The sequence below is a fragment of the Oerskovia sp. Root918 genome (assembly GCF_001428945.1).
GTDB classification, from domain to species: Bacteria; Actinomycetota; Actinomycetes; order Actinomycetales; family Cellulomonadaceae; genus Oerskovia; species Oerskovia enterophila.
This window is the reverse complement of the sequence record NZ_LMJG01000001.1, coordinates 115,344-227,937: the sequence shown is the minus strand read 5'-3', so window position 1 is coordinate 227,937 and position 112,594 is coordinate 115,344. Positions and strand designations below refer to the sequence as shown.

The 112,594-nt window shown below is 73.3% G+C and carries 104 protein-coding genes, 2 pseudogenes and 1 riboswitch (2 of these 107 only partly in view); of the genes and pseudogenes, 54 read left to right on the top strand and 52 right to left on the bottom strand.

The window, feature by feature from the left end:
* Positions 1-432: the beginning of a thiamine ABC transporter substrate binding subunit gene (locus tag ASE27_RS01005; protein ID WP_056644795.1), read on the bottom strand. The gene continues 660 nt to the left of window position 1, outside the view; the window shows 432 of its 1,092 coding nt (coding positions 1-432); the start codon lies at positions 430-432; its stop codon lies off the left edge, out of view.
* Positions 433-490: 58 nt separating this feature from the next.
* A riboswitch (TPP riboswitch) is annotated at positions 491-616 on the bottom strand.
* A 169-nt stretch (positions 617-785) separates the two neighbouring features.
* On the opposite strand from ASE27_RS01005, the gene ASE27_RS01000 reads away from it, so the two are divergent.
* Both ASE27_RS01000 and ASE27_RS00995 read left to right on the top strand, forming a co-directional pair.
* Entirely contained in the window at positions 786-1,055 is a 270-nt protein-coding gene (locus ASE27_RS01000) for a DUF4235 domain-containing protein (protein ID WP_056644793.1), read from the top strand.
* Positions 1,056-1,122: 67 nt separating this feature from the next.
* Entirely contained in the window at positions 1,123-2,544 is a 1,422-nt protein-coding gene (locus ASE27_RS00995) for a serine hydrolase (protein WP_082608369.1), read from the top strand.
* Between the two features lie 80 nt (positions 2,545-2,624).
* Here the strand turns inward: ASE27_RS00995 and ASE27_RS00990 are convergent, their stop codons facing one another.
* The 5 genes from ASE27_RS00990 to ASE27_RS00970 form a co-directional block, all read right to left on the bottom strand.
* Positions 2,625-3,062, bottom strand: coding sequence for a YdeI/OmpD-associated family protein (locus tag ASE27_RS00990; protein ID WP_056644786.1), 438 nt, complete (start codon positions 3,060-3,062; stop codon positions 2,625-2,627).
* A 198-nt stretch (positions 3,063-3,260) separates the two neighbouring features.
* Entirely contained in the window at positions 3,261-4,310 is a 1,050-nt protein-coding gene (locus ASE27_RS00985; protein WP_056644783.1) for a phosphotriesterase, read from the bottom strand.
* The gene (locus ASE27_RS00980; protein WP_068627678.1) at positions 4,307-5,389 is read right to left on the bottom strand and encodes a DMT family transporter; all 1,083 of its coding nucleotides are present in this window, start codon (positions 5,387-5,389) and stop codon (positions 4,307-4,309) included. Before ASE27_RS00980 ends, ASE27_RS00985 begins: the two co-directional genes overlap by 4 nt.
* A gap of 136 nt (positions 5,390-5,525) precedes the next feature.
* Entirely contained in the window at positions 5,526-6,494 is a 969-nt protein-coding gene (locus ASE27_RS00975; protein ID WP_056644778.1) for a ribokinase, read from the bottom strand.
* A complete protein-coding gene (locus ASE27_RS00970) occupies positions 6,494-7,237 on the bottom strand; it encodes a glutamine amidotransferase (protein ID WP_056644776.1) in 744 nt (247 codons plus the stop codon). The genes ASE27_RS00975 and ASE27_RS00970 overlap by 1 nt, the downstream gene beginning before the upstream one ends.
* A 261-nt stretch (positions 7,238-7,498) precedes the next feature.
* Here ASE27_RS00970 and ASE27_RS00965 point away from each other — a divergent pair, with 261 nt between their 5' ends.
* Together ASE27_RS00965 and ASE27_RS00960 are read left to right on the top strand one after the other, a co-directional pair.
* Positions 7,499-8,581 (top strand): LacI family DNA-binding transcriptional regulator, encoded by a 1,083-nt coding sequence (locus ASE27_RS00965; protein WP_082608509.1) that lies wholly within the window; start codon positions 7,499-7,501, stop codon positions 8,579-8,581.
* A gap of 144 nt (positions 8,582-8,725) precedes the next feature.
* Positions 8,726-9,028 (top strand): hypothetical protein, encoded by a 303-nt coding sequence (locus ASE27_RS00960; protein ID WP_056644770.1) that lies wholly within the window; start codon positions 8,726-8,728, stop codon positions 9,026-9,028.
* Between the two features lie 11 nt (positions 9,029-9,039).
* On the opposite strand, the gene ASE27_RS00955 is transcribed toward ASE27_RS00960, so the two are convergent.
* Positions 9,040-9,744: a DUF1361 domain-containing protein gene (locus ASE27_RS00955; protein WP_056644768.1), complete on the bottom strand. Its 705-nt coding sequence runs from the start codon at positions 9,742-9,744 to the stop codon at positions 9,040-9,042.
* Between the two features lie 226 nt (positions 9,745-9,970).
* Between ASE27_RS00955 and ASE27_RS00950 the strand changes: the two genes are divergently transcribed.
* The 6 genes from ASE27_RS00950 to ASE27_RS00925 all read left to right on the top strand — a co-directional run bounded on the left by ASE27_RS00950 (position 9,971) and on the right by ASE27_RS00925 (position 14,747).
* Positions 9,971-11,251 (top strand): nitrate/nitrite transporter, encoded by a 1,281-nt coding sequence (locus ASE27_RS00950; RefSeq protein WP_235534078.1) that lies wholly within the window; start codon positions 9,971-9,973, stop codon positions 11,249-11,251.
* Positions 11,252-11,560: 309 nt separating this feature from the next.
* Complete coding sequence (gene glp, locus ASE27_RS00945) at positions 11,561-12,943, top strand: gephyrin-like molybdotransferase Glp (protein WP_056644766.1); 1,383 nt, start codon at positions 11,561-11,563, stop codon at positions 12,941-12,943.
* A complete protein-coding gene (moaC, locus tag ASE27_RS00940; protein WP_056644764.1) occupies positions 12,940-13,413 on the top strand; it encodes a cyclic pyranopterin monophosphate synthase MoaC in 474 nt (157 codons plus the stop codon). The genes glp and moaC overlap by 4 nt, the downstream gene beginning before the upstream one ends.
* Positions 13,410-14,162, top strand: a complete 753-nt coding sequence (locus ASE27_RS00935; protein ID WP_235535317.1) for a molybdenum cofactor guanylyltransferase — start codon at positions 13,410-13,412, stop codon at positions 14,160-14,162. Before moaC ends, ASE27_RS00935 begins: the two co-directional genes overlap by 4 nt.
* Positions 14,159-14,509, top strand: a complete 351-nt coding sequence (locus ASE27_RS00930) for a DUF6457 domain-containing protein (protein ID WP_235534080.1) — start codon at positions 14,159-14,161, stop codon at positions 14,507-14,509. The genes ASE27_RS00935 and ASE27_RS00930 overlap by 4 nt, the downstream gene beginning before the upstream one ends.
* Before the next feature lies 1 nt (position 14,510).
* A complete protein-coding gene (locus ASE27_RS00925) occupies positions 14,511-14,747 on the top strand; it encodes a MoaD/ThiS family protein (RefSeq protein ID WP_056644761.1) in 237 nt (78 codons plus the stop codon).
* An 84-nt stretch (positions 14,748-14,831) separates the two neighbouring features.
* On the opposite strand, the gene ASE27_RS00920 is transcribed toward ASE27_RS00925, so the two are convergent.
* Positions 14,832-15,362 carry a molybdenum cofactor biosynthesis protein B gene (locus ASE27_RS00920; protein WP_056644758.1) on the bottom strand — a complete coding sequence of 177 codons (531 nt, stop codon included), beginning with the start codon at positions 15,360-15,362 and terminating at the stop codon, positions 14,832-14,834.
* A 130-nt stretch (positions 15,363-15,492) separates the two neighbouring features.
* On the opposite strand from ASE27_RS00920, the gene ASE27_RS00915 reads away from it, so the two are divergent.
* The 4 genes from ASE27_RS00915 (at position 15,493) to narI (ending at position 22,733) form a co-directional block, all read left to right on the top strand.
* Positions 15,493-19,446: a nitrate reductase subunit alpha gene (locus ASE27_RS00915; RefSeq protein WP_082608367.1), complete on the top strand. Its 3,954-nt coding sequence runs from the start codon at positions 15,493-15,495 to the stop codon at positions 19,444-19,446.
* Positions 19,447-19,519: 73 nt separating this feature from the next.
* On the top strand, positions 19,520-21,226 hold the full coding sequence (gene narH / locus ASE27_RS00910) for a nitrate reductase subunit beta (protein WP_056644755.1): 1,707 nt from the start codon (positions 19,520-19,522) through the stop codon (positions 21,224-21,226).
* Complete coding sequence (gene narJ / locus ASE27_RS00905; RefSeq protein ID WP_056644753.1) at positions 21,226-21,975, top strand: nitrate reductase molybdenum cofactor assembly chaperone; 750 nt, start codon at positions 21,226-21,228, stop codon at positions 21,973-21,975. The genes narH and narJ overlap by 1 nt, the downstream gene beginning before the upstream one ends.
* The gene (gene narI, locus ASE27_RS00900; RefSeq protein WP_056644751.1) at positions 21,972-22,733 is read left to right on the top strand and encodes a respiratory nitrate reductase subunit gamma; all 762 of its coding nucleotides are present in this window, start codon (positions 21,972-21,974) and stop codon (positions 22,731-22,733) included. The genes narJ and narI overlap by 4 nt, the downstream gene beginning before the upstream one ends.
* Positions 22,734-22,808: 75 nt before the next feature.
* Here the strand turns inward: narI and ASE27_RS00895 are convergent, their stop codons facing one another.
* From ASE27_RS00895 to ASE27_RS00860, 9 genes and pseudogenes are all read right to left on the bottom strand, one after another.
* On the bottom strand, positions 22,809-23,930 hold the full coding sequence (locus tag ASE27_RS00895) for a pirin family protein (protein ID WP_056644748.1): 1,122 nt from the start codon (positions 23,928-23,930) through the stop codon (positions 22,809-22,811).
* Between the two features lie 574 nt (positions 23,931-24,504).
* Positions 24,505-25,503: a hypothetical protein gene (locus tag ASE27_RS00890; RefSeq protein WP_056644746.1), complete on the bottom strand. Its 999-nt coding sequence runs from the start codon at positions 25,501-25,503 to the stop codon at positions 24,505-24,507.
* Between the two features lie 141 nt (positions 25,504-25,644).
* On the bottom strand, positions 25,645-26,211 hold the full coding sequence (locus ASE27_RS00885) for a DinB family protein (protein ID WP_056644743.1): 567 nt from the start codon (positions 26,209-26,211) through the stop codon (positions 25,645-25,647).
* Between the two features lie 50 nt (positions 26,212-26,261).
* Positions 26,262-26,558: an antibiotic biosynthesis monooxygenase gene (locus ASE27_RS00880; protein ID WP_056644741.1), complete on the bottom strand. Its 297-nt coding sequence runs from the start codon at positions 26,556-26,558 to the stop codon at positions 26,262-26,264.
* Between the two features lie 85 nt (positions 26,559-26,643).
* The gene (locus ASE27_RS00875) at positions 26,644-28,086 is read right to left on the bottom strand and encodes a sugar porter family MFS transporter (protein WP_056644737.1); all 1,443 of its coding nucleotides are present in this window, start codon (positions 28,084-28,086) and stop codon (positions 26,644-26,646) included.
* A gap of 375 nt (positions 28,087-28,461) precedes the next feature.
* A pseudogene (locus tag ASE27_RS21145) lies at positions 28,462-28,647 on the bottom strand (DUF779 domain-containing protein); the annotation flags it as partial.
* A 228-nt stretch (positions 28,648-28,875) separates the two neighbouring features.
* A pseudogene (locus ASE27_RS21140) lies at positions 28,876-29,157 on the bottom strand (DUF779 domain-containing protein); the annotation flags it as partial.
* Positions 29,158-29,256: 99 nt separating this feature from the next.
* Complete coding sequence (gene adh / locus ASE27_RS00865; RefSeq protein WP_056644733.1) at positions 29,257-30,780, bottom strand: aldehyde dehydrogenase; 1,524 nt, start codon at positions 30,778-30,780, stop codon at positions 29,257-29,259.
* Positions 30,781-30,971: 191 nt separating this feature from the next.
* On the bottom strand, positions 30,972-32,333 hold the full coding sequence (locus ASE27_RS00860; protein WP_056644730.1) for a helix-turn-helix domain-containing protein: 1,362 nt from the start codon (positions 32,331-32,333) through the stop codon (positions 30,972-30,974).
* Between the two features lie 136 nt (positions 32,334-32,469).
* Between ASE27_RS00860 and ASE27_RS00855 the strand changes: the two genes are divergently transcribed.
* The 9 genes from ASE27_RS00855 (at position 32,470) to ASE27_RS00815 (ending at position 41,429) form a co-directional block, all read left to right on the top strand.
* Positions 32,470-33,075, top strand: coding sequence for a TetR/AcrR family transcriptional regulator (locus ASE27_RS00855; protein ID WP_056644728.1), 606 nt, complete (start codon positions 32,470-32,472; stop codon positions 33,073-33,075).
* Between the two features lie 37 nt (positions 33,076-33,112).
* Positions 33,113-33,931: a CPBP family intramembrane glutamic endopeptidase gene (locus ASE27_RS00850; protein ID WP_056644725.1), complete on the top strand. Its 819-nt coding sequence runs from the start codon at positions 33,113-33,115 to the stop codon at positions 33,929-33,931.
* A 169-nt stretch (positions 33,932-34,100) separates the two neighbouring features.
* Positions 34,101-35,489, top strand: coding sequence for an MFS transporter (locus ASE27_RS00845; RefSeq protein WP_056644722.1), 1,389 nt, complete (start codon positions 34,101-34,103; stop codon positions 35,487-35,489).
* 130 nt (positions 35,490-35,619) lie between these two features.
* Positions 35,620-36,165 (top strand): SigE family RNA polymerase sigma factor, encoded by a 546-nt coding sequence (locus tag ASE27_RS00840; protein ID WP_056644719.1) that lies wholly within the window; start codon positions 35,620-35,622, stop codon positions 36,163-36,165.
* The gene (locus ASE27_RS00835) at positions 36,162-36,851 is read left to right on the top strand and encodes a hypothetical protein (RefSeq protein WP_056644714.1); all 690 of its coding nucleotides are present in this window, start codon (positions 36,162-36,164) and stop codon (positions 36,849-36,851) included. Before ASE27_RS00840 ends, ASE27_RS00835 begins: the two co-directional genes overlap by 4 nt.
* A 157-nt stretch (positions 36,852-37,008) precedes the next feature.
* Complete coding sequence (locus tag ASE27_RS00830; protein ID WP_369800534.1) at positions 37,009-37,683, top strand: heme oxygenase (biliverdin-producing); 675 nt, start codon at positions 37,009-37,011, stop codon at positions 37,681-37,683.
* Positions 37,684-38,041: 358 nt separating this feature from the next.
* Positions 38,042-39,277 carry a hemin ABC transporter substrate-binding protein gene (locus ASE27_RS00825; protein ID WP_082608365.1) on the top strand — a complete coding sequence of 412 codons (1,236 nt, stop codon included), beginning with the start codon at positions 38,042-38,044 and terminating at the stop codon, positions 39,275-39,277.
* Positions 39,278-39,507: 230 nt separating this feature from the next.
* Positions 39,508-40,518: an iron ABC transporter permease gene (locus ASE27_RS00820; RefSeq protein WP_056646481.1), complete on the top strand. Its 1,011-nt coding sequence runs from the start codon at positions 39,508-39,510 to the stop codon at positions 40,516-40,518.
* On the top strand, positions 40,515-41,429 hold the full coding sequence (locus ASE27_RS00815; protein ID WP_056644711.1) for a heme ABC transporter ATP-binding protein: 915 nt from the start codon (positions 40,515-40,517) through the stop codon (positions 41,427-41,429). Before ASE27_RS00820 ends, ASE27_RS00815 begins: the two co-directional genes overlap by 4 nt.
* An 80-nt stretch (positions 41,430-41,509) precedes the next feature.
* Here the strand turns inward: ASE27_RS00815 and ASE27_RS00810 are convergent, their stop codons facing one another.
* The 8 genes from ASE27_RS00810 to ASE27_RS00775 form a co-directional block, all read right to left on the bottom strand.
* Entirely contained in the window at positions 41,510-42,307 is a 798-nt protein-coding gene (locus ASE27_RS00810; RefSeq protein WP_056644709.1) for a MerR family transcriptional regulator, read from the bottom strand.
* Positions 42,308-42,667: 360 nt separating this feature from the next.
* Entirely contained in the window at positions 42,668-43,453 is a 786-nt protein-coding gene (locus tag ASE27_RS21095; protein ID WP_056644706.1) for an HAD hydrolase-like protein, read from the bottom strand.
* 98 nt (positions 43,454-43,551) lie between these two features.
* Positions 43,552-44,058, bottom strand: a complete 507-nt coding sequence (locus ASE27_RS00800; RefSeq protein WP_056644702.1) for a hypothetical protein — start codon at positions 44,056-44,058, stop codon at positions 43,552-43,554.
* A gap of 145 nt (positions 44,059-44,203) precedes the next feature.
* Positions 44,204-44,542, bottom strand: a complete 339-nt coding sequence (locus ASE27_RS00795; RefSeq protein WP_157257329.1) for a hypothetical protein — start codon at positions 44,540-44,542, stop codon at positions 44,204-44,206.
* Between the two features lie 90 nt (positions 44,543-44,632).
* The gene (locus tag ASE27_RS00790) at positions 44,633-45,043 is read right to left on the bottom strand and encodes a MazG nucleotide pyrophosphohydrolase domain-containing protein (protein ID WP_056644696.1); all 411 of its coding nucleotides are present in this window, start codon (positions 45,041-45,043) and stop codon (positions 44,633-44,635) included.
* A gap of 19 nt (positions 45,044-45,062) precedes the next feature.
* Entirely contained in the window at positions 45,063-45,671 is a 609-nt protein-coding gene (locus ASE27_RS00785) for a dihydrofolate reductase family protein (protein WP_056646478.1), read from the bottom strand.
* A 5-nt stretch (positions 45,672-45,676) separates the two neighbouring features.
* The gene (locus ASE27_RS00780) at positions 45,677-46,639 is read right to left on the bottom strand and encodes an ABC transporter permease (RefSeq protein ID WP_082608364.1); all 963 of its coding nucleotides are present in this window, start codon (positions 46,637-46,639) and stop codon (positions 45,677-45,679) included.
* Positions 46,639-47,721 carry an ABC transporter ATP-binding protein gene (locus ASE27_RS00775; RefSeq protein WP_056644693.1) on the bottom strand — a complete coding sequence of 361 codons (1,083 nt, stop codon included), beginning with the start codon at positions 47,719-47,721 and terminating at the stop codon, positions 46,639-46,641. The genes ASE27_RS00780 and ASE27_RS00775 overlap by 1 nt, the downstream gene beginning before the upstream one ends.
* A gap of 110 nt (positions 47,722-47,831) precedes the next feature.
* Between ASE27_RS00775 and ASE27_RS00770 the strand changes: the two genes are divergently transcribed.
* A complete protein-coding gene (locus ASE27_RS00770; protein WP_082608363.1) occupies positions 47,832-48,722 on the top strand; it encodes a TetR/AcrR family transcriptional regulator in 891 nt (296 codons plus the stop codon).
* Positions 48,723-48,967: 245 nt separating this feature from the next.
* Positions 48,968-49,573, top strand: a complete 606-nt coding sequence (locus tag ASE27_RS00765) for an HdeD family acid-resistance protein (protein ID WP_056644691.1) — start codon at positions 48,968-48,970, stop codon at positions 49,571-49,573.
* A 206-nt stretch (positions 49,574-49,779) separates the two neighbouring features.
* Here ASE27_RS00765 and ASE27_RS00760 read toward each other — a convergent pair whose 3' ends face one another.
* Positions 49,780-50,700, bottom strand: a complete 921-nt coding sequence (locus ASE27_RS00760; protein ID WP_082608362.1) for a sugar phosphate isomerase/epimerase — start codon at positions 50,698-50,700, stop codon at positions 49,780-49,782.
* A gap of 111 nt (positions 50,701-50,811) precedes the next feature.
* Here ASE27_RS00760 and ASE27_RS20050 point away from each other — a divergent pair, with 111 nt between their 5' ends.
* Positions 50,812-50,970 carry a hypothetical protein gene (locus tag ASE27_RS20050; protein ID WP_157257328.1) on the top strand — a complete coding sequence of 53 codons (159 nt, stop codon included), beginning with the start codon at positions 50,812-50,814 and terminating at the stop codon, positions 50,968-50,970.
* Between the two features lie 269 nt (positions 50,971-51,239).
* The gene (locus ASE27_RS00755; protein ID WP_056644684.1) at positions 51,240-51,506 is read left to right on the top strand and encodes an HPr family phosphocarrier protein; all 267 of its coding nucleotides are present in this window, start codon (positions 51,240-51,242) and stop codon (positions 51,504-51,506) included.
* A gap of 184 nt (positions 51,507-51,690) precedes the next feature.
* Here ASE27_RS00755 and ptsP read toward each other — a convergent pair whose 3' ends face one another.
* Positions 51,691-53,364, bottom strand: coding sequence for a phosphoenolpyruvate--protein phosphotransferase (gene ptsP / locus ASE27_RS00750; protein WP_056644680.1), 1,674 nt, complete (start codon positions 53,362-53,364; stop codon positions 51,691-51,693).
* Complete coding sequence (locus ASE27_RS00745) at positions 53,361-54,821, bottom strand: PTS transporter subunit EIIC (RefSeq protein ID WP_082608361.1); 1,461 nt, start codon at positions 54,819-54,821, stop codon at positions 53,361-53,363. The genes ptsP and ASE27_RS00745 overlap by 4 nt, the downstream gene beginning before the upstream one ends.
* Before the next feature lie 233 nt (positions 54,822-55,054).
* Here ASE27_RS00745 and ASE27_RS00740 point away from each other — a divergent pair, with 233 nt between their 5' ends.
* From ASE27_RS00740 to ASE27_RS00725, 4 genes are all read left to right on the top strand, one after another.
* Positions 55,055-55,837: a GntR family transcriptional regulator gene (locus tag ASE27_RS00740; RefSeq protein WP_056644677.1), complete on the top strand. Its 783-nt coding sequence runs from the start codon at positions 55,055-55,057 to the stop codon at positions 55,835-55,837.
* A gap of 49 nt (positions 55,838-55,886) precedes the next feature.
* Positions 55,887-56,132, top strand: a complete 246-nt coding sequence (locus tag ASE27_RS00735) for a PTS transporter subunit EIIB (RefSeq protein ID WP_056644676.1) — start codon at positions 55,887-55,889, stop codon at positions 56,130-56,132.
* A gap of 64 nt (positions 56,133-56,196) precedes the next feature.
* On the top strand, positions 56,197-56,427 hold the full coding sequence (locus ASE27_RS00730) for a PTS transporter subunit EIIB (RefSeq protein WP_056644675.1): 231 nt from the start codon (positions 56,197-56,199) through the stop codon (positions 56,425-56,427).
* Positions 56,424-56,891 carry a PTS glucose transporter subunit IIA gene (locus ASE27_RS00725; RefSeq protein ID WP_082849272.1) on the top strand — a complete coding sequence of 156 codons (468 nt, stop codon included), beginning with the start codon at positions 56,424-56,426 and terminating at the stop codon, positions 56,889-56,891. The genes ASE27_RS00730 and ASE27_RS00725 overlap by 4 nt, the downstream gene beginning before the upstream one ends.
* 97 nt (positions 56,892-56,988) lie before the next feature.
* Here the strand turns inward: ASE27_RS00725 and ASE27_RS00720 are convergent, their stop codons facing one another.
* Positions 56,989-59,199 carry an NHL domain-containing thioredoxin family protein gene (locus tag ASE27_RS00720; RefSeq protein ID WP_082608359.1) on the bottom strand — a complete coding sequence of 737 codons (2,211 nt, stop codon included), beginning with the start codon at positions 59,197-59,199 and terminating at the stop codon, positions 56,989-56,991.
* A gap of 81 nt (positions 59,200-59,280) precedes the next feature.
* Between ASE27_RS00720 and ASE27_RS00715 the strand changes: the two genes are divergently transcribed.
* Positions 59,281-59,772, top strand: coding sequence for a GNAT family N-acetyltransferase (locus ASE27_RS00715; protein ID WP_056644672.1), 492 nt, complete (start codon positions 59,281-59,283; stop codon positions 59,770-59,772).
* A gap of 10 nt (positions 59,773-59,782) precedes the next feature.
* Here ASE27_RS00715 and ASE27_RS00710 read toward each other — a convergent pair whose 3' ends face one another.
* Together ASE27_RS00710 and ASE27_RS00705 are read right to left on the bottom strand one after the other, a co-directional pair.
* Positions 59,783-60,100, bottom strand: a complete 318-nt coding sequence (locus ASE27_RS00710) for a hypothetical protein (RefSeq protein WP_056644670.1) — start codon at positions 60,098-60,100, stop codon at positions 59,783-59,785.
* A 44-nt stretch (positions 60,101-60,144) separates the two neighbouring features.
* The gene (locus tag ASE27_RS00705) at positions 60,145-61,182 is read right to left on the bottom strand and encodes a hypothetical protein (RefSeq protein ID WP_056644665.1); all 1,038 of its coding nucleotides are present in this window, start codon (positions 61,180-61,182) and stop codon (positions 60,145-60,147) included.
* A 197-nt stretch (positions 61,183-61,379) separates the two neighbouring features.
* Between ASE27_RS00705 and ASE27_RS00700 the strand changes: the two genes are divergently transcribed.
* Positions 61,380-61,598, top strand: coding sequence for a hypothetical protein (locus ASE27_RS00700; protein ID WP_056644662.1), 219 nt, complete (start codon positions 61,380-61,382; stop codon positions 61,596-61,598).
* Positions 61,599-61,652: 54 nt separating this feature from the next.
* On the opposite strand, the gene ASE27_RS00695 is transcribed toward ASE27_RS00700, so the two are convergent.
* The gene (locus ASE27_RS00695; protein ID WP_056646467.1) at positions 61,653-62,111 is read right to left on the bottom strand and encodes a YbaK/EbsC family protein; all 459 of its coding nucleotides are present in this window, start codon (positions 62,109-62,111) and stop codon (positions 61,653-61,655) included.
* A gap of 180 nt (positions 62,112-62,291) precedes the next feature.
* Positions 62,292-63,137 carry a YafY family protein gene (locus ASE27_RS00690; protein WP_056644659.1) on the bottom strand — a complete coding sequence of 282 codons (846 nt, stop codon included), beginning with the start codon at positions 63,135-63,137 and terminating at the stop codon, positions 62,292-62,294.
* A gap of 99 nt (positions 63,138-63,236) precedes the next feature.
* On the opposite strand from ASE27_RS00690, the gene ASE27_RS00685 reads away from it, so the two are divergent.
* Positions 63,237-63,977 (top strand): alpha/beta fold hydrolase, encoded by a 741-nt coding sequence (locus ASE27_RS00685; protein WP_056644654.1) that lies wholly within the window; start codon positions 63,237-63,239, stop codon positions 63,975-63,977.
* 131 nt (positions 63,978-64,108) lie between these two features.
* Here the strand turns inward: ASE27_RS00685 and ASE27_RS00680 are convergent, their stop codons facing one another.
* Together ASE27_RS00680 and ASE27_RS00675 are read right to left on the bottom strand one after the other, a co-directional pair.
* Complete coding sequence (locus tag ASE27_RS00680) at positions 64,109-67,483, bottom strand: GH36-type glycosyl hydrolase domain-containing protein (RefSeq protein WP_056644650.1); 3,375 nt, start codon at positions 67,481-67,483, stop codon at positions 64,109-64,111.
* Complete coding sequence (locus tag ASE27_RS00675; RefSeq protein ID WP_082608358.1) at positions 67,480-68,196, bottom strand: TetR/AcrR family transcriptional regulator; 717 nt, start codon at positions 68,194-68,196, stop codon at positions 67,480-67,482. Before ASE27_RS00675 ends, ASE27_RS00680 begins: the two co-directional genes overlap by 4 nt.
* A gap of 141 nt (positions 68,197-68,337) precedes the next feature.
* On the opposite strand from ASE27_RS00675, the gene ASE27_RS00670 reads away from it, so the two are divergent.
* From ASE27_RS00670 to ASE27_RS00650, 5 genes are all read left to right on the top strand, one after another.
* Entirely contained in the window at positions 68,338-69,627 is a 1,290-nt protein-coding gene (locus tag ASE27_RS00670) for an extracellular solute-binding protein (protein WP_056644649.1), read from the top strand.
* Positions 69,628-69,636: 9 nt separating this feature from the next.
* On the top strand, positions 69,637-70,560 hold the full coding sequence (locus ASE27_RS00665) for a carbohydrate ABC transporter permease (protein WP_056644645.1): 924 nt from the start codon (positions 69,637-69,639) through the stop codon (positions 70,558-70,560).
* 1 nt (position 70,561) lies between these two features.
* A complete protein-coding gene (locus ASE27_RS00660; RefSeq protein ID WP_369800535.1) occupies positions 70,562-71,452 on the top strand; it encodes a carbohydrate ABC transporter permease in 891 nt (296 codons plus the stop codon).
* Positions 71,453-71,462: 10 nt separating this feature from the next.
* Positions 71,463-72,632 (top strand): glycoside hydrolase family 1 protein, encoded by a 1,170-nt coding sequence (locus tag ASE27_RS00655; protein ID WP_056644642.1) that lies wholly within the window; start codon positions 71,463-71,465, stop codon positions 72,630-72,632.
* 258 nt (positions 72,633-72,890) lie between these two features.
* Positions 72,891-73,079, top strand: a complete 189-nt coding sequence (locus tag ASE27_RS00650) for a hypothetical protein (RefSeq protein ID WP_056644639.1) — start codon at positions 72,891-72,893, stop codon at positions 73,077-73,079.
* Positions 73,080-73,303: 224 nt separating this feature from the next.
* On the opposite strand, the gene ASE27_RS00645 is transcribed toward ASE27_RS00650, so the two are convergent.
* Complete coding sequence (locus ASE27_RS00645; protein ID WP_056644631.1) at positions 73,304-75,547, bottom strand: prolyl oligopeptidase family serine peptidase; 2,244 nt, start codon at positions 75,545-75,547, stop codon at positions 73,304-73,306.
* A gap of 60 nt (positions 75,548-75,607) precedes the next feature.
* Between ASE27_RS00645 and ASE27_RS00640 the strand changes: the two genes are divergently transcribed.
* Positions 75,608-76,072 carry a hypothetical protein gene (locus ASE27_RS00640; protein WP_056644628.1) on the top strand — a complete coding sequence of 155 codons (465 nt, stop codon included), beginning with the start codon at positions 75,608-75,610 and terminating at the stop codon, positions 76,070-76,072.
* A gap of 102 nt (positions 76,073-76,174) precedes the next feature.
* On the opposite strand, the gene ASE27_RS00635 is transcribed toward ASE27_RS00640, so the two are convergent.
* Together ASE27_RS00635 and ASE27_RS00630 are read right to left on the bottom strand one after the other, a co-directional pair.
* Complete coding sequence (locus ASE27_RS00635) at positions 76,175-76,954, bottom strand: phosphonatase-like hydrolase (protein ID WP_056644624.1); 780 nt, start codon at positions 76,952-76,954, stop codon at positions 76,175-76,177.
* Positions 76,951-77,901, bottom strand: a complete 951-nt coding sequence (locus tag ASE27_RS00630; protein ID WP_082608357.1) for a GntR family transcriptional regulator — start codon at positions 77,899-77,901, stop codon at positions 76,951-76,953. Before ASE27_RS00630 ends, ASE27_RS00635 begins: the two co-directional genes overlap by 4 nt.
* Before the next feature lie 166 nt (positions 77,902-78,067).
* On the opposite strand from ASE27_RS00630, the gene ASE27_RS00625 reads away from it, so the two are divergent.
* The 6 genes from ASE27_RS00625 (at position 78,068) to ASE27_RS00600 (ending at position 83,702) form a co-directional block, all read left to right on the top strand.
* Positions 78,068-79,366: a TIGR03364 family FAD-dependent oxidoreductase gene (locus ASE27_RS00625; RefSeq protein ID WP_235535316.1), complete on the top strand. Its 1,299-nt coding sequence runs from the start codon at positions 78,068-78,070 to the stop codon at positions 79,364-79,366.
* A gap of 41 nt (positions 79,367-79,407) precedes the next feature.
* Positions 79,408-80,343: a phosphate/phosphite/phosphonate ABC transporter substrate-binding protein gene (locus ASE27_RS00620; protein ID WP_056644618.1), complete on the top strand. Its 936-nt coding sequence runs from the start codon at positions 79,408-79,410 to the stop codon at positions 80,341-80,343.
* Positions 80,344-80,488: 145 nt separating this feature from the next.
* Positions 80,489-81,418 (top strand): phosphonate ABC transporter ATP-binding protein, encoded by a 930-nt coding sequence (locus ASE27_RS00615; RefSeq protein WP_235534085.1) that lies wholly within the window; start codon positions 80,489-80,491, stop codon positions 81,416-81,418.
* Complete coding sequence (gene phnE, locus ASE27_RS00610; RefSeq protein ID WP_082608356.1) at positions 81,415-82,305, top strand: phosphonate ABC transporter, permease protein PhnE; 891 nt, start codon at positions 81,415-81,417, stop codon at positions 82,303-82,305. Before ASE27_RS00615 ends, phnE begins: the two co-directional genes overlap by 4 nt.
* A gap of 255 nt (positions 82,306-82,560) precedes the next feature.
* Complete coding sequence (locus ASE27_RS00605; RefSeq protein ID WP_056644615.1) at positions 82,561-83,154, top strand: hypothetical protein; 594 nt, start codon at positions 82,561-82,563, stop codon at positions 83,152-83,154.
* On the top strand, positions 83,151-83,702 hold the full coding sequence (locus tag ASE27_RS00600) for an OmpA family protein (protein ID WP_157257327.1): 552 nt from the start codon (positions 83,151-83,153) through the stop codon (positions 83,700-83,702). Before ASE27_RS00605 ends, ASE27_RS00600 begins: the two co-directional genes overlap by 4 nt.
* 34 nt (positions 83,703-83,736) lie before the next feature.
* On the opposite strand, the gene ASE27_RS00595 is transcribed toward ASE27_RS00600, so the two are convergent.
* Positions 83,737-84,537 carry an endonuclease domain-containing protein gene (locus ASE27_RS00595; RefSeq protein WP_235535315.1) on the bottom strand — a complete coding sequence of 267 codons (801 nt, stop codon included), beginning with the start codon at positions 84,535-84,537 and terminating at the stop codon, positions 83,737-83,739.
* A 419-nt stretch (positions 84,538-84,956) separates the two neighbouring features.
* On the bottom strand, positions 84,957-87,236 hold the full coding sequence (locus ASE27_RS00590; RefSeq protein WP_056644608.1) for a cytochrome c oxidase assembly protein: 2,280 nt from the start codon (positions 87,234-87,236) through the stop codon (positions 84,957-84,959).
* Positions 87,237-87,443: 207 nt separating this feature from the next.
* Here ASE27_RS00590 and ASE27_RS00585 point away from each other — a divergent pair, with 207 nt between their 5' ends.
* From ASE27_RS00585 to ASE27_RS20045, 6 genes are read left to right on the top strand one after another with little or no spacing between them, the layout of a single operon-like run.
* Positions 87,444-88,442 (top strand): MoxR family ATPase, encoded by a 999-nt coding sequence (locus tag ASE27_RS00585; protein WP_056644605.1) that lies wholly within the window; start codon positions 87,444-87,446, stop codon positions 88,440-88,442.
* Positions 88,443-88,452: 10 nt separating this feature from the next.
* Positions 88,453-89,376: a DUF58 domain-containing protein gene (locus tag ASE27_RS00580; RefSeq protein ID WP_056644602.1), complete on the top strand. Its 924-nt coding sequence runs from the start codon at positions 88,453-88,455 to the stop codon at positions 89,374-89,376.
* Positions 89,363-89,881, top strand: coding sequence for a hypothetical protein (locus ASE27_RS00575; protein ID WP_056644599.1), 519 nt, complete (start codon positions 89,363-89,365; stop codon positions 89,879-89,881). The genes ASE27_RS00580 and ASE27_RS00575 overlap by 14 nt, the downstream gene beginning before the upstream one ends.
* On the top strand, positions 89,875-90,966 hold the full coding sequence (locus ASE27_RS00570; RefSeq protein WP_157257325.1) for a VWA domain-containing protein: 1,092 nt from the start codon (positions 89,875-89,877) through the stop codon (positions 90,964-90,966). Before ASE27_RS00575 ends, ASE27_RS00570 begins: the two co-directional genes overlap by 7 nt.
* Complete coding sequence (locus ASE27_RS00565; protein WP_056644593.1) at positions 90,963-92,015, top strand: VWA domain-containing protein; 1,053 nt, start codon at positions 90,963-90,965, stop codon at positions 92,013-92,015. The genes ASE27_RS00570 and ASE27_RS00565 overlap by 4 nt, the downstream gene beginning before the upstream one ends.
* The gene (locus tag ASE27_RS20045) at positions 92,012-93,145 is read left to right on the top strand and encodes a M48 family metallopeptidase (protein ID WP_157257324.1); all 1,134 of its coding nucleotides are present in this window, start codon (positions 92,012-92,014) and stop codon (positions 93,143-93,145) included. Before ASE27_RS00565 ends, ASE27_RS20045 begins: the two co-directional genes overlap by 4 nt.
* 85 nt (positions 93,146-93,230) lie before the next feature.
* On the opposite strand, the gene soxR is transcribed toward ASE27_RS20045, so the two are convergent.
* Positions 93,231-93,701, bottom strand: a complete 471-nt coding sequence (gene soxR, locus ASE27_RS00555; RefSeq protein ID WP_056644581.1) for a redox-sensitive transcriptional activator SoxR — start codon at positions 93,699-93,701, stop codon at positions 93,231-93,233.
* A gap of 152 nt (positions 93,702-93,853) precedes the next feature.
* Between soxR and ASE27_RS00550 the strand changes: the two genes are divergently transcribed.
* The gene (locus tag ASE27_RS00550) at positions 93,854-95,353 is read left to right on the top strand and encodes an MFS transporter (protein ID WP_200955865.1); all 1,500 of its coding nucleotides are present in this window, start codon (positions 93,854-93,856) and stop codon (positions 95,351-95,353) included.
* Between the two features lie 57 nt (positions 95,354-95,410).
* On the opposite strand, the gene ASE27_RS00545 is transcribed toward ASE27_RS00550, so the two are convergent.
* The 8 genes from ASE27_RS00545 to ASE27_RS00510 form a co-directional block, all read right to left on the bottom strand.
* Positions 95,411-96,325: a sirohydrochlorin chelatase gene (locus tag ASE27_RS00545; protein ID WP_082608355.1), complete on the bottom strand. Its 915-nt coding sequence runs from the start codon at positions 96,323-96,325 to the stop codon at positions 95,411-95,413.
* The gene (locus tag ASE27_RS00540) at positions 96,322-97,413 is read right to left on the bottom strand and encodes a uroporphyrinogen-III synthase (protein WP_056646456.1); all 1,092 of its coding nucleotides are present in this window, start codon (positions 97,411-97,413) and stop codon (positions 96,322-96,324) included. Before ASE27_RS00540 ends, ASE27_RS00545 begins: the two co-directional genes overlap by 4 nt.
* Before the next feature lie 65 nt (positions 97,414-97,478).
* A complete protein-coding gene (gene cobA, locus ASE27_RS00535) occupies positions 97,479-98,213 on the bottom strand; it encodes a uroporphyrinogen-III C-methyltransferase (protein ID WP_056644578.1) in 735 nt (244 codons plus the stop codon).
* Positions 98,214-98,305: 92 nt separating this feature from the next.
* The gene (gene nirD, locus ASE27_RS00530; RefSeq protein WP_082608353.1) at positions 98,306-98,740 is read right to left on the bottom strand and encodes a nitrite reductase small subunit NirD; all 435 of its coding nucleotides are present in this window, start codon (positions 98,738-98,740) and stop codon (positions 98,306-98,308) included.
* A complete protein-coding gene (gene nirB, locus ASE27_RS00525; RefSeq protein WP_056646452.1) occupies positions 98,737-101,370 on the bottom strand; it encodes a nitrite reductase large subunit NirB in 2,634 nt (877 codons plus the stop codon). The genes nirD and nirB overlap by 4 nt, the downstream gene beginning before the upstream one ends.
* Before the next feature lie 251 nt (positions 101,371-101,621).
* Positions 101,622-103,616 carry an FAD-dependent oxidoreductase gene (locus tag ASE27_RS00520; protein ID WP_235535314.1) on the bottom strand — a complete coding sequence of 665 codons (1,995 nt, stop codon included), beginning with the start codon at positions 103,614-103,616 and terminating at the stop codon, positions 101,622-101,624.
* A complete protein-coding gene (locus ASE27_RS00515; protein WP_082608350.1) occupies positions 103,613-106,087 on the bottom strand; it encodes a molybdopterin oxidoreductase family protein in 2,475 nt (824 codons plus the stop codon). The genes ASE27_RS00520 and ASE27_RS00515 overlap by 4 nt, the downstream gene beginning before the upstream one ends.
* A 2-nt stretch (positions 106,088-106,089) precedes the next feature.
* Complete coding sequence (locus ASE27_RS00510; RefSeq protein ID WP_082608349.1) at positions 106,090-107,571, bottom strand: MFS transporter; 1,482 nt, start codon at positions 107,569-107,571, stop codon at positions 106,090-106,092.
* 410 nt (positions 107,572-107,981) lie between these two features.
* Between ASE27_RS00510 and ASE27_RS00505 the strand changes: the two genes are divergently transcribed.
* The gene (locus ASE27_RS00505; RefSeq protein ID WP_056761014.1) at positions 107,982-108,356 is read left to right on the top strand and encodes a hypothetical protein; all 375 of its coding nucleotides are present in this window, start codon (positions 107,982-107,984) and stop codon (positions 108,354-108,356) included.
* A 78-nt stretch (positions 108,357-108,434) separates the two neighbouring features.
* Here the strand turns inward: ASE27_RS00505 and ASE27_RS00500 are convergent, their stop codons facing one another.
* From ASE27_RS00500 to ASE27_RS00490, 3 genes are all read right to left on the bottom strand, one after another.
* The gene (locus ASE27_RS00500; RefSeq protein ID WP_056644573.1) at positions 108,435-110,780 is read right to left on the bottom strand and encodes a choice-of-anchor A family protein; all 2,346 of its coding nucleotides are present in this window, start codon (positions 110,778-110,780) and stop codon (positions 108,435-108,437) included.
* Positions 110,781-110,869: 89 nt separating this feature from the next.
* Positions 110,870-111,427, bottom strand: coding sequence for a hypothetical protein (locus ASE27_RS00495; protein ID WP_056644571.1), 558 nt, complete (start codon positions 111,425-111,427; stop codon positions 110,870-110,872).
* Between the two features lie 115 nt (positions 111,428-111,542).
* Positions 111,543-112,594 carry the 3' portion of a dihydrolipoamide acetyltransferase family protein gene (locus ASE27_RS00490; RefSeq protein ID WP_056644570.1) on the bottom strand. It continues 397 nt past the right edge of the window, so only the last 1,052 of its 1,449 coding nucleotides appear in the window; the start codon falls outside the window, past its right edge; its stop codon occupies positions 111,543-111,545.

Sequence of the window (112,594 nt, the reverse complement as noted above, 5' to 3'; positions counted from 1 at the left end):
GGGGGTGAGCTCGCCGTCGCCCACGGCGTACTGGGTCGCCGAGTCGGCGAGGCCCGAGGGCGTGTAGGGCTCGAGCACGCCCTCGTCGATCGCGCGGGTCGCGAACGAGTTGTCGATGCCGAACACGACGTCGCCGAGCGGCGCGTCCTTGGTCAGGATGAGCTGGTTGACGAGCGCTCCGCCGTCGCCGGGAGCGACCTGCTTGACGGTCAGCCCGGACTCCTTCTCGAACGCGGCGAGGACGTCCTCGCTCACGTTGAAGGAGTCGTGCGTGACGAGCGTGACGGTGCTCGCCTCGGCGCTCGACGAGGTGTCGCCCGCGCCCGTGTCGGTCGTGCCGGCACAGGCCGTGAGGGCCAGCGCGCTGAGCCCGCCGACGAGGCCGAGGCCGATCGTGCGGGCGGTGCCGCGGCGGGTACTGATGGTGTTCATGTGTCCTCCTTGGACGTCACAGGAGGGGGACCTCGCGCACGGGAGGTCCCGTGAGCGAGGCTGGAGAAGCCCGACTTCCTCCACCGGTGCTAACCGGATCAGGTTCGAGGGTCTGCGGTGGTCCGCACTCTCAGCGCCTGTTGCCCGTTGTCTCCGGGCGGTCGGCGCTCCCCTGTCGTTCACCTGCGACTTTACACCGCGGTCCGACGGCGCAGGCAGGGGTCCGGCGTGTGGTCTCGCCCGGGGCGCGCCCCGCCCCGGGCGACGGCTACGGTGGGACCTGAGCTCCGCCGTCGGGCACCTTCACGACGCGCGGCGCGCCCCGCCCGCCTCACCCTCACCTGGAGGTCCACATGGCCGAGAACGAGCAGACCCTCACCGAGAAGGTCGCGACCGTCGCCCTGACGCTGGCCGCGGGCTGGGTCGCGCAGAAGGTCGTGAGCTTCGCGTGGGCCAAGGCCACGGGGCACGACGCCCCCAAGGACCTGGACGACCCCGAGGTCAGCATCATCAGCGCCGTCACCTTCGCCGCGGCCGCTGCGGCCGCGAGCGTGTTCGCCCGCCGTTTCGCGGGGCGCGAGGCCAAGCGCGTCGTGACGCGGCTCGCGGCCCGCGCGTCCTGAGGTCGGGGTCGGGCGGCTCCGGCGGGTCAGCGCCCGCCGCGTCACGGATGTTCCGTAGGGTGTCTCGATGCCCTCCTCTCCTGCCGCCCGACGCCGTCGCTCACCCCTCGTAGGAGGCCTCCTCGTCGTGGGGCTCGCACTGACCGGGTGCTCGTCGTCCGGGAACGGCTCCGAGGTGTCGCCCTCGCCGAGCGTGGCCCCGACCGCGGTCGCGCTGCCGGGCGGCACGGTCGGCAAGGCGGCCGCCTGGGTGCTCGAGGTGCTCAACGCGGACGCGTCCCCCGATGCCGCGACGCTCGATCGGCGGTTCGCCCGGACGTTCCTGGACCAGGTGCCCGCCGCCCAGCTCGTGCCCGTGCTGGACCAGCTCCGCGCGGACCGGGAATGGGTGCCGGTCTCGGTCGACGTCGTCGACGCGGGCGAGAAGCAGGCCGCGCTGACGATCGTCGGGGCGAGCGGGCAGTTCTTCACGATGCAGATCGGTGTCGACGCGGACAGCCGCATCGAGACCCTGTTCTTCGGCCCGGGCGACGACCCGCACCGCGAGCCCGCGGCGAGCTGGGACGAGCTGGGCGAACGCCTCGACGCCGTGGACGCGCAGAGCTCGCTGCTCGTGGCCCAGGTCCTGGACAACGGGACGTGCCAGGCGGTCGAGGAGGCTCCCGGCGGCTCGGACCCGGACGAGGTGCTGCCGCTCGGCTCGATCTTCAAGCTCTACGTGCTGGGCGCGGTGTCGCAGGCCGTCGAGGCCGGGACGCTGACCTGGGACGACGAGCTGACCGTGACCGACGACGTGCGGTCCCTGCCCTCGGGGCAGCTCCAGGACGCGCCCACGGGCACCGCGGTCACGGTGCGCGAGGCGGCCGAGCTCATGATCTCGATCAGCGACAACACCGCGACCGACCTGCTGGTCCAGGCCGTGGGGCGTGACGCCGTCGAACGCGCGCAGGCCACGCTGGGGCACGCCGACCCGTCGCTCAACACCCCGTTCCTCACGACCCGCGACGCGTTCGCGATCGCCTGGGGCTCGCCGTCGCAGGCCACCGGGTGGGCGGCGGCCGACACCGCGGGACGGCGCGCGATGCTCGACGCGCTGCCCGGCGGGCCCCTCGCCGTCGACCCCGCGGGAGTGACCACGCCCGTGTGGCAGGACGACGTCGACTGGTTCGCGACGTCGTCGGACCTGTGCGCCGCGCACGTCTGGTTGCACGACCGCGGCGAGCAGGACCCCGTGGTGCGCGAGGTGCTCTCGGCCAACCCCGGCATCGAGGTCGACACGACGGCGTGGCCCTACGTCGCGTTCAAGGGTGGCAGCGCGCCCGGCGTCCTGGCGGGCTCGTGGCTCGCGGAGGACGCCGCGGGCGACACGTACGTCGTGACCGTGCAGCTCGCGGCCACGGACCCGGCCGTGCTCGCGAACCCGATGGTGCTGGTCGACACCGCGGAGAGCGCGTTCGCGCTGCTGGGTGGGGCGGCGGGCTCGAAGTAGGGCGAGCTGCGCGAGGCCCCCGGGGACCGGGGCTGACCGTCGTCCTGCCCCGGCCCTGCCCGGGATCTCCGTCGTGGGGCCTACGCGCCGGGAGCCAGCTCCGCGACGGCCTTGTCGATCCGCCGCTGCCGGGTCTCGGGGGTCTTGGCGGCCTCGATCGGCTCGACCAGCGCGCGCCGGCGGCTGAACGACAGCCCGTCGAACGCCGCACGCGCCTCGGCCGTGAGCGCTGCCGCGAGGTCGTCGGGCACGGTGACCTCACGCGGTGCGTCGTCGACCTCGATCTCGACGTCCACCTCGTCGCCGCCCGATACCCCGGCGGCCTCCCTGTTCTCCGCGCTGAGCGCGATCATGAACCGCCCCTGGTACGGCGCGACCGAGCTGCGGTAGGTGTGCCCGCCGAGCGTGACGCGCACCGGGACGCGCTTGCCCGCGTCGAGCGCGGCGACCACGTCGTCGGGCACGGGGATGCCGGTGGCCGTCTTGCCGCTCTGGAGGATCGTCGTCCGGAATCGCATGGGCCGAGTTTTCCACCGGCCCGACGACGTCGCGCGCCGACCGCTCGACGCTCGCCCCGCCGTCGGGCCGGGTGGGGCCGCCGGGGGCGGGGACGCCTGGGCCGAGGTAGAACATGCTGCGCGAGGTAGAACGCACCGCGCACTACCTCGCGCAGCACGTTCTACCTCGCGGTCACCTGGTCACGCCGTCGCCCCCGGTCACGCCGTCAGCATCGCCGCCGGGTTGTCGTGCGTCAGCCGACGCAGCACCTCGCGCTCGACGCCGCGCCGGGCGAGCATCTCGGTGAAGACGGTCGGCACGTACGCGAAGCCGTTGCCGCCGTTCTGCACCCACATCTGCTTGAGGAACACGTCGTGGCTCAGGAGCACCTGCCCCGCGAACCCCAGGTCGACGAGCCGGTGGACCGCGCCCGCGGTCGTGTGCGGGTCGGGCGAGACACCCTCCTTGGGGTAGGTGATGTCCATGCCGACCATGTCGAACTCGAGCCACACGCCCCGCTCCGCGACGGCCCGCTGGTACTCGGGGTCCTCGGCCGAGGGGTCCATGTGGCACAGCACGACCTTCTCCGGCCGCACTCCCACCTCGTCGAGCACGAGGTCGAGGATCTCGTGCGCGCGACGCTGCCACCCGGGCAGGTGGATCTGCATCGCGACCTGCGGGTGCTCGAGCTGCGCCAGGGCCGAGGCCCGCAGCGACGCCCGCTCCCCCGCGGTGAAGTCCGGCGAGACGCCGATCTCGCCGATCACGCCCGGGCGGATGCCCGTGTCCCGCACGCCGTCGGAGAGCTCGCGCGAGATCGCTGCGGCCTGCGCGTCCACGGCCTGTACCGTGATGCGCTCGCCCTCGAACTTCTCGAGGTAGGCGCCCGCCCCCATGACGACGTTGAGGCCCGTGCGGCTCGCGACGTCCGCCAGGCGCTCGGGGTTGCGCCCGATCGACTCGCTCGACGTCGCGTCCACGACGGTCCGGCCGCCGAGGGCCGCGAAGCTGCGGATCTCGGCCTCGACGGCGGCGACCGGCTTGTCGGCGATGTTGTCGGCGCAGCAGTACGGGTCCTGACGCAGCGCCCAGGCGACCGATGCGGACACCGGCTCGCGGACCACGGCCTGGGAGAACTCGTAGCTCGGCGCGTCGAGCACACCGGAGAGGTCGTTGAACAGGTGCTCGTGGGGCAGGGTCAGCCCCAGGTCCTGCGCGGCGACGGGTCCGGTGACCGTCTGGACGAACCCGACCGGCGTGACGTTCATCGCGGGCTCACCTCTCCTGCTTCACCACCGCCGACGGCGGCGGCCACTGCGGTGTCCGCGGTCGTCTCCGGCGACTTCCCCGACGGGATCATGCCGATGACCGCGGCGATCAGCGCGATCACGGTGCCGATGATCGTGGCGGCGTAGATCGTGTGGCCGAGCGAGGGGATGGCCGCGTCGATGAGGAGCGAGCCCACGAGCTGACCCGCGGTGGACGCGAGGCCCAGGAGCAGCAGGCCCAGCCCGCGGACCAGGAGCGCCATGAGCGCGATCGAGAGCAGGCCGAGCGGGCCGCCCAGGTACATCCACCACGAGCCGGGGAGCTGGAAGTCGACACCCGAGGTCATGGCGCGGATCGCGTAGGCGATGCCCAGGGCCGTGAAGCCGACCAGGAAGTTCCAGCCGATCGAGACCAGCATCGAGCCCGTGGCGTCGGCCACGGCCGCGTTGCCCGCGGGCTGCCACCCGGCGAGGAGGCCACCGACGAACGGCATGATCGCGAGGGCGATCGTGTGCGGGGCCGAGAAGTTCGGCGAGATGACGATGACGGTCGCGACGATCGCGAGGACCGCGCCCGCGAGGCGGAAGAACGTGAGCGGCTGCTTGACCGAGGCGGTGACGCCCAGGCGGTCGCAGATCACGCCCGAGATGACGAGACCCGAGATGAGCGAGATCTGGAACGTCGCGACGCCCAGGACGCCGACCGTCACGCCCTCGGACAGGACGATGACCGCACCGCACAGGCCCGCGAGGAAGTTCCACCACGGGATCGTGCGGCCCTTGATGAGGCGCGGGATCGCGAGCGCCTCGCGACGCGTCACGGGACGCGCGAACACGATGACGAACATCAGGACCAGGCCCGTGCCGAACGAGATGAGGGCGGCCGCGTGGCCGTCGCCGATCGTCTTGCCGAGCTGACCGTTGACCGCCGCCTGCATGGGGCCCAGGGCCCCGGCCAGGACGGTCGCGAGGACGAGGAGCGCGGTCGCGGTGCTCTTGACCTTGCTGCGCTGGGGCGACGGGGCGGCCGTCTGGGCGCCTCCCGAGCGGGAGGCGGTCTCCGGCGTGGTGTGCTTCATTGCTTGGCCGTGCCTTTCATCTTTCGACGGTACGTCGGATCGGTGGACCGATCGAACGGCCAGCCCTGGGTCGACGCTGAGTGGTCGGGCTGGGTGGGGGTCGTGCGGTCGTGCGGGTCGTGCTGGGCCGAGCGGGTCACTGCCCCGGTGCGACGTCCTCCGGGAGGGCTGCAGGGACCTCGTCGGCGAGCGGCAGGGACTCGATCGCCCCGTCGCGAGTGGTCGTGACGGCCGCGACGCGGGCAGCCCAGCGGGCTGCCCCGACGAGGTCCTCACCACGCAGCAGCCCGTCGGCGAGCGCTGCGCAGAAGCTGTCGCCCGCGGCCGTGGTGTCGATCGCGTCGACGCGCACCGCGGGGACGGGGGTCGGGAGGCCGTCGCGCGGGACCACGACCGAGCCGTCGGCCCCGAGGGTCACGACGACGTCGCCCGGGAAGGCGAGCCCGCGCACCATGGCCACGACGTCCGCGAGGGACTCGGGGGCCTCGCCCGCTCCCGCGAGGGTCGCGAGCTCGAACCGGTTGGGGACCAGGACGTCGAACCGGTCGCGGATCTCGGCGGGGACCGGGATCGCGGGGGCCGGGTTGAGGATGGTGGTCCCGGTCGCGAGGCGCGTGACCGCGGCGAGCGAGCCGAGCGGCGTCTCGCACTGGCACAGCACGACCTGCGCGTCGGCGACGGCTCGCACCGCGGGGTCCCGCGAGTCGACGAACGACTCGTCCACGTCGGCGTTGGCGCCCGCCTCGATGACGATGGTCGACTCGGGCTGCTCCCAGAGGATCACGGCCGTGCCGGTGGGCTCCTCGGACGTCGCGACCGACGTGACGTCGAGCCCCTCGGCCACGAGCCGGGCCGTGATCTCGCGGCCCGCGTCGTCGTCCCCGACGGCCCCGACCATCGCGACGCGGCGGCCGAGCCGCGCGGCGGCGACGGCCTGGTTGGCCCCCTTGCCGCCGGGCGAGCGCTTGAGCCCGGTCGCGCTGATGGTCTCGCCCGAGCGCGGGATCCGGTCGACGGTCAGCCGGACGTCCATGTTGAGGCTGCCGACGACCGTGATCTCGGGAGTTGGGGCCGGGGCGCCCCCGCTCCCGTGGTCGGTGCTCATCAGCCCGCGAGCCAGGTCACGGCCTGGCCGAAGAGCTTCGGGTAGCCGGACCACTCCATGAACTCGCGGGGGGCCCAGTGCGGGGAGATGTCGGACGCGAAGGCCAGCGTGCGCCCCTCGCCCTCGGTGCGCACGGCGACGAGCGGGCGTCCCTCGATCGTGGCGAGGACGGTCGCGTCGGCCTTGGCCGTGAGCTTCTGGTAGCCGAGCAGGATGGGCCACTCGGCGTCGAGGCCCGCGGTCACGGGGTGCTCGACCTCGGTCAGGACGCCGCCGATGCCCTCGGGGGTCTCCTCGCGGTCGTCGTACGGGAGGATCTCGACGGGCAGCACGGCCTCGACCGCGGTGCCGTGGTAGTTGGCCTTGGCCTGGAAGCCCTGGAAGCTGAGGTAGCCGCCGGCCATCATGAGGCCGCCGCCGCGACGCACCCACTCGGCGAGGAGCTTGATGCGGTTCGGGAAGGGGCGTCCCTCGGAGAACACGACGGGCGGCAGGAGCAGGGTGTTGGCGCCGATGTCCGAGAGCAGGACGACGTCGTACGCGTCGAGCTCCTCGAGCGTCGACGGGAAGTCGGTCGCGACGAGGTGCGAGGGCAGGTGGGTGACCTCGTGGCCCTCGGCGGCGAGCGCCTCGAGCAGCTTGGCGCAGCCGATCTCCAGCTGGGCGTGCGGGAAGGCGTCGTAGCCCTTGTAGTCCGTCGCGGCATTGATCCACGACTCTCCGGCAAGCAGCACGCGGCTCATGCGGTTCTCCTCAAGACGGTTCGGGCTCGGCCGCACATCGGCGACGTTGCGCAATGTTGTGTTGCTGTTGCGCAACAACCTAGGTGTGCGTCAGGCTCGTGTCAACCGGCGACCTGTCGGACGGACGCCTCCACCCCTCGGGCCCCGCGAGATGCCGCACGATCACAGGGCTCCCTGGACATTGGACGCGCCCACGACCAGCGCAGCGATAGGCTCTGGGAGCATCCGACGGCCGGGCGCACGAGCAGAGGGGTGGACACCATGACGTTGACGCAAGTTGCGCAACACGCGGGAGTCTCGACCTCGACGGCCTCGCGCTACCTGCGCGGCCAGCTCAACGTCCAGCCGGAGACCGCCGCGCGCATCGACGCCGCGGTGGCCGCGCTCGACTACCGCGGCGCCACACCGGGACGGGTCGCGCGCGGCTCCCGGTCGGCCACGCCCCCGCAGGGATCGCCCGCGCGCGGGACGGGCGTCGTCGCCCTGGTCGTCCCCGACTTCACCAACCCGTTCTTCACGACGCTCGCCGAGGAGTGTGCCGACCTCGCCGCCTCCCGCCAGATCCCCCTCGTCGTCGCCGTCTCCGGCAAGCACGGCGAGCGCAACGGCGGCCTCAGCCCGCTCATCGGCGGGACCGACGTCCTGGGCGGCCTCATCTACCTCGGGATGAGCCGCACCGACGAGCGCCTGGCCCGCGCGGTCGCGGACGGCCTGCCGGTCGTGGTGATCGACGAGGAGATCGACCTGGACCTCGCGGTGGACACCGTCACGGTCGACAACTACGGCGGCGCGTACCAGGCCACGAGCTACCTCATCCAGCAGGGGCACCGCCGCATCGCGCACGTCGCGGGTCCGCCCGAGCTCTCGACGACCCAGGAACGCAAGCGTGGCTACCTCGACGCGCTGGCCGACGCCGGGCTGACGGCCGACCCCGACCTGATCCGCCACGGCCCGTACACCGAGCAGTTCGGCGCCTCGACCTTCCCGTACCTCACCCGACCGGGCAGCGCGCCCACCGCGGTGTTCGTCGGCAGCGACATCGTGGCCGTCGGCATGCTCGGCGCGGCCGAGCTCCACGGCATCCGCATCCCCGAGGACCTCTCGGTCGTGGGCTGCGACGGCATCCGCATCGGCCAGTGGCTGCGCCCGCAGCTCACGACCCTCGAGCAGCCGGTCGCGGCGCTCGCGCTCTCGGCGGTCGACGCGCTCGAACGGGCCATGGCCCGCCGGGAGGCGCAGGAGTCGGCCGGGACCGGTGGGGCCGCCACGGGCTTCGAGCCCGCTCGCACGGTCCTCCCGCTCCACCTGGTCATCCGCGGATCGGTCGCGCCGCCGTCGGCCTGACGTCCTGCCCTCGACGCGCGGCGCACACCCGTGCGGCACCCTGTCCGATAGTGTCCACGGACCGGTGATCCCCACCTCGACGTCGAGGCGGAGCCGGCCCCGTCCTGGCGACGCCGCCGGGCCCGCACGTCGAGAGGACCGCCCATGCCCCCCAGGCTCAGCGCCACCGCACTCCTCTGGTGGGGCGTGGGACTGATCGTCGCCGGAGTCGTGGGCAACCTCGTGCTGCCGCAGCTCGTCTCCGAGCTCGTCTACTCGTCAGGGAGCGCCGTCTTCCAGACGATCCTCCAACCGGTCTCGTCCCTCGTGTCGGTGGCCCACTACCTGGGCGCAGGACTCGTCGCGGCGGCCTTCACCGTGCGCGCACTGACCCGGAGCCCTGGTGAGCGCTACACGGGTCCGGCGCCGTACTCACCGCCCAAGCCCGGCAACGAGCCGCCCCGCTGAGCTGGCGTGGCTCACCCCGTCGCCGCGGTGATGGTCTCCAGGAGGGAGCCGATCACGACCAGGTAGATGAGCGCGAAGAACACCGTGTGCAGACCGCTGAAGAGCAGCGCGTCACGCACCTTGCCCGGGGCGCGGAAGTAGCCGAGGAACTTCCGGAGGAAGCCGATCGGGTGCGCCAGGTCCCAGCTGTTGAACCGGATGTACCGACCCAGGTAGATGCCGAACGAGACGAGCACGAGGACCACCGCGACCACCACCCAGGATGCCGGTCGCTCGAACGGCTTGGGGTCGTCGGGGTAGCGCAGCACGGCGTAGAACATCTGCACCAGGAAGATGTTGACCACGGTGTTGAGGACCCCGGACATCGCGAGGGACAGGACCGCGACGATGTCGTACCAGAGCGGCACGTCCTCGCCGTCCTTGCGGTGGCTGAAGTTGAGCTCGGTCACGAGGTACCCGGCGTTGGGCAGGAGCAGCAGCCAGACCACGAGCCCGGCGGCCGCGACGGTCACGACGAGCCACGTCGACGCCCCGGCCGCGCTGAGCGCCAGGTCACCGACGATCCAGAACGTCAGCACGAACACTGGCAGCACCGACAGCCCGATGTTGAGCAGCATGGGCCGGTAGACCTCGGTGCGGAACAGCGGGGCGCGCAGGAGGACGAGCGCGAACGCGAAGACGTTCAGGAGGATCACGCCGAGGAACAGCAGGTTCATGGTGGGCTCTCGTGGTGCGGTGCGGGCAGGTGAGGCGCGGGTGCCGCTCGGGCCGCACGGGCGGGGACCGAGCGGCCGAGCCGCGGTCAGGTAGACCACGGTAGGGCCCGACGGCGCCTCCGCCAGCCCGCGCGACACGTCACCCTCGCGGCTAGCGTGGGTCGCGCGGGAATCTCGAGCTCCACCGATTCGTCCAAGGACGGGCGACCGAACCCCGGGAGTCACAGTGACGCACCACGACGAAGCAGCGACGCCGCCGGCGGCTCCCGGCCCGGGGAAGGACGCGACGCCCGCCGCAGGGGGTGCCGGGACCCCGACTCCCACGGGCGCCGCACCCGGCGGCTCAGCGACCCTGATGCTCACGCTCGCGACGATCGGCTTCGCGGTGAACTTCTGGGCATGGGCTCTCATCAGCCCGCTCGGTGGCGCGTACAGCAAGGCGCTCGGACTGTCGGCCGTGCAGCAGTCGGTGCTCGTGGCGGTGCCGGTCATCGTGGGCTCGCTCGGCCGTATCCCGGTCGGTGCGCTCACGGACCGGTACGGGGCCAGGATCATGTTCCCGCTGGTCAGCGCAGCGACGATCCTGCCGGTGCTGTTCATCGGCTTCGTCGCCGACAGCTACCCGATGCTCATCCTGGGTGGCTTCTTCCTGGGCCTGGGCGGTACGGCGTTCGCGGTCGGCGTCCCGTTCGTCAACGCCTGGTACCCGCCGGCGAGGCGAGGGACGGCGATCGGGATCTTCGGGATCGGCATGGGCGGCACCGCGATCTCGGCGTTCACGACCGTGCGGATCTCCGACACGTACGGCGAGACCGCACCGTTCGTGCTCGTGGCATGCGTCCTGGCCGTCTACGCGGTGGTCTCGTGGCTCCTGGTGCGCGACGCCCCGGGCCGCGTCCCTGCCGCGCACGGGAACTTCCTCGCGCGGACCTGGGCCACGTTCAAGCTGCCCGCGACGCTCCAGCTCTCGTGGCTCTACGCCGTGGGCTTCGGCGGTTTCGTGGCGTTCAGCGTCTACCTGCCGACCTTCCTGGTGAACGCCTACGACCTGACGGCCGCCGACGCCGCCGCGCGGACCGCGGGGTTCGTGGTCCTCGCCGTCGCGATGCGGCCCGTGGGAGGCACGCTCTCGGACAGGTTCGGCGGCATCCCCGTGTCGGTCGTGTGCTTCGCGGTCGTGACGGTCCTCGCGGCGGTCGTCGCGTTCCAGCCCGACCTGGTGCCGCTCGGGACCGTCGCGTTCCTCGGGCTCGCCGCTGGGCTCGGCGCGTCGTCGGGCGCGACGTTCGAGCTCGTGGCCAAGGTGGCCCCGCAGGACAAGGTCGGAGCAGTCACGGGCCTCGTGGGCGCGGCGGGCGGCCTCGGCGGGTTCATCCCTCCGCTCATCATGGGCGCGGTGTACCAGCTCAACGGGGACTACGGCCTGGGCTTCGCGGCCCTCGCGGTGACGGCACTCGTCACGCTGCTCTTCACGCTGGGACCGGTGCGGCGAGGCACGCGCGGCTGACGGGCGGCACGGCCCGCTCCTCGGACGGTCCTCGTCCGCCGTGCCGCCAGGCGTGGCCCCTCACCCGGCGCGTCGGCCTACGGTGTCCCCATGGACCCGCGCCCCTCCGATGAGTTGTCAGAAGCCCACCGGGCTCCAGACCGGCCACGTTCTGACAACACGTCCACGCCGGGCGAGTTGTCAGAAGCCCATTGGGCTCCAGACCGGCCACGTTCTGACAACACGTCCACGCCAGGCGGCAACCCGCCAGCGAGCTCGACGAGCCGTCCCGAGGGCCGCTCGCCCACCGACCATGCGGCTGCCGGGCGCGTGCACTCGGTCGAGGAGTACCGCGACCACGTCCTGACGCTGGTCGCGCCGCTGGCCGCCGAGCAGGTCGCCCTCGACGCGCTCGCGACCGGGACCCCCGCGCGGCGCGTGCTCGCGCACGACGTCCGCTCGCTCCTCGACGTGCCCCGCTTCGACGCCTCGGCCATGGACGGGTACGCGGTCCGCAGCGCGGACCTTGCGACCGCGAGCGCCGCGTCACCCGTGACGCTCCGGGTCGTGGGCGACATCGCGGCGGCTCCGACGGCGAGCGTGCCCACGCCCGGGCCGGCCGCCGGACAGCCCACCACGCCCCCGACGGGCGCCCCTCTCACCGAGGCCGGCTCGCCCGCCACCCTCACCGACGCCCCCGCCGACGCCCCACCCACGACCCGCCCCACCCACGCGCCAGGCGAGGCGACCCGCATCATGACGGGCGCACCCGTGCCCGACTGGTGCGACGCCGTCGTGCCCGTGGAGCGGACCTCGACGCGTCGCTTCACACCCGGTGCGCCCCTCGACCCGACCATCCAGGTCGACGCCCCCTCGCGCGCCAACATCCGCCGCCGTGCGGAGGACGTCGCTATCGGCGACCTCGTCGCCGCGGCGGGCGCACCGACGACCGCGCGCCTCGTCTCCGCGGCGGCCTCGGCGGGCCATGCGAGTCTCGCCGTGCACCGCGTCCCGCGCGTCGCGGTGCTGTCGACGGGCAGCGAGCTGGTCCCGGTGGGGACCGCGCCCGGCCCGGGCCAGATCCCCGACTCCAACTCGCTCCTGCTCGCGGCGTGCGTGCGTGACGCGGGAGGCGTCCCGGTACGGGTGGGGGCGGTCCCGGACACAGCCGAGGCGCTGCGCGCGGTGCTCGACGACGTCGCTCCCCACGTGGACCTGATCGTCACCTCGGGCGGGGTCAGCGCGGGCGCGTTCGACGTGGTCAAGGAGGTCCTGAGCGGTGCCCAGGACGCGGCGCTCACCCCGGCGCAGGGCCCTTCCGACGTCCTGCTGGTCGCGGTCGGCATGCAGCCCGGCAAGCCGCAGGCCGCGGCGCGCTGGCGCGGGACCCCGATGCTCGGGCTGCCGGGCAACCCCGTGAGCGCGTACGTGTCGTTCCGGGCGTTCGTGCGTCCCGCGGTTCGCCGGCTCGCGGGTCACCCCGACCCGGCCGAGCCCCTCGTCGAACGCGTCGCCGCGGAGGGGTGGCGATCGCCCGCGGGGCGCCAGCAGTTCCTCCCGGTGCGTTTCGTCGGGGACGACGGCGTGGCCCCGGTCGGGCCCGGCGCCCACCACGTCTCGGCCCTGACCCGGGCCGACGCGATCGCGGTCGTGCCGCCCGAGGTCGAGGCGGTTGGGCCGGGCGACACCGTGCGTGTCATGGTGATCGCATGAGCGAGTTCACGCACCTCGACGAGCGCGGCCACGCCCGCATGGTCGACGTCACCCTCAAGCAGCCCACCGTCCGCTCGGCGACCGCGACGGCCGTCGTCCGCTGCGGCCCCCACATCGTCGCGGCGCTGCGCTCGGGCGAGGTCCCCAAGGGCGACGTGCTCGCGGTCGCGCGCATCGCGGGCATCCAGGGGGCCAAGAAGACGGCCGAGCTGCTGCCGCTCGCGCACATCATCGGGGTGCACGGCGCGACCGTGGACCTCGACGTCCAGGACCACGGGGTGGAGATCAGCGCGACCGTGCGCACCGCGGACCGCACGGGGGTCGAGATGGAGGCGCTCACGGCCGTCGCGGTGGCCGGCCTCGCGGTCGTGGACATGGTCAAGGGGCTCGACAAGTCGGTCGAGCTGAGCGACGTCCGCCTCCAGGCCAAGACGGGCGGCAAGTCGGGCGACTGGGTGCGCTCGGTGTGAGCACCCCCCTGCCGCCGGAGGTCCTCGCGTTCGACGCCGTCGTGCTCGCGGGGGGTCGCGCCCGGCGCCTGGGCACGTCCAAGCCGCAGCTCGTCGTCGACGGCGCCCGTCTGCTCGACCACGTGCTCGCGGCGACCCGTGACGCGCGGGCGACGGTCGTCGTCGGGCCTGCCGACCTGGCCTCCGACGCGTACGTCCTCACGCGCGAGGACCCGCCGTTCGGCGGTCCGGTCGCGGGCACCGCGGCGGGCCTCGCCGCCCTGCCCGACGGCGCCGCCCCCTGGGTCCTCCTCCTCGCCTGCGACGTCCCGCGCGCCGCGGAGGCCGTGCCGCTGCTCGTGGCGAGCGTGGCCGGCGCGCCCCGGACGGGCACGAGCGGCGACGTGGTCGACGGCGTGCACCTCGCGGCCGGCGGGAAGGCCCAGTGGCTCGTGGGGCTGTACCGGCGTGAGGCGCTCGACGCCGCGGTGGCCCGCGTCACGCAGGGCGTCCCGGTCGGCGACCCGTCCGACGGGGACCCGTCCGGTGGCCCTCGCACGGGGACGGCGAGCGGTCCCTCTCCGTCGGGCCTGCACGGCGCTCCCGTCCGCCGCCTCGTCTCAGGGCTGAGACTCCTGGAGGTCGAGGACGTGGACGGCCTGAGCACCGACGTCGACACGTGGCAGGATGCGGAGTCATACGCGCACCGTCGCGCGCAGAGCAGTACTCCGAGTCACGACCTGCACGGATCATCGGGAGGCATGGCATGAGCAACCTCGAGCGTTGGGTGGACGCCCTCGTCGACGAGTTCGACCTGGACCGCGAGGCGGTGGACATCGGAGCGATCCTCGACCTGGCCCGGGACGCCGCGCACCGCGTGGAGCGGCCCGCTGCACCCTTGACGACGTTCATCGCGGGGTACGTCGCCGGGCTCTCGGCGGGCGAGGGGGCAGACCACCCCGGCCTGGACGCCATGGAACGGGCGACCGAGCTCGCGCTCGCGTGGGACGTCGAGGCGACGCTCGACGAGGTCGTCGAGGAGTCCGCCGACCCCGCCGGGACCGCTGGAGCCGAAGGCGCAGCGAGCCCGGCAGACCCCTCGCTCGAGAGGGCGTGACGTGCCGCAGGTCCGCTACTTCGCGGGGGCCGCTGAGGCAGCCGGGCTCGAGGCGGAGTCGCTCCCGGGCGCCTCGGTCGGCGAGCTCTTCGCCGCGATGACCACGCGCCACCCCGCGCTCGCCGAGGTGCTGCCGCGCTGCTCGGTGCTCGTGGGCGGCGTGCGGACGGCGGACCACGGCGTCGCGCTGGCCGACGACCAGCAGGTCGACGTGCTGCCGCCCTTCGCGGGCGGCTGACGGCCACCCGCCTTCGGCCACGCGCTGAGTGCGCGGGGGCAGCGCTCGAGGCCAGGATCGGTCGCGGGCGACGGCCGCGGGAAGCTAGTGGTCCCCGCCAGCGAGCTGCGAGAACACGTGCGGCAGCAGCGGCTCGAGCACGGTCCACCCGTCCCGCACCCCGCCCGGCGACCCGGGCAGGTTCACGACGAGCGCGCGCGTCCCGTGCGCGGCGGGCGCGGTCCCGACGATCCCGCGCGAGAGCACCGCGCTGGGCACCACGGTCGCGCCCCGACGCCGGATCGCCTCGGCGACGCCCGGCAGCTCCTGATCGACGACCTCGGCCGTACCCTCGGGCGTGTGGTCGCGTGGGCCGATGCCCGTCCCGCCCGTGGTGACCACGAGGCGCGCCCCCTCGACCAGCGCCGAGGTGAGGGCGTCGCGGACGGAGTCGACGCCGTCGGGCACCAGACGCAGCGTGACGCGCTCGAAGCCTCCCGTCTCCAGGAGCGAGACCAGGAGCGGGCCCGACCGGTCGGTCGACTCGCCGCGCGAGCCGCGGTCGGAGACCGTGACGACGGTGACCGGCAGGTGGGCGAGGGGGAAGCCCGCGGAGGGCCCGTCGAACGAGGTCATGAGAGCACCGTAGACAATCGCGCGGCGCGGGGCGACGGAACCGTGCTCGTCGGGCGGAAGCGACCGGACCTGGGCATACTGCGAGGCAGACGAACGTACACGCACGGTCCTGCTCGCCCCAGGAGGTCGCATGTCGCAGTCCACCGTCCCCGGCCCGGGCACCGACGCCCGCGCCGCGGGCGCCGCACGCCCTGAGTCCCCCGGAGGTGGTGGTGAGGACGCGCTGCTCCGGCTGGGCAAGCACCTGCGCCGCGGGGAGGTCTCGCCCGACCTGCGGCAGCTGTTCCTCCAGGGGGGCCGCGAGGGCGACGTCTTCTACCGGGACCGGTGGTCGCACGACAAGGTCGTGCGCTCGACGCACGGTGTGAACTGCACGGGCTCGTGCTCGTGGAAGGTGTACGTCAAGGACGGCATCATCACGTGGGAGACGCAGCAGACGGACTACCCGTCGGTCGGCCCGGACTCGCCCGAGTACGAGCCGCGCGGCTGTCCGCGCGGCGCGGCCTTCAGCTGGTACACCTACTCGCCGACGCGGGTCCGGTACCCGTACGTGCGCGGCGTGCTGCTGCGCGCGTTCCGGGACGCCAAGGCCCGCACGGGCGACCCCGTGAGGGCGTGGGCCGAGGTCACGGGCGACCCGGAGACCGCGCGCGCGTACAAGCAGGCGCGCGGCAAGGGCGGCCTGGTCCGGGCGTCGTGGGACGAGGCCGCGGAGATCGTCGCGGCGGCCCACGTCCACACGATCAAGACCTATGGCCCGGACCGCATCGCGGGCTTCTCCCCCATCCCGGCGATGTCGATGGTCTCGCACGGCGTGGGCGCGCGGTTCATCTCGATGCTGGGCGGCGCGATGCTGTCGTTCTACGACTGGTACGCGGACCTCCCGGTCGCCTCGCCGCAGGTGTTCGGCGACCAGACCGACGTGCCCGAGTCGGCCGACTGGTGGAACTCCTCGTACTGCATCATGTGGGGCTCGAACATCCCCGTGACCCGCACGCCGGACGCGCACTTCATGGCCGAGGCGCGCTACCGCGGCCAGAAGGTGATCGTGGTCTCGCCCGACTACGCGGACAACACCAAGTTCGCGGACGAGTGGCTCGCGGTGCACCCCGGCACCGACGGCGCGCTGGCTCTCGCGATGGGTCACGTCATCCTGCGGGAGTTCCACGTGGAACGTCGCACGGCGCCGTTCGTGGACTACCTGACGAGGTTCACGGACTCGCCGTTCCTCGTGACGCTCACGCCGAGCCCCGCGAGCAGACCGGGCACAGCGGGCACGTCGAGCACAGCGCCCGACGGCGCCGCCCGCCCCGCGGGGGACGTCACCTACGTCCCGGGCAAGTTCCTCACCGCGGCCGACCTGGCCGACGACGTCCTGCCGGGCGCCGCGAGCGCCGCGAACGCGGCCTTCAAGCCCGTCCTGCTCGACGCCGACGGCTCGCCCGTGATCCCGAACGGCACGCTGGGACACCGGTTCGGCGAGGCCGACGAGGGGAAGTGGAACCTCGACCTGGAGGGCGTCGAACCGCTGCTGTCGGTCGCGGACGGCCACACGTCCGCCGGGCCCGACCCGCTGACGGGAGCGGCGCCGTCGGGCCCGGGTGGCACTCGGGTCGAGACCGTGCGCGTGGACCTGCCGCGCTTCGACCTCTCGCCCGACCCCGACCAGGGCGAGACCGGGAGGCACACCGGCGGCGCGGGCTCGGTCACGCGCGGCGTGCCCGTCCGGCGCGTGGGCGGGCACCTGGTGACCACGGTGTTCGACCTGCTGCTCGCCCGGTACGGCGTGAACCGCGAGGACCTGGACCTGCCCGGGGAGTGGCCCTCGGGCTACGACGACGCGGACTCCCCCGGCACCCCGGCGTGGCAGGAGCAGTTCACGGGGGTCCCCGCGGCGGCGGCCGCACGGATCGGGCGTGAGTTCGCGGACAACGCCGAGAGGTCGGGCGGGCGCTCGATGATCATCATGGGCGCCGGCGCCAACCACTGGTTCCACGCCGACACGATCTACCGGGCCATGCTCGCGCTGACGACCATGACGGGCTGCCAGGGCGTCAACGGCGGCGGCTGGGCGCACTACGTCGGGCAGGAGAAGTGCCGACCCGTCACCGGGTGGGCCCAGTACGCGGGCGGCCTGGACTGGTCGCGGCCCCCGCGCCAGATGATCGGCACGGCGTTCTGGTACGTCGCGACCGACCAGTGGCGCTACGACGGGCTGCCCGCCGACGCGCTCGCGACACCGCTGGGCTCGGGCATGTTCGCGGGCCGGACCACGGCCGACTGCCTGGTCGAGTCCGCGCAGCGCGGCTGGATGCCCAGCTACCCGACGTTCGACCGCAACCCGCTCGACCTCGTGGACCAGGCCGAGGCGGCCGGGGCCGAGCCTGCGGACTACGTGGTCTCCGAACTGCGCAGCGGCGCGCTCAGGTTCGCGGTCGAGGCCCCCGACGCCCCCGAGAACTTCCCGCGCTGCGTCACGGTGTGGCGGGCCAACATCCTGGGGTCCTCGGGCAAGGGCAACGAGTACTTCCTCAAGCACCTGCTCGGGACGGACTCCGCGGTGCTCGCGGACGAGTCCGCGCCGGGGCGGCGCCCGCAGTCGATCGAATGGGCCGAGGAGGCGCCGCGCGGCAAGCTCGACCTGCTCACGACCCTCGACTTCCGCATGACGAGCACCACGCTGTTCTCCGACGTCGTGCTGCCCGCGGCCACCTGGTACGAGAAGCACGACCTGTCCACGACCGACATGCACCCGTTCGTGCACTCGTTCAACCCCGCGATCAGCCCGCCGTGGCAGACCCGCACCGACTTCGACATCTTCCACACGATCGCGAAGAAGATCAGCGAGTACTCGGTCGAGCACCTGGGCGTGCGCAAGGACCTCGTGGCCGCGCCCCTGCTGCACGACACCCCGGACGCCATGTCCGTGCCGCACGGCACGATCGTCGACTCGGGCGCGGGGTCGGCGTCCCGTCCCCTGGTCCCGGGCGTGACCATGCCCAAGCTCGTCGTGGTCGAGCGCGACTACCCGGCGTTCGCCGACCGCATGGCCTCGCTCGGTCCGCTCACCGAGAAGCTCGGCATGGTCACCAAGGGCGTCCAGTTCTCGCCCGGCGAGGAGGTGCGGGTCCTGGGGCAGAAGAACGGTCTCGTGCCCTCGGGCCCCGCGGCGGGGCGCCCGCGGCTCGACAAGGACACGCACGCGTGCGAGATGATCCTGGCGCTGTCGGGCACGACCAACGGTCGCCTCGCGGTCCAGGGGTTCGAGCACGTCGAGAAGCGCACGGGCGTCGAGCTCGCGGACCTCGCGCGCGACGAGCAGGGCAAGCGCGTCACGTTCCCCGACGTCCAGTCCCGCCCGACGACGGTCATCACCTCTCCCGAGTGGTCCGGCTCGGAGCACGGGGGTCGCCGGTACACCGCGTTCGCGATCAACGTCGAGCGGCTCAAGCCGTGGCACACCCTCACGGGGCGCCAGCACTTCTTCCTCGACCACGACTGGATGACCGAGCTCGGGGAACAGCTGCCCGTGTTCCGGCCGCCGCTCGACATGCACCGCCTGTTCCCCGACTCCCCGCCCCTGGGCGACCGTTCCCCGAGCGGGTACCCCGGCTCGGAGGGCCAGGCCGAGGTCGCGGTGCGGTACCTGACCCCGCACTCCAAGTGGTCCATCCACTCGGAGTACCAGGACAACCTGTTCATGCTCTCGCTCTCGCGCGGCGGGCCGAACGTCTGGATGTCGCCGCGCGACGCCGACAAGATCGGGGTCCGCGACAACGAGTGGATCGAGGCGTACAACCGCAACGGCGTGGTCGTGGCCCGGGCCGTGGTCTCGCACCGCATGCCCGAGGGCACGGTCTACATGCACCACGCGACCGACCGCACGATCGACGTCCCGCTCGCCGAGACCTCGGGGCTGCGCGGCGGCATCCACAACTCGCTGACACGTGTGCTGCTCAAGCCCAGCCACCTCGTCGGGGGCTACGCGCAGCTGGCCTTCGCGTTCAACTACCTGGGCCCGACGGGCAACCAGCGCGACGAGGTCACGACGATCCGCCGCCGCTCGCAGGACGTGACGTACTGATGGGCGCCCCGCAGAGGCGTCCCGGCCCTCGCCGCCGTCCGCTGGCGTACCGATCCGACCAGGAGGTGGCACCGTGCGCGTGATGGCTCAGATGTCGATGGTCATGAACCTCGACAAGTGCATCGGGTGCCACACGTGCTCGGTCACCTGCAAGCAGGCGTGGACGAACCGTACGGGCGTCGAGTACGTGTGGTTCAACAACGTCGAGACGCGGCCCGGCCTCGGCTATCCCCGGACCTACCAGGACCAGGAGAAGTGGCAGGGCGGCTGGGTCCGGACCAAGCGCGGGAAGCTCAAGCTCCGCGCGGGCGGACGGGCCAAGAAGCTCGCGACGATCTTCTCCAACCCCAAGCTCCCCTCGATCCACGAGTACTACGAGCCGTGGACGTACGAGTACGACATGCTGCTCTCGGCCCCGCAGGGCCCGCACACCCCCGTCGCGAAGCCCAAGTCGCTGCTCACGGGCGAGGACATGAAGATCGAGTGGTCGGCCAACTGGGACGACGACCTGGGCGGGTCCAAGGAGACCATGCAGGACGACCCCATCCTGCAGCACATGAGCGAGCACGTGGCCTCGGAGTTCGAGCAGACGTTCATGTTCTACCTGCCCCGTATCTGCGAGCACTGCCTCAACCCGGCGTGCGTCGCGTCGTGCCCGTCGGGGGCCATGTACAAGCGGGCCGAGGACGGGATCGTCCTGGTGGACCAGGACCAGTGCCGCGGGTGGCGCATGTGCGTCACGGGCTGCCCGTACAAGAAGGTCTACTTCAACCACAAGACCGGCAAGGCCGAGAAGTGCACGCTGTGCTACCCGCGCCTCGAGGTCGGCCTGCCCACGGTCTGCTCCGAGACGTGCGTGGGGCGCCTGCGCTACCTGGGCCTGGTCCTGTACGACGCCGACCGCGTGACCGAGGCCGCGTCGGTCGAGGACGAGCACGAGCTCCTCGAGTCCCAGCGCTCGGTGTTCCTGGACCCGCACGACCCCGAGGTCGTCGCCGCGGCCCGGGCCGAAGGGATCCCCGAGGACTGGATCGCGGCCGCCCAGGCCTCCCCGATCTGGGCCCTCATCCAGAAGTACCGCGTGGCGCTGCCGCTGCACCCCGAGTACCGGACCATGCCCATGGTCTGGTACATCCCGCCGCTGTCGCCCGTGGTCGACGTGGTCGGCTCGTCGGGAAACGACGGCGAAGACCCGCGCACCCTGTTCGCGGCGATCTCCAAGCTCCGCATCCCGCTCGAGTACCTCGCGGGGCTGTTCACCGCGGGCGACACCGTGCCGGTCGAGCGCACGCTGCGCCGACTCGCCGCGATGCGCTCCTACATGCGCGACATCAACCTGGGCGAGGAGCCCAACGAGGCCATCGCCCGCGCGGTCGGCATGACGGGCACCGAGATCCAGGAGATGTACCGCCTGCTCGCGATCGCCAAGTACGAGGACCGCTACGTCATCCCCACGGCGCACCAGGAGATCGCGCGCGAGCTCGAGGAGATCAGCTGCTCGCTCGACTTCGACGGCGGTCCCGGGATGGGCGGCATGGGCGGCGCCGGGCCGTTCGGCTCGTCGAGCGGGACACCGGTGCCCGTCGCGGTCGAGAACTTCCACGTCCTGCAGGCCCGCCAGACGGCCGACTCCCCCAACGGTCCGTCGACCTCGGGGCGCGTCAACCTCCTCAACTGGGACGGCAACGGCCGGCCCGCGGGCCTGTTCCCGCCGGGCACTCCCGACGGGGCCGAGGGCCCCGGGCAGGACACCTCGGGCGACGGAACGGCGGCCCGCTGATGGGACTGTTCACGAGGTCGCCCTCGACCACGTTCCTGCCCCGCCCGACGGCGCGCACCCCGCTCCTGGAGCCCCTCGCCCCGGTTCGGGCCACGCCCGCGCAGCGACGCACCACGCACATGGCCGCCTCGCTCCTGCTCGACTACCCCGACGCCGGGACGCTCGCCGCCGCGCGCGAGGTGCGCGACGTCGTCGGGCAGCTTCCCGACGCCGTGCAGGCGCGGCTCGACGCGTTCCTCGACGACCTCGAAGCCGGCGACCCCGCGGCGCTCGAGGCGCGCTACGTCGCGACGTTCGACCTCAAGCGCAAGTGCTCGATGTACCTCTCGTACTACGCCGCCGGGGACACCCGGAAACGCGGCATGGCGCTCGTGCGGTTCGTGCAGGCCTACCGCGCCGCCGGGTGGGAGGTCGACGGCGAGGAGCTGCCCGACTACCTGCCCATGGCCCTCGAGTTCTCCGCGCGCGCCCGGTCCCGCGACGAGGAGCGCATCGCCGCGGGCCTGCTCGGCTCGCACCGCCAGGGCATCGAGGTGCTGCGCTCTGCGCTCGCTGCCATGGCCAGCCCGTACGCGCTCGTGGTCGAGGCCGTGTGCCTGACCCTGCCCCCGCTCGACGCCGAGACCGAGCGGCGGTACCTCGAGCTCGTGACCTCCGGGCCGCCGACCGAGATGGTCGGGCTGTCGGCCATGGGACCGCTCGAACCCTTCGCCCCCGCGGGGGCGCCCTCCGAGGAGGTACGACGATGAACGGTGCGAGCACGGGGAGCATCCTGCTGTGGGTGGTCTTCCCCTACGTGACCTTCGCAGTGTTCGTCGTCGGGTCCGTGTGGCGGTACCGCTACGACAAGTTCGGCTGGACCACGCGGTCGAGCGAGCTCTACGAGAAGAAGCTGCTGCGGCTCGGGTCGCCCATGTTCCACTTCGGGCTGCTGTTCGTGATCCTCGGGCACCTCATGGGCCTCGTGATCCCCAAGACGTGGACCGAGGCCGTAGGGATCAGCGAGGGCGCCTACCACTTCGTCGCGACGTACATGGGTGCGCTCGCCGCGCTCGTGCTCGTCGCGGGGCTCCTCATCCTCATCTACCGCCGACGGACCACGGGCCCGGTGTTCCTCGCCACGACGCGCATGGACAAGGTCATGTACGTGTTCCTCGCGGCGTCGATCGTGCTCGGGACGTGGGCGACGGTCCAGACCCAGCTCCTCGCCGCGAACCACGGGTACGACTACCGCGAGACCATCTCGCCGTGGTTCCGCTCGCTCTGGTACTTCCAGCCGCAGCCCGAGCTCATGGCAGGCGTGCCCGCCGCGTTCCAGCTCCACATCGTCGCGGCCAACCTGCTGTTCATCCTGTGGCCCTTCACCCGGCTCGTGCACGCGTTCTCGGCGCCCGTGCCGTACATGTTCCGGCCCTACATCGTGTACCGCTCGCGCGACGCCGCCGTGGCGTCCCGTGAGCCGCGGCCCGGCTGGGACCCGTCGGAGCGGCCAGGAGCGAAGCGGTAGGTCTGCGGCGCGCCACGCCAACGAGGTCTGACCTCTCAGCACTGATCGCGGCGTCCGCCGTCTTCGTCGACGACCTCAGACGGGCCGCCTGCGCGGCACGAGCCGGATGTCCGGCAGCACCGGGGCCGGCAGCGGCCCGCCGTCGTACCCCACGACCTCTCCGAACCGCCGGCCTGTCGCCCCCGCGGCGTACCGCGTGCCGCCGTCTCCAGGGACCGGCACGGGCACCTCCGCCCCGCTCGCTCCGGGCGCGCCCGCCTCGTCGCCCTGGGCGACCTCCACCTGGGCCATCCAGTCCGCACGCGCGGCCGCGACGTCGTCGTGCGAGCGGCCCACGAAGTTCCACCACATGACGATCTCCTCGGCGAACGGCTCGCCGCCGATCAGCACAGCGCGCACGGGGCGCTCGCCCGCTGACACCGTCACCGTCGAGCACCCCGGCTCGACGTAGCCGAGCGACGCGACAGGCACCAGCACGCCCTCGAACGACGCGTCGCCGGTGTCGACGAGCAGCGCGTGCTCGAACCGCGGATCCACCTCGACCTGGACCGAGGCCCCCGCGGGCAGGTCGACCTGCGCCCCGACCAGGGGCGTGAAGACCGTCGCGGTCGACCGCAGCTCGACGCCGCCCACGCTCAGCGAACCCACGAGCACCTGGACCCGCTCGCCCCTCGGCCCGCTCCACAGGGGCAGGTCGCCGTGGTGCTCGAAGAACGGCTCGTCGCCGAGCCGGTCCCCCGGCAGCGCGACCCACAGCTGCACCCCGTGCAGCAGAGGCGGCCGGAGGCCCGCGGGCGACTCCTCCGAGTGCGAGATGCCCCGCCCGGCCGTCATGAGGTTGAGCTCGCCCGGCCGTACGGTCTGCAGCGAGCCGACCGAGTCGCGGTGCAGGATCTCGCCCTCGAAGAGCCAGCTCACGGTCTGCAGGCCCGTGTGCGGGTGCGGGGGCACCTGCATGCCGTCGGAGGTCGAGACGTCGTCGGGCCCGTAGTGGTCCAGGAAGCACCACGCACCCACGAGCGAGCGAGCGCGCTGCGGCAGGGTGCGGCGCACGTCCATGGCGCGGGTCCCGCCGAGCGGGACCTGGCGGTGGTCGAGGATCTCCACGCGCGGCGAGGTTCCGGGGGTGCCCGACGACGGAGCGTGGCTCCCCGCGGCGCACACCTCTTCGCGGGGCCGGGTCTCGAGGTTGCTCATGGGTCGAGCGTAGGCGCGCGCCCGGACCGGGGCCCACCTGGCGGGAGGGGGCCGGGACTCAGCGAGGCCCCCGGCAGCTGCCGGGGGCCTCGCTGATGACCGTGTGCCCTGTGCGGTCGGCCGCAGGGGTAGGCCGGCCGGGCTCCGCGTCGACGTCGCGGCTCGACGCCTCCCCCGCGACGTACCGAAGTCCGTCCCGGTCTCCTTGGGAGATGTCTCTCACGATCGGTCTTCCGGTCCGCTGGAGACCTGCGTCGTCACCCGCAGCTCGGGGCCTTGCGGCCACGAGACGTCCCACCGTTTTCCGGTCGACCAGGGTCCCTCGGGGTTGTGGTTCCAGCGTCCTTGCCGGTCCGTCCTCCCGTGCGGGAGAGCGTCGTCGGGGCTGCCTCGTCCGTACCCGTCGGAGCCAACACTGTCGTTTCTAGTCCTGTGCCGGGGCCCGCGGCAAGACCTCCGCACGAGGTATTTCTGCCCGGGCCGAGACCACAGGTTCGTCCACAACCGGAGGCCCGGCCCCACGGAGTTACCCACAGGCTTGTGCACAGAATCTGTGGACAACTCTGGGGACGGGTCACACCCAGAAGCGGGCCGTGCTCACCGCCGCGATGCGTTCGTCCACCTCCGCGGACGTCACCTCGAAGCCGCCGTCGTCCACGAGCACGCCGGCCGCCCGCCCCTGCAGGACCGACGCGAGCCGGGCCACCGAGGCCCGCATCCGCGAGCGCGCGATGAGGTGCAGGCCCGACGGCTCCTCGACCTCGAGCTCGTACGGGTCCGCCGGGACCCAGCTCATGCGGTACGCGAACGGACCGTACTCGCGCCAGTCCAGGGCACCGAGCACCGCCGGGACCACGTCCACCTTGCGCACCACGACCCGCAGCGCGCCGTCGTAGGCCGTCTCCCCGTCGAGCGCGTAATCGACCAGACGGTCCGGGCGCTCCACGACCTCCACGACGCGCGCGCCCGGGACCACGGTCTGGAGCGAGCCGAGCGCGGCATCAGGGGTCAGGGCCTGCGCGCTGTAGAGCGTCAGGTCGACCGCAGCCGCGGGCTCGGGCGCGAGCGGCACCGCGCCGTCGACGAACAGCGTGCCCCCGACCTTGCGCGCAGCGGCCACCATCCACCGCAGCACCCGCAGCTCCACGTCGTCCGGGAGCCCTGCGGCGAAGACCCGGGCAAGGCCGTCGCGGTCGTCGACCTCGGCCGGGAGCCGGTCGCGCGACCGGTGCGCCACGCGCACGGCCCACAGCTCGGCGACCGACGAGGCCAGGTCCAGCGCGAGCGACTGCGGCGCCGGGACCACGAACGGCCCCACGACCTCCACACCCTCGGTGAGCCGCAGCACCCCGGGGCGACGGACGTCGTCGGGCACCACGCCGCGGAAGCGGGCACCTGCCATGGGACGCTCCGCCGGACCGCTCGACGGCTCGCTGACCCACCCCGCCTCCGGGAACCAGGCCGTGGCGAGCGCCTCGATCCCCGGACGCGCCACGCCACGCGAGCGCGGCAGCGCGAGCAGATGGTCACTGCTGTACATCTCGGGGACCGACCCCGTCAGAGGAAGCGTCATGACGTGACGCTAGACGGGGCGACGACCGCCAAGAATGCCGGGAGGTTACGGGCGTGGGTCGTGCGCGGGACGCCGGGTGGGCCGACGGGGCTCGTCCTGGCCTGGGCGGGCCGGGTGGCCTGACGGTCGCACGGGCGGACGTCAGGTGGTCGGCGCGCCCACGTCGTGCAGGTGGTGGACCACGTCGTGCAGGAAGTACTGCCCGAGCGTGCGGACCGTGAAGACCGAGCCGTTCGAGCGACGTCCCGGGCGCTCCCAGTCGTCGGGCCCGACGGCGTCGAACCGGCCCGCGACCCGGTCGCCCGCGAACGCGAGCTCGCGCGACAGCACCTGCGGGTCCTGGCTCGCGTAGTCACCCTCGACCGCGGCGGCGTCCTGGTCCCAGTTGGCGAACTGCGGGTCGTCACCCTCGACCATCGACGCGAGCCGCACGTCGAAGATGCCGAACACGTCGCGCACGTGCGCCGCGTACTCGAGCGGGGACCACGTGTGCTCGTCCGGGCGCAGCGTCGCGTCGGGACGCTCCAGGACCTCCTGCCACCGCGGGACGGCTGCGCGTACCGCGGGGCCCACCTGGTCCGGGTCCACGCTCGACGACACGAATCCGCACTCCGGGCACGGGCGCTCGAGCACCCACGTCCAGTCCTTGGTGTCCGGGGTGATCCCCGTGGGGTCCTGCGGGGTGGGCGGGGCGGGCGTCGTCGTCATGCACGGAATGGTAGGCCCGCGCCCGGCGAGCGTGAACCCCTGCCCGGTGCTCAGGCAGCAGGTGGCGGGATCTCGTCGAGGAGCAGGACGTCGAGAGGCTCCTGCATCCACTCCGTGAACGGGACGCCATGGATCAGGTCGAACAACGCGTCCTCGCCCGCTGCGAAGGCCGCGGGGGACTCCCACGTGGTGGTGACCACGATCCGCTCGCCGTCGCCCTCGGACCACACCACGGCCTCGACGATGCCCGAGAGCTCCCGCGCGGCCCCGGTCACGCGCTGGAGGTACGCCACGGTCGCCCCCCGGAACTCGTCCTTGGGGCGGTGCACGATGACCTGCGTGAACATCGGCGGCCCTCCCCAGGTATCCGATCCAACGCTACGGTTCCCGCCAGGGCCCGGGGAAGCGCCCGACAGGGTGAGATCCTGGACGTCACCCCGCCCGGGCCCCGTCCCCCATCTGCTCGAGGGTCCGGCCCTTGGTCTCGGGGAGGAACCGCAGCACGAAGAACACCGCGAACGCCGAGATCGCCGCGAACGTCCCGTACGTCGCGGGCAGCCCCCACGACTCGCTCACGACGGGGAACGAGCGCGTCACGCCGTAGTTCACGAACCACTGCACGGCCGTCGCGACCGCGAGCGCCGTCGCGCGGATCGAGTGGGGGAACATCTCGCCGAGCAGGACCCAGCCGAGCGGCCCCCACGTCAGGCCGAACGAGACGACCATGAGGTTCACGGCCACGAGCGCGGTCATGGCCCACACCTGCGGGAAGACCAGCTCGCCCGAGACCGACGTCGTCGCGTGCCCGAACGCGAAGGCCGTGACCGCGAGCGAGACCGCCATCCCGACCGATCCGGCCGCGAGCATGGGGCGGCGCCCGAACCGGTCCGCGAGCCCGATCGCGACGACCGTCACGGCGATGTTGACCGCCGCGGTCACGAGCGACATGGTCAGGGCCCGCGACTCGGTGAAGCCCACCGACTCCCACAGCGACGTCGAGTAGACGAACACCGCGTTGATGCCGCTGAGCTGGATGAGTGCGGCCACGCCCAGCCCGATCCACACGATGGGCTTGAGACCCAGCGCCGAGCCGCGCAGGTCGCGCAGCGACGTCGTCGCGTGCTCACCGATCGAGGCCCGGATCTCGTGCACCGTGTCGTCGACCTCGCGGTCACCGACACCCGTGAGGCGCTGCAGGACCGCCTTGGCCTCGTCCTCGCGCCCCTGGGACACCAGGTAGCGGGGCGACTCGGGCAGGCGGAACGCGGCGAGCGCGTAGAGCGCGGCGGGGACGAGCTCGGCGAGGAACATCCAGCGCCAGGCCGGGAGGCCGCCCCACAGCTCGTGCGCCGCACCGCCGGCCGCGCGGGCCATGGCGAGCCCGGCCGCGAGCGCCACGAAGATCCCGATCGTGATGAAGAGCTGCTGGAGCCCGCCGAGCCGCCCGCGGGCCCGCGCCGGGGCGACCTCTGCGATGTAAGCCGGGGCCATGACCGAGGCCGCGCCGATCCCGACCCCCGCGAGCAGGCGCACGGGCAGCAGCAGAGCGACCGACGGGGCGAAGGCTGCGAGCACTGCGCAGACCCCGAACAGAAGTGCCGAGAGGACCATGACCTTGACGCGCCCGAGGCGTTCCGAGACCGAGCCTGCGAACCACGCCCCCACCGCGCAGCCCAGCAGCGACAGCGAGGCCACCATGCCGCGCATGCTCGCGGTCAGCTCGAAGTGCTCGCTCAGCGCACCGACGGCCGAGTTGACGACCGAGGTGTCGAACCCGAACAGGAGCCCGCCGAGGGCCGCCGCGAGGCACGCGAGCACGACCCGGCCGGGGACGCGGGCGGGGACGGGCGGGGCCACGGGTGGTTCGGGGGTCATGGTCGGAACCCTGCCATGCGACGGGTGGCCGGGCACGGTGGCGAGGTGTGATGCGCGGCGGGTGCGAGCGGCGTGCGCGGGGGACGTACGGTCCGGGGCGCCGGGCGCTGGGTTCGGGCGCCGTCCGCGGGGGACGTACGGTCCTGGGCGCCGGGCGCGTCGCGAGGGCCGCGGGCCTGATGAGCCACGAGGAGCACGGGCCCCGATGAGTTGTCAGAACTGAGCCGGGGTATGCCCCGGCTCAGTTCTGACAACGAATCCTCGGCCGTGCGACCTGTCAGAACCTGCCAGGTGCATGGCCCGGCCCAGTTCTGACAACTCGTCGGGGTGCTGGCCCCTCGCCAACTCGTCGGAGCCCCGGACCCCGCCCACCCGTCAGAACACCTGGCCCTCGAGCGCCGCCGACTCCTCGTCCGAGAACAGCCTCGACCGGATCATGAACCGCACGCCCTCGGGCGCCTCGACGCTGAACCCCGAACCCCGTCCCGGGACCACGTCGACCGTCAGGTGCGTGTGCTTCCAGTACTCGAACTGGTTGCGGCTCATCCAGAACGGCACGGTGAACGTGGGCCCCCCGGCCCGCGTCTCGTCGCCCGCGAGACCCGGTGCCCCCGCAGGCTCCGACAGCACGTGCCCCGAGACGGCGGCCGACAGCACCGTCGCCGCCCCTCGGGGTGCCGTCGGCCCGGGGCCCGGAACCACGGGACCCGGCGGCACCACGAGCGCAGGGTCGTCCGACAGTCCTCCGAGCGGCAGGGCGTCGGGCACGTCGGCCAGGGCCGAGTACGAGTCCGTGACCACCAGGTCCCCCAGGTGCACGTCGGCGTCCGACGTGAGGAACTCCCCCTGCGGGTAGCACATGGGCGACGAGCCGTCGCAGCACCCGCCGGACTGGTGGAACATGAGCTCGCCGTACTGCACACGCAGCCGTGCCAGGAGCTCGGCAGCACCCTCGGTGAGGGTCACCCGCTCGGGCGGCTCGCCGGCCGGGACGCCCACCGCCCCGCCCGGCACGATCCCCACCGCCCCCGGTGCGGTGACCTGCGGGGCGGGCGTGACGTCGTCGGGCATGGTTCCTTCTTCCCTCGTGGCGGACGGTCCGGACGGTGCGCACCACCGCGTGCGGGCCCGGGACTCCCCGGGACCCGCACGCGGTGGCCTGCGCCAGGCCTAGAAGAAGCCGAGCTTCGAGGCCGAGTAGCTGACCAGGAGGTTCTTGGTCTGCTGGTAGTGGTCGAGCATCATCTTGTGGTTCTCGCGGCCCACGCCCGAGCCCTTGTACCCGCCGAACGCCGCCGCCGCCGGGTACGCGTGGTAGCAGTTCGTCCACACGCGGCCCGCCTGGATCTCGCGGCCCGCCCGGTAGGCGATGTTGGCCTCGCGCGACCACACGCCCGCGCCCAGGCCGTACAGGGTGTCGTTCGCGACCGTGATCGCGTCGTCGAAGTCCGCGAAGTCCGTGACCGCGACGACGGGCCCGAAGATCTCCTCCTGGAAGATGCGCATCGAGTTCTTGCCCTCGAAGATCGTCGGCGTCACGTAGTAGCCGCCCGCGAGGTCGCCGCTCATCTCCGCCCGCGTGCCGCCCGTGAGGACCTTGGCGCCCTCGGCCTTGCCGATGTCGATGTAGCTGAGGATCTTCTCGAGCTGGTCGTTCGACGCCTGCGCGCCGATCATGGTCTCGGTGTCCAGGGGGTTGCCCTGCTTGACCGCCTTGGTCCGCTCGATCGCGTCGCCCAGGAACGAGTCGTAGATCGACGACTGGATGAGCGCGCGCGACGGGCACGTGCACACCTCGCCCTGGTTGAGGGCGAACATGGTGAACCCCTCGAGGGCCTTGTCGTAGAAGTCGTCCTTCTCGCGCGCCACGTCCTCGAAGAACAGGTTGGGCGACTTGCCGCCCAGCTCGAGCGTGACCGGGATGATGTTCTGGCTCGCGTACTGCATGATGAGCCGGCCCGTCGTGGTCTCGCCCGTGAACGCGATCTTGCGGATGCGCGGGCTCGACGCGAGCGGCTTGCCCGCCTCGACCCCGAACCCGTTGACCACGTTGAGGACGCCCGGGGGCAGCAGGTCCCCGATGATGTCGATCAGGAACAGGATCGACGCGGGCGTCTGCTCGGCGGGCTTGAGGACCACGCAGTTGCCCGCCGCGAGCGCGGGGGCCAGCTTCCACACCGCCATGAGGATGGGGAAGTTCCACGGGATGATCTGCCCCACCACGCCCAGCGGCTCGTGGAAGTGGTAGGCGATGGTGTCCTCGTCGATCTCGGAGATCGAGCCCTCCTGCGCCCGGATCGCGCCCGCGAAGTAGCGGAAGTGGTCGATCGCGAGCGGGATGTCCGCGGCGAGCGTCTCGCGCACGGGCTTGCCGTTCTCCCACGTCTCGGCGACCGCGATCTTCTCGAGGTTGGCCTCCATGCGGTCGGCGATCTTGTTGAGGATCACGGCGCGCTCGGTCGCCGTGGTCTTCCCCCAGGTGCGGGCGGCGCCGTGCGCGGCGTCCAGCGCGCGGTCGATGTCCTCGGCCGTGCCGCGCGCGACCTCGGTGAAGGTGCGGCCCGTGACGGGGCTCGGGTTCTCGAAGTAGCGGCCGCTCGCCGGGGCGACGTACTCGCCACCGATCCAGTGGTCGTAGCGAGACCTGTACTCGGCGATCGCCCCGGGGGTACCGGGTGCTGCGTAGACGGTCATGTGCGTCTGCCTCCTTGCAGTGCTCCGTGCCGTGCGCGGCCCGCGTGGTGTCGGCTGCCTGCCGGCCGACGCGGTCCGCAGCCCGTGGCGCACCGTTGCGCCGGGCTGGTCAGGACGCTACGGGCGCCAGGGTTGCAGGAGGGTTGCAGTCACGGTGTCAGCTCGAGCGCGGGTCGGTCCGGGAGGGCGCCTCAGCCCAGCGCGCGGTCCAGCAGCGCGAGACGCGCCCTCGCGCGCGCCGCCGCGGGGCTGCCCGGTGCAGCCAGGGCCGCGAGCCGTCGCCACGCCGCGTGGTCGTCGGCGCCCTCGTCGCTCGCGAGCCAGCGCCCCACGGCCCCCGGGTCGCCCGACGCGAGGACCGCCCCTCGCACCTCGGCCGAGAGCTCGTCACGCAGCTGCTCGACCCCCGGCGCGACCGACCTCGGCAGCACGGGACCCGCGTACGCGGTCAGCGCGCCGTGCACGTCGCCCACCGCGAGCAGGTCGCGGACCGTGTCGAGGTCCGTGCGCAGCGGCCCGCCCAGCCGGTACGGTCGCGATCCGCCCAGCAGCGGCCCTACGGCCCGACGCAGGCGCGACACCTCGGCCCGCACCGTGACGTCCGACAGCTCGCCCGGGTGCAGCAGCACGGCCAGCTCGTCCGCACCGAGCCCCCGCGGGTGCGCGGCGAGCAGCAGGAGGATCTCGCTGTGGCGAAGGCTCAGGCGGCCCGACGGCGCAGCGTGCGTGCCGCCGTCGGGCACCGTCGCGTACGTGGCCGGGCCGGGCCACCCCGCGGCTGCCCCCGGTGCCGCGCGCAGGACGCCGCCCGAGCGGCCCAGGACGTCGAGCTGCGGGGCGCTCGCGGCCCCCGTGAGCCGACCGCCGGGCGCGACGTGCTCGGCGAGCTCGCGCTCGACCGCCGCGACCGACGCCCGCACGAGCGAGAGCACGAGTCCCGACCCCGCGACCCGGCCTCCCGTGACGTCCAGGACGCCCAGGACACGGCCCGTGTGCAGGTCGCGCACGGGCGCGGCCGCGCAGTTGAACGACTGGACGGGGCGCGTGAAGTGCTCGGCGCCCAGGACCTGGACCGGGCGGCCCGTGGCGAGCGCGGTGCCGGGAGCGTTGGTCCCGACGCGCTCCTCGCGCCACACCGCCCCCTCGACGAACCCGATGCGTCCCACCTGGTCGCGCACGCTCGAGCTGCCCTCGACCCACAGGAGGCGGCCGGCATCGTCGGTCATCGCGACGACCGCGCTCTCGCCCGCGAGGCCCGCGACCAGGAGGTCGCGCACGATCGGCATGGCCCGTGCGAGCGGGTGCTGCGACCGGTAGGCGCCGAGGTCGAGGTCGGTGATCGACGTGTCCGGCTGGGGCGAGTCGGGGTCCACGCCGCTGCGTGCGCTGCGGCGCCACGACTCGGCCACGAGGGGACGGACGCCGGGCGGGAGCGCGCCCGTGCTGAGGAAGGCCTCGCGGGCCGCGCGGACGGATGCGGGCCGGGGCGTGGCGCCCGGGCCGGGGCGTGCGGCGGGACCGTCGGAGCGGGCGGGTGCACGATGGTCGGTCATGGTCGCCTTCCTCCGACGTCCTTGTCGGGTCGATCCGGGGCTGCTGCCAGTGTAGGCAGCCGCGCCGCCGGGAGGGCTCAGGAGCCGCAGGATCTCGCGAATTAGCATTCTGACAGCAAGTGCCTATGATGTCAGCATGCCGAAGATCATCGGCGGTTCGCTCCACGAGCACCGCGCACAGACCCGTCAGAAGCTCTTCGCGGCGCTCTCGAACCTCATGATGGACCGCGGTTTCGACGCGATCTCGCTCGCAGACATCGCCGCCGCGGCGGGCGTGGGACGCACCGCGGTGTACAACCACTTCCCCGACAAGGAGTCGCTGCTCCTGGGGTTCATCACGCACGAGACCGAGCAGTACGTCGGCACCCTGGAGCGCGCGCTCGAGGGGGTCGACGACCCGGTCGAGCAGCTCCGCACCTACATCCGCCAGCAGGCACAGCTCAAGCGCGTCTTCCACCTGGCCCCCGGGCCGGACCTGCGCACCGTGCTCTCGCGCGGCACGCAGCAGCGCCTGCGCGAGCACGCCGTGATCGTCGAGGACACGCTGCGTCGCATCCTGACCGCGGGCATCGCGTGCGGCGAGTTCCCCGAGCAGGACCTCGGCACCACGGTCCAGCTCGTCAACGCGTGCCTCTCGGGCCGCCTCATCCCCGAGGACCCCGCCCAGCGCGAGCGCGCGATCGAGGCCACCGAGGCGTTCGTCCTGCGGGCTGTCGGGACCCAGGAGCTCGTGGCCGGTTGAGGTTGACACCCCGCACGATCGGCTGCGAGCCTGCGGCGTGACCCCGACCGCCCCGGCCCCCGCGGCCCGCGCCTTCCTCGCCCCGACCCTCACGTTCGTCCTCGCGACGTTCGTCGCGTCGGGCGCGATGCTCCTCGTCCAACCGGTCTCGGGGATCGACCCGTCGGTGCTCGCCCTCGTCCAGCTCGGCCCCGCGATCGGGGCCGGTCTCACGTTCGCGATCTTCCGGGGGCGCCTCGCGCCGCTGCTGCCGAGCGCAGTCCCTCGCCGTCAGGTCGTCGCCCACCTGGTCCTGGCGCTCGCCGCGTGCCTGCTCTACTGGGGCGTGCTCGTCGTGACGCTCCTGGTCCAGGGCGAACCCCTCGAAGGGGTGCACGCGACCGCGGGTGTGCCGTTCGCGCTCCTCCTGCTCACCTACCTGGTGGGCGCGGCCGGCGAGGAGATCGGGTGGCGCGGCATGCTCCAGCCGCTGCTCGAGAACCGGTTCTCGCTCCTGGTCGCGAGCATCGTGACAGGCCTCGTGTGGGGCGTGTGGCACGTGCAGATCTTCACCGAGGGGCCGGTCGTGATCGTGGGCTTCCTGCTCGCGACCGTGGCCCTGTCGGTGCTCATGGGGCACTTCGGACGAGGCACCGTGCGGCAGCGCGTCGCGCTCGCGACCCTCGTGCACTGGCTCGTGAACGTCGCCCTGCTGCTCACTCTCGGAGACCGGCACTCGACCCCCGACGGAACCGTCGCGAACGCGATCGCCGCGCTCGTGACGACAGCCGTGTTCATGGCCATGTTCGCCGCGGCCCAGCGCAAGCGCGGCAAGAGCGCGCTCGTGGCGCGGCGGACGCAGGACGTCGCGGCGTAGGACGTCCCGACGACGGGGCGCGCGTGACTGCCCGGGCCGGCCTCCGCCGTCGGGCCGTCGCATGGGGCCGCACCCGACACCCTGGCCGGAGCGCCGCCGTCGGGCCGTCATCACAGCGGCCGACGAGCTCGCGCACGGCCCCTCGCGGCAGGGCGCCTAGAGTTCTCCGGTGCCCCCCGCAGAACCCCCACCCCCCGCTGACGCTGCCCGGACACCGCCCGGGCGCCCCGACGAACCCGCCCGCCGCGGGCTCGGCCGGTCCTTCACCAACGTCTTCACGGCCAACATCAGCTCGAGCCTGGCCGACGGGATCGCGCGCGTCGCCGCCCCTCTCCTCGCGGCCCGCCTGACGGACGACCCGCTGCTCATCGCGGGCATCGCGGCCGTCGCGATGCTGCCGTGGCTGTTCTTCGCCATCCCGTCCGGGGTGCTGCTCGACCGGATCGACCGCCGCCACGCCATGACGATCGCGAACGGCACCCGGACGCTCCTCGCAGTCACGCTCCTCACGCTCTTCGCGACGGGCACGCTGACCATCTGGTGGCTGTACGCGGTGATCTTCGCGTACGGCGCGCTCGAGACGCTGTACGACGGCGCGATCCGGGCCGTCGTCCCCGCGATCGTGCGCCGCGCGGACCTGCCGCGTGCCAACTCCCGCATCGAGGCGGGCGAGCTCGTCGTGCAGAACTTCCTCGCCGTCCCCGTGACGTCGGCGCTGTTCGCGGTCGCGGTCGTGATCCCGCTGGGCATCGGCGCCCTGTCCTACGCGGTCGCGGGGGTGCTCGCGTTCTTCCTGCCCGCCGCCGCGGCCGGCGCGCACCGCACCCACCGTGCGCGCAGGCGCAGGTCCGACGACGCGCACACCGCCGCCTCGGACGTCCTGTCCTCCGACGACGCCGGGACGCCCTCGCTCCCGTCCGTCCGCGCGACGTTCGCCCACCAGCTCACGGACGGCTTCCGCTTCATCATGAGCCACCCGATGCTGCGGCCCCTCTGGTTCCTCAGCATCCTGATCGCACTGTTCTTCTCGGCGGCGATCGCGACCGATGTCCTGTTCGTGCTCGACCGCCTCGACGTGCCCGAGCAGTGGTTCGGGGTGTTCATGCTGTCGGGGGCCGTCGGGGGCATCGTCGGCGCCGTGGTCGTGAGCCCGCTCAAGGTCCGGTTCGGGGCCGGCCCCGTCATGGCCGCGGCGAACTTCGTCGGGCCCGTCGCGCTCGTCGTCATGGGCCTCTTCCCGACGATCCCGGTCGCGGTCGTGTGCTTCGCGGTGTCGTTCGGGTCGACGTCGGTGTGGAACGTCCTGGTCATGTCGCTGCGTCAGGCCGCGATCCCGGGCCACCTGCTGGGCCGTGTCCACGGGACGTGGCGCACGTTGCTCTGGGGGACCATGCCGCTGGGCTCGCTGCTGGGCGGCCTGCTCGCACGCATCGACCTCACGACGCCGCTGCTCGTCGCGGGCGGGCTCACGGTCGTGGTCGCCGCCGCGGGCTACCGGTTCCTGCACGGGCTGCCCAACCCCGAGGACGTCGCGGAGCACGCGCTGCCGACCAGGTGAGGGCGCACCACGCCGTGACCGCAGCCCCCCGGGGCCTCGCGACGAGTTCACACAGGCTCTCAACCTTCGACGGGTGTCGCGCGTTGTCCCGGTTGAGAGGGTGGGTGCACGCTGCGTCGAGGGAGGCTGGATGGATCAGGGGGCGCTGGTGGTCGGTGACGACGAGGGCACAGTCCTGCTGGTCGACGGGCGGTCGCACGCGACCGAGTTCGAGGCGTTCGTCCGCGAGTCGTCCTCCGCCCTGCTCACGACGGCCTACCTGCTCGTCGGGGACCGGCACCGCGCCGAGGAGCTGACCCAGCAGGCGTTCGAGCGGGTGTGGCGAGCGTGGGTCCGGGCCCGGCAGGACCCTCTGCCGTACGCCCGGCGCGTGCTCGTCAACCTCCGGGTGGACCACTGGCGGCGTCGGCGGCGCGAGCACCTCGTCGCTGACGTGCACGAGCGGCCCGTGGCGGCGGGCGACCGTGCGGTCGTCGCCCGGGACGAGCTCGTCAGGGCGCTGCGCACCCTTCCCCTGCAGCAGCGCCGGATCGTCGTCATGCGGCACCTGCTCGACCTGTCCGTCGAGCAGGTGAGCACCGACCTCGGCGTCACGCCGGGCACCGTCAAAGCAGCGTCGTCGAGAGGATTGGCGACCCTGCGCGCCCTCCTGGGCGAGCAGAGGAGCGAGAGATGAACGACGACGACGACTTCGCGGCCGGGCTGCGTGCCCGGGTCGAGGACGCACCGCTGACCTCGCTCGCGACGCCCGGCGAGGTGCGCGCTCGTGCGCGGAGAGCGCAGCGCGTCCGGCGCGTGGTGACCGTCACCGGCTCGGTCGGCGCCCTGGCCGTGGGGGCTGCGCTCGCACTGCCGGCTCTCGGCCTCGACCTCCCCCTCAGGGGACCGGTCGGTCTGGCCCCGGCGGGTCTCGTCTCCCAGCACACCGGGAGCCCGGCCGAGACGGCGTCCGACGTGTCCTCTCCGGCCGACGCCGCACCGGCGCGCGAGACCAACGGAGTGCGGACGTGCTTCAACTACAGTCCCACCGAACGCGGGTCCGTCGAGGGAGCCGACGAGCACGGGAACCCCATGACGCTGGGTGGCCTGGAGGGCTGGTGGAACAGCTTCCCTGCAGACCTCGACGGTGACGTGCTCCCCGTCGAGGAGTGGCCCCAGGAGATCCTCGACCACCCCGTGACAGCGCAGGTCGAGACCCGGAGCGGTACCGTCCTCGAGACCTTCGATCGCAGGAGCTGCACATCGGTCCCGGACTACGTGCCGCCGCCCCTCGACACCCTGCCCGCCGAGTCGATCGTCGTGCTCGACGTCGAGACGGGCGAGATCCTCGCCGAATCCACTCTCCTCGCGCCCAGTCCGTGAGATCTCTCCCACAGAGCATAGGTAAACCTCACCTCACTGTTGTATCGTTCCTGACGCGACGTCATGACGATGTGTCACCACACCGTGGACCCTGCGCTGGACCCCGGCGCGCGTGCCGACGTCGTGCACGTGACACGACGAACCGCAGGAGCCCCTCGTGACCGCTGAGATGACCGCTGAGACCCTTCCCCCCGCACCCGCGCCCGCGTCCCTGTCGCTGCGCCTGCGCGAGGGCACGCGCCCCGAGCACGAGCAGGCCGAGACCACGGGCTTCGTCGAGAAGCTCATGGGGGGCGAGCTCGACGTCGCCGCCTACACGGACCTCGCCGCGCAGCAGTACGCGATCTACGGGGCGCTCGAGCGGGCCAGCGCCCAGATCCGCGACGACGCCCAGGGCGCGACCCTCGTGTTCGACGAGCTGACCCGCACGCCCTCGATCGAGAAGGACCTCGCGTTCCTGGTCGGGTCCGACTGGGCCACCGAGATCCGCATCCTGCCCGCGACCGAGGCCTACGTGGCCCGCCTGCTCGAGGTCGGCACCTCGCTCTCGGCCTACGCGGCGCACGCCTACACGCGCTACCTGGGCGACCTGTCGGGCGGCCAGATCATCAAGCGCATGATGGAGCGCCACTACGGGCTCGGCCCCGACGGCCTCGCGTTCTACACGTTCGACGAGATCCCCAAGGCCAAGCCCTTCAAGGACGTCTACCGCGAGCGCCTCGACTCCCTGGACCTCACGGACGAGCAGATCGCCGAGACGGTCGAGGAGGCCAAGCTCGCGTTCCGCCTCAACAGCGCGCTGTTCGCGGAGCTCGGCGCGATCCACTGCTGACCGCGGTGAGCGTGCGGTGAGCCCACCGGCTCGCCGCACCCTCTGAGCGCCGCTCCCGCTCCGCCCAGCCCCTTCGCCCCGCCTCCGCCCCGCCTCCGGGGCCGAGCATGCGGTGGACGTTCGTCGAGCAGGTGGTGGCGTCGAGATTCCCCGGGTTCTCGACACCCACCGCATGTTCGGCACCAGGAGGCGGCCGCACCCGACCGCTGCGCCAGCGCCCGGGACCGCCGGCAGCGTCTCCAAGATCACAGAAGATCCCGTGGACCGGCCACCCTGGCGAGGCCCTTCGTAGGTTAGCCTCAACTTACCCGGAGCCGCCTTCTCGCCTGGGCGGCCGACCCCCGCTGGAGCCTTTGTGATGTCGCACCCTGCCCGCGTCCCGTCCCCCGAGCGTCCGCGCGACCCGCTGTCGGGCGGCCTGCGCCGCTCGTCCCTCGTGGGCGTCGCCACGCTCGCCGCGGTGCTGCTCGCGGCAGGCTGCGCCCCCCTCCCCTACGAGCCCGAGGGCCCGACGACGGCGCCCCCCTCGGCCTCGGACTCATCGCCCGCACCCACCGAGGCCGTCGCCCTGGACGCGTGCACGGCCCTCGAGACGGGCGAGCGCCCCACCGTGGACCCCGCGACGTTCCCCACCGGCCCGACGACCGCGACGTTCGCCGACAACGTGATCGACCCGATCGTCTCGGCGCCGACCCCGACGCTGCCCGTGACCGTGCAGTCGTTCGACGGCCGCGAGGTCACGGTCGCCGACGCCTCGCGCATCATCGCGGTCGACCTGTACGGCACGCTCGGCGAGATCGTCTACAGCCTGGGGCTGGGCGCGAACGTCGTGGGTCGCGACCTGCCGACGGGCTTCCCCGAGGCCGCCGACGTCCCCGTCGTGACCGGCGCGGGCCACGCCCTGAACATCGAGACCATCCTCGGCCTGAACCCGAGCGTCATCCTGACCGACGCCACGCTCCTCACGGACACCGCGCGCTCGCAGCTCGAGTCCTCGGGCATCCCGGTCGTGTACTTCGACGAGGCCCGCACGCTCGACGGGATCGACGACCGCATCACCGCGGTCGCGACCACGCTCGGCGTCCCCGAGGCCGGGGCGGCGCTCGTCGAGCGCACCGACCAGCAGATCTGCGCAGCCCTCGCCGGGGTCCCAGCGGACACGGGCAACCCGCTCGTCGCGTTCCTCTACCTGCGTGGGTCGAACATCAAGATGCTGTTCGGTCCCGGCTCGGGCGCCGACGACCTGATCCGCGAGATCGGCGGCCAGGACGCGGGCACCGCGATCGGCCTCACGCAGCAGTACGCACCCGTCACGAGCGAGGCCATCATCTCGGCGGCGCCGGCGGCGTACCTCGTCATGACGGACGGCCTCGAGTCGAGCGGCGGTCTCGACGCCATGATGGCCATCCCGGGCCTGGCGCAGACCCCGGCGGGCCAGGACCAGCGCGTGATCGACATGGACGGCAGCCGCCTGCTGACGTTCGGCCCGCGCACGGGCGAGACCATCGCGTCGCTCGTCGAGGCGTTCTACGGCGTCCCGGCCCCCGACCTGACCGCGGTCGCCTCGGCCGACGCCGGGACGGCCACGCCGTGACGCCGGGTTCCCACCCCGCCGGCCCGACGACGGCACGCCCCACCTCCGACGCCCTCACCACGGCGCAGCGCACCGCGGACGGGACGACCACCGACCGACGCGAGCCGGGCGCGCCGGTGAGCGACGCCGTCGGGCACGGGGCTGCTCCCCGGGGCTCCGGGCGCGACGAGAAGGACGCCGCGGCGCTCACCGCCGTCGGGCGCGGGCGGCGACGCGCCGCGACCTGGCTCATGATCGGGCTCGGCGTCGCGCTGCTCGTGCTCACCGTCCTGTCCGGCATGACCGGGCAGGTGCCCGTGTCCCCCGCCGAGGTCCTCGGCTCGCTCATGCACCACATGGGCCTCGACATCGGGCCCATGCCCTCGCACCCGCAGGGCGAGAACACGCTGTGGGTCGTGCGCTTCCCGCGCGTCGTGCTCGCGATCCTCGTCGGGGCCGCGCTCGCCTGCTCGGGCGCGCTCATGCAGGGCGTGTTCGGCAACCCGCTCGCCGAGCCCGGCGTGATCGGCGTCTCCGCGGGCGCGGCCGTGGGCGCGTGCGCGGTCATCGTCACGGCCGGCTCTCTCGTCTCGGGGACCTGGGTCGCCGCGGCCGCGTTCCTCGGCGGGCTGATCACGACGTTCGTCGTCTACGCGCTCTCGCGCTCGGGCGGGCGCACCGAGGTCGTGACGCTCGTGCTCACCGGCATCGCGGTCAACGCGTTCGCGGGCGGGCTGCTCGCGTTCTTCACGTTCGTGGCCGACCCGGCCGCGCGCGAGCAGATCGTGTTCTGGCAGCTCGGATCGCTCGGCGGGGCCACGTGGGGATCGGTCGCGGTCGTGGCTCCCATCGCGATCGTCGGCGTGGTCGGCGCCATGCTGCTGCGCCGCCAGCTGGACCTGCTGTCCCTGGGCGAGCGCGCCGCGCAGCACCTGGGCGTCGACGTCGAGCGGCTGCGGCAGATCGTGATCGTCCTCGTCGCGCTCCTGGTCTCCGCGGGCGTGGCCTTCACGGGGATCATCGCGTTCGTGGGGCTCGTCGTGCCGCACCTGGTCCGCATGGTGTGCGGCCCGAGCCACCGCTGGCTCATCCCCGCCTCGGCCCTCGGCGGGGCCGTGGTCCTGCTGCTCGCGGACCTCGTCTCGCGCACCGCGGTCGCGAACGTCGAGCTGCCGCTCGGCATGATCACCTCGCTCGTGGGCGGGCCGTTCTTCTTCTACCTGCTGCGCCGCACGCGCTCTCGCCAGGGAGGCTGGGCATGAGCCGCACACTGGTCGAGCTCGACTCGCGCCACGAGGGCAGCAGCTTCTGGTCGTCGTTGCGGACTGCGGTCACGGGGCGGCGACGCTCCTCGCGGTTGCCTTCTGCCGCGGCGACGGGCGACGTCGTGACCGAGGCGCGCGGTGCGACGCTCTCGCTCGACGGGACCCCCGTGCTGCGGGACGTGTCGGTCACGGTACGGGCCGGCGAGGTCCGGGCCCTGCTCGGCCCCAACGGCGCGGGCAAGTCCTCGCTGCTCGGGGCGCTCACGGGCGACCTGCCGCTCGACGGCGGCTCGGTCCTGGTCGACGGCTCGCCCCTGCGGTCGTGGACGCCCACCGAGCTCGCGATGCGCCGGGCCGTGCTCATGCAGCAGATCCACCTCAGCTTCCCGTTCACGTCGCTCGACGTCGTGCAGATGGGCCGCGCGCCCTGGCGCGGGACGCCCCTCGAGGAGACCGACGAGGAGGTCGTGGCCGCCTCGCTCGCCGCGACCGACGTGTCCCACCTCGCCGACCGGCACTTCCCGTCGCTCTCCGGGGGCGAGAAGGCACGCGTCGCGCTCGCGCGCGTCCTGGCCCAGCGGACCGGGCTGCTCATGCTCGACGAGCCGACCGCGGCGCTCGACCTCAAGCACCAGGAGCTCGTGCTGCAGATCGCCCGCCGCCACGCGGCGTCCGGGGGTGCGGTGGTCGTCGTCGTGCACGACCTGGGGCTCGCGTCGGCCTACGCCGACCAGGTCACGCTCATGGCTAGAGGTCGCGTGGTCGCCGACGGGGCGCCCGCCGAGGTGCTGACGGCCGAGCGGCTGAGCGAGGTCTACGACTACCCGGTCGAGGTCGTCGAGCATCCCGGTGGCGGGGCGCCGATCATCCTGCCGGCACGGTCTGCTGCTGCGGTTCCGCCGAGGTAGAGGCCTGCCGTCGACGTAGAGGGCTGTACCCCTCTTTCTCGACACCAGGCCTCTACCTCACGGCCAGTGCGGCGGGTGACCTACAGGTTCCGCCCCGCGTACACCGCCAGCGCGTCGCGCACGAACGTCGCGCCCTCGACGCCGCCGTAGCTCGCCGCGAACCGCTCGTCGGCCACGTACATCTCCCCGAGCCCGACGACGTACTCCCTGACCGGCGCCCCGCCGTGGCCCGGGGTGCCCGGGATGCTGCTCAGCCACTCGACGTGCCGGCGAGCGAGCACCTGCGCCTCGTCGCTCCCGGGCTCGACGCCCGTCTGCGCCGCGGCCGTCCAGTCCGCCCCGAGCTGCCGGGTCGTCTCCCGGTAGGCCGCCTTGTCCTGCGCGGAGAGCCCGCGCCACCAGGTGTCGCCCGTCCGGTAGGCCTCGGCACCCCACCGCTCGGTGACCTCCGCCTCGTGCTTCGTGTGGTCGAACCCGTCGAACATCTCGTCCGCCATGAGCCGCCCACCTCCTTCCATGGTCGTGATCGTGCGCTCGACCGACGCGATCTGTCGCGCCAGCCGCTGCCGCTCGGCCCGGAGGGCGTCCAGGTGGGTCCGCAGGGCCCGCGCCTGCACGGCAGGACTGGCCCCGCCGTCACGCTCCAGGATCTCGGCGACGGCCGGGAGGCCCACGCCGAGGTCCCGCAGGAGGAGGATCCGCTGGAGGCGGACGAGCGCGGCCCCGTCGTAGTACCGGTAGCCGTTGTGCCCGACCCTGCTGGGCGCGAGCAGCCCGATCGCGTCGTAGTGACGCAGCGTGCGGCTCGTGGTCCCGGCGAGGCGGGCGATCTCCTGGATCGACCAGTCGGTCGGGGCCTGCGGTGCGTGCGCGGTCATGCGCTCCTCCTTCCTGGGCCTCGCGACGACACGATGTCGTCGCGGCTGTCCGGTCGTCTCGCGGACGGCCCGGATCTGGACGCCTCGGGTGAGGCAGCACGATCGACCCTAGAAGTTGACGCTACGTCAAGGTCAACCCTCGTCGCCGCAGATGAGTTGTCAGAAGTGCACCGGGGTATGCCCCGGTGCACTTCTGACAACTAGTCCTTGCGCTCTCAGCGGGGCCCGCTCGTCGCGCCCAGCGCTGTGGCTCTCGCGTCTCCCGTGGTTCTCGCGGCCCCGCTGCCCGACGGCCTCGTGGCCTCGCGTCTTCACTGCCCGACGGCGTCACTCGCCACGCGTCTTCACCGCCCGACGGCGTCACTCGCCTCGCAGCATCCGCGCCAGCTCGTCGGTGCTCTCCACGACCGCGAGGGCCCCTGCGTCCTCGAGCTCCCCCGGCACCGCGTACCCCCACGAGACCCCGAGGCAACGGATGCCGTGCGCCGCGGCGCCGAGCACGTCGTGCTCCCGGTCGCCGACCATGATGATCTCCTCGCGCGGCGGAAGGCCGTCAAGGACGGCCCTGCCGGCCCCACCGGCCCTGCCGGCCCCACCGGCCCCTGCGCCCGGGACCTCGTCGTCCTCCGAGCCCACCGTCGCCGTCGTGCCCGCCGCACCCTCTGACGCGCCCAACGACGCGAGCGCGTGCTCGATCACGTCCGCCTTGGAGCCGCGCGATCCGTCGAGGGTCGCGCCGTAGACCCCCTCGACCAGGGCGTCGATCCCGAAGTGCGCGGTGATGCGCCGCGCGTAGACCTCGGGCTTGGACGTCGCGACCGCGAGCCGGACGCCCGCCGCACGTGCCGCCGTCAGGCACTCGAGGATCCCCGGGTAGAGCGAGTTGTCGAGCATGCCGCCGGCCGCGTAGACCTCGCGGTACGCCGCGACCGCCTCCGCGACCCGGTCCACCGGGACGCCGTGCCGCGCGAACGTCTCGGTGAGCGGAGGGCCCACGAAACGCCGCAGGGTCTCGTCGGTCGGGGTCTCGATCCCCAGGGTCGTGTAGGCGTACCGGACCGAGGAGAGGATGCCGGGAGCCGAGTCGGTCAGCGTCCCGTCGAGGTCGAGGAGGGCAAGTCGGTAGGGAGGGTTCGCGGTGGTCACGGCATCGATTCTGCCGTGCGCCGAGAGCACACGGTCGCCGAGACAGCGGCTTCCCGCCGAGACAGAGGGCCCGGGCCCTCTACCTCGACGCCGGCCCTCTATCTCGGCGTCGGGGTGTGGGCCGCCAGCGCCGCCACGGCCGCGGTCAGCTCGCGCGCCCGGCCGCTCGCGACCAGGTACTCGCGTCGTCCGCCGCGCACCACGATCCGCACGGCCTCTCCTTGACGGACCATGAGCGCGACCCGACCACCACCGAGGAACCGGAGACCGAGCCCGCCCGCGGACAGTGCGTCGACCGTCGGCCCGCCGGCCGTCCCTCCCTGGACCTGATCGATCTCGTGGCCAGGGATCCGACGACGCCAGACCGGCACCCCGCCCAGGCGCAGCGAGAGCGTCATGGCCTCAGGCCCGACCGCCACGACCGACGACATGCGCGCGGCCGCGGCACAGATCGCGAGCGCCAGGGCTCCGGGCAGCACGTCGACCCATCCGAGCCCTCCCGTGGGTGACACCGCAAGGCCGACCGTCAGCCCGGTGACCGCGATACCGAGCGTCATGACCAGCGCCTGGGTGACGACCGACGCGTGGCGCACCTCGGTGAACACGGCGCCTCCGCGCCCCGTCGTCGGTCCCTCCCCGACGGAAGGGGCGGGCCCAGATCCTGGGTCGTGATCCCCACCGGCCTGCCCGGGACCCCCGCGCCCGTCGGTCCGTGCGGCAGGCGCCCCGGTGCCTCCTGGGACGCTCGCGTCATGCATCCGGTCGCTCCGCAGGTCGGTCCGCCCCGGTGCCGCCGTCGCCACCCCGCCGCCGCGCGACCGCCCACCCTGCCACGAAGCCGAGCACCAGCAGCCCGGCCCCCGCCGCGACGAGCCCCAGGACCTGGGACCACGGGCGGGACGGCTCGTACACCGCGCCGGACAAGGGCGCGTACGCGAACCACCCGAACGACGCGGCACCGTAGGAGCGCGACGCGAGCCATCCCCCCACACCGACCAGCAGCACCCCGGCCACGAGCCCGAGCACCTCACCTCGACCCAGTCCGCGGGGGCGAGGGCTCGTCGGTCCAGGGAAAGAGGAAGCGGTCATGCCGGACATCCTGGCGTGGTCGCTGCGGGGCCGCAACGCCCCGCGCCGCAGCACCGGGCACCGGGCACCGGGCACCCCCGGCACCCGGCCTCACCCCCGGCCCACCTCGGCCTGCACGTCCACCTCGCCCCCGACCTCCCCCTCCCACACGAACCACTTCTCCCGCACGGCCCGCTCGACGTCGATCCCCTGCGACCGCGCGAGCAGGAGCAGGTGTGCGAGGACGTCGGCGACCTCGGCCGCGAGCGCCGCCCGTCCGCCGTCGGGCACCTCGCCCTCCGACGCGACGCGCGGCCTCGTGCGTCCCGAGGCCGCGAGGTACGCCTGCGTGAGCTCGCCCGTCTCCTCGGCGAGCTTGAGCACGAACCAGTCGGGGTCGCGGGCGATCCCGAACTTGCGTGCGTAGAGCGCGGACACCGCCTCGACGCGCTCGGTGAGCGCGGGCAGCGTGAGGCCCGACGGCGCAGGCTCGGGCGGGGTGCTCGGCGTCGCGATGGTCATCGCGTCAGTCAAGCACGCGTCACTCTCCGACGAGCCCCCGCACGACGCGGTACGACAGGTGCGTCACGAGGTGGTTGCTGGTCACCGGCCCGGGCTCGACGCGCAGGTCGCCCAGACCCTCGAACAACCTCTCGCCCGCCCCGAGCAGCACGGGCGCGACGTGCAGCCCGAACTCGTCGACGAGCCCCGCGGCCAGGTACGCCCGCATGGTCGAGGCGCCGCCCGCGATCCCGACGTGCCCGTCCCGCGAGGCGGCGAGCGCCTGCGCGAGCGCGGACGCGATCCCGTCGGTCACGAAGAAGAACGTCGTGCCGCCCTGCATGACGAGAGGTTCGCGCGGGTGGTGCGTGAGCACGAACACGGGCGCGTGGTACGGCGGCTCCTCGCCCCACCACCCCCGCCACGACTCGTCCCACGGGCCGCGACCGGGCGCGAACATGTTGCGCCCCATGACGAACGCGGTGGGCGCCGCGACGGACTCGAGCGCGGCCGTGTTGACCTCGGGCTCCTCGAACATCCACCGGTGCAGCTCCTCGCCGCCCTCGCCGAGAGGGTTCTCGAGGGACTGGTGCGGTCCCGCGACGTACCCGTCGAGGGACAGCCCGACGTCGAACGTCACCCTGCCCACGGCGCTCACACCGACTTCCGGGTCCGGCGGATGCCCACGAACAGCCCCACGGCGCACGTGACCGCGGCCGCGACCACGCCCCACAGGACCTCGGTGCTCGCGAACGTCCCGCCGAACAGGGCGCGCTCGGCGTCGACCATGTAGGTCAGGGGGTTGAACTTCGACGCGGTCTGCATCCACGAGGGGCCGGCCTCGAGCGGGAGCATCATGCCGGACAGGATGAGCAGCGGGAAGAGCAGCGACTGCTGCACGCCCCAGAACAGCCACTCGCGGTTCTTCGCGGCGAGCGCGAGCGCGCACGACAGGGCACCGACGCCCACGCCGAACAGCCCGAGGAGCGCGAGACCGGCGAGCGCGTGCAACGGGTAGAACGTGAAGCCGAACGGGATGCACACGACCGCGATGAGGAGCCCCTGGACGACGAGCGGCGCGAACTCCTTGAGTGCCCGGCCCACGAGGATCGCCGACCGGTCGAGCGGCGTCGCGAGGACCCGCTCGTAGGAGCCGGTCATCATCTCGTAGAGCAGGTTCGAGCCCGTCATGGAGGTCCCGAACAGCGAGATCATGACGATCACGCCGGGCACGAACCACTGGAGCGTCGCGGCGGTCGACCCGCCGGGCCCGCCCATGCCGCCGCCCACGGCGCCGGTCAGGAGCGGCCCGAACAGGCCCAGGAAGATCAGCGGCTGGAGCAGCGAGAAGATGAGGGTGAAGGGGTCGCGCAGGACCAGGAGGATCTCGCGCGTGAAGACGGCCCAGGTGTCGCCGAAGAACTTCCCGGCCCGCGAGCGCCCGACGTCGGAGCGCCGGTCGGTCTGCTCCCTCACCCCGGTCCGTGGTGCGGTCTGCGTCGCGGTCCCGGCCGTGCCGGGCCCGTGGTTCGTCGGTCCCGTCGGTGCGGGCGCTCGTCCGGCCTCCGGGCCGGCTCCTGCGCCGGTGCCCGTCGTCGGCTCCGTCTGCTCGTCCATCACGCCGCCTCCTCGCGCAGGCTCCGACCGGTCAGGTTGAGGAACACGTCGTCGAGGCTCGCCTGCTTGAGCCCGGCCGACCGGACCGCGAACCCTGCGACGCGCAGGGACTCGATCGCCTCGGGCAGCCGGTCGGCGCCGTGCGTCGTGGACAGGGTCACGGTGACGTCTCCCCCCGCGCCGACGGTCGCCTGCACCGTCGCGTCGTCGGCTCCGCCGGTCGCACCGGCACCGCCGGCTGCACGAGCCCCGCGGCCTGCACCCGCTCCGGCACGCTCGCCGCTTCCCACGTCGCCCACGACCGGGGCGAGGGCCGCGCGGACGCGCGTGACGTCGTCGGGCACCTGGCCCTGGGAACCGGGCGTACCCGTGACGACGAGCGTCACGACGTCGTCCGCGTGGTCGCGCTTGAGCGCGGCGGGCGGGGCGTCGGCGACGATCGTGCCGTGGTCGATCACGACGACGCGCTCGGCCATCGAGTCGGCCTCGTCGAGGTAGTGCGTGGTGAGGACGATCGTCATCCCGTACCGCTCGCGCAGCGCACCGATGTGCTCCCAGAGGTTCGCGCGGCTGTGCGGGTCGAGGCCCGTGGTGGGCTCGTCGAGGAACAGCAGCGGCGGGTGGTTCATGAGGCCGAGCGCCACGTCGAGGCGGCGGCGCTGGCCGCCCGACAGGCTCTGGACCGTGCGCTTGCCGAGGCCGTCGAGCTCGAGCGCGGCGAGGAGGTCTGCGGCGCGGCGCTGGTACTCGGCGGCCGACAGCCCGTAGAAGCGGCCCTGGTTGTGGAGCTCGTCGGCGACCCGGTAGGAGAACCCGCCCCCGTTGCCCTGGCCGATGTACCCGATGCGCGACCGGACCTCGGCGGGCTGGGTGCGGATGTCGAAGCCCGCGACCTGGGCGCGGCCCGCGGTGGGTTCGAGGAGGCTCGTGAGCATGCGCAGGGTCGTGGACTTGCCGGCGCCGTTGGGGCCGAGGAACGCGACGAGCTCGCCCTCGTGGACGTCGACGTCGATGCCCTTGACCGCCTCGACCACCTCCTTCTTGCGATGGAACGTCTTGGTCAGTCCTTCGGTATGGATCATGACTCACGCCTCTCGCGTACGGTGTACTGGAAAGAGATTTCACGTTAGCATACGGCGTACGGGAACTAAAGGGTCCCCGGAACTGCGCGGAAGTGGGAGGATCAGGCACCATGGCCAGCAACACCGTCGCCCCCGTCCCCTCCGACGGGGTGGACTCCGCCCGGACCCCGGACTCATCGGTCGACGCGCCGCTCGACGACACCTCCCGTGACGCCGGCAGCGACGACCCGCAGGACGTCGTGGACGACCCGACCGACCAGATCCCCCGGCCTGACGACGTGACCCGGCGCCTCGCGCTCCTGTGGGACCCGCCCGCCCCGCCCACGCGCGGGCGCAAGGCGCGCCTGACCCTCGCCGAGGTCGTCGAGGCCGGGACCGCCGTCGCGCAGGAGGTCGGGCTCGAGGCGCTCTCGATGCGCCGCGTCGCCGCACGTCTGGGCGTGGGCGCCATGTCGCTCTACACCTACGTGCCCGGGCGCACCGAGCTCGTCGACCTCATGATCGACCGGGCGTTCGGCGAGCTCGACCTGCCCACGGCCGACGCCCCCTGGCGCGAGGGCCTGTCGCGGTACGCGCGCGAGGTCTGGCACCTCTACCAGCGCCACCCCTGGATCCTGCAGACCAACATGTGGCGCCTCCCGCTGTCCCCGCACGTGCTCGACGCCCAGGAGGCCGGGCTGCGCACCCTGGTCGACACCGGGCTGTCCGCGGAGCGGGTCGTCGAGATCCTGGGCCTGGTCGACGCGTTCGTGCGCGGCCTCGCCCGCGCGGCCGTCGCCGAGACGGTCGAGAACGACGCGAGCGGCATGAGCAGCGACGAGTACTGGACGTCGATGAGCAGCTTCTGGGCCGACTGGTTCGACGTCGAGCGCTACCCCGTCATGACCCGGATCTGGGAGGCCGGCGGGTTCGACACGCCCACCGACCCGTTCGACGCGTCGCTCGACCGGTTGCTCGACGGCGTCGAGATGACGATCGACCGGGCACGCGAGCAGGGCTGACGGCCGCTCCTCCGGGTGCCGAGCACGAGGTTGCGGTCGTTCTGCCGCCCAGAACGACCGCAACCTCGTGCTCGACCGCGCGGAACCTCGTGCTCGGCGTACCGGCCGGGTGAATCGCCCCCGGCCGTGCGGGCCCGCGCGGGTCCGTCGCGCGCCACGCGCCCCCGCGCGCTACCTTCCGAGGAACGAGGCCCAGCGACGCCCACGGACCCGCCGGGGCAGGCCCCGTGAGGACGGTGGACCCCATGACCGAGCAGGACGAGTCCCTCACCGGACGCACCACCAAGATCGCCCGCCGCCTGTGGGGCCTCGCCTACCTGCGCGGCATCCTGTTCCTCGTGATCGGCGTGGTGCTGTTCGTCGAGCCCGACCGCGGCATCCAGTGGCTCACGTGGCTCGTGGCCGCGATGGCCGCCATTCAGGGGGTCCTCTTCCTGATCGAGGCCGGGCGCCAGCGCAAGGACGGCGAGGGCGGGGTGTGGCGCTGGGTCGTGGGCGGCCTGGGGATCGCGGTCGGCATCACGCTCGCGGTGTGGCCCTCGGCGAGCGTCACGCTCGTGCTGCGGCTCGTGGGCATCTGGGCGCTCGTCGCAGGGCTCGTGGGGCTGATCGGCGCGCTGCGTGCCCGCAGGACCCGCGAGCCCGGCTGGGACTGGGAGCTCGCGACGGCCGCGCTCTGGGTCGTGTTCGGGATCCTCGTCCTCGTGAGCCCCGTGACCGGGCTGCAGACCATCACGGTCCTGCTGGGCCTCTACCTCGTCGTGACGGGCGTCGTGATCCTCGTCGCGGCGTTCGCGCAGAGCACGGCCGCGAAGGACGCCAAGGCGGCGCTCGCGGGGCCGGCGGCCTAGGCGGCACCCCGCCCGCCGAGCACGAGGTTCCGTGCGGTCGAGAACGGGGTTGTGTTCGTTCTGCCCCTCAGAACGAACGCAACCCCGTTCTCGGCACCCGGCTCACCCCGCGCCCACGGGACCCGGCAGTCCCGGCCGGCCGACCCGACGGCAGCAGCAGTCGACGCCCGGCGGCTGCAGCCCCGGCCGCCCGCCGCGCTCAACCCCTACCAGGCGTCCAGGTGCCGGTGCTCGTGCCCCGGCGGCGGCGCGTACTCGGCGTGCGGCCCGGGCTGGAGGTAGGTGCGCGCGAACGCGAGCGAGGCTGCGAGGTCCTCGAAGCGCTCGGCCGCGGTCCGTGCCCGCCGGGTCGCGATCTCGACCACGACGTCGCCCTCCCACCCGCGGCGCACGAGCTCGCCCAGCACCTTGTCGCACGGCTGGCCCCCGCGCCCCGGGACGAGGTGCTCGTCCGACATGGAGTCGGTCCCGTCGGCCAGGTGCACGTGCGCGAGGCGGTCGCCGAACACGTCGAGCAGGGCCAGGCTGTCCTGCCGGGCCACCGCAGCGTGCGAGAGGTCGAGCGTCACCTTGTCGTACGGGTGGTCCGTGGGGTCCCAGCCGGGCAGGTAGGCCTGCACCTCGCGCTTGCGGCCGCGCCACGGGTACATGTTCTCGACCGCGATCGTCACGCCCGTCGCGGCGTTGAGCTCGCGCACGTGGTCGGCGAACCCGCGCGCGTACAAGCCCTGCCAGCGGAACGGCGGGTGGACGACGACGGTCCCCGCCCCCAGCTCGAGCGCCAGGTCCACGGTCCGCTCGAGCTTGGGTCCCGGCAGCCGTCCCCACACGCGCTGGCTGACCAGGAGCGTCGGGGCGTGCACGCTGCGGATCGGGACGCCGACGTCAGCCGAGAGCTTGGCGAGCGCCTTGGCGTCCTGGGTCGTCGAGTCCGACCAGACCATGACCTCGATGCCGTCGTACCCGAGGTGTGCCGCAGCCTCGAACGCGAACGGCGCCTTGCGCGGGTACACGCTCGCGCTGGACAGCGTGACCTTGATCCGGGGCTCGTCGCCCGTGCTGGGCTCGCCCTCGCCGGGTTCGCCCGTGACGGGCGGCTGGGCGTCGGGCGTCGTCGCTTCGCGCATGTCCGCCACCCTAGCCCCGACGGATGCGCGTCGTTCACAGGTCGTCCGTCGAGGCCCTCGAACTCTGGCAGGATGCTGCTCGACCGAACCGCATGGAGCGCAGGAGTGAGCATGGATCGTCCCGACGCCGCCGCGGCCTCACCTGCCGGCGCGCCGCACCCGGGCTTCGGCCCCGGCGACGGGGCCGTCCTGTCGACCGACACGGACGACGTGCGCGCCCTCGCAGCGCTCGAGTCGCTCGTCGCCTACCTGGAGCAGGACTCCGCCTGACCCGGCAGTGCGCCAAGCCGCCCGCCGCTCGGCTCCCCGTTCCCCGCCCGACGCCGGAACGCACCCCTCGCGACCGGCTCCCCACATCCCCCGCCCGGCGCCGGACCGCACCTCCCGCGGCCGTCCCCCGCCCCACAGCCCGACGCCAGAACGCACCTCCCGCGGCCACTCCCCGTGGGCCGCGACGCGCCCGGGCGGCCCGTGCCGTCGGGCTTGCCGACCTCCGCTACAGTGGACTGGTCTATACCACTTCCAGCCAGGAGCACGTCATGGAACGAACTGTCACCGTCGCCATCGCCGAGGGACTCCACGCGCGCCCCGCAGCGCTGTTCGTGGCCGAGGCGGGCAAGCAGCCCGTCGCCGTGACCCTGACCAAGGAAGGCGCCGAGGCCGTGGACGCCGCGAGCATCCTCGGCGTCATGACGCTCGGCGCGGCAGCAGGCGACCAGGTCGTGCTCGCGACCGAGACCGACGGCGCGGAGGCCGAGGCGGCCCTCGACGCGCTCGCCGCGTTCCTCGCGCAGGAGACGGTCTGACGTCTCGTCTCGACCTCTCCACCGAGCGTGACGTCCGGACTCGTCGCTGACGGAGCCCACGACCCGGACGTCACGCTCGACCGGCGACGCGAGGCCCTCGCGACAGCACACAGCCCGTGACCCCTCGTGCGAGGGATCACGGGCTGTGTCGTGGGGCGGACGGTGAGGCAGCACCGCCGCGGGGCTACAACCCCAGCTCCTCCAGCACGGGCAGCTGCGCACGGACCGCGTCGCGCGCGGCCGTCGCAGTCGGCGAGGCCAGCGCGATCTTCGCGAGCTCCGCGCACCGCTCCGACGTGGTGGCCGCGAGGACGGCCGCGACGTCTCCCAGGGCGCGCGGCGTCATCGAGAGCGACGTGACGCCGAGCCCGACGAGCACCGGCGCCAGGGCCGGGTCGGCCGCGGCCTCCCCGCACACCCCGACGGGACGCCCGTGCTCGGCACCGCCGGCGCACGCGGCCCCGACAAGCGCCAGCACAGCGGGCTGCCACGGCGTCGAGAGCGCGGCGAGGTCCGCTGTCTCGCGGTCCGCGGCCATCGTGTACTGGGTCAGGTCGTTCGTGCCGATGCTCGCGAAGTCGACCTGCTCCAGGATCCACCGCGACTGGAGCGCCGCAGCGGGGACCTCGATCATGACGCCGGTCGTCGAGAGGCCTCGTTCGCGGCAGGCAGCCGCGAACTCCTGCGCCTCGTCCGGGGTGGCCACCATGGGGGCCATGACCCACACGTCCGCCTCCTCGGCAGCCGCGGCCCGAGCGATCGCGTCGAGCTGGCGCGCCAGGACCTCGGGGTGCCGGACGGCGGTGCGCAGCCCCCGGACGCCGAGCGCCGGGTTGGGCTCGTCGTCGGCCGTGACGAACGGCAGCGGCTTGTCCGCGCCCGCGTCGAGCGTGCGGACGACGACCTTGCGGCCCCCGAACGCACCGAGCACGGCCCGGTAGGCCGCGACCTGCTCGTCGACGCCCGGCTCCTCGGTACGCCCGAGGAAGCAGAACTCGGTCCGGAACAGGCCGACCCCCTCGGCTCCCGCGGCGACCGCGGCGGCGGCCCCGGCCGGGTCCGCGACGTTGGCGAGGAGCTGGACCCGCACGCCGTCGGCCGTCCTGCCCTGACCGTCGAAGGCGCGCGGACCACGCGGGCGGTCGAGCACCCGCGCGACGTCCTCGGCCGACGGGTCGCGCTCGATCGTGCCCTGCGCACCGTCGACGAGCACGGTCTCGCCGTCGACCAACTCGACGGCCCCGGGGGCCGCCACGACCGCCGGGATCCCGAGCGACCGGGCCAGGATCGCGGTGTGCGACGTCGGGCCTCCCCCGCTCGTGACGATCGCGAGGACGCGCTCGGGATCGAGCGTCGCCGTGTCGGCGGGCGCGAGGTCTGCCGCGACGAGCACGAACGGGTGGTCGAGGTCCGGGACGCCCGGCGCCCGACGGCCCGTGAGGGCCGCGACGATGCGCTCGCGCACGTCGCGGACGTCGTGAGCACGCTCGGCCATCATGCCGCCGAGCGACTCGAGGCGTGCCGCGAGGTCCCCCGCCGCCTCCCACACGGCCCGCTCGGGCGCGGTCCGCTCGTCGCGGACCTTGCGTGCGGACTCCTTGGACAACGTGGTGTCCGCGGCCATCGCGGCCGTGACCGTGAGGACGTCGACGGCCGTGCCGGTCGCCCTCGCGGCGCGTGCCGCGAGGTCCGCCTGGACGCTGCGGACCGCGTCGTCGATCGCGGCGACGGCCGCCTCGACGTCCGCGTCCGGTCCGAGCGTCGAGGCGGCGGGCTCGGGCACGGGGGCCGGCATCGTCACGACGACGCCGGCCCCCCGCCCCGGGCTCACGCCCACACCGTCGAGGACGGAGGTCACCTGCCGCCTCCGCCGCCGGCCGTGGTCCCGGAGCCTCGGGCATCGAGCTCCGCGGGAGACAGGTCGGCGTCGGCCGCCTTCTTCTCCTCGGCGACGAGGACCGGGTCGGCGGTCGGGTCGGCGCCCACGGCCGAGTCGTCGTCCTCACGGCCTGGCGTGCGCAGGTTCCACTTGGTGATGACCCACCGGAACAGGAAGTAGTAGATCACCGCGTACCCGAGGCCGATCACGATGATCCACAGCGGCATCGTCGCGATCCGGAAGTTCAGGATGTAGTCGATCGCGCCGGCGGAGAAGCCGAAGCCGGACTTGATCCCCAGGGCGTTGACGAGGGCGAGCGAGGTGCCCGTGAGGACAGCGTGGATCGCGTACAGCGGGTAGGCGACGTACACGAACGCGAACTCGAGGGGCTCGGTCACACCGGTCACGAACGCGACGAGCGCGGCCGAGCCCATGATGCCGCCGATGAGCTTGCGGTTCTTGGGCTTCGACGTGTGGATGATCGCGAGCGCGGCAGCCGGGAGGGCGAACATGAAGATCGGGAAGAAGCCGGTCATGAAGGTGCCGGCCGTGGGGTCGCCGTGCAGGAAGCGCGCGATGTCGCCGTGCCAGACCGCGCCGCTCGCGTCGGTGTACTCGCCGAACTGGAACCAGGGCAGCGAGTTCAGCAGGTGGTGCAGCCCGATCGGGACGAGCAGGCGGTTGGCCGTGCCGTAGACGAACGCGCCGAGGACCGTGGAGCCCGTGACCCAGTCACCGATGGCCGTGAAGCCCGCGTCGAACCAGGGGTAGATGAGGGCGCCGACCACGGCGATGAGCACTGCCGCACCGGCGGTGACGATCGGCACGAAGCGACGTCCGCCGAAGAACGCGAGGTACGGCGGCAGCTTGATGCGGCTGTACTTCTGGAACATGATCGCGGCGGTCAGACCGATCACGATGCCACCGAGGACGCCGTAGTTGATGAGCTTCTGCGCCGGCGGGCCCGTGATGGCCGCCGTCACCAGGTCGAGGAAGTTCCCGTCACCCGCCGCGGCGACGGCGTCGGGGTCGGCACCGGCCAGCCACTCGGCCGGGGTGGCCGGCTTGCCGAGCACGTACGGCGAGAGGGCGTCGCTCACACCCTTGAAGACCAGGTAGCCGATCACGGCAGCCAGGCCGGTCGAGCCGTCGGCCTTCTTGGCGTAGCCGACCGCGACACCGACTGCGAAGAGCAGCGCGAGGTTCGCGAACAGGGCGTTGCCGGCGGACGCGAACACGTCGGCGACGGGCTGCAGCCAGGGGAAGGTGCCCGAGGCGCCGTCCGCACCGAGCATGTCGGCCTGCCCGAGGCGCAGCAGCAGCGCGGCGGCGGGCAGGGAGGCGATGGGCAGCATGAGGGATCGACCGACCCTCTGAAGCTGGGCGAACCCGGGGATGCCCCGCTTCACCTTGGGTGCTTCGGCCACGGACGTCATGTTCACTCCTTGTTGTCGGGTGCCACCGAGGCCGTCGGATCGCACCGCTGAACGGTAGTTCTGCCTTGAACCACGACGCCGGCCCGGACACTGGAGCGCGTCGTTGCTGTAACCCGAACCATCTCCACCGTCTGTGGTGGGATAGTTGTCTGGACCACTTGCGGACAGAGTGGTCTAGACATCATGATGTGTCAAGCCCCGGCACCACCGGAGCGACCGAGAGCGAGGAACACGTGGCAGCGACGACGCAGGCCAGAGCACCTAAAGGCGGGCACAAGCACCAGATCGTGCGCGCCTACCTGAGCGACCTGATCGCGAACGAGCTGTCCGTCGGGGACGCCGTCCCCTCCGAGCGGGTGCTCACCGAGAAGTTCGGCGTCTCCCGGATGACGGTCCGCCAAGCCCTCGACGCGCTCGTCGCCGACGGGGTCCTCCAGCGCGAGCAAGGACGCGGGACGTTCGTCGCGCCGCAGCACACCGACTTCGAGATGCGCCTGACGACGTTCGGCGAGGAGGCACGCCGGCTCGGCATGTCCCCGAGCACCCAGGTCATCGACAGCGACACCCTCCCCGCGGGCCGGGTCGTCGCCGAGGCGCTCGGCATCGCCCCCGAGGACCTGGTCCACTACGTCGAGCGGCTGCGCTGCGCGGACGGCACGCCCATGGCCGTCGAGCGCGCCTGGGTCCCCGTGGCGCTCGCCCCGGACCTGCTCGACGACGGGGTCCCCGACAGCCTGTACGGCGCGCTGCGCGAACGCGGCCACTCCCCGACCTGGGGCGAGGACACCATCATGGCCGCCGAGGCCAGCGCCACCGAGCAGTCGATCCTGGCCATGACGAGCATGCGCGCCGTGCTGCGTGCTCACCGCAAGACCTACGCGGACGACGGCGCCTGCATGTACTCCCAGATGTGCTACCGCGGCGACCGGTACTCGGTCGTGGTCCCGCTCCGCGAGGCCCGGCCCACGATCGTCCCCCGACCTGCCCCCGCACCGGAGGCGGTCGAGACCGCATGAACAACGCACCAGACACGTCCACGACCCACGCACCAGAGAGGATGCAACGATGACTGCAGCCGATGCAGCACGGGCCGCCGCGATACTCGCCGGGCTCGGCGGGGTGAGCAACATCGAGGAGATCGACCCCTGCACCACCCGACTGCGGTCGCTCGTCAAGGACCCCAGCCTCGTCGACGTCGCCGCCCTGCGCGCCGCGGGAGCCTTCGGCGTGATGACGACCGGACGAGTCGTACAGGTCGTCGTCGGCCCCCAGGTCGACACAATCGCCTCGGACCTCGCAGACCTGATGTGACCCCGTGCCCGCGGCTCGCGGGCACCCCGACGTACGTCCGCACCAGCACACGAAGGAGCACGACATGAGCAAGGCAGAGCAGATCCTCAAGGGGCTCGGCGGGGATGCCAACATCCTCGACCTCGAACCCTGCATCACCCGGCTGCGTGTGGAGGTCGAGGACCCCGCGCTGGTCGACGACAAGGTCCTCACCGGTGCGGGAGCCATCGCGGTCGTCCGGACGGGCAACGCGATCCAGGTGATCGTCGGCCCCGACGCGGACAACATCGCGTCCGACATCGAGGACCTCCGTTGACGACAGCGCCCCTGACGGTCCTCTCCCCCGTGACCGGGACCGTCGTCGCCCTGGCCGAGGTCGACGACCCGGTGTTCTCCGCCGGGCTCGTCGGGCCGGGGATCGCGATCGCACCGGACGCGGCCGAGGGCGGCCTCGTCTCGGCACCGGTCAGCGGGACGGTCGTCAAGGTCCATCCGCACGCGTTCGTCATCAAGCACGACGACGGTCAGGCCGTGCTCGTGCACCTGGGCATCAACACGGTCCAGCTGGGTGGCGAGGGCTTCACGCTGCACGTCGCGCAGGGGGACGTCGTCCACCAGGGCACGACCCTCGTGACCTGGGATCCCGCCGCGATCGAGGAGGGTGGCCGGTCGGCCGTCTGCCCCGTGGTCGCGCTCGAGGGATCGGTCGAGGCCGTGACGCCGCTCGCCCCGGTCGGGACGTGGGTCGCCCGCGGCGAAGAGCTGCTGATCTGGGAGTGATGCGGCTGTCAGGACGAGCGCGACCTCGAGGTCTCGCTCGTCCTGCCATGTCCGGCGCCAGCTCGGACGTCAGGGGCGGGGCAGCCCAGACGTCGGGTCAGCCCCGCAGCGGCAGTGTCAGCACGTGCCCCGACGGTCCCTCCGCGGATCCGTCGTCAGAAGTGGCCCGGGGCATACTCCGGCCCACTTCTGACAACTCGTCCGGCGCCTGCACGACCCGCACCGGCACGCCCCAGTCCTGCTGCGCCAGGTGGCACGCGGGGAACACGTCGGGGTCGGGCGTCCCGTCGGCCAGCAGCGGCACGACGTCGCACGACGCGGCCTGCGCGGTCACGTGCAGCACGCCCTCGGCCACCTCGGGGTTGACGACCAGTGCGCGGACGAGGTCGGGACCCGTCCCCGCTCCGTCGAGCAGCAGCTCGGGCGGCGTCGCGCTCACGATCAGCCGCGTCGAGGGGCCGTACCGGTCGTCGAGCTTCTGCCCGGGAGCGGGCGAGAACGGCACGTCGAGGCGCAGCTCCCCGGCCACGACGTCGGTCACCGGACGCTGAGTGCGGTGCGCCCCGCCGTCGAGCAGCTCGCCTGCCAGCGTCGCCGGGAGCGCGACGCGCGTGATGCGGTGCGCCGCCGACTCCACGACGAGCAGGTCGATGCGCGCACCCGGGGCGGCGGGCGTACCCGGCGTCCACGGCTCGCCGTCCACGAGCACGACGACGTCGCTCGGCTCCGCGAGGCCCGTCGCCAGGGTCGTCACCTGGCCCGCGTCCGTGCCGGGACCTGCGCCCGTGCCGGAGTCCGAGGCGGCCGGTGGGACGTAGCGGCGGATCGCCCCGTTGTAGGTGTCGGCGACGGCGACGCTCCCGTCGGGCAGCACGGCGACCCCGAGCGGGTGCTGGAGCAGGGCCTGGTCGGCCGCGCCGTCGCGGTGCCCGAAGTCGAACAGCCCCTGCCCGACGGCGGTCGCCACCTCTCCCTGCGTGGTCCCCGGGACCGGGGTCACCGCACGCAACGCCGAGGTCTCGGAGTCCGCGACCCACACCCGACGGTCCGGGCCGACCGCCAGCCCGGAGGGCTGTGCGAACCACGCGTCGACGAGCGGCCCGTCGAGAAGCCCCTCGTTCATGGTGCCACCGACGAGACCGATCGAACCCTGCTCGCCGTCGAAGGCCCACAGCGAGTGGTTCCCGGCCATCGCGACGAGGAACGCACCCATCTGCTCGACCCAGACCACGTCCCAGGGGGACGAGAGCTTCTGCAGCACCGCGCCGCCCGCGCTCTCGATCGACGCCGGCAGGCCCGCGGGTCGCGGCAGCACCGACATCTCGCTCCCCAGCAGAACGGTGAGTCGCGACCCGAAGGGCCCGTCGATCTCGGCGAGCTCCCCGCCGACGGGTACCCCACCGTCCGGGGAGGCGAGCACGTTGTCCACCCCACCGACCATGTACTGCTGCCCGTTCCCCGCGACCGTCGTCACGTGGCCGTCCGCGAGCCGCACCCCGCGCAGCGCGTGGTTCACGGTGTCGGCGACCAGGACGTCGTAGTCGAGGTGGGCACGCAGCTCGGCCGGGACCAGGCACAGCCCGTTGGGCTCGCTGAACCGCGCCACGTCCGGCCCTCCGTCGACGAGCCCGCGCTCGCCGGACCCGATGCGCCGGACGAGCGTCTCGCCGTCGGGCAGGAGCTCGGCGAGCGAGTGGTGACCCGCGTCCGCGACCAGGAGGTTGCCTCCCGGGAGCGCGATCGCCTTGGCGGGGAAGCGCAGCGTGCCCGACGTCGGGGCGGGCGGCACGTAGACGTCGTCGCTCCCCGCGGTGAGGGACCGCAGCGTGCCCTTGGCGCGGTGCTCCTCCACGAGCTCGTCGACGAGCGCGGCGAGCGCCGACGCGTGCCCCTCGCCCGCCATCTGCGCGACGACGTAGCCCTCGGGGTCGATCACGACGAGCGTCGGCCAGGCCCGCGCGGTGTACGCGGACCAGGTGACGAGCTCGGGGTCGTCGAGGACGGGGTGACGCACCTCGTAGCGCTCGACCGCGGCAGCGAGCGCGACCGGGTCTGCCTCGTGCTCGAACTTCGGGGAGTGGACGCCGATGATGACGAGGTCGTCGCGGCGCGCCTCCTCGAGCTCGCGCAGCTCGTCGAGGACGTGCAGGCAGTTGACGCAGCAGAACGTCCAGAAGTCGAGGACGACGACCCGGCCGCGCAGGTCCGCGAGCGTGACGTCGCGGCCGCCCGTGTTGAGCCAGCCGCGCCCGACGAGCTCGGAGGCGCGGACGCGGGGCAGGCGGGCGTGGGGGGTCGTGGAGCTCACCCGAGAATTCTGCCCCAGTCCGCGCGCTTGCCCGGCCCTCGGGTGCTAGCCTCGCGGTCCCCGATCCCCCGTGGAGGCGTGATGGCCGACGACCCGGCACGCAAGGTCTCGCTCCGGACGCTGCGGGAGGACGACCTCCCGACGCTGTTCGAGATCCAGCTCGACGCCCGCGCTCAGCACCTGGCGGCCTTCACGGACGCGACCGCCGGTGACCGCGACGCCTACCTGGCGAAGTTCCGCAGGATCCTCGCCGACACCGCGATCGTCAGCAGGGTCGTGGAGGTCGACGGCGTGGTCGTGGGCAGTGCGGCCGTCTTCCCGATCGAGGGCGACACCGAGGTCACCTACTGGATCCAGCGGGACTGGTGGGGCCGCGGGGTGGCCTCCGCGGCACTGGCAGCCCTTCTCGCGGAGGTGCCCACACGCCCGCTCCAGGCGCGGGTCGCTGAGGACAACCTCGGCTCGCTCCGGGTCCTGGAGCGCAACGGGTTCGTGCGCGTGGGCAGCGAGGACTCGTTCGCGCCGGCGCGCGACGCCACGATCACGGAGCTGATCCTCGAGCTTCCCGTCTGACGGACAGCCGTCAGCCCGCGCCGACCTGCCCCGTGACGCGCACGACGACCGCAACCCCGTCGATCTCCGCGGGCAGCCGGTCCTGCGCCTCGGTGTCGACCACGTTGACCTGGAGGCACCAGGTGTCGTCGGGCTGCTCCGCGTCCTGCGCAGACTGGGCGTCCTCAGCCTGCGCGGCTGCGCCGCCGTCCCTCACGCCGGCCGCGCCGGCAGCACCCCCCGGGTCGGCGGGCCCGCGCGTCAGGCCGATCCCCGTGACGCCGTCGTGGCCCGCGAGGGCGTGCTTGAGCGCGGTCTTCGCTTCACGGGCCTGCTCGAGGCTCGCCACGGTGCACCGCCCTCCCACCGTCCGGCGCGGGACGCGGGCCCGCGTCAGACGGCGAGCCGGGCGTCGAGCGCGGCGAGGACGGTGTCGATCGGGTTGACGTACGTCAGCCCGGTCCCATTCTCCCCCCCGGTCTCCGAGCCGGCAAAGAGCAGGCCCAGGGCGACGCCGTCCTCGCGGTACACGAGCGACCCCGAGTCGCCGCCGCGAGAGAACGGCCCGGAGCCCGTGCCCTCGACCTCGATCTGGTCGTCGAAGCGGAGCGCCCCGAGCCCTTCGCCGTAGCCGACCACGACGTCGTCGAGCTCGATCGCCGTGACGCGACCCGCGGTGACCGCGGTCGTCCGGCCGATCTTGCCGACCACCTCTCCGCCCAGCGCGACGGCCGTCGTCGTGATGCGCCCCACGGGGTAGTCGAGGTCCACGTCCGGGTCGTCGAGCAGCGCGATCGCGGCGTCGACGGTCGCGGTCCGCCCGGGCGCGAGCGGCACGGTCGCGGCGAGCGTCCCGACCTGGTCGGCGGGCGCGCGTCCGCCGTCGGCGGGCCCCGGCTGCACGACGGCGTCGCCCACCTTCGCGCGCGGCGAGCCTGCGAGCACGTGGAAGTTGGACAGGGCGTGCAGCACGCCCCCGACCAGGACGAACGCGCCGAGCGTGCCCGCGGTGACGTCGACGTGCGCGATCGAGACGCCGGGACGCAGGGGGCGCACGCGCCCCGTCTCCCCTGCTGCCTGCGCGGTCACGACGGGCGGGCGCGGCCCCGTGCCGCCCGTCCGCCCGAGGGGCCGGATCCGTCCCGTCCGGCGCACGTCCACGACCGGCCCGGCCTCCGACGCGACGCGGCGCGCGATGCTCCGGGCCGCCGGGACCCCGAGCCGGTAGCGCACCGCGATGCCGTACCCGCCGCCCTCACGGGGGGCGAGGCCGAGCGCGAGCGTGGGGGCCCGCACGGCCCGCGCGGCCACCGAGTCCTCGCCGGGCGCGCCCGCAGCGCTGGCCGTCGCGTCCGTGCCCGCGCGCTCCGCGAGATCTCGCGCGAAGTCCGCCAGCTGCAGCTTGATCTCCCGTGCCTCGTCCCTGTCCATGCGACGAGGCTGGCACAGCCCACCGACACGCGCGCGTCGCCTTCCGGCGGCGCGGACGAGGGATCTGCCGCGCCGCGCGCAGATCCTCGCAAAACTCGCGGCAGATCTCGCGTCATGAAGTCACGCTTCACCCCTCTTGAGAGGTGTACACACTTTTCGCCGCCGCGCACCCGCGGCCTCACCACGTGAACGGGACCATGCACCTCGACCACGCCTTCCGGCCCACGACCGACGAGATCCGTTGCGCCATCCTCTGGGCCCTCGACCACGACCGCGCGGCCCTGGTCGAGCACCGGGCCACGGCCCACCTGAGCCTGCGCAGCCCGCTGCGGCGGGCCGCGGACGCCCGCCTGGTCCGGCGCTGGCTCGAGGCCTCGGCGATCTCCTCGGTGCTGACCTGCGCCATGGCGGCCTGACGCTCGCGCACGACTCCCGCAGGGCCTCGGCGACGATCGACATGGGCCAAGGGGTCACCGGCTGACGTCGACCCACTCCGCGCCGGCCAGCTCCGCGAGCCGGTCGGGCGTGATCGCGAACGCGCTCGTCGGGCTCCCCGCCGCCGGGTAGACCGTCTCGAAGCCCTGCAACGACACGTCGCAGTACACCGTCACGGGCTCCAGGTGGCCGAACGGCCCGACTCCCCCGATCGGCTGTCCGGTCAGAGCCGTGGTGCTCTCGGCGTCGAGCATGCGCGGCTTGGCCCCGAACGCGGCCTTGAACTTCACGTTGTCGACCCGGGCGTCCCCGCGCGTCACGAGCAGGAAGCTGCGCTCGCCGTCGCGCAGCGCGAGCGTCTTGGCGATCTGCCCCGGCTCGACACCCAGCGTGTCGGCCGCCATCTGGACCGTCGCGGTGTTCCGTCCCGTGTCGAGGACCGTGAGGTCGGGGGCCCGGGCGTCGAAGAAGGCGCGGGTGCGGTCGATGCTCACGGACGGGGCTCCTCTGGTCGGACGTGCGGCGTCGGTGCGGCGCGTGGTGGACAGGGCCATCATCGCCCCTTCGGTGCCGAGAACGAGGTTGCGGTCGTTCTGAGCCTCTGAACGGCCGCAACCCCGTTCTCGACCCGGCGCAAGGTCGTTCTCGGCGTGGCCCCGCGAGCCGCGGACCGCTCAGGCGACAGGCACGGCGCCCGACGGCGGGGTCCCCACCTCCGCGACAGGCCGCGGCACGTACGTCTCGCCCGTGAGGTCCGCGCGCTCGACGCGGTCGAGCCGGAACCAGCGGATGGCCTCCCGGGAGCGGCACCACGCGACGAGGTACCAGGCGTCCTCGGTGTGGGCCAGGATCACGGGCTCGACCCTCCGGGCCGACTCGTTGCCGCGCCCGTCGCGGTAGCGGAGGGCGAGCACGACCGACCGGGCGAGCGACTGCTCGACCGCCCGCAGGACCTGCAGGTGGGCGTGGGCGCGCGGGACGAGGCCACCTGCGGCGACGTCCGCCCCCGGGCGCGCGGCGCCGTCGGGCACGCCGGGACTGCGCGAGGCGACGTCCGCCCCCGGGGCCGCTGCGCCGTCGGGCACGACCGGTCCACCCGGCGCGTCGCTGCGGCCGACGTCGGCACCTCCTCGGTCGATCCACACCCTTGCCGCGAGCGCCGACGCGCGCTCGCGCGCCTCGGGCCCCAGCGCGTCCCAGACCTTGCCCTGCGCCGCGGCGGCGTCGACCGCGAACGGGCTCCCGGGCGGGAGCGCGGCGAGCGCGACCGCGACCGCGACGGCCTGCTGGGGCGAGAAGTTCACGGGAGGCAGCGACGCGGACGGGTCGAGCACGTACCCGCCGCCCGGGCCCGCCTGTGCCCACACGGGCAGCCCGGCCTGCTGGAGTGCCGAGACGTCACGCTTGACCGTGCGCTCGCTGACCTCGAAGAGGCGGGCCAGCCGGGCGCCCGTGGTCCCTGTGCGTCCCGCGCGACGCAGCTCCTCGGCCATCGCGTAGAGCCGCTCGGTCTTGTTCATGTCGCCTCCGTCGGTCCGGGGCCGTCGACGAAGCGGTCGCAGAACCCCTCGAACAATGGTGACAGACAGGTGTCACCAGGGCCGGGCGAGGGTGGGTTCATGACCACTTCAGCGCAGCACAGCAGCAGCGACCAGCAGGTCCACGTCGTCCTCGTCCCGGGCTTCTGGCTCGGGGCGTGGGCGTGGGACGACGTCGTCCCCCACCTCGAGGCCGCGGGCCTCGCACCGCACGCCGTCACCCTCCCCGGGCTCGACGACGTCACGACCGACCGCAGCGGCCTCACCCGGGAGGACCACGTCCAGGCCGTGCGCGACGTGGTCGCGCCGCTCGAGGGCGACGTCGTGCTCGTGGGGCACAGCGGCGGCGGGCCCGTGATCCACGAGGTCGTCGACCGGGACCCCGCACGCATCCGCCGGACGGTCCACGTCGACACGGGCCCGCTCGTCGACGGGGCCTCGCTGGCCCCCGACCTCCCCGCCGGGACGGTCGAGCTCCCGCTGCCCTCGTGGGAGGACCTCGAGGCCGCCGGATCGAGCCTCGACGGGATCGACGAGGCCGGGCTCGCCCGGTTCCGCGCCCGGGCGGTCCCCCACCCCGCGGGCGTGGCCGGAGGCCGGGTGCAGGTGAGCGACCCGGCGAGGCTCGACGTCCCGGCGACCGTCATCTGCACGAGCCTGCCGTCGGAGGTCCTGCGGCAGATGGCGCACCCGGGGCCGCCCCTGCACACCGAGCTCGGCGAGCTCGACGTCACGTACGTCGACCTGCCGACCGGGCACTGGCCCATGTTCTCGCGCCCGGCCGACCTCGCGGCGGAGATCGTCCGGGCGGCGCGGGCGTAGCGTCGGGTCGCCCGGGTCCAGGGCTGGGCCGCCGAGCCGGCGAGCCGCCGAGAACGAGGTCGGGGTCGTCCTGGAACCCAGGACGACCCCGACCCGTGCTTCGTCGCGGGCACCGACGCGGCCCGGTGCGGCTACGACCCGGCGGGCACCTCGACCTCGACGTACGTCGCGTCACCCAGGCCCCCGGGCGCGACGACGACGCCGCGGACCCGGTAGTCGCCGGCGCGCGGCGCAGCGGGCACGACCTCGAGGTCGTCGGGCCCCGACCCCGCACGGACCGCCACCTGGGCGACCGTCTGCCGGACCCGGAAGACGACGCGACGCGACCGGCCTCCGACCTCGAGGTCGACGGTCAGCCCGTCGGCCGTCGTCGGCAGGACGGGGTCGACGACGAGCGCACCCGACTGCTCGGTGAGGCCGATCACGCCCTGGACGAGCTGGCGCAGGTAGATCCCCGGACCGCTCGAGTAGACCCGCCACCCGCCGCGCACGCCCACGGACCCGTCGCGGAGCTTCTCGAAGTCGCGGGCGAAGCTCGCCCGGTCGGGGAAGTCCGCGTCGCTCGACGAGAAGTACGCGTTGCGCTGCCGGGGCACGGCATGGGCGATGCGGGCGCCGAGGTCGAACGGGCTGATGCGGAGCAGCTCGTCGAGAGCCCGTCCACGGCCCAGCGCGGCGAGCGCCTCGACGTAGCGGATGTGCGCGTGCACGTACATGAGCCCGACCTCGCGCCCGACGTTCGCGGCCTGCTCGGCCCGCAGGAACGTGTGAGGGATCCCCTCGTTGAACGCCGCAGGATGGTCCATGAGCCGCACGCCGTCGGGGAAGAGCAGGTGCTCGACGACGAGGCGCTCGTGCTCCTCGGCCTCCTCCGGCGTGAGGATGCCCGCGAGGATCGACTGGGTCATCGGGATGAGGCGGTACCGCATCCCCGTGCTCGTGTCCCGGGGGTGGATGACGAGCTCGTCGCCGAGCTCGTCGTGCCGCACGTACCCGGCCATGACGCCGTCGACGAGCGCGCGCTCGCGCAGGTCACCGCGCACCGAGGCGGCGAGCGTCGCGGCACGTGCGGACAGGACGTCGTCCCGCCCCGCCGTGGTGCGGGCCAGGAGGAGCGAGGCCTGCACGAGCAGCGCAGACGTCCAGGTCGAGGCGAGGTTGGTGCGCATCCGCGAGTCCGCCGGCTGCAGGGTGTCGTCCCAGTCGCCCTCGCCGTAGGCGGGCAGCGAGGTGCCGGGGAGCAGGTCCGTCTCGAGGTGGTCGAGGATCCGCGCGACGTGGTCAGCGACCGTGGCGCGGGCGTCCGGACCCTCCGAGGCAGGGCGCCGGTGGGCGTGGTCCCAGAAGGGGACGACCTCGTCGAGGATCTCGAGGTCACCGCTCGCCTCCAGGTACTGGGCGAGGGCGAAGAGCGGCCACACGACGACGTCGCCGTGCGAGGAGTCGTTGTACCGCTCGGCGTAGGCGTCGAACATGAACCACTGCGGGAACCCGCCCCACGTGTGCTGGTGCGCGAGGACCCGCAGGACGATCTGCCGGGCGATGTCGGTGCGGCCACCGGCGAGCGCCAGCTCGAACGGTCCCTGGCACACGTCCCTGGTCCCCCAGGCTGCGCCCGAGTACTGCTCGAGCCCGTGCGGCACGAGGAAGTGGATCAGGGCGTCGTGCGCGTACCACGGCACGAGGAGGTCGAGCTCCTGCGTCGCGAGGTCCGGGTGCGGCTGGAAGCGCAGCCCGCGCACGAGCCCGCGCACCGTCTCGAGATGACCGGCGAGCGTCGCGTCGAGGTCGGCGAGCGGGTCGTGCTCGGGCGCGACCAGGGCGAGCGCCTCCGCGTCGCCGTGCAGCGAACCCGCGATCGCGAGGGTCAGGGCGCCGGAGCCGGACGAGCTGTTCACCCGGTGCGCCGTGGCCCCCTCGAGCACGACGGGGGCGCTCGACGAGACGGCGTAGCGCAGGTCGGGGTAGTGCGTCGCGACGTCGGCGCCCGGGACGGGACGGACGACGAGCGAGGTCTCGGACGTGTGCTCGGCCACCCAGCCGCCGGCCTCGTCATCGAGCTCGAGGGTCGCCGTGACGCCCAGCGCGCGCTCGCAGCGCACGCTCACGTCGACGCGGTCCTGTCGATGATGGGCGACGGTCCGCACGTCGACGCGGCCGAGCGGGGTCTCGTAGAGCCAGCGGACGCCGCCGACGTCGAGCACGAGAGCCGAGGGCACGCCGAGCATCCGAGGGCCTCGGCCGTCGTCGACGAGGACCCGCAGCCCGCTGCTGCGCAGCAGGTTGAGATGGTGGCGGTGGACCGTGGCGAGCCTGTTGGCGGTCGTGTTGCCGAGGACGACGTGCGAGGCGAAGACACCGGGCGCGAACGCGGTGACCGACAGCACCTCGTCGGTGGGCACGACGGCGTCACCGGCCTTGAGGACGTGGCCGTGCGACCGCTCGGTGACGACCTCCTTGCGTCCGTCGACGACGTGCGACCCGCCCGGGGTGAAGAAGGAGAGCAGCGCGCCGTCGGCGTCGCGCTCGGGCAGCAGGACCTCGTCGGACGTCAGCCCGAGCGCGGCGACCAGCCCGGCCTCGTCGAGCTCGTCCCCGGCCAGGAGCGGAGCGTCGCGCAGCACCGAGCCCGTCGTGGGCAGGGGTTCCGCGGTGCGCTCGTCCGCGGCGACGGCGACGGCCGCGGCGGACCAGCCCGCCACCTGGTCGACGTGCGCGTCGAGCGGTCCGCGCGCGTCGACGTCGACCACGGTCACGGCGTGCACCTGGGCCGTTCCTGCGGAGAGGTCGAGGGGCTGCGACACGAGCGTCTGCATCGCGTACTCGTACTGCAGCACGCCCGAGGTGACGGGCCCGAGCAGCCCGTGCGGCACGCCGTCGCGACGTGCCCGCGGGGTGAAGACCTGCAACGAGTCGGTGAGGTGGGCCGCTGCCCCCTCGACGAGGAACGTGACCGCGAGCGGCAGCCTCGGCTGCGCGGACATGGTCTGCCGGCTCACGAGCACGGTCCCGGCGGTGGGGTGCTCGAGCGCGCGGTGCAGCAGGTACTGGCAGACGTACGCCTCGCTCGAGAGCGCGGCCGCGGGCGGCGCGAGGGCGAGGTCCTGGACGTGCACGACGTCGTAGACCGCGTCCACGCGGGCGCCGCCCCCGGCCACGAGGTCGACGCGCCACACGAGGGTCCGGTGGTCCACCGTGAGCGAGACCCGCGACGCCAGCCCGAGCGCCTCGCCGGACCACACGACCCGGTCTGCGGCGGTCTCGACGCCTGTCACGGCGGGCGCGGAACCGGTGAGCTGCGCGGCCTCGACCGTCCCGTCCGTGTGGGTCGCTCGGAGGACCACGCCGCCCGGCATGCGGTCGTGCTCGCCCGGGAGGTACTGGTTGACGAGCAGCCCACCGGTCCGGACGGCGCGCACGTCCCCGCCGACCGTGAGCTCGACGGTCATCTCGCCCGAGGTGAGGGTCGCGCCCGCGGGGGCGGCAGTCATGGCGGTGCTGGTCACGTGGACTCCTGCTCTGTGGTGTGTTCGTCGGTGGTGGTCTCGGCGTCCCGGGCCGGCTGCAGCAGCGCGACGAAGTGGTCGAACAGCGCGACCATGTCGACGTTCTCCGGGTCCAGCAGCCACTGGAGCTGCAGCCCGTCCATGACCGCGGAGAAGAGCTGACCGATCGCCTGCGGATCGACCTCGGGGCGCAGCTCGCCGCGGTCGATCGCGTCCCGGAAGCGGGTGTCGTCCTGGTGGCGCAGCGCCCGGTAGCGGTCCCGGACGACGTCGTGCGCGGGGTGGTTCGGTTCCGTGGCCTCGGCGGCGACGACGACGTGCAGCCCCACGAGCCCCGGCGTCTCGGCGTTGCGACGGACCTGGTCCCGGATGGTGGCCAGCAGGGAGGCCCCGTCGGTCTCCGCCCGGGTCCGGCGCTCGAGGTCACGCCGGTCGCGTTCCTCGATGGTCGCCGTCAGGAGAGCTGCCTTGCTCCCGAAGTGGTGCAGGAGGCCGGCCTCCGAGATTCCCACCCTCGCGGCGATCTCTCGCAACGAGCTGCCGCGGAAGCCCTGCTCGCCGAACACCTCGACCGCGGTCCGCAGGATCTCGCGCCGACGTTGCTCACCGCGCACGAGCCGTCCGTCGGGGCGCTTGCCCTGGTCCGGGGTCTTGGGGGTCTTCGGGGTCGCTGCCGTGTCGGCAGCTCGCGTGCCGGGCCCGCTCTGGGTCATCACCGTCTCCTTCGTCAGGATTTGTCGGTATCCACGGTACGGCTCCGGACACCCCTGGTGAAAAGACTAACCGAGCGCACGCTATGGTAGTTTCGCATCGGCTCAGAGATCGAGCCGAACACTCGATGAGGAGGATTGCTCATGAAGCTCGGACGCAAGGCGGTCGCCGTCGGCATCGTCGGACTCCTGGCACTGACCGCCTGTGGGCGCGCGGACGAAGGGTCGGCCGATCGCCAGACCGGCGGCGCGACCACGACGACCGTGGACGACTCGCCCGCCACCGGCGACATCACCGTCTGGGCCATGGGCGAAGAGGGCGAGAAGCTCCCTGACTTCGTCAAGGGCTTCACGGAGGAGAACCCCGACGCGAAGGTCCAGGTCACCACGATCCCGTGGGCCGACGTCATGACCAAGTTCCAGACGGCGGTCGCCGCCGGCACGGTGCCTGACGCGATCATGATCGGCACGTCGTTCATGCCGACCATGGTGTCCACCGGGGGCCTCGCCCCCGTCCCCGACGGGCTCGTCGACAGCGGCGACTTCGTCGAGGGAGCCGCGGCCTCGACCGTGGCCGACGGCGTCGAGTACGGCGTGCCGTGGTACGTCGAGACGCGCGTCATGTACTACCGCTCGGACCTCGCCGAGGCCGCCGGCGTGGCCGCCCCCACGACCTGGGAAGAGCTCACCGCCTTCGCGCAGGCCATGAAGGCGAACGGTTCCACCTACGGCCTCCAGCTCCCGATGGGCGATGCGGAGGACTCCACGCAGGTCATCCTCCCCTTCTACTCGCAGGCCGGCGGATCGATCTTCAACGAGGCCGGTGACGCCTACGACCTCGACAACCAGGCGATGGTCGACGCGCTCGACTACTACGCCTCGTTCTTCACCGAGGGTCTGTCCCCGCTCTCCGGCTACGGCGACACGCAGAACAGCGCGTTCGTCGACGGCTCCGACCCGGCGTTCATCTCCGGGCCCTGGATGGTCAACGTCCTCGCCGACATGCAGGGCGAGGACTGGGTCGAGCAGAACGTCGCGACCGTGCCCGTCCCCGCGGGGACCGCGAACAACGACTCCTACATCGGCGGCGCGCACCTCGGCGTCTTCAACGAGGCCAAGAACGCCGACGGCGCCTGGAAGCTCGTCCGCTGGCTCGCGGAGCCCGAGACGCAGCAGGAGTGGTACGCCGCGACCAACGACCTCCCGGCCGTCAACAGCGCCTGGGACGACGAGGCCCTGACGGCCAACCCCCGCACCCAGGTCCTCCAGGAGCAGCTCAAGAACACGATCGCCCCGCCGACCGTGCCCAGCTGGGACGAGCTCTCCGCCACGATCGAGACCGAGGCCGAGAAGGTCGCCAACGGTCAGGTCACGGCCGAGGACGCCGCCACGACGATCCAGGCCAAGGCCGACGCGCTCGGGCTCGGCTGGTAACGAACCGTCATGACAACGACCACCGAGGGACGGCGTCGGCGCTCAGTCGGCGCCGTCCACCGGCGACGCCAAGCCGTCGTCGCCTGGCTGTTCGCGCTGCCGTTCGTCGCGGTCTTCTCGGTCTTCATGCTGGGACCGCTGCTCGCATCGTTCGGCATGTCGTTCTCGGATCTCACGATCCGTGACATCAAGACCCCCTTCGCGGTGAACTTCGTCGGCCTCGACAACTTCGCGCAGGTCTTCCAGGACGAGCTGTTCCGCAAGGCGCTCGGCAACACGTTCTTCTTCGTCGTCGTCGGGATCCCCCTGACGATGGCGCTGGGGCTCGCGCTCGCCGTCGCCCTCAACTCGGGCATCGAGAAGTTCCGCAGCGTCTTCCGGGTCGGGTTCTACACCCCCGTCGTGACGTCGATCGTCGCCGTGGCGGTCGTCTGGCGGTTCATCCTCCAGGACTCCGGCCTCGTCAACACCGTGCTGGGCTGGGTCGGCATCAACGGGCCCGACTGGCTCAACGACAGCACCTGGGCCATGCCCTCGATCATCGTCATGGCCGCGTGGCGCAACATGGGCACGCTCATGATCATCTTCCTCGCCGGTCTGCAGGCGATCCCGACCGACGTGTACGAGGCGGCCGAGGTCGACGGCGCCGGCGCATGGCGCCGGTTCCGCTCCATGACGGTGCCGCTCATGCGCCCGACGCTGCTGCTCGGCGCGGTCCTGCTCTCCGTCGGGTTCCTCCAGGTGTTCGAGGAGCCGTTCGTCATGACCAAGGGCGGACCGGTCAACTCCACGCTGACCATCAGCTACTACGTCTACAACCAGTTCGGTTACGGCAACTACGCGTTCGCGTCCGCGGCGGCCTACGTGCTCTTCGCGCTGATCGCCGCCCTCGCCGCGGTCCAGTTCCGCCTGCTGCGGTCGAAGGAGGATTGACATGCCCCACACGTCCTCGCGGGCGACCCCCGCGCCGTCAGGCACGAGCACCATGGTGCGTCGCCCCCGCCGCCCGATCCGCTGGTCGCGCGGCGCCACGTACACCGCGCTCGTCGTCGGGCTCCTGCTGACGCTCATGCCGTTCATCTGGATGCTGCTCGGCAGCTTCAAGACGCAGGGCGAGCTCCTGCAGCGCCCCATCACCTGGTGGCCGGAGAACCCGACGCTCGAGAACTACGAGAAGTGGCTGTCCCAGCTCAACTACGGCCAGTTCTTCATGAACTCGATCGTCGTCGCCGTCGCTGTCGTGCTCGGCAACATCATCTTCTGCTCGATGGTCGGGTACGCACTGGCCAAGATGCGGTTCCCGGGCAAGAAGGTGCTCTTCGCCCTCGTGATGCTGACCCTCATGGTCCCGGGCGTCGTCACGCTCGTGCCGATGTTCGTCCTCGTCTCGAACATGGGGCTCGTCAACACCTACCCGGCGCTCATCCTGCCCTTCCTCGCAGGTCCGCTCGGGGTCTTCCTCATGCGGCAGTTCATCCTCGGGATCCCCGACGCGCTCATCGAGGCCGCGCGGATCGACGGCGCGGGCGAGTTCCGCATCTTCTTCCGGATCGTCCTCCCCCAGTGCGGGCCGCCGCTCGCGACGCTGAGCATCCTCACGTTCCTCGGTTCGTGGAACAACTTCCTGTGGCCGCTCGTCGTCGCGCAGACCGAGAACATGTACACCCTCCCGGTGGCGCTCTCGCTCTACTCGGTCGGCTCCAACGGCACCTACTACGGCCTGCTCATGGCCGGCTCGGTGCTCGTCGTGACCCCGATCCTGATCCTCTTCCTCTTCCTGCAGCGCTACTTCGTGCAGGGCATCGCCATGACCGGCATCAAGTAGGAGATACCCCATGCCTCTCACCTTCCCCGACCCCTTCGTCTGGGGCGCCGCGACGGCAGCCCACCAGATCGAGGGCAACAACGTGAACAGCGACTGGTGGGCGCGCGAGGTCGCGCCCGGCTCGACGCTCGCCGAGCCGTCGCGCGACGCCGCGGACAGCTACCACCGCTACGCCGACGACATCCGGTTGCTGGCCGAGTCCGGCCTCACGTCCTACCGGTTCTCGATCGAGTGGGCACGCATCGAGCCCGCCGAGGGCATGTTCTCGCTCGCGGAGCTCGACCACTACCGCCGCGTCGTGCAGTGCTGCCTCGACCACGGCGTGACGCCGCTGATCACGCTGCACCACTTCACCTCGCCCCGGTGGTTCGCCGAGGACGGCGGGTGGACCGACCCGCGGTCGGTCGAGCGCTTCTCCCGCTACGTGGAGCGTGTGCTGCCGCTGCTCGACGCCGCCTCGCACGTCTTCACCATCAACGAGCCCAACATCCTCGCCATGATGATCACGGCCGCCAAGGGCGAGGAGCAGCTCCAGGCGGGCACCATGCACGCGCCCGACCCCGTCGCGACGCAGCACCTCATCGCGGCCCACCGCCGCGCGGTCGAGCTCGTGCGCACGGTCGGGGTCCCCGTGGGCTGGCCCGTGGCCCCGCAGCAGTTCTTCGCGGACCCCGGTGCCGAGGAGGTCCTGCGGGAGTACGCGTACCCGCGCGAGACCGTCTTCCTCGAGGCCGCCCGCGGCGACGACTTCATCGGCGTCCAGGCCTACACCCGCACCCGCATCACGGTCGACGGACCGCTCCCCGCGCCCGACGACGCCGAGAAGACGCTCACGGGCTGGGAGTACTACCCGCCCGCCATCGCCGAGGCGGCCCGCCTGGGCCACGAGATCACCGGGCTCCCCGTCCTCGTGTCGGAGAACGGCATCGCGACCGCCGACGACGCCCGCCGGATCGACTACACGCGCGGCGCGCTGCGTGCGCTGCGTGCCGAGGTCGAGGCCGGTCTGCCCCTGATCGGCTACCTCCACTGGTCGCTGCTCGACAACTACGAGTGGGGCTCGTTCGCGCCGACCTTCGGGCTCGTCGCCTGGGACCCGGAGACCTTCGAGCGCACGCCCAAGCCCAGCCTCGGCTGGCTCGGTGCGGTCGCCCGCGGCGAGATCTCGCTCGACGACTGACCCGAGGGCGCGCCCTCGGCGCCGACCGGTAGCCGGGCGATCGCCGCGAGCCGCCCGCCGCCAGCCCAGAACGAGGTTGTGGTCGTGATGGAGCCCATCACGACCACAACCTCGTTCTCGGCAGAGCCCCGCGCGGGGACCATCACGTCAGGGCAGTGACCCAAGGATCTCGATCTCACCGGGTGCGACCCCTGCGTCCGGGTGCATCCTGGGAGGAAGGGGTTCCGCCCCGGAGCTCCCGGTCAGGGAGGAGTCGACATGTCCGGTCTCATGCTCGCCAGCAGCGTCGATGCTGCGATCTACGTCCCCACGGGGTCGGGGCCTGCGAACTGGTTCCTGCTGTTCGGGATCGTGCTGGTCGCCGCGATCATCGTCTACATGATCGTCGAGCTGGTCCGCGCCGCGCACGACCGGCATCTTCCGCCGCACCGGCGCATGTCGCACTAGCGGCCGGGCAGCCCACGTCCCGCACGTGCCGCCGTCGAACGGTCGCCCGTCGGTGCGTTCCGCCCGGGCGAGCGCCCGCCGAGATAGAACGTGGTGCGCGAGGTAGAACGCGGTACGCACTACCTCGCGCACCACGTTCTACCTCGCGTCTCCCCGCACGGGCACAGTACCTCTCACTCACGGGCGCAGCCGCCGAGCCCTCCCCGCGCGGAGTCGGACCGCGGTCAGCCCAGCGTCGTCGGAAGCCCCGCGGCCCCCTCGCCCGGGGCCTCGCCCAGCACGCGCTCCGCGAGGAACGCCTGCACCACCTGGTACCAGACGATCGAGTGCTGCGGCTGGAGCACCCAGTGGTTCTCGTCGGGGAAGTACAGGAAGCGGTGGTCGGTGGTCCCGTCCGCCGCCGCGGGCAGGCCCGACGCCGACAGCAGCTCGTACCAGAGGCGCAGCCCCTCGCCGATCGGGACGCGGTAGTCCTTGTCACCGTGGATCACGAGCATGGGCGTCACGATGTCCGCCACGAACCGGTGCGGGGAGTGCTCGGTCGCCATCTCGGGCGTCATCTCGCGCTGCCAGTAGTAGCCCGCGTCCGTCGTCGGGCCGAACTGGTCCAGCGCCCACAGGCTCGCGTGCGTGACGATCGCCTTGAACCGGTCCGTGTGGCCCGCGACCCAGTTCGCCATGTATCCACCGAACGACCCGCCCATCGCGGCCGTGCGGGTCTCGTCGACCTCGGGCAGCGCCTCGGCCGCGTCGGTGATCGCGAGCAGGTCGGTGTACGGGGCCGCGCCCCACGACCCCCAGCCGCGCTGCACGAAGTCCTGGCCGTAGCCCGTGGACAGCGCCGGGTCCGGGAGGAGGACCGCGTACCCCTGGGCCACGAGGATCCACGGGTTCCAGCGCCAGCTCCACGCGTTCCACGAGCCGAGCGGTCCGCCGTGGATCCACAGCAGCAGCGGCGCGGGGTTCTCGGCGCTCGCACCGTGCGGCAGCGCGAGCCAGCCGCGCACGCGGACGTCGTCCGACGCGGCGGTCTCGATCTCGGTCAGCGTCCCGGGCAGGTCGGGGCTCGCGACCGGGCCGCGCAGCGGGGTCGCCGCGACGGGCGTGCGCTCGTGCACGGGGGCCGCGAGGAAGTCCGCGAGCTCGATCCGCACGGGGTGCGAGGGCTCGAGGTAGCTCACGCGCTGGGCGTAGGCGGCCGAGGCGTCGGGCGCGATGCGGACGTCGGTGAACATCGCGTCGTCCGCGGTCAGACGGGACACCGTGCCGTCGTCGCCCGTCCCGTCGGGCGTGAAGGCGACGTGGAAGACCGGGCCGCGGCCGTCGTCGTCGGCCGTGACGAGCAGGCCCGAGCCGTCGGGCAGCCACGCGGCCGAGGTGGGCCAGCGGTCCCAGCTCGCGGCGAGCGAGCGCAGGCCGTGGTTGGCTCCGTCGCTCGGGTCGCCGTCGGACCCGTCGCCCGCACGCAGCGGGACGACCGCGAGACTGTGCTCGGGCGCGGCCTGCGGGGTCGTGATGGTCTCGCGGACGAACACGACCCAGGCACCGTCGGGCGAGACGACGGGCGAGGACGCCTCGGCCCCGGGCTCGTCGACGAGCGTGCGACGCTCGCCGGTCGCGGTGTCGATCGCGACGAGGATCGAGCGCGCAGACGCCCCCGGTCCGGGGACGGACCAGGAGGTGACGAGCGTGGTGCCGTCGGCGGACAGGTCCGCCGAGTGCTCGCGCAGCGCGGGCCCGACGGCGGAGGTCACGTCGCGCAGCTCGACGCGCCCTGCGGGGAGCTCGGGGACGGCGTCCTCCGCGTCGGTGTCGGCAGGCGCCGGGAGCGGACGGGCCGGCTCGTCGGTCAGGTGCGAGAGGTCGGCGACGAACCGGTGCGGCTCGGACGGCCCCAGGTCGTGGTCCCAGTACCGCACGGGGTACCCCGTGTGGAGGATCGCGGCGACCTTCTTGTCCTTGCGGGCCTTGCGCAGCTCGGCGTCGTGGGCCAGGTCGCGCGCACTGGGCAGGACGTCGACGGCGAGCGAGAGGACGGGCGCGCTGCGCGCGACGAGCGGGGCCGAGACACCGGCCGGGGCCGAGGCGACGATGCGCGCCTCCCCACCGGCGGCGGGCAGGAGCCACAGGGCAGAGGTCGGGTCGCCCTCGGTCGACGCCGAGGCGTCGCTGTCGGGGCGGGCCGACGTGAAGAGCAGGTCGCCCTCGGCCGTGAAGGCGGCGCCGGACTCGCCCTTGGTGCTCCGGGTCAGGCGGCGGGCCGGGGCCTCGCCGGTCGGGTCGACCTCCCACAGCGCCGAGACGTACGCCGTGCGCTTCGCGTCGAGCGTCGACACGCTCGTCACGAGCCGGCGGCCGTCCGGGGACATCACGAGGCCGCCCGTGCGGGGGATCGCGACGTACTGGTCGAGGTCGTGGAAGGGGGTGGTGCCCGGCTGGTGCGGGGCGTTCGCGGAGTCGGTGGTCACTGCACCGTCCTATCACGACAGTCCGCCCGCGGGGGCTCTCGGTGAGCGCATACTGGACACGTGCCCAAGGTTCCCCTCCCCGCCCTGACCGTGTGCGCCGCCGTCGGGCTTCTCCTGACAGGCTGCGGGTCAGAGCCCGCGCAGGACCTCGACGACACCGTGCTCACGGGCGTGCAGGCCGCAGGCCGCGCCGACGGCGAGCTCGACCTCATCAGCACGACGCACTTCGACTGGCAGAAGGCCGTGATCGTCTGCCCCGGCGACGACGTGACCGAGGTCGCCGAGGCCGCGGGGAGCGACGCCGGGCCGGTCACCGGGGACTTCCCCAACACGGTCGACGTCGGCACGGGCTACCTCGTGTTCGTCAACAACAACGAGGTCGCGCACACCGCGACGCTGCGCCTGGCCCAGGCCGACGTGTGCAGCGAGGACCTCTCGATCTCGAACCGGGTCCTGACCCCCGGGGCCGCGACGCTGCACGTCGCGCGCGGCACGGGGGACGGGTGGGTCGTGACGCGCAGCTGACGGTTGGGCCGGTCCGGCGGCTGCCGAGCACGAGGTTGCGGTCGTTCTCGGCGTCAGAGCGACCGCAACCTCGTGCTCGGCGGTCCCGCGAACGCGCCGACGTCAGGCGTTGAGGCGCGCCACCAGCCCCGGGAGCTCGGCGACCGAGTCGAGCAGGAAGTCGTGCCGCTCGCGCCCCAGGTCCGCGGCGCCGAGCTTGCCCGTGAGCACCCCGACGACCGCCCCGACCCGTGCGTTGACCCCCGCGCGCAGGTCGAGCACGGTGTCCCCCGCGGCGAGCACGCGCGCGACGTCGAGCACCCCCGTGCGCTCCATGTCGCGGTGGATCATGTACGGCGCGGGGCGCCCGAGCGGCACCTCGTCGGCGCAGGTCACGGCGTCGAGCGTGACCTCGGGCGAGAGCCACTGCTCGGGCCCTGCGGCGACCGTCCAGCCGAGCACGTCGAGGATCCCCCGGGTCACCTCGCGCGTGAAGCCCGTGGTCAGCGCGACCTTGACGCCCGCGGCGCGCAGGACCGCGAAGGCCTCGGGTGCGCCGGGGATCGGGGTCGGGGGGTTCAGGAGGTACGCCTCGCGGAGGAGCGCGGTGAAGCGCGCGAACGCGGCGTCGACCGTCGCCTCGTCGGGGGCGCCCACCGGGGTGCGGGGAGAGTCGGCACCGATCGCGAGCAGGGCGGTGATCGCCGCGCGCTTCTCGGCTCCCATCCAGTGCTGGATGTCCGACGACGTCGCACCGCTCCCGTGCTCGAGGACCGCCGCGTGCAGCGCCTCGTAGACCGCGCCGCCCTCCTCGACGGTCGTGCCCGCGATGTCGAGCGCGACGAGCTCGATCGCGAGGGGCGGGCGGGCGGTGGTCGTGGAGGTGCTGGTCGTGCTGGTCATGCGGAGGGCTCCTGGTTCGGGTCGGTGTCGGCAGGGTTGTCGGCGAAGGGAGCTGCGTCTGCCCGACCGGCCGTGGGCGACACGAGCGACGCCGCGGCGGCCGACGCCGTCGGGAAACGGACCATCGAGAGCGACGTGTCCTGGGTGTTGTCGATCGTGAAGGCCGCGAGCTCGGGCAGGTAGCGGTCGTCGGCGTACTCGACCGGGACGCCTGCGGCGTTGCGCGTGGTGCGGCGCTCGCGCAGCAGCGGGGCGCCCACGGCGACCTCGAGCAGGTCGGCGTCGGTCTCGTCGGCCGCGACCGCGTCGATCACGTGGCGGGCGGCGTGCAGGTCCGCGCCGCGCGAGATGAGGTGGTCGTAGATCGACCCCGTGTCCGGGTCGAACTCGAAGATGAGGCGTCCGACGGGCTCGATGAACGTGTCGCGCTCGACCATCGCGGGGACGCCGTCGAGCAGGCGCAGGCGCAGGACCTCGACCACGGGCGTGCCCTCCTCGAGGCCCAGCGCGTCGGCGGCGACGCCGTGCACGCCGCGCCGCGCGACCTCGACGGTCCGCTGGCCGGGCACGCGTCCCACCCCCGCGGCCCAGCGGCTGAACGACAGGAACGTCTCGAAGGGCTGCGGGACCGCGCGCGAGCGCACGACCGGCGGGCGTCCCTGCCCCCCACCGATGAGCCCTTCGCTGCGCAGGGTCCCGAGCGCCTGCCGGACCGTGCCGCGCGAGATCGAGAACTCGGCGCACAGCGCGGACTCCGACGGCAGGGAGTCTCCGATCGCGTACGTGCCGGACACGATCCGACGGCGCAGCTCACCCAGCACGTGCTGGTGCAGCGGGCCGTGGGGCGGGTGGGCGGCCTGGGCCGACCGGGCCGCGTGCGGCGGGCGGGACGGGACGCCCGCCCCGGGCGGCGGGGCGGCGGGCGGGGACGACGAGGACGGTGCCATGACTTGACCATACAGGCGCTCGTTCCGCGCTGGAGCGCGCACCGGGTGACGGTCGGATGAACCCGGAACACAGGGCGCCAACCGCAGGTGAACACTCTGGAAACTTGTCTGGACAAGTCCCGGAATCGCTTGATCGTGGCTCCACGATCACGGCAGTGTCCGTGTCGTGAGCAGCACACCATCGCCGTCCCGGGCCACCTCGACCGGCGCCGCCGGTCCCCGTACCGTCGGCCCCAGCGCCGCCTCCCGCACCGGGGGCACCCCGTCCATCACGCCGTCCGGCCGGCCGACGAGACACCCCGGCACGACCGGCCGCACCGGGCCGGACCTTCCCGCCCGCGTCGACCTCGTGGTCGTGGGTGCCGGCATCGTCGGCCTCGCGCACGCCGTCGAGGCCGTCGGCCGCGGCCTGTCCGTCCTCGTGGTCGAGCGTGACGACCGTGCGGTCGGCGCCTCGGTCCGCAACTTCGGGCACGGGTGCTTCACCGCGCAGGACGGCGAGGCGCTCACCTACGCCTTCACGGCCCGCGAACGCTGGATCCAGCTCGCCAAGGAGGCCGACTTCTGGCTCCGCGAGTCGGGCACGGTCGTCGTGGCCCGCGCCGAGGACGAGCAGCAGGTCCTCGAGGACTTCGCCCAGGTCCGCGACGGTCACGCCCGTCTGCTCGACCGTGACGCCGTCCTCGCCCGCGTCCCCGCCAACCCCGACGAGGTCCTCGGCGGGGCGTTCCTGCCCCAGGACATCCGGGTCGACCCCCGGGAGGCCGTCCCAGCGATCGCCCGCTGGTACGCCGAGCAGCGCGGCGCCCACGTCGCCTGGTCCACCACGGTCCAGGGCTTCGAGGCCGGCAGCGGCGTGACCCTCGTGCGCACCTCCCGGGGCGACGTCGTGGCGACCAAGGTGATCCTCGCCGTCGGGCACGACGTGGACCGGTTCTTCCCCGAGACCGCCCGCACCGCGGGCGTCCAGCGCTGCACGCTCCAGATGCTGCGCGTCGACGCCCCCGCAGGCGCGGCCGGCGGACCGCGCGAGATCGACCCCGCGATCCTCACGGGCACCTCGATGCTCCGCTACAACGGCTTCCGCCTCTCCCCCGCGCTCACCGCCGTCCGCGAGCGCCTCACGGCCCAGCACCCCGCCCTGATCGACGCCGCGGTCAACCTCATGGTCACCCAGCGCCCCGACGGGACGCTCACGCTCGGCGACACGCACGCCTACGCGACCACGCCCGGACCGTTCCACCCCGAGGCCCTCGACGAGCTCCTGCTCACCGAGGCCGCGCGGCTCTTCGGCACCGGCCCCCTCACGGTCCGCGAGCGCTGGCAGGGCGTCTACGCCTCCGCGCCCGCGCCGTTCCTCAACGCCACGCCCATGCCCGGCGTGCGCGCCGTGTCGGTCACGTCCGGCATCGGCATGACCACCGCGCTCGGGCTCGCCCCGCGCGTGCTCGACAGCTTCCTCTGACAGACCAGCCTCTCTCGCGAACCCCCACACCAGGAGAAGACATGCACCGCAGCCGCACCGGCCAGGCCACCTCCGTCCTCGCCGCCGCACTGCTCCTCGGCACGCTCGGCGCGTGCTCGACCGGCACCGCCGACGCAGGGACCGGCGCCGACGGCGCCGCCTCGGCGACGTGCCCGAACGGCGCGATCCGCTTCGGCATCGAGCCCTACGAGGACCCCGCCAAGCTCGAGCCCGCCTACCAGCACCTCGCCGACGCGCTGTCCGAGAAGCTCGACTGCCCCGTCGAGCTCACGATCGTCGAGGACTACTCGGCCGAGGTCCTCGCCATGGAGAACGGCAAGCTCGAGCTCGCCCAGTTCGGCCCGCTCGGCTTCGTGTTCGCGAGCGAGCGCGCCGACGCCGAGCCCCTCGCGTCGTTCGGCCTCGCCGACGGGTCGCTCTCGAGCTACACCGCAGGCATCTGGGTGCCGGTCGACTCGCCCGTCCAGAGCATCGACGACCTGCCGGGCCACTCGCTCGCGCTCGGGTCGACGGGCTCGACCTCGGGCGACGCACTGCCCCGCTTCGCGATCCTCGACGCCGGTCTCACCGAGTCCGACGTCGAGATCACCTACGCGGGCGGCCACCCCGAGGCGCTGCTCGCCCTGACCAACGGCCAGGTCGACGCCGCGCAGATCAACTCTCAGACGCTCGCGACCGCCGAGCGCGAGGGCACGTTCGACGCGTCGAAGTTCCGCCAGGTCTGGGAGTCCGACCCCATCCCGAACGACCCCATCACGGTCGCCGGCTCGCAGAGCCAGGAGTTCAAGGACGCCGTGCGCGACGCCCTCCTCACGCTCGACACGGCCGACGTCGAGGCCATCGGCGCTTTCCTCGACGTCGACCCGGCGGGCCCGCTCGTCGAGGTCGACGTCGACACGTACAAGCCGCTGTTCGACCTCGCCACGACGCTCGGGCTCACGTCCGACGACGTCTGACCCTCACGGACGCGCGCGGGGTGGTCGACGGGTCGACCAGGCCCGGCGACCGCCCCGCACGTCCCGTCCGGTCGGCCGCGACCCCGGTCGACCGCCCTCTCTCCCCCGCGGGCTCGCGTCCCGCACCAGCAAGGAGTTGTTCCAGATGGCTTCACACCACGGCGCGGTCGGGCTGGGCTCGCCGCGCGCGCCCGGTCCGGTCGGGGGCGTCCTGCACCTGCCCGACGGCGTCCGCTCGCCCGGGCTGCACGTCCGGGACCTGCGGGTCCAGTTCAGCACCCGCTCCGAAGCGGGTGAGAACGTGCTGCGCAGCGCGGTCGACGGCATGGACCTCGACGTCGCGGCGGGCGAGCTCGTGGCGATCCTCGGCGCGAACGGGTGCGGCAAGTCGACCACGCTCAAGTCGGTGATCGGGCTCGCGCCCGTGACGTCGGGCGAGGTGTGGGTCGACGGCGAGCAGGTGCACCCTCACCACAGGTCGTCGGCCGCGGACCAGCACGAGGCCCGACGACGGGTCGCGATGATCTTCCAGCAGGTCAACCTCGTGCGGCGGCGCACGGTGCTCGACAACGTGTGCGCCGGCGCGCTCGGGCGGCTGCCCCTGCGGCAGTCGCTCGTCGCGTCCCTGTTCCCCCACGACCTGCGGGCCGAGGCCATGCTGTGCCTCGACCGGGTCGGCCTGGCCGACCGCGCGCTCGACCGGGTCGGCCAGCTCTCGGGCGGTCAGCAGCAGCGCGTGGCCGTCGCCCGGGCCCTGTGCCAGCGGGCGAGCGTGCTGCTCGCCGACGAGCCGACGTCGGCGCTCGACCCCGCGGCCTCGACCCAGGTCATGGAGCTCCTCGCGACGCTCGCGCACGACGAGGGCCTGGCCGTCGTCGCCGTGCTCCACGACCCCGAGCTCGCGCGCGAGCACGCCGACCGCCTCGTCGGGATGGTCGCCGGACGCGAGCAGCTCAACGGTGCGCCGGACGCCGTGGCGCGCGACGCCGTCGAGCACCTGTACGCGGCGGCCGCTGCGACCGCTGCCGCCCCGACCAGTGACCGCCCGATCACCGGAACGAGGATCCCCGCATGACCGCCACGGCCCCCGCCCGCTCGCCCCGGCCCCCGCGCGGCGCGGCCCGCGACCGCACCGACGGCCCGTCGCGCGAACGGCTCTCGCACGTCGTCGTGCCCACGGCCCACCGCTCGGGCCGGCAGGTCACGACCTGGGTCACCGCCGGTGCCGTGCTGCTGGGGCTGCACGTCCTCGCCTGGCAGGGCACGGGCTTCTCGATCAGCGCGCTCGTGGGCGGCTGGGAGGGCATGGCCCGGTTCGTCGGCGAGGCGTTCCCGCCCGACCTCGACTGGTCGACCGTCGTGGCCCCCGGCCTCCAGGCCACGCTCGTGACCCTGTGGATCGGGCTCCTCGGGACCACGCTGTCCATCCCGCTCTCGCTGCTGCTCGCGGTGCTCGCCGCGCGGGGCAGCACCCCCGGGTCGTTCTGGTACCAGGGGTCGCGCGCGATCCTGTCGTTCTTCCGCGCGGTGCCCGACGTCGTGTTCGCCCTGATCTTCGTGACCGCCGTGGGGCTCGGACCGTTCGCGGGGGTGCTCGCGCTCGTCGTCCACAACACGGGCGTCATGGGCAAGCTCTGGGCCGAGGCCATGGAGGAGATCGACCCCGGGCCAGCCGACGCGCTGCGCACCAACGGCGCGGGCCGGACCCAGGTCGTCACGCACGCCGTGCTGCCCGCGGTCGTACCCCAGTTCCTGGGCCTGCTGCTCTACCGGTTCGACGTCAACGTGCGGTCCTCGCTCGTGCTCGGGCTCGTGGGCGCGGGCGGGATCGGGTTCCTCATCAACAAGTCGATCAAGCTGTTCCGGTTCGACGAGATGCTCACGTACATCCTCATGGTGCTCGTGCTCGTGTGGGTCGTGGACCGGTTCTCGTCGTGGGCCAGGGCGCGGATCGCGGTGTGATCCTCCTCGGTGCCGCTCCGCCCCTGGTGCCCGCCGGTGGTACTCGGTGCCGGTCGGTGCCGAGCACGAGGTTGCGGTCGTTGTCCGATGGATAACGACCGCAACCTCGTGCTCGACCGCACGGAACCTCGTGCTCACGACCGACGCCAGCCGCTCCTCCTTTCACGGGCAGCTCTCCCCATGGGAGAGATACCTCCTCGCGACCGATTCTCTGAGAAGGTGTGAGCGATCCCCACCCTCGATCGGAGCTCCTCCATGCGCACATCCGTGCACCGCACGATCACGGCGACCGTGCTCGCCGTCACCCTGGTCTCCCTGACCGGCTGCTCGCTCCTCCCGGGAGGCGAGCCTGCGCCGTCGGGCACGGCGAGCCAGGCCGGTGACGAGCCGGGCACGAATGCCGAGCCCGTCGCGGCGCCCAGCGTCTCGCCGGTCGACCCGGACGCCGTGGTCCTCGACGAGACGCTCGACGTCCCCGGTCGCCCCGGCGACACCATCCGCGTCGGCATCGAGTCGCTCACCGTGCGGGGCGACCTCACCGAGCTGCGCGTGATCTTCACACCGACCGCCTCGGCCGACGACGGCGGCGAGCGCAGCGTCTACGAGCTCACCGGGGCCACCTCGGTCGATGCCGCGCTCGTCGACCGCGAGAACCTCAAGAAGTACGTCCAGCTCGTCGACGAGAACTACGACGCGATGGGCTCGAGCATCTTCACGACGACGGCGGTCGGGGGCGAGTCGATCCGCTGGACCGCGGTCTTCGCCGGCCTCGAGGACGACGTCGCGACGCTCGACGTGCGCATCGTCGACTCGTGGCCCACGTTCGAGAACGTCCCGGTGACACGATGAGGCCCGCACGCGCCGTGCTCGGCCTCACGGTCGCAGCGCTGCTGCTCGGAGCGCTCCCCGCGTCCGCGACCATCGACGCGCCGGCCGAGTTCGACATCACGACCATGCCCGAGCCCACCGCCGAGCAGATCGCCGAGTCCGTCTCCCACTTCACGACCGAGGGCAGCGTCCAGACGATCGACACGGTCGAGACCCAGGGCGAGGAGACCGTCATCACGCTGACCTCGGACATCCTCTTCGAGGTCGACGGCGCCGAGGTGTCCCCTGCGGCCGCAGCGGCCGTCGCCGGGCTCGTCGCGAACGTGCCCGACGGCGCGACCCTCTCGGTCCACGGCCACACCGACTCGGTGGGCGACGACGCGCACAACCTCGACCTCTCGCTGCGGCGGGCACAGGCCGTCGGTGCCGCGGTCAGCGCGTCGAGGCCCGACCTGGTGCTCGACGTCCAGGGCTTCGGCGAGACGCAGCTCAAGACGCCCGAGGAGGGCGACGACCCGGGGCCGGCGCGCGCCGAGAACCGTCGCGTGGAGCTGCGGTTCAAGGGCTGACGTGGTTCGGGTGCCGAGCACGAGGTTGCGGTCGTTATCCGGCGGATAGCGACCGGAACCTCGTGCTCGACCGCACGGAACCCCGTGCTCGCGCGAGGAACGCTCGAACTTCAGCCCCCACGTGACCAGCGCTCCTCAGGTCCCGCGCCGTGAACCGGAGCACGTCGACCCCACGCGAGGCGACGAGGCGGTTCTGACGCCGCCGGTCGTGGAACAACGCCTCCGGCGCCGCGTGAACCTCCGCGCCGTCGATCTCGGCGATCAACCAGCGACCGCCGGGCAGACGCCAGCCCAGGTCGCCCCGGGCCAGGAACTCTCCCGCGTCGTCGGCGATCACGACCTGCAGGTCGTCGGGCACGACCCCTGCGTCCTGGCAGTCGAGGCGCGCGAACGTCTCGAGCGGTGACTCGGCGCGACGGTCGCTGAGCTCCCACCACGAGTGCGTCCGCGCCACGCCCCGTCGACCGCGGGCCTGGTCGTGCGCACGCGCGAGCCCCCGACCGTCGAGCAGCCCTCGTTGCTGCGCGCTGTCCATCAGCGCCACCGCGTGGCGCCGGTCGAGCTCGGGGACCGCCTGAGCAAGCGCCCAGTCCGGCGTCGCCACGTACCTGCCGTCGATGCGCTGCACCGTCATCCCGTCGTCGAACTGCCGCAGCAGGACACCGTCTCGCGACCTGGTCTCGCGTGCTCCGGGCAGCGCCGCCTGAGGCGTGATCCGCCACGGGAGGCCCTGGACCCCGAGCAGGGCCAGCGCGCACGGCCCGACGGCGATGGCGTCCGGCCCGAAGGTCAGCAGACCGGCCCACGCGGCACGCCTCCGCAGGTGCTCCGGCACACCCGGTCCCGCCCGGCCGGCTGGAGGGACCGGGTCGGTGTCGTAGACCCCACGCGTCACCCGAACCCAGGACCGTTGCTCGACGAGCCGCGACCGTCGAGGCGACCGGACCCCGTGCTCGTCGCACTGCGCTGCCGACACCAGTCCCTCCTGGCGCCGAGCGACGTGCAGGAGTGCTTCCGGGAGCGGCGACGGGGTGCGCATCGCCGCATCCCAGCAGAGGACGCGCGCGGCATGCCGCCGGATCACGGCCGGCTGTGGACAGCCCGCCTGGCGGTCCGGCTGTGGACGGCTGTGGACAGCGGCCGAGCACGAGGTTCCGTGCGGTCCAGCATGAGGTTACGGTCGCAGACCGCCGGATTTCGACCGCAACCTCGTGCTCGGCACCACAGGGGCCCCGGAGGCACCCCAGGAAGCCGTCAGTCCTTCGCGTCCCGCTCCGCCATCTTCGCGAGCATCTCGTTGTACTCATCCATCTCGACGTCGCCGACCTGGTCGACGCGCCGGTCGCGCCGCCTGGCCTCGCGGTCGTCGGACCTCGACCACATGATCGCCACGATGATCGCGAGCGAGAGGGTCGGCAGCTCGCCGATCCCCCACGCCACGCCACCGCCGCGCTGCTGGTCGGCGATCGCCGTGATCCCCCAGTCGTGGCCGAGCAGCCCGAACCACTCGGGCACCAGGAGCGCCGTCCCGGTCGTGAGCGCGACCCCGAAGAACGCGTGGAACGCCATGGTCGCGAACAGCAGGAGCAGCCGCTGGGGCCAGCCGGGCCGGTGCGGCCCGGGGTCGATCCCGATGAGCGCGTTCGCGAACAGGTACCCGGCGAGCGTGAAGTGCAGCAGCATCGCGAGGTGCCCGACGTACGTCGTGAGCGCGAGCTCGAACGCCGGCGTGTAGTAGAAGACGATCATCGAGCCCGCGAAGTTCACGGCCGCGACGACGGGGTTCGCGAAGAACTGCCCCCACTTCGAGGTCACGAGCGCGAGCACCCACTCGCGGGGCCCACGGGAGCCGTCCTTGCGCACGGGCACGGCGCGCACGAGCAGCGTCACGGGCGCGGCGAGCACCAGGAAGATCGGCACGACCATCGCGAGCACCATGTGCTGGACCATGTGCGCGCTGAACAGCACGTGCCCGTACATCGCGGGGCCGCCGTTGGTGACCCAGAACAGGATGACGATGCCGATGCACCACGAGATCGTGCGGCCCACGGGCCACTTGTCGCCCCGCCGGGCGAGGCGTCGGACCCAGCGCAGGTAGACGACGAGCGCCGCGACGCACGCGAACGCGGGCAGCAGGTCCCAGCGCCACTCGGTGAACCATCGGCCCAGGTCCGGCTCGGGGGGCAGCGGGTGTCCCGTGACGAGCTCGGCAGGGGTCGGGAGCGCGATGGGCTCGTCCGGGATGGGAGGGGCGGTCGAGCCGAGCGCGACGGCCACGCCGGACACGGCTCCCATGACGAGCAGCTCGACCGCGACGAGCCGCCAGAACAGCCAGGTCGCGGCCTTCTCGGCCGCGGGTGCCACGGCCGTCCGCGCAGAGGCCGTCCCCTTCTTCTGCCCGACGGCGGAGCCGCCCGCCGTCGTCGGGTCGCCCGAGGTGGTGGTCGCCCGGGCGGAGGCCGCGGCCGAGGTGTCCTCGTCGGCGGCCGTGCCCTTCGTCCTCCCCGCAGGGCGAGCCTCGTCGGACGCGCCGGCACGGGTCCCGCCGCGGGCGGAGGCCGGGCCGGCCCCCTGGAGCCGTCGCACGACGAGCTCGCGGTGCGCGAAACCGAGCGCCCCGAGCACGACCATGAGCCCGACCTTGGCGAGGATCAGGACGCCGTAGTCGGTGCTGAGCCCGTCGAGGCCGCCGACCCGGATCCAGGCGTTCGCGACGCCCGAGACCGCGACCGCGACGAACGACCAGCCCGCGATCGAGGAGTAGCGCGAGACCGCGGACGCGAAGGACGTCCGGTCGAGCCCTCCGCGCAGCCGCACGATCGCCAGGACCCCGAGCCCGCCGATCCACAGGGCCGCGCCGCCGAGGTGCAGGAACATCGAGGAGATCGCCAGCTCGTGGCTCGCAGCGCCGGCCGTGTGGCCCGTGTTGGCCTGGAACGCGAGGGCCGAGATCGCGAGGAGAGCGGTCCAGAGAGCACCCGTCGGGGTGCGGACGGCGAGCGCGCACGCCGAGGTGAGCGCCGCGATGATGACGACGCCGAGCAGGCTGCGCCCGAGCGAGATCTGGGTCACGAACGCGGCGATCTGGTCGCCGAACCCGATGCTCGAGACGGGCATGCTCGACAGGACCGAGTAGCGCAGCACGGTCTGCACGACGGTCAGCACGGCCCACGTGGCCGACGCCGCCCCGGCGACCCCGAGCGCCCGGCGCAGGGGCACGCCCGCGGGCAGCACGCAGGCCGCGAGCACGAGCGAGCCGATCGTGAGCGAGATCGCGAGCTCGGTGAGGACCGTGGAGACGGGCAGGCCCCAGCGCGAGATCGCCCCGGGGTCGGCGAACCCCGTGAGCGCCTCGAAGGCTCCGGAGAACGCTCCGGCGGCCAGGACCGCGAGGATCGCGACGACGACCGCAGCCGGCCCCGCCGCCACCAGCCACCAGGGGTTGCGCGGGGAGTCGACGACGTCCCGGCCGGGGGTGCGCGCGGCCCGGTCGGGCGCGGTTCCTGGGGTGCTGCGGGGGGCGGTAGCGGTCACCGGTCCAGGGTAGGCGGCGTGCGGCGGATCGTGGTATTCCCGCCGGCGCCCCGGTGGGGACCTCGCACCATGCACTTCCTGTGAAGAACCCCGTCGCCCGTCAGGGTCCGCTGGCATACTGGGCCGGGTTCGCACGGCGTCCCCCTCCGGGGCCGGGCCCGTGACCACGTCCCCAGCACGACCCGAGCACACGCGAAGGACCTCACCATGGCCACAGGTCACGGCAGCATCTCCACGACCGACCTGGACCGTGCGGGTCACCTGCTCAAGCGCGTCGAGCAGGTCTTCGACCAGCGCGTCGTCGGGCAGGAAGCCCTGCGCACGGCCCTGATCAGCTCGCTCCTCGCGGGCGGCCACATCCTGCTGGAGTCCGTCCCCGGCCTCGCCAAGACCACGGCCGCGCAGACCCTCGCGTCGGCGATCAACGGCTCGTTCCGGCGCATCCAGTGCACGCCGGACCTCATGCCCAACGACATCGTGGGCACCCAGATCTACAACTACGCGACCGGGTCGTTCACCACCCAGCTCGGGCCCGTGCACGCGAACCTGGTCCTGCTCGACGAGATCAACAGGTCGAGCGCCAAGACGCAGTCGGCGATGCTCGAGGCCATGCAGGAGAAGCAGACGTCGATCGGCGGCGAGAACTTCCCGCTGCCCTCGCCGTTCATGGTCCTCGCGACGCAGAACCCCATCGAGGAGGAGGGCACCTACGTGCTGCCCGAGGCCCAGATGGACCGCTTCCTCATGAAGGAGGTGCTGACGTACCCGGCCCCGCAGCAGGAGCTGGAGATCCTCGACCGCATCTCGACGGGCCGCATGACGGCGCCCATCACGGCCGAGCCCATCAGCATCGACGACGTGGTGTTCCTCCAGCGCCTGGTCGACGACGTGTACGTCGACGAGTCGATCAAGCGCTACATCGTCGACCTCATCAACACGACGCGGCTGTCGGGTCCGCGCCCCGTCCCGGGCCTCGACCAGCACGTGCGCGTGGGCGCGAGCCCCCGTGGCGGCATCGCACTCATGCGCGTGGGTCAGGCCCTCGCGATCCAGGCGGGTCGCGCGTTCGTCATCCCGGACGACATCAAGGCCGTGCGCTACTCCGTGCTGCGCCACCGCCTGGTCCGCACGTTCGACGCGCTCGCGACCAACGTCCAGCCCGAGCAGCTCATCGACGCCGTGTTCGACGCGGTCCCCACCCCGTAGGGCGCGGTCCATGGCAGACGTGTCGCGACTGGCCCAGGTGCGGGCCAGGCTCGAGCTCCCGCTGGCCCGGCGGGCCTCGGGGCTGCTCGAGGGTCGGCACCGCTCCGTCCTCAAGGGGCACGGGCAGGACTTCGACGACCTCCACCTCTATGCGCCCGGCGAGGACGTGGGCGACATCGACTGGAAGTCGAGCGCCCGCGCGGGCATCCCCGTGGTGCGCCGGTTCGTGCGCGAGTCCAACGTCAACCTGGTCCTCGTCGTGGACACGGGCCGCAACATGGGCGCGACCGCGGCGAGCGGCGAGCCCAAGGCCGACGCGGTGAGCTTCTGCTGCGCGCTCGTGGCCTACCTCGCGCGCGACCGCGGCGACCGGGTCGCGCTCGTCGCGGCGGACGCCGGGCGCATCGTCCAGCTCCCGCCCCGCGCCAGCACGCAGGACCTCGAGCTCATGCTCCGCACGGTCGAGAAGCAGCTGAGCGTCGACGCGCCCGCGAGCGACCTGAACCGCGCGCTCGACCGGGCTCTCAACGCGTTCCAGCGGCGCTCGATCATGGTCGTCGTGACCGACGAGGCCCGCCCCGGTCCCGAGCACGAGCGCCTGCTGCGGCGCCTGCGCGTGCGCCACGAGGTCATGGTCGTCGCGGTCGCGGACCTGTCGCCCGTCGGGGTCCCCCTCGCCGTGGGCGGCCCGGCCACCGAGCACCGCGGCCTCGGGCAGGTCGCGGACGTCGACGGCACGCTCGACCTGCCGCCGTTCCTGCGGGGCCGCGTGGACGTCGCGGAGGGGGCGGCGCAGGCCGTGCGTGCTCGGCGCGAGTCGGTCGTGGCCCTGCTGCGCACCCTCCAGGTGGAGGCCGTGAGCGTGACCGGGACCGACGACGTCGTGCCCCGTTTCGTCGAGCTGCTGGGGAGGGCGAAGCGTGCCCGACGATGAGCTCTACGCCCCGGTCCTCTACAGCGGCTGGTGGGGGGCGCTCGGTGTCCTCCTGCTGCTGCTCGTGGTGGGCTGGATCGTGTTCGCCTTCCTCTCGACGCGTGCGTCGGCCGAGGAGAAGGCCCAGCCCCCTGCCCCGCGCCTGCCGACGGGACCGTACGACCCGTACGCGGGCCTGCGCACCGAGTTCGAGGCGCACCTCGACGCGGTCGAGCAGCGCTACCTCGCCGGCGAGCTCGACGAGCGCGGGCTCCACCTGGCGCTGTCCAAGGAGGTCCGCGGCTTCGCGTCGGGTCGCCTGGGCGTGGACGCCTCGGTGCTGACGCTGTCCGAGATCGAGCGCATGACGGGCACCCAGCACCTGACGCGCCTCATCGCGCGCTACTATCGCCCGTCGTTCGCGGAGTACGACGTCGACCCGCTGGCCGGCCTCGACGAGCACGGCGTCACGCCCACGGGCAGGGACTCGATCGACCGCGCCCGCACGGTGGTGAGGACGTGGTGACGCCTGCCGCCCTCGTGCCCGGGCCGCAGGGCGCCTCGATCCTGTGGCCCTGGCTGCTCGCCGGGGTCGTGGTCCTGGCCCTGGGCGCAGGGGCGACGGCCTGGTGGCTCGCGCGCCGCCGTCGGGCACGTGCCGAGGCCACGCAGGACGCCGACGGCGTCACGTGGGTCGCGAACTCGTCCTACCTCGCGCAGGTCCCCGCCTTCGCGGCGTGGGTACGCCGCTACCGGACGCTGCAGGTCGTGGGGCTCGTCGGGCTGCTCGTGGCGCTCGTCGGGGTCGGTGCGGTCGCGGCGCGGCCGGTCGAGACCGACGTGGTCGTGGACCGCCTGGGGACGCGGGACATCGTGCTGTGCCTCGACGTGTCGGGCTCCATGACCGCGTACGACGGCGAGATCCTCAAGGTGTACTCGGAGCTGGTGGACAACTTCGAGGGCGAGCGGATCGCGCTGTCGATCTTCAACTCGACGTCGCGCACCGTGTTCCCGCTCACGGACGACTACACCCTGGTCAAGGAGCAGCTCGCGGCGGGGGTCGCGGCGTTCGACAAGGACCCGAGCACGCTCGACTTCGCGCGCGAGGGCGACGAGAAGGACATCCTGGAGTACCTCACGTACACCGCGGGCACGCTCGCGAACGAGTCCGCCGCGAGCCTCATCGGGGACGGCCTGGCCAACTGCGCGCTGCAGTTCGACGAGGAGGCCACGGAGCGCTCGCGCTCGATCATCCTCGCGACCGACAACTACGTCGCGGGCGAGCCCATCTACACGCTCGAGCAGGCCGCGGCCCTGGTGGCCTCGCGCGACATCACGCTGCACGGGATCTACGGGGGCTCGGACCTGTACGCGGGCACGCCCGAGGAGGTCGAGTACCGCGACGTGGTCGAGGCCGGCGGCGGGCTCTACTTCCTCGCGGGTGACCCGCAGGCCGTCGAGGGCATGGTCGAGGACGTCGTGGCGCAGCAGGCGGTCGAGCTCGACGCGAGCCCCGAGGTGATCGTGACGGACCTGCCGACGCTCTGGTTCCTCGTGGGGACCGCGGGCGCCGCGCTCCTGCTCGTCGTGGCCTGGAGGTTGCGCGAATGACCCTCCACCCGTTGATCCCCCTGTGGGCGTGGGCCGTGGTGTTCGTGCCGCTGCTCGGGCTCGCCGTGTGGCAGCTCGTGGTCGCGCTGCGAGGCGCGTCGCGTGGCGCTGCCGGCCGCCAGGGCGCGCCCGCCGGCCCGCGGGGCGCGTGGGCCCGCCGGACCGCGCTCGTCGCGGTGCTCGCCGTGATCGGGCTCGGGCCCTCGGTCCCCGTGACGGACCGCGACACGTCGGTCGCGAACGTCGACATGTTCTTCGTGGTCGACCGCACGGGATCCATGGCCGCCGAGGACTTCGACGGCACGAACGAGCGCCTCGTGGGCGTGCGCCACGACATCGCGAGCCTCACAGGCGACATCCCGGGCGCCCGCTACTCGATCATCTCGTTCGACTCCCAGGCCAGCCGCCAGCTCCCGCTCACGACCGACGCACGCGCCATCACGTCCTGGGCCGACACGTTCAAGCGCGAGATCACGCTCTACTCGAAGGGGTCGCTCACCGACCGGCCGCTCGACGAGCTGCGCGAGGCCCTGCAGGGGGCCGCGGCCGAGCGCCCGTCGAACATGCGGCTCGTGTTCTTCCTGTCGGACGGCGAGCAGACCGCGGACGGCGAGCCCCGCTCGTACGAGGAGCTCGCACCGCTCGTCGACGGCGGCGCGGTGCTGGGCTACGGCACCGCGGAGGGCGGGCGCATGAAGGAGTACATGCCAGGCGAGGACCCGGCCACGGCCGAGTACATCGAGGACCCGTCGAAGGCGACGATCGACGAGTCGGGCGTGCCGGACGCCCTGTCGATCATCGACGAGGAGAACCTGCAGGCGATCGCCGAGCAGCTGGGGGTCCCGTACGTGCACCGTGAGACCACGAGCCCGACGGCCGAGCTCGTCGCAGGCGTCGACCCGCAGCAGGTCGCTGCGGACGGCAGGCGCCTCGTCACCGCCTACCGCCCGATCGTGTGGCCGTTCGCGCTCCTCGCGGCCGGCCTCCTCGGGATCGAGGCATGGTGCGCGGGCCGGTCCGCGGCCCGCCGGGTGGGGGTGCGCGCATGAGCGGCGACGGAGCGCCCCCGCAGCAGCCCCCGTGGGGCAGCTCGAACGGGACGGGTGGATCCCAGCAGCCCGCGCAGCCCGGAGGGCCTGTCGTGCCCTCGCAGCCGGCTCCGCCGTGGGGAGGCCCGTCGACGGTCCGCCCCGGCGCGCCCTACCCGCAGCCGCCCCGCGCGCAGCTGCCCGGCTCGCGCTCCCCCCAGGCGGCGGCGCTGCGCTCGAGGCGGCTGCGCCGTCGGGCACTCCTGCTCCTCCTGCCGATCCCGCTGCTGATCGCCGCGCTCGTGCTCGGCACCAAGCTCGCGTTCCTGCCCGTGATCGCCTCGATGGGCTCCGACCGCTACGACGCGGGCGACCACTCGGGCGCAGCCGACCTGTTCGACCTCCAGAAGACCATGAACGTCGTCGACCCGTGGAAGGCCTGGTTCAACACCGGGACAGCGCGACACCGGACCGGCGACGACTACACCGCGATCAGCGACCTCCACCGTGCCTACGACCTCGCCGAGGGCGAGGAACCCATGGTCCGCTGCCGGATCCAGATCAACCTGTCGATCGCCTACGAGACCTCCGGTGACTACGAGAAGATCACCGCGGACGACTACATGGCGCAGAAGAAGGCCCTCGAGGAGGCCCTCGCTGCTCGCGCCGCGGGCGAGGACTACGAGGCCAGCGTGATCGACCCCTACGGCGACGGCAACGAGCTCACGCCCGAGCAGGTCCAGGACGACGCCACGACCTGGTACTCGTTCGCCGAGCGCTCGTTCGCGACCGCCGAGCAGGTGCGCGGCTGGCCCCGGTGCGAGGACCAGTCGGAGCAGGAGAAGGAGCAGAACGAGCAGTCGGTCCAGCGCCTGCAGGACAAGCAGCAGCAGGCCAAGGACGCGCAGCCGCAGGAGCCCCAGGACCCGCAGGAGGGCGAGGAGCAGGAGCAGGAGCAGCCCGAGCCCGACCAGACCGAGGAGGAGCGGGCCGAGGCCGAGCGTCAGGAGAAGCTCCAGGAGCAGAACTCCGAGGCCCGGGACGACGAGGACCAGAGCCAGCAGGAGTACCGGAACTACTACGGGGGCGACGAGCCCGCGGGGGGCACGGGCGAGGAGCAGGGCGGCGGTGGCTCGGCCAAGAACTGGTGAGCTGCGGTCACCGCCGGTCGCGCCCGAGGCCTGACCTCGAGGTCGCACCTCGGGGGCGGACGCACGCGGCGTGCGCTCCCACCCCTCAGTCGTCGAGCCCGTCGACCAGCAGAGTGCGGGGACCGGGGCCCTCCTCGGCCAGCACGTCGTGCGGGTTGGCCAGGACGCACTTGCGCAGCGACAGGCACCCGCACCCGATGCAGTCGGTGAGGTGGTCGCGCAGGCGCACGAGCTGTTCGATCCGGGCGTCGAGGTCCGCGTGCCACATGCGCGAGAGTCGGCGCCAGTCCTTGGCGGTGGGCGTCCTGTTCTGCGGGAGCGTCCCCAGCGCCTCGCGGACCAGCGCGAGCGGGATCCCCACGCGCTGGGAGACCTTGATGAACGAGACGCGGCGCAGCGTCTCGCGCGGGTAGCGGCGCTGGTTGCCCGGGGTGCGGCGCGCGGTGAGCAGTCCCTCGCGCTCGTAGAAGTGCAGCGCCGACACCGTGACGCCGCTGCGGCGGGCGAGCTCGCCGACCGTGAGCTCGTCGTCGGGGTGGGGCCCCTCGTCAGGCATGATTGCTCCAGGCATTCGTCACTCCGTCCATCGACGGGTCGGATGCGCTTGACCTCGACAATGGTTGAGGTTCGAGACTAGTCGAAGCGCTCGACCGAGCGCACCTGTCGCGCGACGCCCCATCCGGCCGGCGCCCACCCCTGCGAGGAATCATGGAACCACTACGCCCCCTGGCGCCCGAGGCCGACGTCGCCGAGGCGATCGCTGACTCCCCCGCCTTCGGTTCCCCCGCGGCGGCCGCACCTCCGGACGAAACAGGTCCCGACGCCCACGGCCCGACCGGCGGTGGCCCGACCGGCGGCGGCCTGTCCCCCGCGACCCAGCGCACGGTCATGATCGGCATGGTCGCTCTCGTGCTGCTCGGCGCGTTCGAGGCCCTGGCCGTCGCGACCGCGATGCCGACCGTCGCGCAGGCCCTCGACGGCCTGACGCTCTACGCGGTCGCGTTCGCGGGGTCGATCGCCGCGAGCGTCGTCGGGATGGTCGCCGCGGGCCGCTGGTGCGACCGGTTCGGCCCGAGCCCGTCGCTGTGGGCCGGCGTCGGGCTCTTCCTCGCCGGCCTGGTCGTCGCAGGGCTCGCCCCGACCATGGAGGTCTTCGTCGCGGGGCGGGTGGTGCAGGGGCTCGGCACCGGGATGTACATCGTCGCGCTGTACGTGCTCGTCGCCCGGGTGTTCCCCGAGGACCGGCGCCCGTCGGTGTTCGCAGCCTTCGCCGCCGCGTGGGTCGTGCCCTCGATCGTCGGCCCGGCGGTCGCGGGGCTCGTCGTCGAGCACGTCGGGTGGCGATGGGTCTTCCTCGCCGTGCCGTTCCTCGCGGTCCCGGCCGTGCTCATGATGCGCCCCGGCCTGCGCGCCGTCGTGCAGGACCGCCGCGCGACGGACGCGGCGGACGCCGCCGACCGCGGCGGGAACACAGCCCTGTGGTGGGCCGTGGCCGCGGCCGTGGGCATCGGCCTGCTGCACTTCGCAGGCCAGCAGGAGGGCGTGCTGCTGTACGCCGCGCTCGCGGTCGCGCTCGGCCTGGTCGTGGTGAGCGTGCCGCACCTGCTCCCGCGCGGCACGGTGCGCGCGGCGCGCGGGCTGCCCTCGGTGATCGCGATCCGCGGCCTCGTCGCGGCAGCCTTCACGGGCACCGAGGTCCTGCTGCCGCTGCTCCTCTCGCACGAGCGCGGCCTCTCCCCCGCGCAGGCAGGCGGGGTCCTGACGTTCGGCGCGATCGGCTGGTCGGTCGGCGCGTGGCTGCGCGGGAAGGCTCACTGGGGATGGCCGCACTCGCGCTTCGTCCTCGTCGGGTCGTTCCTCATCGCGGGCGGGATCGCGGGCACCGCGCTCCTCGCGTGGCCCTCCGTGCCCCCGATCCTCGGCATGCTCTCGTGGACCGTCGCGGGCCTGGGGATGGGCATGGTCCACCCGACGCTCTCGGTGCTCACGCTCGCCCTGTCGCCCGAGGACCAGCAGGGCGCCAACAGCTCGGCGCTCCAGGTCTCGGACGCGCTGTCCGCGGCGATCGCGCTCGCGGTGACCGGGTCGATGCTCTGGGCCCTGCACGACGCGTTCGGCCTCCTGGCCTACGTCATCTGCTTCGGCGTGACGGTCGTGATCGCGCTGCTCGCGGCGTTCGTCGCGCCGAGGACCCGGGTCCCGGCCTGAGCCGCGGCGCCGCCCGGGCTGCGGCCCGGGCGGTGCGGTCCGGGCGGTGCGGTCCGCCTAGCGACCCGGCAGCGCCGCGACGCCCTCGGCGTAGCGGTCGAGCACGATCGCGGTCAGACGAGCGTCGGGGGCGAGCGGGGCCGTGACGACGTCCGCGCCGGCCTCGAGCAGGCGGTCGTGGAAGAAACCGGGGGCCAGCAGGTAGGCGGCGATGACCACGCGGGGAGGCGCGTCCTCACCGCCCGACGGCGCCGCGCCGGCCGCGTCGGCGCCTCCGCCCGGGGCGGTGGTGGCCTCGCCCGGGACCGCGGCCCCGCCGAGCGCCTCGCGTGCCGCCGCGACCGCGTCACGCACCGACGGGGTCGCCATGGCGCCGAACCCGACCGTGACCGGTCCGTCGTGGTGCGCACGCAGGTGCTCGGCGACGGCCTCGACGTCGCGCGCGGCCCCCGACCTGCTCGACCCGGCGGCCGCGAGCACGACCGCGTCGTGCGGACGCGTCCCGGCCGCGGCGAGGCGGTCCGCGAGGATCTGCGCGAGGCGCGGATCGGGGCCGAGCGCGCGGGCCGCGGTCGCCGCACCGTGCTCGGGACCTCGTCCCTCGTGCTCGGGCGAGACGGCCTCGGTGATGTCGACGTTCACGTGGAAGCCCGTGGAGAGCAGCAGAGGGACGACCACGGCCTGCCCGCCCGGCCCCTCGCCCGGGGCGCGCGGTCCGACCGCGTGCGTGACGACGTCGGCCACCTCGGGCTGCTGGACGTCGACGAACGCCTCCCGGACGTCCAGGTCGGGGCGCGTCGCACGGACGTCGTCGAGCAGCGCACGGATCGCGGCCTGGCCGGCGACGTCGTTGGTCCCGTGCGAGCAGCCGACGAGCACGGGTGCGGCTGCTGCGTCTGCAGCGCCCGCTGCGCCCGACGACGGGCTCCCCTCGGTCTCGCCGGAAGGGAACCCCAGGATCTCCGTGCTCATGCCAGCTCCAGTCGATAGCCACGTTTGACGACGGTCTTGACGAGGGCGCGCTCGCCCACGGCCTCGCGCAGCCGGGCCACGGCGACCTCCGCGGCGTGCGGGTCGCGCGAGTCGCCGGGCAGCGCCGCGAGGACCTGGTCGCGGGTCACGATCTCCCCGGCCCGCGACGCGAGCAGGCGCAGGACCTCGAGCCCGCTGGGCGAGAGCGGGAGCACGCGACCGTCGAGCACCGCGACGCGCGAGCGGATCTGCAGGATGCCCGCGACGGTCACGAGCGCGAGGGTCTCGGCGTGCTCGTAGTGACCGACGAGCGTGCGGACCAGCGCGCCGAGGCGCCCGCGGTCCGGCTGGAGGGTCGCGATCCCGCGGTGCGCGAGGGGGCGGGCCGTGATGGGTCCGACGGCCGCGGCGATCATGCTGCCGCTCGCGAACCGTGCGACGACCGCGTCGCCGACGCCCTCCGACTCCGCGGCCGCGAGCCACGCCTCGGCGCCCGGGGCCGAGGTGAAGACGACGGCGTCGATCTCGCCGCCCGCCGCGGCGTGGACCGAGGCCCGGAGCGCCGCTTCGTCGGGCGGCGGGCCCCAGCGGTAGACGATGAGGCTCGCGACGTCCGCGCCCGCCTGCGCGAAGACCGTGTCCAGGCCGTCGGCCCCCGCACCGTGGTGCTGGACGGCGATGCGCAGCCCGTCGACGCCCTCGCCGAGCAGGACGTCGGCGATCTCTCCCGACGTCTCCGACTCCGCGACCCAGTCCGCCTGGAGGCCGGCGGCCTGGATCGCGCCGCGCGCCTTGGGTCCGCGGGCGACCAGGCGTGCCCCGCCCATGACGGCCAGGAGCTCGTCGGCCAGCCCGTGGGCGTCGGCCGCCTCGATCCAGCCACGGAACCCGATGCCCGTGGTGACGACAACGACGTCCGGCGGGTGGGCGATCAGGTCGCGCGTGCCCGCGAGGAGCGCCTCGTCGTCCTCGTTGGGCACCATGCTCAGGGCGGGCGCGTGGCGCACCTCGGCCCCCCGGCGGACCAGGGCCGCGGCGAGCTCGGCCGAGCGCCGGTCGGCCGTGACGAGAACCGTGCAGCCGGCCATGACCTGGCCGAGCGCGGGACGCTGCGCTGCGGCGGCGGGGACCGCCGACCCCTGGACCGCTCCCGTCACAGGGCCATCTCCGGGACGAGGGCGGGGACCAGCAGGTCCGCGGCGGCCACGTCCCCCACGACCACGACCGCCGGGGCGCGCACCCCGACCTGGGCCGCGCGCTCGACGAGCGTCCCGAGCGTGGCGCGCGTGACCCGCTGGTGCTCCGTGGAACCCGACTCGACGACGGCGACGGGCGTGCCGACGTCGGCCCCGGCGGTGACCGCCTGGTCCGTGATCTCGCTCAGCATCGACACTCCCATGAGGATCACCAGGGTAGCCGTGCGATCGCGGACCGCGGCCAGCGCGCCCACGTCCAGACCGCCGTGGCCGTTGACCACGAGGAACGCACCGACCGTCCCGCGGTGCGTGAGGGGGATGCCCGCGAGCGCCGGGACGGACAGGGCGCTGCTCACGCCCGGCACGACCTCGACCGGGACCCCCGCGGCGCGGCAGGCCAGGACCTCCTCCCCGCCGCGGCCGTACACGAACGGGTCGCCGCCCTTGAGCCGCACGACCGTGCGGCCGCGCTGCGCCTGCTCGACGAGGATCGCGTTGATCTCGTGCTGCGGCACGGGGTGGTGGCCCGGGGTCTTGCCGACGTCGATGACCTCGACGCTCGCGGGGAGGTCGTCGAGGACCTGGAGGGGGCCCAGGCGGTCGACCACGACGACGTCGGCGGTCATGAGCGCACGGTAGCCACGGAGGGTGAGCAGGTCGGTCGCTCCGGGCCCCCCACCCACGAGGGTCACCGATCCGTTGTCAGAACGTGGCCGGGGTATGGCCCGGAGTGCTTCTGACACCTTGTCCGGCACCGCGGGGCAGAGAGCCGGTGACCGGGCGGTCAGCACGCGGTCCCGTCCGCAGCGGGCACGCCCACGTGCACGACGCCGGCACGCACCTCGACGGGCCACGTCACCAGGTCCGGTCCCGCCGCGAGCACCGGGAGGAACCCCACGGGGTCGAGGCACACCCCGGTCTCGAGCGCGAAGACCTGCTTGTACATCGGCGACGCGACGGTCGGGACGCCCCCGCGCGTGCCCACGATCCCGCGCGACATGACGTTGGCCCCGCTGAACGGGTCGAGCTGCTGGACCGCGAGCACCCGCCCGTCGGTCAGCCGGAAGAGCGCGACCTGCTGCCCGCCGACGAGCGCCGCGGCGCCGCGCTCGACCGCGAGGTCCGAGGCCCGGCAGACGGCCTCCCAGCCCGTCCCGCCCGCGCCTCGTGCCCCCGGCTCCGCCACCACGGCCTCGGAACCCCACGTGCTCGTGCTCATCTGCGTACCTCCAGAGTCGTCCCGGCGATCAGAACCCCACCCGTCGCAGCGCCCTCGCGCTCGGCGGTCGTGGCCGGTCGCGGCTGACCGCGCTCGGCGACGTACGCGAGGTCGGGGTCGGCCGTCGCGGGCGCGTTGACGAAGGAACCGAACCGCCGGAGCTTCTCGGGGTCCTCCAGGACGGCGCGCCACTCGTCCTCGTACGCGTCGACGTGACCCGCCATCGCGGCGTCGAGGTCCGCGGCGATCCCCAGGGAGTCCTCGAGGATCACGGCGCGGATCCCGTCGAGGCCGCCCTCGACCTCGTCGACCCACACCGACGTGCGCTGCAGGCGGTCCGCGGTGCGGATGTAGTACATGAGGAAACGGTCGATCGTGCGGATCATCGTCGCGTCGTCGAGATCCTCCGCGAGGAGCCTCGCGTGCTTGGGCGTGAAGCCGCCGTTGCCACCCACGTACACGTTCCAGCCCTTGTCGGTCGCGATCACGCCGACGTCCTTGCCGCGGGCCTCGGCGCACTCGCGCGCGCACCCCGAGACCCCGAGCTTGATCTTGTGCGGCGAGCGCAGCCCGCGGTACCGCAGCTCGAGCTCGACCGCCATGCCCACCGAGTCCTGCACGCCGAACCGGCACCACGTCGACCCGACGCACGACTTCACGGTCCGCAGCGACTTGCCGTACGCCTGGCCCGACTCGAAGCCGTGCTCGACGAGCCGGCGCCAGATCAGCGGGAGCTGCTCGATCCGCGCACCGAACATGTCGATCCGCTGGCCGCCCGTGATCTTGGTGTAGAGCCCGAAGTCCTTCGCGACCTGCCCGATCACGAGCAGCCCCTCGGGCGTGATCTCCCCGCCGGGGATGCGCGGGACCACCGAGTAGGTGCCGTCCTTCTGCATGTTCGCCATGACGTGGTCGTTGGTGTCCTGGAGCGCGGCCTGCTCTCCCGACAGGATGTGACCGTTGCCCAGCGACGCCAGGATCGACGCGATGACCGGCTTGCAGATGTCGCAACCACGGCCGGGCCCCGCGGCCGGGAGCCCGGCCTGGGCTACGCCGTCGGGCGTCTCCGGCACGCCGGCAGGAACGCGACCGAACCGCGCGATGATCTCGCTGAACGTGTGCAGGTCCGCGACGCGGACCGCATCGAAGAGCTGCGCCCGCGAGAGCTCGAAGTGCTCGCACAGCGCGTTCGAGACCTCGATGCCGGCCTTCTCGAGCTCGGTCGTCGTGATCTTCTTGACGAGCGGGAGGCACGAGCCGCAGCTCGTGCCGGCCTTGGTGCACGACTTGACCGCGGCGACGTCGGTGCACGCGTGCTCGGTCACGGCCGAGCGGATCGTGCCCGCCGTGACGTTGTTGCACGAGCAGACGGTCGCGTCGTCGGGCAGCTCGAGCCCCGCCGCGCCGCCCCCCGACGAGCCCTCGGGCAGCAGGAACGCCCCGGGGTCGCCCGGCAGCTCGCGCCCGACCATGGGACGCAGCGACGCGTACGGCGTCGCGTCGCCCACGAACACGCCGCCCAGGAGGGTCCGTGCGTCGTCGGACAGGACGAGCTTCTTGTAGACGCCCGCGACCGGGTCCGCGTAGACGAGCTCCATGGCGCCCTCGGTGCGCGCGAACGCGTCGCCGAAGCTCGCGACGTCCACGCCGCGCAGCTTGAGCTTGGTCGCGGTGTCCGCACCGGGGAACGTCGCCTCGCCGCCCAGCAGCCGGTCCACGACGACCTCGGCCATCGCGTACCCCGGGGCCACGAGCCCCAGGCACCTGCCCTCGATGCACGCGACCTCGCCGACCGCCCACACGTGCGGGTCCGGCGTCCGGCACGACAGGTCGACGACCGCGCCACCGCGCTCACCGACCGGCAGGCCCGCGTCCCGGGCCAGGTTGTCGCGCGGCCGGACGCCCGTCGCCATGACGACCACGTCGACGTCGAGCCGCCCGCCGTCCACGAAATCGAGGCGGCCCACGTGACCCGTGGTGCGCGCGGGCCGCATCTCCTTGGTCGCGGTGCTCACGCGCACCGCGATGCCCATGTCGTTGATGAGGCGACCGAGCGCCTGCCCGCCGCCCAGGTCGATCTGGGCGTCCATGAGGTGCGTCCCGAACTGGATGACGGTCGCCTGGGCGCCGAGCGCCTTGAGCGCTCCCGCGGCCTCGAGCCCCAGGAGCCCGCCGCCGATGACGGCGCCGCGCACCGGGCGGTCGTACGACGACCCGGCCCGCTCCTCGCGCTTGGCCTCGACCCACCCGCGCAAGGCCGCGACGTCGTCGATCGTGCGGTACACGAACACGCCCGGCAGCTCGTTGCCCGGGATCGGCGGCCGCGCCGCGTCCGAGCCCGTCGCGAGCACGAGCTCGTCGTAGTCGTGGACCCGGCCCAGGCGGTCGGTGACCTGACGCGCCTCGCGGTCGATCGAGTCGACGCGGCAGTCGCGGACCAGGCGCACGAGCGGGTCGTCCCACAGCGTGGGGTCCCCGAGGTTGAGCTCCTCGGGGTCGCGCGCCGAGAAGTAGGAAGTGAGCGCGACGCGGTCGTAGGGGTAGCGGGGTTCCTCGGCGAAGACGGTGACCCGCCACTCGCCGGCGGTGTCACGCGCACGCAGCGCCTCGACGAGGCGCTGGGCGACCATGCCGCCGCCGACGATCACGAGATGGCGGGAAGAGCTCGATGGTGTGGTCACGGGGGCTCCTGGGGGGTGCGGTCCGGGTGTCCGGGAAGCAGCTGCTGCTCCGGACACTAGAGACGCGCGGTTTCCACGCCGCACCCTCCCCTTTGCCCCTCCGTAACGTTCTTCTCACGCGCACGGCGGGGTGCGCGTGAGAAGAGGGATCGTCGATCCGGAGGGGCGCCGGCACGGCGCTGAACCGTCGCCCGCCCAGGTCAGCCGTGGACCGGCACGGGCTCGGGGGCCCGTCCGCCCGCAGGCGGCGTGGCGGACGCCGTCCCCGGCTGCTCGGGGTCGGCCTTGCGGAGCCAGTCCGCGAGCCCGCACACGACGTCCTTGCAGCCGCCGCACCCGGTCGTCGCGCGCGTCGCGCGCGCGATGTCCGTGGTGCTGCGGGCTCCCTCGCGCCAGCTCGCGACGATGTCGCCCTTGGTCACGCCGTTGCAGCTGCAGACCGTGGTCCGGTCGGGCATGTGCGTGGGGTCCGACGCCGGAGCGGCGGCCTGCGCGACGGGTTGCAGCAGGAGGTGGGCCGGGTCCGCGGGCACGGGGACCCGGCGCGTGTAGGTCGCGGTGAGGTCGGCACCGATCTGCGGGGCGCCGACCACGGTCGCCCCGACGAGGAACCCGCCCGCGACGACGACCTCGACGTGCCGCCCCGCGTCGGGGTCGGTCAGGCGGAGCGTCCGGTGGCTCGGGTCGTGGGCACGCCGCGCGCCGCACACGCCCATCGCGACGACGTCGAGCCCCGCGGCCTTGAGGCGCACCACGTCGGTCGGGGCGGCGGGGGGCGTCCTCGCCGGTGCGACCGCGAAGCCCACCGGTGGGTCGACCGACAGGGCGGCCGGCGAGTCGGCCGGGAGAGCGGATGAGGCCCCGGTCATCACCCCCTCGCCACGAGATGCGGCCAACGGGGGTGCTGGGAGGCTGCCGACCCCCGTTGGCCGCATCTCGAGCTGCTCGTCCCCGGGGCTCCTCCCACCCTGCTCGACGCCTAGCGCGATCCGCAGTGCCATGCTGGGCCGCTCGTCGTCGGTGAAGCGGACGTGGGTTCGTGCTGCGGCCCCCGAGGTGTCAGAACCTGGCCGGGGTAGAGCCCGGCGAGGTTCTGACAGCACGCGCAGGGCGAGCAGTGCCGCGAGCCGCCGCGACTGCTCCCACCCCTGCGCGATGAGCCCCGTCCCGCCCTCGGGCGGCTGCGCGCAGTCCCCGATCGCGTACACGTCGGGGTCGTCGGGGCTCGCCAGCCCGTGCCCGACGACGACGCCCCGGTCCACCGTCAGGCCCGCGGTCCGGGCGAGGGTCGCCTCGGGCACGGTCCCGCAGGCCAGCACGAGCAGGTCGGTCGGAATCTCGTCGGCGTCGGGCACGAGCACGACGCCCGCGACCACCGCACCCCGGCCGCCCACGCCGCGCACCACGACCTCGCGCGTCCGCACCCCGGTGCGGACCTCGATCCCGAGCTCGGCGAGCGTGCGCGAGGCCGCGAGGCCCGCGTCGGGGCCGAGCTGGCGGTCCATGGGGCTCGCCCCGCCGTGGACCACGGTCACCGCGAGCCCACGTCGGGCCAGGCCGCACGCGACCTCGAGCCCCAGGACGCCCGCACCGATCACGACGGCGCGGCGTGCGTTGGAGGTCGCGGCGACGATCTCGCACGCGTCGTCGAGCGTGCGCAGCGCGTGGACCCCGGCGGGGAGCGTCCCGCCGGGCCCCGACCCGAGCCCCGGCACGTCCGGGACCCGCGCGGACGAGCCGGTCGCGAGCACCACGGCGTCGTACGGGAACGCTCCGTCGCTCGTGAGCACGGCGCGCGAGGAGCGGTCGATCGCGATCGCGGGCGCGCCGCGGTGGACCTCGGCGCGCTCGTCGCCCGTCGAGGGCAGGGTCAGCGCGCCGATGTCGGCCCGGCCCGCGACGACCTCGCTCAGCAGGACGCGGTTGTACGGGTCGTACTCCTCGTCGCCGAGCACCGTGACGCGCAGGGGCCGGGCGCGGTGCTCCTGGTCCGGGCCGGCCGTGGCCAGGAGGTCGGCGGCGAACCGCGACCCGACCATGCCGTTGCCCACCACGACGACCCGGAACGGCGCCGCGGCGCCAGGGCCGTCGTCAGGGGCCTCGCCTCCGTGCGCCCGTCCCCCGGGCAGGTTGTCAGAACCAGGCCGGGCCATGGCCCGGCCTGGTTCTGACAGCTCAGCAGCGGCGTCGGTCATACGACCACCTCCTCGGAGAACTCGTGGCCCCGGCCGCGGGCCGGCGCCGCAGCCGCGCCGGGCGCCACTCCTGCGGCCGCGCCGGGCGGCCTGCCCGGCGCAGGGTCCGACGGCAGGTCCCCGGCCGGGTCCGGCGCGACCGCGACAGCGCAGACCTTGAACTCGGGCATCCCGGAGACCGGGTCGGTCGCGTCGGTCGTGATCCGGTTGACGCTCCCGGCCCCGCTCCAGTGGAACGGCATGAAGACCGTGTCGGGACGGATCTTGTCGCTCCAGCGCGCGGGCGCCCGGACCTCGCCCCGGGCCGAGGTGAGCCGCACCGGGTCCCCGTCCTGGATGCCGAGGCGGAAGCCGAGGATCGGGTGCATCTCGACGAACGGGCCGGGCACGATCCGGTCGAGCTCGGCCACGCGGCGCGTCTGCGCGCCCGACTGGTAGTGCTGCAGCACGCGGCCCGTCACCAGGTAGACGGGAGCGTCGGGGCGGACGTCGTCGCTGGGCCCGACGTGGTCGACCGCGACCATGAGCGCCCGGCCGTCGGGGGTGTGGAAGCGGTCGAGGAACAGTCGCGGGGTGCCGGGGTGCGTCCCTCGCCCGGCCGGGTTGTCAGAAGCTCCCCGGTCCCCAGCCCGGCCTGGTTCTGACAACCGAGCGGGCACGGCCGGCACGGGCCAGAACAGTCCCGGCCCACCCGCGGCCTCGTCGGCGTCGAGCCGCGCGTGGCTGAGCCCCGAGTAGTCCGCGACGCCGCCCGCCGAGGCCCGGGCCAGCTCGTCGAACACCTCGGCCGGGTCGAGCGGGAACGGCACGGTCGAGCCCAGGCGGCGCGCGAGCTCGGCGAAGACCCACAGCTCGGACCGCACGCCGGTAGGCGGCGTCACGGCCTGCCTGCGGCGGATCACGCGCCCCTCGAGCGAGGTCATGGTCCCCTCCTCCTCGGCCCACTGCGTCACGGGCAGCACGACGTCGGCGCGCAGCGCGGTCTCGGAAGGCACCAGGTCGCACACCACGAGCAGGTCCAGGGCGTCGAGGCGCTCGGCGACCCGGGTCGCGTCCGGGGCGCTGACCAGCACGTTCGACCCGTGCACGAGCAGCGCGCGCGGCCCTCCCGGCGTCCCGAGCGAGCGCAGCAGCTCGACCGCAGGCTTGCCCGGCCCGGGCAGCGAGGCGGGGTCCACGCCCCACACCGCGGCGACGTGGGCGCGCGCGGCCGGGTCGTCGATCTTGCGGTAGCCGGGGAGCTGGTCGGCCTTCTGTCCGTGCTCCCGGCCCCCCTGCCCGTTGCCCTGCCCCGTGATCGCGCCGTACCCGGAGCCGGTCCGGCCGGGCAGCCCGAGCGCGAGCGCCAGGTCGATCGCGGCCGTGACGGTCGCGGTCCCCTGGGTCGACTGCTCGACGCCGCGCCCCGTCAGGACGTACGCGCCGCGCCCCCCGCGCACGGGCGAGGCCGCGGCGAGCAGCCGTGCGACCCGGCGGAGCTCGTCGGCCGCGATCCCGCACACGGTCTCGGCGCGCTCGGGCCACCAGGCCGCGACCGCGCGGCGCACGTCGTCGACCCCGGACACGCGCGCGGCGAGGTACTCCTCGTCCGCGAGCCCCTCGGCCCACACGACGTGCAGGAGCGCGAGCAGCACCACGAGGTCGGTGCCGGGGACGGGCTGCAGGTGGACGCCCTGGGGTGCCGCGTCCACCGCACCGCCGGGCGCCCCCGCGCCCGTGAGCGCGGCCGTGGCCGACCGTCGCGGGTCCACGACCACGAGCCCGCCGCGCGAGCGCACACCCGCGAGGTGCTGGACCGAGGGCGGCATGGTCTCGGCCAGGTTCGAGCCGAGCAGCAGCACCGCGTCGGCCCCCGCGAGGTCCGCGAGCGGGAACGGCAGGCCACGGTCGGCACCGAACGCGCGATTGGCACCGGCCGCGGCGCTCGCCATGCAGAAGCGCCCGTTGTAGTCGATGTTCGCGGTCCGCAGGACCGTCCGTGCGAGCTTGCCCAGCGCGTACGCCTTCTCGTTGGTGAGTCCCCCGCCGCCGAAGACCGCGACCGCGTCGCGCCCCGACGCGGCCTGGATCTCCGTGATGCCGCGGGCGACCCGTCCGAGCGCCTCGTCCCACGTCGCGGGCCGCAGCCCGCCGCGGGTCACGGCCCCCGCCGCGTCGACCGTGCGGTCGCGCACGAGCGGGACCGTGAGCCGGTCGTGCGCGGTGAGCAGGCTCGCGCTGGTCCAGCCCTTCTGGCACAGCCCGCCCTTGTTGGTGGGGAACTCTCGCGGTGCGACGACCACGCGGGGCGAGGCTCCGGCGTCGGGCCCACGGTCCTGCGCGGGCGCGAGCGACATGCCGCACTGCAGCGCGCAGTAGGGGCAGTGCGTGTCCGTCGCGATGCCCGACGGCGCCGCGCGCCCGGGGCGGGCGGCGGCAGCCCGGGCGCCGGCCGGGCCTGCGACGGGGACCGCGGCGGGGTGGACGACCATGCTCAGATCCCGGCCGCGGCCATGCGCGCACCCCGGCGCTGGTACACGGCCCACGTGACCACGGCCATGACCGCGTACACGCCGATGAAGATCCACAGGGCCGGCACGAGCGACCCGGCCAGGTCGTTCGAGATCGCGAAGCCGCGCGGGATGAGGAACCCGCCGAACGCCCCGATGGCTCCCGCGATGCCGATGCAGCCCGCGGCCGCCTTGCGGATCCGGGTGCGGTGGGCCGCGCGCTCGTCGTCGGGCAGGGTCTGTGCGGCGAGCTCCCCCGAGGCCGCGAAGACCGCGGGGATCATGCGGTAGGTCGCCCCGTTGCCGATGCCGGTCGCGACGAACAGCAGCAGGAAGGACCCGAAGAACAGCCCGAAGCTGTGCGACTCGAGGGCCTGGATCGCTCCGAAGGCCCCGAGCGCCATGACGCCGAACGCCACGATCGTCACGCGCGCCCCGCCGACCCTGTCGGCGATCGTCCCGCCCAGCGGCCGGGACACCGAGCCCACGAGCGCGCCGAGGAACGCGATCGAGAGCGTGACCTCGGGGAACTGGTTCTTGAGCAGCGTGGGGAACGCACCCGAGTAGCCGATGAACGACCCGAACGTCCCGATGTAGAGGAACGAGATGATCCACGTGTGCCGGTTGCGGGTCGCGGCGGCGAACGAGCGGAAGTCGGCCTTGGCGTGCGTCAGGTTGTCCATGTACCGCCACGCGAGGAACGCCGCGAGCAGGATGAACGGGATCATCATGAGCCCTGCCCGTTCGAGCGCGATGCCCGCGCCGGCGACGATCACGAGCGGCACCGCGAACTGGACCGCGGCCGTCCCGAGGTTGCCACCCGCGGCGTTGAGCCCGAGCGCCCTGCCCTTCTCCTTCTCCGGGTAGAAGAAGGAGATGTTCGCCATCGAGGACGCGAAGTTGCCGCCGCCGACGCCCGCGAGCGCCGCGACGAGCAGCATCACGCCGAACGGCGTCTCGGGGTTCTGCACGACGACCGCGAGCGAGACCGTGGGCACCAGGAGCAGGAGCGCGGACACGACGGTCCAGGTGCGCCCGCCGAACAGCGGGACCGCGAACGTGTACGGGATGCGCAGGGTCGCGCCCACGAGGCTGGGGACCGCGATGAGCCAGAACTGCTGGTCCACGGTGAAGGTGAAGCCGGCCGCGCCGAGCTGCGGCACGACGATCGACCACAGGGCCCACACCGCGAACCCGAGGAACTCGGCGAAGACCGAGATCCACAGGTTGCGGGTGGCGACCTTGCGGCCGCCGTCGCGCCAGAACGTGGGGTCCTCGGGGTCCCAGTGGTCGATCCAGCGCCCGCGACGGTGCGGGGCGCTCTGCGGTGCGGCGCCCGGTGCGGTCTCGGTCCGCACGCCCGTGCCCGACGACGCAGCGCCCGTCGGGCGCGCGGGCGCGGGCTGGTCGGTGGGGTGGTCGGTCGTGGTCGTGGCCTGCGAGGGGGGACCTGCGGGGACGGACATGGCGCCTCCTGGAGCGGGGACCTGGCGCGTCGAGCGGCGCTCGACCAGTACCCGCGACGGTAGGAAACGCGTGTTTCCCGGGGGCGAGCCGACCGTTTCCCGTCCGTAAGGCTTTGCGCACAGCCGCCCCCGGGTGATTGTGAGAGGCCGCGCCGCCCGTCGGTCGGCGCCGTGGCGGGGGCGGGTCGCAGGGTTCTGCGGCAGAAGCCCTCAGGTGTCCGGAGCGTGCCTCCGAGACACGGGCAGGAGTCCGGCGTTTCATCCTGTCCCGTCCATGGCTCCGCGGTCTAGACTCACGCCAGCCCGCGCGTCGGCCACCCCTGGAGAGGGCGCACTCCGGGGCCTCGGACGGCGTGGGCCCGCCGTCGGACCGACGTCCGACGGCCGAGACCGAGCAGAAGGATCCGCGCATGCCGCGTCAGAGAATCGCAGCACCCGGAGCAGCCCACCCCCTCCGCGCCCTCTCGGCACTCGTCCGGCTCGCACGGGCCGACGGCCCGGGGGACGCCGCGAACCGCGCGACGCTGTGCCGCGTGTGCGCGTGGGACCTGGAGGAGCCGGGCTGGACCCTCGACGGGCCCACGCACGCGATCTGCGACTGCTGCGGGGCCGAGAGCGGGGTCGAGGACACCACGCCCGAGCGGATCATCGCGTACCGGCGTCGCTGGACCAGGGGTGGCCACGTCTGGTTCGACCCGTCCCGCATGCCCGTGGGGTGGTACTACGACGACGAGCTCCCGTACGACACGCAGGACCGGTGGCACGCGTCGACCCACCAGGGGTAGTCACCGGGCAGGGACGTGCAGGCGCCGCCCTCCCGCCCGGTGGTGCCGGTACGGAAGGACGGCGCCTCGACCCGGGACCTACTCGCGCCCTGCGAGGTGCCGGCGGCGGGCCGCGACGATCGCGAGGCCGAGCACGACGAACAGGACCGAGACCCCCGCGAGCAGCGCGACGTCAGCACCGGTCGAGGCCAGGTCGCCGTCGGGCGTGGTCGGGACCGTCGGCGTGGGCGTCGGGGTCGGGGTCGGTGCGGCGTCGGCCGTGTTCGTGACCACGACCTCGGCTGTGGTGCCGCCCTCGACCACGAGCCGGTTGGTCCCCTGTCCGTCGACCGTGATCGTGGGCGTGCCCCACGTGACACCCGGGACCCCCGGCAGCGAGATCTCCTCGAACGTGACGACCGTGCCCACCGGCAGGTCCTGGGGCCCGAGGACGAGCGTCCCGTCGGCGGGCACCTGGACGTCCTGGCTGACCGTCGTCCCGTTCACCGCGTAGGTGTAGCGCACCGTGAACACCGTGTCGTCGGGCACCTGCGAGTCGCCGTCCCCCGTCAGGGCCTTGGCGATCGAGAAGCCCCCGACGGTGCTGACGAAGGTGTTCGTCACCGTGACCACGGCGATGCCCGCCGCGCCCGTGCCGACCACGACCTCGGCCGGGTCCACGGTGGCCCCCTCCCACTCGAACGTGGTGTCGGCGAAGTCCCCGGGCTCGGCCACGAGCGCCGCCTCGGTGAAGCTGCACGTGCTCCCGACCGGGAACCAGGCCTCGGCTCCGCCCACGGTGGGGCGGGCCGTGGCCCCCGCGGCGACGCTCACGGTCCCCGAGGACACCGCGGGCTCGACGGCTTCTCCGTCGACATAGGCCCCGGCCGAGCACTGCCAGTCGACGGCGAAGGTCCGGCCGCCCACGTAGCCGTCCCCCGGTCCGCTCACGACCTTGGCCACGTCGACCGTGCCGAGCAGCACGTTGGCGATGCCGATCGTGATGTTCTGTCCGTCCTCGGTGACGGTGAACTCGTCGGTGACCTGCCCGTCGACCGTGAAGACGGGGTCGGCCCACTGCCGGTCCTCGACGTCGACCGGCACGAGCTCTCCGTCCACGTCCTCGTAGACCCCGTCGAGGTTCTCGAGGATCACGCACGTGACGTCGAGAGGGAGGTTGTCGAAGACCGTGACCTCGTCGGCCTTGACGGACCACCCGGCGATGAAGATCGAGTCGTCGGCCAGCGTGCAGCGGGCCGAGCCCGTGAAGACGAGGTCCGTGAGGCCCGAGCCCGGGGCCACGCTCTTGGTCACCGTGAGGGAGCCGGACTCGGTGGGGAGCGGCGGCACGTCGTCCTCGCACGGGAACGCGTAGTTCCACGGGTAGTTGTGGTGCTCGGTGCCCGCACCCCCCATCGTGTGGTCGCCACCGACGAGGATGCGCCCGTTGGTGCTCGTGGTCGCCGTGAGGTCGATGTCCGGGCCCATGATCGACCCCATGAACTGACCGTTCTGACCGATCGACACCTGGGTGTCGCCCGTGAAGTTCCACATCAGGCTCGACGCGAAGGCCCCGAACCCGGGGAAGCCGAACGCGTCGACCCGCACGCCGTCCGCGGTGAAGTCCTGAGGGGAGAAGTCCACGGGCCCCCCGGTCACGTTGACCACGATCGAGTCGCCGTCCGGGATGCCGTTGAACTGGATGGCGTTCGAGCCGTCGAGGGTCGCCCCGTCGATCTCGAAGACCTGGAGCCCCGAGTGGGCAGGGTCGTCGGGGCCTGCTGTGAAGATCACCGTGCCGTCCGTGCGAGCCGCCGTGCCGTTCGCCGTGAGTGCGGCCAGCTCGGCCGAGACGTCGATCATCTCCTGGGGGAAGACGTCCGGGTCGTACGGGGACAGCGCAGGGCCCTGCCCCATGTTCTCTATGGCTCCCGCGCCGTTCGTCCGGAGCCGCGAGTCGTCGTCGATCACGCCGCCGACGTGCACGGCGCCTCCCCCGGCGGTCCCCGCACCGACGTCCACCATCGAGGTGAGACCGATGGTCAGGTCACCACCCACGGCCAGCATGGTCGATCCGGGTGTGGGCACCGAGCCCGAGCCCGCACCCACGACGCCGACGTTGAAGATCCCGTCCCGCTCGAAGCTCGCGTCCCCGTGGACGACCATCAGGCCCTCCGACTCGGCCGCGTCCTCGTTCGCCGTGAAGTCCCCGCCGACGTAGACCGCGACCGCGTTGTCCGTGAACAGCGGCGGCCCGACGGTGCCGTCCGAGTCCCCGGTCGGGCACGTCGGCAGCTGGTCGGCCGCAGCGGGGGCGACGAACGGCCCCAGGGCTGCGGCCCCGAAGGTCATCACCGCCCCGAGCACGAGCACCGACGTCGAGGCGACCAGCCTTCGGCGCGTGGGCGCCGCCGCTCGTCCGAACCGGGAGGTCTCAACGGTCATGGCACGCCCTTCCTCGTCGCGTGGTGACAGTCTCGGGTGGAGAGCTGGACCGGGCAACCGGTAGGTATTCGCCGGGCGAGCCGGGCCGGTCACGGCCCCGTGACCCGCCGGTGCACGGCGTCGAGGTCGGCGCGCCGCACGAGCACCCCGTGCGCATCGCGCTCCCAGCACCGACCGGCCGCGTCGGAGAACGTCATCAGGACCACCTCGGCCTCGGAGGTGGCTATGCCGGTCGCGGGGATCTCGATCTCGGTGGCCTTGTCCGCGGGCACGAGCACCTCGAGGTAGCGACCGACGTACGCAGGCGACCCGGCACCGGCCAGGGTGCGCAGCGTGACGTCGTAGACGGGGGCGTCGGAGGTGTTGATGACCCGCAGGACGCGCAGCCCGTCGTTCTGGTCGCCGTCCAGCTCGTCGTCGTCCGCGAGGACCAGGACCTCGGGGGCTTCCCTGACCCACGCGGTCACGCGCTCCGCTTGGTGCCGCTCCTCCTGGTCGAGGTGCTCGCGTCGGTACGTCTCGCCTCGCCTGACCTCACGCTGTGTGGACCACACGGCCCACACCACCGCAGCGAGCGTCCCGATCGCGATGAGCGAGTTCAGGACGAACGTCAGGACCAGCTCGTTCTCGACGATCCAGGCTTCCACGAACTGATCTTGGCGCGCCGTGGTCCGTAGCGCACGGGCACGGCGGCGACGGGGGGACGGGAGGACGTCCGGTCTTCCCTCCCCCGTTCACCGCGCCCTCGTCAGCCGACCGTGGTCAGCCCCAGACGAGCGCCTGGGCCGGGTCCTCGAGGATCTTCGCGACGTCGCTCAGGACGTAGGCGCCGAGCGCGCCGTCGACCAGACGGTGGTCGAAGCTCAGCGCGAGCTGCGTGACCCAGCGCTTCTTGATCTTGCCCTTGTGGACCCACGGCTGCTCGCGGATCGCGCCGAACGCGAGGATCGCGGCCTCGCCCGGGTTGAGGATCGGGGTGCCGGTGTCGATCCCGAACACTCCCACGTTGGTGATGGTGATGGTCCCGTCGGACATGTCGGCGGGCGTGGTGCGCCCGGCGCGGGCCGTGGCCGTGAGGTCGGACAAGCCCTGCGCGAGCCCCTTGAGGTCGAGGCGGTGCGCGTCCTTGATGTTGGGCACGACGAGCCCGCGCGGCGTGGCGGCCGCGATCCCCAGGTTCACGTAGTGCTTGTAGACGATCTCCTGAGCGGCCTCGTCCCAGCTCGCGTTGATGTCGGGGTGGCGGCGCACCGCGAGCAGCAGGGCGCGGGCCGTGATGAGCAGGGGCGTGACGCGCACGTCCTTGAACTCGCGGTCCTCGCGGAGCTTCGCGACGAGCTTCATGGTCTTGGTGACGTCGACCGTGTGGAACTCGGTCACGTGCGGGGCCGTGAAGGCGCTCTGGACCATGGCCTCGGCCGTGCGCTTGCGCACCGACTTCACGGGCACGCGCGTCTGGCGCCCGTCGGGGGTCACCGAGGAGCCGGTGCCGGCGTCGTTGAGCCAGGGCGAGTCGTCGCCCGCGTAGGTCGCGAGCGTGCGCGGCTCGGAACGCGCGCTGTAGGCGAGCACGTCCTCGCGCGTGATGATCCCGCCGGGCCCGGTCGCGGGCACCGACGCGAGCTCGACGCCCAGGTCGCGCGCGAGCTTGCGCACGGGGGGCTTGGCGAGCACGGTGCGTCCGGCGGTCGCGGCCGAGACCAGGGCACGGATGGGGCCCGACGGCGCAGGTCGCACGGGTGCTGCGGCCGCCGGTGCGGCGACGGGAGCGGCAGGCGCGGCGACGGGAGAGGTGGGCTCCGCCGTCGGGCCTG

What these genes read in the sequence shown, in the direction of transcription:
- ASE27_RS00880 (WP_056644741.1), bottom strand. Translation starts at nt 26,558, where the DNA reads ATGTTCACGCAGGTCATCGTGCACCGCCCCAAGGACGAGTTCCGGGGG.
- ASE27_RS00670 (WP_056644649.1), top strand. Translation starts at nt 68,338, where the DNA reads ATGAAGCTCGGACGCAAGGCGGTCGCCGTCGGCATCGTCGGACTCCTG.
- ASE27_RS00600 (WP_157257327.1), top strand. Translation starts at nt 83,151, where the DNA reads ATGAGGCCCGCACGCGCCGTGCTCGGCCTCACGGTCGCAGCGCTGCTG.
- ASE27_RS00735 (WP_056644676.1), top strand. Translation starts at nt 55,887, where the DNA reads ATGACTGCAGCCGATGCAGCACGGGCCGCCGCGATACTCGCCGGGCTC.
- ASE27_RS00820 (WP_056646481.1), top strand. Translation starts at nt 39,508, where the DNA reads ATGATCGGGCTCGGCGTCGCGCTGCTCGTGCTCACCGTCCTGTCCGGC.
- ASE27_RS00715 (WP_056644672.1), top strand. Translation starts at nt 59,281, where the DNA reads ATGGCCGACGACCCGGCACGCAAGGTCTCGCTCCGGACGCTGCGGGAG.
- ASE27_RS00545 (WP_082608355.1), bottom strand. Translation starts at nt 96,325, where the DNA reads ATGAGCACGGAGATCCTGGGGTTCCCTTCCGGCGAGACCGAGGGGAGC.
- ASE27_RS20045 (WP_157257324.1), top strand. Translation starts at nt 92,012, where the DNA reads ATGAGCGGCGACGGAGCGCCCCCGCAGCAGCCCCCGTGGGGCAGCTCG.
- ASE27_RS01000 (WP_056644793.1), top strand. Translation starts at nt 786, where the DNA reads ATGGCCGAGAACGAGCAGACCCTCACCGAGAAGGTCGCGACCGTCGCC.
- ASE27_RS00650 (WP_056644639.1), top strand. Translation starts at nt 72,891, where the DNA reads ATGTCCGGTCTCATGCTCGCCAGCAGCGTCGATGCTGCGATCTACGTC.
- ASE27_RS00500 (WP_056644573.1), bottom strand. Translation starts at nt 110,780, where the DNA reads ATGACCGTTGAGACCTCCCGGTTCGGACGAGCGGCGGCGCCCACGCGC.
- ASE27_RS00565 (WP_056644593.1), top strand. Translation starts at nt 90,963, where the DNA reads ATGACCCTCCACCCGTTGATCCCCCTGTGGGCGTGGGCCGTGGTGTTC.
- ASE27_RS00920 (WP_056644758.1), bottom strand. Translation starts at nt 15,362, where the DNA reads ATGACCTCGTTCGACGGGCCCTCCGCGGGCTTCCCCCTCGCCCACCTG.
- ASE27_RS00985 (WP_056644783.1), bottom strand. Translation starts at nt 4,310, where the DNA reads ATGAACGTCACGCCGGTCGGGTTCGTCCAGACGGTCACCGGACCCGTC.
- ASE27_RS00585 (WP_056644605.1), top strand. Translation starts at nt 87,444, where the DNA reads ATGGCCACAGGTCACGGCAGCATCTCCACGACCGACCTGGACCGTGCG.
- ASE27_RS00520 (WP_235535314.1), bottom strand. Translation starts at nt 103,616, where the DNA reads ATGACCGACGCCGCTGCTGAGCTGTCAGAACCAGGCCGGGCCATGGCC.
- ASE27_RS00550 (WP_200955865.1), top strand. Translation starts at nt 93,854, where the DNA reads ATGGAACCACTACGCCCCCTGGCGCCCGAGGCCGACGTCGCCGAGGCG.
- ASE27_RS00755 (WP_056644684.1), top strand. Translation starts at nt 51,240, where the DNA reads ATGGAACGAACTGTCACCGTCGCCATCGCCGAGGGACTCCACGCGCGC.
- ASE27_RS00955 (WP_056644768.1), bottom strand. Translation starts at nt 9,744, where the DNA reads ATGAACCTGCTGTTCCTCGGCGTGATCCTCCTGAACGTCTTCGCGTTC.
- narI (WP_056644751.1), top strand. Translation starts at nt 21,972, where the DNA reads ATGAACGGTGCGAGCACGGGGAGCATCCTGCTGTGGGTGGTCTTCCCC.
- moaC (WP_056644764.1), top strand. Translation starts at nt 12,940, where the DNA reads ATGAGCGAGTTCACGCACCTCGACGAGCGCGGCCACGCCCGCATGGTC.
- ASE27_RS00730 (WP_056644675.1), top strand. Translation starts at nt 56,197, where the DNA reads ATGAGCAAGGCAGAGCAGATCCTCAAGGGGCTCGGCGGGGATGCCAAC.
- ASE27_RS00810 (WP_056644709.1), bottom strand. Translation starts at nt 42,307, where the DNA reads ATGACCGCGCACGCACCGCAGGCCCCGACCGACTGGTCGATCCAGGAG.
- ASE27_RS00860 (WP_056644730.1), bottom strand. Translation starts at nt 32,333, where the DNA reads ATGACCGACCATCGTGCACCCGCCCGCTCCGACGGTCCCGCCGCACGC.
- ASE27_RS00875 (WP_056644737.1), bottom strand. Translation starts at nt 28,086, where the DNA reads ATGACCCCCGAACCACCCGTGGCCCCGCCCGTCCCCGCCCGCGTCCCC.
- nirB (WP_056646452.1), bottom strand. Translation starts at nt 101,370, where the DNA reads ATGGTCGCCCAGCGCCTCGTCGAGGCGCTGCGTGCGCGTGACACCGCC.
- ASE27_RS00630 (WP_082608357.1), bottom strand. Translation starts at nt 77,901, where the DNA reads ATGGCACCGTCCTCGTCGTCCCCGCCCGCCGCCCCGCCGCCCGGGGCG.
- ASE27_RS00665 (WP_056644645.1), top strand. Translation starts at nt 69,637, where the DNA reads ATGACAACGACCACCGAGGGACGGCGTCGGCGCTCAGTCGGCGCCGTC.
- ASE27_RS00915 (WP_082608367.1), top strand. Translation starts at nt 15,493, where the DNA reads ATGTCGCAGTCCACCGTCCCCGGCCCGGGCACCGACGCCCGCGCCGCG.
- ASE27_RS00615 (WP_235534085.1), top strand. Translation starts at nt 80,489, where the DNA reads ATGGCTTCACACCACGGCGCGGTCGGGCTGGGCTCGCCGCGCGCGCCC.
- ASE27_RS00825 (WP_082608365.1), top strand. Translation starts at nt 38,042, where the DNA reads ATGTCGCACCCTGCCCGCGTCCCGTCCCCCGAGCGTCCGCGCGACCCG.
- ASE27_RS00690 (WP_056644659.1), bottom strand. Translation starts at nt 63,137, where the DNA reads ATGAACAAGACCGAGCGGCTCTACGCGATGGCCGAGGAGCTGCGTCGC.
- ASE27_RS00855 (WP_056644728.1), top strand. Translation starts at nt 32,470, where the DNA reads ATGCCGAAGATCATCGGCGGTTCGCTCCACGAGCACCGCGCACAGACC.
- ASE27_RS00760 (WP_082608362.1), bottom strand. Translation starts at nt 50,700, where the DNA reads ATGCGCGAAGCGACGACGCCCGACGCCCAGCCGCCCGTCACGGGCGAA.
- ASE27_RS00515 (WP_082608350.1), bottom strand. Translation starts at nt 106,087, where the DNA reads ATGGTCGTCCACCCCGCCGCGGTCCCCGTCGCAGGCCCGGCCGGCGCC.
- nirD (WP_082608353.1), bottom strand. Translation starts at nt 98,740, where the DNA reads ATGAGCACGAGCACGTGGGGTTCCGAGGCCGTGGTGGCGGAGCCGGGG.
- ASE27_RS00975 (WP_056644778.1), bottom strand. Translation starts at nt 6,494, where the DNA reads ATGAGCACCGACCACGGGAGCGGGGGCGCCCCGGCCCCAACTCCCGAG.
- ASE27_RS00700 (WP_056644662.1), top strand. Translation starts at nt 61,380, where the DNA reads ATGCACCTCGACCACGCCTTCCGGCCCACGACCGACGAGATCCGTTGC.
- ASE27_RS00970 (WP_056644776.1), bottom strand. Translation starts at nt 7,237, where the DNA reads ATGAGCCGCGTGCTGCTTGCCGGAGAGTCGTGGATCAATGCCGCGACG.
- ASE27_RS00765 (WP_056644691.1), top strand. Translation starts at nt 48,968, where the DNA reads ATGACCGAGCAGGACGAGTCCCTCACCGGACGCACCACCAAGATCGCC.
- ASE27_RS00835 (WP_056644714.1), top strand. Translation starts at nt 36,162, where the DNA reads ATGAACGACGACGACGACTTCGCGGCCGGGCTGCGTGCCCGGGTCGAG.
- ASE27_RS00660 (WP_369800535.1), top strand. Translation starts at nt 70,562, where the DNA reads ATGCCCCACACGTCCTCGCGGGCGACCCCCGCGCCGTCAGGCACGAGC.
- ASE27_RS00840 (WP_056644719.1), top strand. Translation starts at nt 35,620, where the DNA reads ATGGATCAGGGGGCGCTGGTGGTCGGTGACGACGAGGGCACAGTCCTG.
- ASE27_RS00770 (WP_082608363.1), top strand. Translation starts at nt 47,832, where the DNA reads ATGGCCAGCAACACCGTCGCCCCCGTCCCCTCCGACGGGGTGGACTCC.
- ASE27_RS00790 (WP_056644696.1), bottom strand. Translation starts at nt 45,043, where the DNA reads ATGACCATCGCGACGCCGAGCACCCCGCCCGAGCCTGCGCCGTCGGGC.
- soxR (WP_056644581.1), bottom strand. Translation starts at nt 93,701, where the DNA reads ATGCCTGACGAGGGGCCCCACCCCGACGACGAGCTCACGGTCGGCGAG.
- ASE27_RS00965 (WP_082608509.1), top strand. Translation starts at nt 7,499, where the DNA reads ATGACGTTGACGCAAGTTGCGCAACACGCGGGAGTCTCGACCTCGACG.
- ASE27_RS00780 (WP_082608364.1), bottom strand. Translation starts at nt 46,639, where the DNA reads ATGGACGAGCAGACGGAGCCGACGACGGGCACCGGCGCAGGAGCCGGC.
- ASE27_RS00540 (WP_056646456.1), bottom strand. Translation starts at nt 97,413, where the DNA reads ATGGCCGGCTGCACGGTTCTCGTCACGGCCGACCGGCGCTCGGCCGAG.
- ASE27_RS00815 (WP_056644711.1), top strand. Translation starts at nt 40,515, where the DNA reads ATGAGCCGCACACTGGTCGAGCTCGACTCGCGCCACGAGGGCAGCAGC.
- ASE27_RS00620 (WP_056644618.1), top strand. Translation starts at nt 79,408, where the DNA reads ATGCACCGCAGCCGCACCGGCCAGGCCACCTCCGTCCTCGCCGCCGCA.
- ASE27_RS00795 (WP_157257329.1), bottom strand. Translation starts at nt 44,542, where the DNA reads ATGACCGCTTCCTCTTTCCCTGGACCGACGAGCCCTCGCCCCCGCGGA.
- narJ (WP_056644753.1), top strand. Translation starts at nt 21,226, where the DNA reads ATGGGACTGTTCACGAGGTCGCCCTCGACCACGTTCCTGCCCCGCCCG.
- ASE27_RS00890 (WP_056644746.1), bottom strand. Translation starts at nt 25,503, where the DNA reads ATGACGCTTCCTCTGACGGGGTCGGTCCCCGAGATGTACAGCAGTGAC.
- ASE27_RS00930 (WP_235534080.1), top strand. Translation starts at nt 14,159, where the DNA reads ATGAGCAACCTCGAGCGTTGGGTGGACGCCCTCGTCGACGAGTTCGAC.
- ASE27_RS00685 (WP_056644654.1), top strand. Translation starts at nt 63,237, where the DNA reads ATGACCACTTCAGCGCAGCACAGCAGCAGCGACCAGCAGGTCCACGTC.
- ASE27_RS00885 (WP_056644743.1), bottom strand. Translation starts at nt 26,211, where the DNA reads ATGACGACGACGCCCGCCCCGCCCACCCCGCAGGACCCCACGGGGATC.
- ASE27_RS00705 (WP_056644665.1), bottom strand. Translation starts at nt 61,182, where the DNA reads ATGGACAGGGACGAGGCACGGGAGATCAAGCTGCAGCTGGCGGACTTC.
- ASE27_RS00990 (WP_056644786.1), bottom strand. Translation starts at nt 3,062, where the DNA reads ATGCGATTCCGGACGACGATCCTCCAGAGCGGCAAGACGGCCACCGGC.
- ASE27_RS20050 (WP_157257328.1), top strand. Translation starts at nt 50,812, where the DNA reads ATGGATCGTCCCGACGCCGCCGCGGCCTCACCTGCCGGCGCGCCGCAC.
- ASE27_RS00635 (WP_056644624.1), bottom strand. Translation starts at nt 76,954, where the DNA reads ATGACCAGCACGACCAGCACCTCCACGACCACCGCCCGCCCGCCCCTC.
- phnE (WP_082608356.1), top strand. Translation starts at nt 81,415, where the DNA reads ATGACCGCCACGGCCCCCGCCCGCTCGCCCCGGCCCCCGCGCGGCGCG.
- ASE27_RS00675 (WP_082608358.1), bottom strand. Translation starts at nt 68,196, where the DNA reads ATGACCCAGAGCGGGCCCGGCACGCGAGCTGCCGACACGGCAGCGACC.
- ASE27_RS00775 (WP_056644693.1), bottom strand. Translation starts at nt 47,721, where the DNA reads ATGATCCATACCGAAGGACTGACCAAGACGTTCCATCGCAAGAAGGAG.
- ASE27_RS00605 (WP_056644615.1), top strand. Translation starts at nt 82,561, where the DNA reads ATGCGCACATCCGTGCACCGCACGATCACGGCGACCGTGCTCGCCGTC.
- ASE27_RS00745 (WP_082608361.1), bottom strand. Translation starts at nt 54,821, where the DNA reads ATGACGTCCGTGGCCGAAGCACCCAAGGTGAAGCGGGGCATCCCCGGG.
- ASE27_RS00895 (WP_056644748.1), bottom strand. Translation starts at nt 23,930, where the DNA reads ATGAGCAACCTCGAGACCCGGCCCCGCGAAGAGGTGTGCGCCGCGGGG.
- ASE27_RS00960 (WP_056644770.1), top strand. Translation starts at nt 8,726, where the DNA reads ATGCCCCCCAGGCTCAGCGCCACCGCACTCCTCTGGTGGGGCGTGGGA.
- ASE27_RS00580 (WP_056644602.1), top strand. Translation starts at nt 88,453, where the DNA reads ATGGCAGACGTGTCGCGACTGGCCCAGGTGCGGGCCAGGCTCGAGCTC.
- ASE27_RS00505 (WP_056761014.1), top strand. Translation starts at nt 107,982, where the DNA reads ATGCCGCGTCAGAGAATCGCAGCACCCGGAGCAGCCCACCCCCTCCGC.
- ASE27_RS00510 (WP_082608349.1), bottom strand. Translation starts at nt 107,571, where the DNA reads ATGTCCGTCCCCGCAGGTCCCCCCTCGCAGGCCACGACCACGACCGAC.
- ASE27_RS00655 (WP_056644642.1), top strand. Translation starts at nt 71,463, where the DNA reads ATGCCTCTCACCTTCCCCGACCCCTTCGTCTGGGGCGCCGCGACGGCA.
- adh (WP_056644733.1), bottom strand. Translation starts at nt 30,780, where the DNA reads ATGACCGTCTACGCAGCACCCGGTACCCCCGGGGCGATCGCCGAGTAC.
- ASE27_RS00995 (WP_082608369.1), top strand. Translation starts at nt 1,123, where the DNA reads ATGCCCTCCTCTCCTGCCGCCCGACGCCGTCGCTCACCCCTCGTAGGA.
- ASE27_RS00980 (WP_068627678.1), bottom strand. Translation starts at nt 5,389, where the DNA reads ATGAAGCACACCACGCCGGAGACCGCCTCCCGCTCGGGAGGCGCCCAG.